The organism is Bradyrhizobium sp. WBOS07, from assembly GCF_024585165.1.
GTDB classification, from domain to species: domain Bacteria; phylum Pseudomonadota; class Alphaproteobacteria; order Rhizobiales; family Xanthobacteraceae; genus Bradyrhizobium; species Bradyrhizobium japonicum_B.
This window is the reverse complement of sequence record NZ_CP029008.1, coordinates 1,977,162-2,086,512: the sequence shown is the minus strand read 5'-3', so window position 1 is coordinate 2,086,512 and position 109,351 is coordinate 1,977,162. Positions and strand designations below refer to the sequence as shown.

Below are 109,351 nucleotides of genomic sequence, written 5' to 3'. Positions count from 1 at the left end.
GATGGTGAGGTTCACCCCGGCCGGAATCGCGCGCTGCACCTTGGGGATTTCGGCGCGGATCTGGCTGACGACGTCGATCACGTTGGCGCCGGGCTGGCGCTGGATGTCGATGATGACGGCCGGCGTGCCCTGGTACCAGCCGCCGGTGCGGTCGTTCTCGAGGCCGTCGACGATCTGCGCGACGTCGGCGATGGTGACCGGCGAGCCGTTGCGATAAGCGATGATGACGGGCTTGTAAGCGTCAGCCGCGGCGATCTGGTCGTTGGCCGCAATAATGTAGGATTGCTGCGCGCCGTCGAGCGAGCCTTTCGGCCCCGAGACATTGGCACTGGCGATCGCGGTGCGCAGATCCTCCATGGCGATGCCGTAGGCGGCGAGCCGCGCCAGATCGGCCTGGATGCGCACGGCCGGTTTCAGCCCGCCGAGCACCGAGACTCGTCCGACGCCGGAAATCTGGCTCAGCCGCTGAGCCAGAATGGTGTCGGCGATGTCGCTCATCGCCCGCAGCGAGATCGTGTCCGAGCGCAGCGCCAGCGTCATGACGGGCGCGTCCGCCGGGTTCACCTTGGCATAGGTCGGCGGATAAGGCAGCGTCTTCGGCAGCACGCCCGCCGCGGCGTTGATCGCCGCCTGCACGTCCTGGGTCGCGCCATCGATGTCGCGGTTGAGATCGAACTGCAGAGAGATCTGGCTGACGCCGAACGAGCTGGTCGAGTTCATCGCCGACAGCGACGGGATCTGGCCGAGCTGCCGCTCCAGCGGCGCCGTGATCAGCGAGGCGATCACGTCCGGGCTCGCGCCCGGCAGCTGCGTCGTCACCTGCACGGTCGGGAAATCGACCTGCGGCAGCGCCGAGACCGGCAGCGCGAAATAGCCCAGCAGTCCGCCGATCATGAGCGCGATGCCGAGCAGCGAGGTCGCGATCGGCCGGCGGATGAAAGGTTCGGAGACACCCATGGGATCTGCCTGCCGCGTCAGGCGGCTGTTGTCGGGATCATGGCTGCTTGGCTCCACTTCCCGCTGCCCCCGGGCCCGGAGCCGGCCCGGTCTGTCCCTTCTGGTCGCCTTCGCTGCTCTTGCGCTTAGCCCGGAACTCGCCGTCCTTGCCTTGCACGTCCTTCTGACCGTCCTTCTGGCCTTCCTTGGCGCCATCCTTCTTCTGGGCCTCAGGCCCGCGCGAGCGCTTGCGCGGGGCGAGATCGGCCGACGGGGTCTGGTCGTCGCGGCCGACGATCACCTTGGAGCCGTCGGACAGGTTGGCAAAGCCGGTGGTCACCACGCGATCGTTCGGCGACAGGCCGGTGGCGATAACGGCATCGTGCTCGTTCTGCTGCGTCACCGTCACTGGCTTGGCCGAGGCCACATTGTCCTCGCCGATGACATAGCTGAACGTCCCGATCGGGCCGCGCTGCACGGCCGATGTCGGCACCACCAGTGCCTGCGTCAAGGTCTCGACCTTGAGGCGGACATTGACGAACTGGCCCGGCCAGAGCTGGTAATTGGAGTTGGGAAATTCCGCCTTGAGCTTGAGCGTGCCGGTGGTCTGGTCGACCTGATTGTCGATGCCGGTCAGCTTGCCGGTGTCGATCACGGTGGTGCCGTCATTGCCGAACACGTCGACCGTGAGCGTGCCTTTCGCGGCGGCCGCATTGACGCGCATGATCTGTTGCTGCGGCAGGCTGAACCACACCGCGATCGGCTGCAATTGCGCAATTACCACCAGACCCGTGGTGTCGGAGGCATGGATGATGTTGCCCTGGTCGACCTGGCGCAGGCCGGCACGGCCGGAGATCGGGGCCACGATCTTGGTGTAGCTGAGCGTTGCCGCCGCATTGTCGATCGCGGCCTGGTCGGCCTTGACCAGCGCCTCGGTCTGCGCGACCAGCGCGCGCTGGGTGTCGGCCTGCTGCTTGGAGCCGGCATTGGAGGCGGCGAGCTGCTCGTATCGGGTCAGGTCGATGCGCTGGTTGGCGAGCTGGGCCTCATCCTGCGCCTTCTTGGCGACGGCTTGGTCGTACTGCGCCTGGTAGATCGCCGGATCGATCTCGCCGAGCACGTCGCCCTTCTTGACGTCCTGGCCTTCGGTGAAGTTCACCGCGATCAGCTTGCCGTCGACCTGCGAGCGCACCGTCACGGTGTTGAGCGCGCGGATCGCGCCGACGCCGTCGAGATAGACCGGAACGTCCTGCACCCTCGGGGTCGCCGCCAGCACGGGCACCGGCAGATCAGGGCGTTGATTGCGGTTGTTGGCTTGCTGCTGATGCATCGCGATCCAGCCGAGATAACCGAGCCCTCCGAGGATCGCCAGCGTGATCAGGGTCACTACGAAACCGCGACCGCGCGATTTCCTCGCCGTCCCCTCCTCTACGCCTGGCTTGCCGTCCGGCTTAAAGAGCATTGACCGGTTTCTCCATCCTCGGCTCCCAGCCGCCGCCGAGCGCCTGGTACAGGCTGACGATGGCGAGGAGCCGCGCGAGTTGGGCCTGCCACAGCGCGTCTTCCGCCTGGAACAGGGTCAGTTGGGTGTTGAGCACGGTCACGATGTCGGCGGTACCAGCGCGCAATTGCTGCTCGGAGAGATCGAAGGCACGGCGCGAGGCGGCAACGACATCGCGCTGCAATTGCAGCCGGATCGTGGTCTGCTTGATCGAGAACAGCGCGTTGTCGACGTCCGCAAAGGCCTGCACGATGGTCTTGCGGTAGGTCTGGAGCAGCTCGTCCTGCCGTGCCTTGGCGAGCTCGAAATTGCCGAGAATCCTGCCGCCATCGAAGATCGGCTGCGTGGCGCTGCCGACGAGCTGGAAGAACGCCGCATGCGGCTGGAACAGCGAGACCAAAGCCGCGCTCTGATAACCGCCATTGCCGGTGAGCTGGATGGTCGGAAAGAACTGGGCGCGGGCATTGCCGATGTTGGCGGTCGCGGAGGCGAGCTGCGCCTCCTGGCGGCGGATGTCAGGCCGCTGTGTCAGAAGCTCCGACGGCAGGCCGGGCGTCACGCGCGGGATCGCGATCCGGTCGAGCGAGCCGCCATGCACGCGCACGCTCTCGGGCGGGCGCGAGACCAGCACGGCGAGCGCGTTGACGTTCTGGTCCAGCGTCTGGCGCAGCGGCGGCACCAGGGCCTTCTGGTTGGCGAGCACGCTCTCCTGCTGGGCGACATCGAGATCCGTGCCGGTGCCGGCCCTGCGCCGCTCTCTGACCGCATCGAGGATGCGCTGCGCGCTCGCGATGTTGCGCTGGGAGGTGCGGATGCGGTCCTGCGAGGCCAGCACCTGGAAATAGGCGTTGGCGACGGCAGCGAGCGTCGTCAGCGCGACGGTGTCGCGATCGAAGCGGTTGGCGTTGGCGGTTTCCTCCGCGGTCTGCAGCGCAGCCCGGTTCTGGCCCCAGAAGTCGAGCTGATAGCTGGCGCTGAGCGAAGCCGAATAGTTGACGACTTCGCGGCCGCCGATGGAGAGGCCCGAGGAGCTTGCACCCGAGGTGCGCGAATAGGTTTCCGATCCGCCGGTCGATAAGCTCGGCAGCAGCGCCGCGCCCGCCTGCCGTGCCTGGGCGTCAGCCTGGACGATGCGGGAAACGGCGGCGGCGATGTCGAGATTGACGGTCTGCGCCTCTTCCATCAGCTGCGTCAGCTCCGCAGAGCGGAAGCCGCGCCACCAATCCAATGACGGCGGCGCATCGCCCTTGCCGGCGTATTTGTACTGCGTGGGAACGTCGAGGGCGGGATCGGGAAGGTCCTGGGTCAGCACGCACGCGCCCGAGGTGGCGGCGAGGCACACCACCGCAAGCCAGCGCGCCGCGCGCAGCGTCCGGGCCGCTGAACCTTCGGACCGCCGCATGGCGATCCCCGGAACACCCTGTGTCACATCCACCCCCCGCCGGGCAGATCAAGCCGCCGCACAACCGGATTAACCGATTCGCGGCGGGACGATCGCGGGGCCTTGGACAACTCGTTCACAGCGGTGATGCTTTCTGCGGAACCTCGAGACGATACTAGCCGGGCGCTGAACTTGGGGACAGGGCCGCAGTCGCGGGACGGTCCTGCCGACGCGCCTGAAACGAATCGATGAAAATGCCAAAGGTGCTTGTCTGGCAGCGACTTCTCTTATTCTGAAAACACCGGTAGGCGCGATCAAGCTTACCAAGATTTCATGTGATATTGCTGCCACACCTGCGTTCGCAGCGCTCCACCCAGCCACAAGAGCCTTCTGCGGCTCGCATCAAGCCGCTCTCTCGTCGGCGCCATCTCACAAAGCCGTCAACGGCGCTCAATGCCGGACCGTCCGGGCGTTGGAAAGAAGCGTTCGCGGATCGACGTCGGACGACGGTCATCTTCCATCCTCCGGCAATGTTCGGACATTTCCTCCTCCTGATATCCCGCCTCGCGGCCGCGCACATTGCCGCGCGAGAATATTGCAGTCGGGACAGGCGTTTCGACGGGTTTCGCCGCAACGCAAAAGCCTTCCCCTTTGGCCCCCCAAGCACTAGCTTCTGGCCAACCAGATCAACCCCTCTTGGTGGCGATTTTCCTGACATGAGCATTCGAAACGACGTTGTCGAAGCCATCGGCAACACCCCGCTGATCAAGCTGAAGCGCGCCTCGGAACTGACCGGCTGCACCATTCTGGGCAAGGCCGAATTCATGAATCCCGGCCAGTCGGTCAAGGACCGCGCCGGCAAATGGATGATCTTGGAGGCCGAGAAGCGCGGCGAGCTCAAGCCCGGTGGTCTCGTGGTGGAAGCGACCGCCGGCAATACCGGCATCGGGCTTGCCGTCGTCGCCAGCGCGCGCGGCTATCGCACCCTGATCGTGATCCCGGAGACGCAGAGCCAGGAGAAGAAGGACTTCCTGAAGCTGTGCGGCGCCGAGCTGATCGAGGTGCCCGCCCTGCCCTATGCCAACCCCAACAATTATCAACACGTCGGCCGGCGGCTCGCGGATGAGTTGCGCAAGACCGAGCCGAACGGCGTCCTGTTCGCAGACCAGTGGAACAATCTCGACAACGCCAAGGCGCATTATGAATCGACTGGACCCGAGATCTGGGAGCAGACCGGCGGCAAGGTCGACGGCTTCGTCTGCTCGGTCGGCAGCGGCGGCACGCTGTCCGGCGTCAGCCGTTATCTGAAAGAGAAGAGCAAGACCATCCGCATCGCCTGCGCCGATCCGCACGGCGCGGGCATGTACGAATATTTCAGGACCGGCGAGGCCAAGGCGACGTCGGGCGGCTCGATCACCGAAGGCATCGGCCTCAACCGGGCGACCGCGATCGTCGAGACCGCGAAGGTGGATGATGCCTATCTCGTTCCCGACGCCGAAGCCGTCACGGCGATCTACGAATTGCTCCAGCACGAAGGCCTGTGCCTTGGCGGCTCGACCGGCATCAACGTCGTCGGGGCGATGCGCCTCGCCAAACAGCTTGGGCCGGGCAAGACGATCGTGACCGTGCTGTGCGATTCCGGCAGCCGGTATCAGTCGAAACTGTTCAACGCCGATTTCATGCGCGCCAAGAACCTGCCCGTGCCCGAGTGGCTGGAGAAGCGCAGCAACATCAAGCCGCCGTTCGTGTGACCGTTGCGCGCCCCCGTTGAGCCGGGGAGCGCGTCACGAGCTCTGCGCAGGGTGTCCGGCGGCTACGCGGGCTCGCCGCGTTCCGAGGCCGCGGCGCAATAATCGCGCCAGAACTGGCGGTATCCGTCCTCGACCCTGCGGGTGTAGACCTCGACATTGCCCGCGGCCGAGGCTGCGATCCTCGCCGGCAAGTCCGCTCGCAGCTTCGCCAGTTGCTCGGGCTGCGAGGCAAACTTGCAAGCGATCGCGGCATAGCCCTCGTCGTCCTCCGCAACCCAGTCATCGAGGCCGACAGCCGAAACGATGGAACCGCCGGCGCGCGAGGACGCGCCGTGGCCGAGCTTGGCCACGACCGGAACGCCCGCATAGAGGGATTCCCAGGTGCTAACGCCACCGTTTTGCGGGAATGGATCGAGCGAGATATCGACCTGCGCAAAGGCGCGCAGATGCTCGGCACGATCGGACGAGCCGAGGCAGGTGATGGCTTCTTCCGCAATTCCCTGCGCCACAAATCGCGCAAGGAGGCCGTCGCGCACCAGCCGATCGTCAAGCAGCGTGTGCTTGATGATGATCTTCGACCCAGCCAGCTCGCGCATCACTTTCGACCATACGCGGATGGCCTCGTCCGAGATCTTGTTGACGCGGTTGAACACCCCGAAGGTGACGTAGCCGTTGCGGAGCATGGGAAGCTGGGAAGGCGGCACATCCAGGATCGGATCGATCGTGATCAGGCACGGCAGATCAAAGACCTTTTCGGTCAGCAGGTGCCGGGCCGATTGCGGAATAAAGACCGGGTCCGCAAGCACGTAGTCCATGGCCTGAAGGCCCGTACCGGTCGCGTGTCCGAAGCCAGTGACCTGGATGGGAGCCGGCTTGCGGGCGAACACCTGGAGCCTGTTGCCCGACGAATGTCCGGACACGTCGATGAGGATGTCGACCTTGTCGGCCTGAATGCGATCCGCCAGCTGATCGTCGAACATCTGCCAGGCGTCGACCCAGACGTCGGCGGCCGACCTGAATTGGGCCGTCACCTCATCGCGGGTCGGCGAACACGAATAACAGACGATCTCGAAGTTCGCATGGTCGTGATGGCGCAGCACGGGCAATAGCCCGAACGCCGCCGAGTGGTACCAGAATTCGGAAGAGACATAGCCAATCACGATCCGCCTGTCGGGGTCGAGCTGCCGGGGCGCGAGCTTCCTTTGCGGCACTCTGGCCCCGATTGCTTCCCCCCAGGACTTGCGCGCCGCCTGCTGGACCGTGAAATCAGCGTCCGGGAGAAAGTCCAGAAAGTAGATCTTCCGCGCCATCAAATCCGGGTCCGGCGCGATCGCCAGCGCCCTGTCGAGATGTTCGATCGCGGATGCGATTTCTCCCTGGTTTGCAAAACAGGAGCTCAGCAACGCCAATGCGATCGTGGAGTGCGGATTCTGCTCGAGCAAGGTCGTGCAGGCCACGATCGCCTGTGCGGTGTTTCCGATGCTGAGCGAGGCTTCTGCCTTTCCGCGCAAGGCCACTTCAAACCGCGGCGAAAGTGCAAGTGCCGCATCGAAATCCGCAGCGGCCTGTTCCGGCCGCGACAGTGCCGCGTTAAGTCGCCCGCGTTGCGCCAGAATCTTCGCCGAATCCGGCTTGATCGCGAGCGCCGCTGCGAGCGCCGCTTCCGCCTCGTCGTAGCGCCTGAGCTCGATACTGACCATGCCTTTGCCGATCAGCGCCTCGACGTGGCGCGGCTGAAACAACAGCGCGCGATCAAAGCTCTCCCGGGCGCGGTCAAACCGAAACAGCGCCAGCTCCGCGACGCCACGATTGCAGAGCGCGTCGGCATAGTCGGGCTTCAGCTTGATCGCGCGCTCGTACGCTTCGATGGCCCGCTCGGGCAGGCTCATCTGAAGCAGGGTGTTGCCGAGGCCGGCCAGCGCCGGCGGAAAATTCGGCTTCAGCGCGATCGCCTTCTCCAGACATGCGCGCGCGGCCTCAAATTTCTGGAGGGCGAGATACACGGAGCCGAGATTGTTCTGCGCCTCGTGCGAACGCGGCTCGATCGCGACCGCGCGCTCGAGCAATTGTTGCGCCTCATCGAGACGCCCGAGCTGTTGCACGCTCAGGCCGAGGACATGCATGGCGTCGAAATGATCCGGAACGGCCTGCACGATCTGGCGGCAGAGTGCCTCGCTCTCGGCATACCTGCTCTGGCCATAGGCGCTCGCCGCGGCAGAGATGATCGCATCGGCCTGCTTCTTCAACTTCTTCTGCAACCGCGCATTCTGGAATGCGCGCGCGCCGGCGCTGCTCTGCAAGGTGTTTCTCCGGAAAAGGGCCCGAGGTGAGTCTAACTGATTCGTACGGCCAGTCGGCGAGACGTGTGCGGCTCAGGAACCGGCCAGCGTGCCCGCCTCGCCCTGCGCGGTGTCACCGCGTTCCGAAGCCGCGGCACAATAGTCGTGCCAGAACTTGCGGTAGCCCGCTTCGAGCTCCCGGGTGTAGATCTCGACATTGCCGGCGGGCGAGGCTGCGATCTGGGCCGGTAGCCCTGCGCGCAACTTCGCCAGATGCTCGGGCTGCGCGGCAAACTTGCGGGCGATCTCGACATAGCCATCGTCGTCCTCGGCGACCCAGTCACCGAGCCCGACCGCGGCCACGATGGAGGCGCCGGCACGCGAGGAGGCGCCGATCCCGAGCTTGGCGACGACGGGAACGCCCTTGTAGAGAGATTCCCAGGTGCTGATGCCGCCATTTTGCGGGAACGTGTCGAGCGAGATGTCGACCTTGTCGAACGCCATCAGGTGGTCGTCGCGCGAGGTGGTGCCGAGGCACGTGATGTTCTCCTCCGCAATGCCCTGCGCGACGAAGCGCGCGATCAGGCTATCGCGCAGCAGTGCATCGTCGAGCAGACCATGCTTGAGGATGATCTTCGATCCCGGCACCTCCCGCATGATGCGCGACCACACGCGGATCGCATCGTCCGAGATCTTGTAGATGCGGTTGAACACGCCGAAAGTGACGTAGCCGTTGCGGAGCATCGGCAGCTCGGAGGGCTGCAGATTGGTGACCGGCTCCATCGTGATCAGGCACGGCAGATCGTGGATCTTCTCGGGAAACAAGTGCCGGACCGACGGCGGAATGAAGATGGGATCGGCGAGCACATAGTCCATGGTCGGCATGCCCGTGCCCGTCGCGTGTCCGAACCCGGTCGCCTGGATCGGAGCCGGCTTCCGCGCGAAGCATTGCAGCCGGTTGCCGGTGGTGTGGCCTGACACGTCGATCAGGATGTCGACATCGTCGGCCTGAATGCGATCGGCGAGTTCGTCGTCCGAAAGCCCCCAGGCATCGACCCAGACGTCCGCCAATGATTTGAATTTGGCGGTGTACTCGTCCGCCCCCGGCCAGGAATAGTAGCAGATGATCTTGAACCTGGTGTGATCATGATGGCGCAGCACCGGCAGCAAGGTGAGCCCCGCCGAATGCTGGCGGAACTCGGCCGCGACATAGCCGACCACGATCCGCTTGTCCGGATCGAGCGGCCGCTTCGGCAGCGTCCTTTGCGGAATCCTCGAGCCGATCGCATCCCACCAGGATTTCCGCACCGCCTGCTGCACCACGAAATCGGCCTCGGCGCGGTAGTCCTGCAGGAAGATCTTTCCCCGGATCGCGTCCCCGTAGTCCGGGCGAAGCGCCAGCGCGCGATCGAGATATTCGATCGCGGTGTCCATGTCGCCCTGGTTCGAATAGGCGAATCCCATCAGCGCCATTCCCATCTCGGAACGCGGGTTTCGCTCGATCAAGGTCGTCGCGGCTGCCATTGCCTGCGCGGTCTTTCCCATGACGAGGCAGGCCTGGGCCTTGCCCCGGAGCGCCAGCTCGAGCTTGGGCGAGATCGCAAGCGCCGCCTCGAAATCCGCAAGCGCGGGCTCCAGGCGCTGCAGTTCGTAACTGAGCCGCCCGCGCTGGGCCAGGATCCTCGGCGCGCCCGGCTTGATCGCCAGCGCCGCGGCAAACTTGGCGGCCGCCTCGTCGTGGTGCCGGAGCTCCATGCTCACCATGCCGCTGCCGACGATGGCTTCGGCATGACGCGGCTGAAACAGCAAGGCGCGCTCGAAACTCTCCTTGGCGCGCATCACCTGCCCGAGCACGATCTCGACCATGCCACGGTTGCAGAGCGCATCGGCGTAATCCGGTTTCAGCTTGATGGCGCGCTCGTGCATCTCGAGCGCCTGCTCGTACTGCCCCATATGCATCAGCGTGTTGCCGAGATTGGTGATCGCGACCGCGAAATTCGGCTTCAGCGCGATCGCCCTCTCCTGGCACTTCCGCGCCTCCTCGTAATTACCGAGGTCGAAATGCACGGTCGCGAGGTTGTTGTGGGCATCGTGCAGGCGCGGATCGAGCGCAATCACGCGCTCGATTAGCTCTTTCGCCTCCTCGAGGCGCCGGCCGTCATGGGCGCACATGCCGAGCAGATGCATGGCGTCGACATGATCCGGAAGGGCTTTCAGGATTTCGCGGCACAGCGCCTCGGTCTCGGCATACCGGCCCTGGCCATAGGCGTTTGCCGCAGCGGCAATGACGGCGTCGGCCTGCTTCATCAATTTCTTCTGCAATCGCGCGTTCTGGAATGCGCGCGCGCCGCCGCCGCCGTTCTGCAAGGTGTCTCTCCGGAGAATGCCCGAAGCCGAGTCTAACTGATTCGCGAGCGATGACCGCCCGGTCGCCGGACCAGCATCGCCCCCGGGGTTTCCCGGGGATCAGCGCAAGATCTGGCTGAGGAACAGCTTCGTGCGGGCGTGCTGAGGCGCCGCGAAGAACTCGTTCGGGGTGTTGGCCTCGATGATCTGGCCGGCGTCCATGAACACCACGCGGTTGGCGACCTCGCGGGCAAAACCCATCTCGTGGGTCACCACCATCATGGTCATGCCCTCCCCGGCGAGGTCCACCATGGTGTCCAGTACCTCCTTGACCATCTCCGGGTCGAGCGCCGAGGTCGGCTCGTCGAACAGCATCACCTTCGGATTCATCGTCAGGGCGCGGGCGATGGCGACGCGCTGCTGCTGGCCGCCGGACATCTGGCCCGGAAACTTGTTGGCCTGATGCGGGATCTTGACCCGTTCCAGGAACTTCATCGCGGTCGCCTCCGCGTCCTTCTTCGGGATGTTGCGGACCCAGATCGGCGCCAGCGTGCAATTGTCGAGCACCGTGAGGTGCGGGAACAGATTGAAGCTCTGAAACACCATGCCGACTTCGCGGCGCACGGCATCGACATGCTTGAGGTTGGGTCCGAGCTCGATGCCGTCGACGACGATCTCGCCCTCCTGGAATTCCTCGAGCGCGTTGATGCAGCGGATCAGCGTCGACTTGCCGGAACCGGAGGGCCCGCAGATCACGATGCGCTCGCCCTTGCGCACTTCGAGGTCGATGTCGCGCAGCACGTGAAAGTCGCCGTACCATTTGTTGAGGCCGGAAATCTTGACGATGGGGTCTGACATGGGGACCTCGATCAGCTGCGGCGGTGGGCGTTGAGACGATGCTCGACGAACAGCGAGTAGCGCGACATTCCAAAGCAGAAGATGAAGTAGATGATGCCGGCGAAGGCGAAGCCGGTGAACGCGGTCGACGGCGTCGACCATTTCGGATCCGAGAACGATGCCCTGAGCGAGCCCAGCAGATCGAACAGAGCCACGATCGAGACCAGCGAGGTGTCCTTGAACAGCGAGATGAAGCTGTTGACGAGGTTTGGAATGACGTGGCGCAACCCCTGCGGCAGCACGATCAACGAGGTCGTCTTCCACCAGGAGAGCCCGAGGGCGGCCGCCGCCTCGGTTTGCCCGCGCGGGATCGCGGCGAGCCCGCCGCGGACGTTCTCGGCCTGGTAGGCGCCGGTGAACAGCGCAATGCCGATCAATGCGCGAACGAGGCCGTCGACGGTGAAATTGCCGGGCAGGAACAGCGGCAGCATGTAGGTGGCGAAGAACAGCACGGTGATCAGGGGCACGCCGCGCCAGAACTCGATGAAGGCGATCGAGAAGATCCGGATCAGCGGAATGGTGGAGCGGCGGCCCAGCGCGAGCGCGATGCCGATCGGCAGCGAGGTGACGATGCCGGTGACGGAGACCACCAGCGTCACCAGCAGGCCGCCCCAAAGATTGGTCGCCACGACCGGCAATCCGCCGTGATCGAGATCCATGAGCCTGATGACGATGGCGATGGCAATGAAGGTGGCGATGCTCGATGCCAGAGCCCGCCCGCCGGTGCGAACGCCGCCGCCGAGAACGAAGGCGACCAGGCACGCGATCGCGGCCGTCGCCGCGAAATCGGCCCAGACCGGCTGGCCTGTCTCCTGGATATAGTCGCGCAACCAGGTGAGCGGAAAGATCAGCCAATGGACCGCCGTACCGAATAGCACGATGAGGCTTCCGACGCCCCACAGCAGCGGTCCGATCGCCGAATTCTTGCTGAGACCGAGCAGCGCCTGTCCGGCGCCAATGATGCTCTCGTCGAACAACTCCAGGAGACCGGCCGTCCAGCTCAGGCCGAAGCCCTTGATGCCGCCTCCGTGCAGCAGGAAGAATGCGACCACCGGAAACGCGACGAAGAACATGCCGGCGTTCAGGCTCTTCGCCGGCAGCCGCGGTACGAGCAGCGGCACCAATAGGACCGCGGCCAGGATGAATGTGAGATCGACCCGCCAGCGTTCGGCCTCGGGATAGAAGCCGTAGATCAGCTGCGGGAGCTTCGCCTGGATGTAGGGCCAGCAGGCGCCGACCGCGAAACCGGCGTTCTCGGCGAGGCAGGCGGTGCGGTCCTTGCCGCTCCAGACCGCATCGACGACCAGGAACTTGACGGAGGGAACGATCGTGTACCAGAGCAGCAAGGCGCCCAGGATCGTCAGCAGGATGTTGGTCGGCGAGTTGAACAGGCGCGTGCGCATCAGGCCGATGAAGCCGGTGGTCTTCACCGGCGCGGGTCGCTCGGCGAGCAGGTCACGGCGGACGAAGCGGGACGAGACGACATCGCTCATGCGCCCAGACTCCGGCTGACCCGCCAACCATAGAGGCTCATGATGGCGCTGGTGACGAGCGAGATCAGAAGGTAGATGCCCATCGTCATGGCGATGATCTCGATCGCCTGCCCGGTCTGGCTCAGCGATGTGCCGGCAAATACCGAGACGAGGTCCGGATAGCCGATCGCGACCGCCAGCGACGAGTTCTTGGTGAGATTGAGATACTGGTTGGTCAGCGGCGGCACGATGACGCGCATGGCCTGCGGCACGACGATCAGGCGGAGCGTAGCGCCGCGGCTGAGGCCCAGCGAGGACCCCGCCTCCATCTGCCCCTTGTGAACGGACAGGATACCGGCGCGCACGATCTCGGCGATGAACGCGGCCGTGTAGGTCGACAGCGCCACCACCAGTGCCACGAATTCCGGGATGATGCGCGAGCCGCCTGCGAAATTGAATCCCCTCAGCTGCGGCAGCTCGAACGTGAAGGGCAAACCGAATGCCAGCGTCGTGGCCAGCGGAAACCCGAACAGCAGGGCCAGCACGTAAGGCCAGATGCGGATAACGTGGCCACGCTGAAACAGCGCTCGCCTTGCGTAGAAGCGCAGGGCCAGCGAGGCGACGATGCCGAACGCCAACACCACCAGGAACGGCGCGAGACCGCTCTGGCCGATCGGACTGGGGATGACGAGGCCGCGATTGCTGATGAAGGCGATGCCGAACAGCGAGATGCTCTGCCGCGGATTGGGCAAGGCCGCCAGCACCGCCAGATACCAGAACAGGATCTGGAACAGGAGTGGCAGGTTGCGGATGACCTCGACATAGATCTCGCCGATGCGCGACAGCAGCCAGTTCGGCGACAGCCGGCACAGCGCGACGACGAAGCCGAACACGGTGGCGAAGACGATGCCCACCACCGAGACCACGAGCGTGTTCAGGAGACCGACCACGAACACGCGCAGGAACGTATCCGAGCCGGTATAGGAGATCAGGGTCTGGTTGACGTCGAAACCGGCGTTGTTGCGCAGGAAACCGAAGCCGGCGGCAATGTGCTGGTTCTCCAGGTTGGCGCGAGCATTGGAGACGATCTCGTAGCCGATCCAGCCCAGGACCGCCGCGAAGGCAAACTGGACGGCAACGCCGTTCCAGCCTGCCTTGCCGCCCAGAAGGCGCCTGATCTTCAGCGCGATCTGGGGCGGCGGTTTTCGGGCCTCGGTGCTCATGCCGCTGTCAGCGGGTCAGGAGCGGTCAGCGGATCGGCGGCGCGTACTGAAGACCGCCCTTGTTCCAGAGATTGTTGAGGCCGCGGTTGATGGCGAGCGGCGAGCCCGCGCCGACGTTGCGGTCGAACACCTCGCCGTAATTGCCGACCGTCTTCACGATCCGCACCACCCAATCCTTGGTCAGGCCGAGCTGTTCGCCGAAATTGCCGTCGCTGCCGACAACCCGCTTCATCTCCGGATTATCCAGCTTCGCCTTCTCGTCGACGTTCTTCGAGGTCACCCCGAGCTCCTCGGCGGTGATCATCGCGAACAACGTCCACTTCACGATGTCGAACCACTGGTCGTCGCCGTGGCGCACCATCGGGCCGAGCGGCTCCTTGGAGATGATCTCGGGCAGCACCATGTGGTCGTTGGGACTGGCGAGCTTGAGGCGGTTGGCGTAGAGGCCAGACTGGTCCGTGGTGAAGACGTCGCAGCGCCCGGCTTCATAGGCCTTGACCGTTTCGTCGTTGGTGGCGAACGCGATCACCTCGTACTTCATGTTGTTCGCCTTGAAGTAGTCGGCGAGATTTTGCTCAGTCGTCGTGCCGGTCTGCACGCAGACCGAGGCGCTGTTGAGCTCGAGCGCCGAGTTCACCTTGAGCGACTTCTTCACCATGAAGCCCTGCCCGTCATAATAGGTCACGCCGGTAAAATTGGCGCCGAGCGAGGTGTCGCGCGAGATGGTCCAGGTGGTGTTGCGCGAGAGCACGTCGATCTCGCCGGACTGGAGCGCGGTGAAGCGGTCCTTGGCGGACAGCGGCACGAACTTGACCTTGGTCGGGTCGTTGAAGATCGCGCCGGCGATGGCGCGGCAGACGTCGACGTCGATGCCGGTCCAGTTGCCCTTGTCGTCGGGCGAGGAGAAACCGGGCAGGCCCTGGCTGACGCCGCAGGACAGCATGCCCCGGTCCTTGACCGTCTTGAGCGTTTGCGCATCGGCGGCTTGGACGGAGAGACCGGCGGCGAGAGCAAGAGTGAGAGCCAGGGTTACGCGTTTCATGGGCTTTGGGCCTTTCAAAGTCGTCTCAAGGAACGTTGTCTCAGGATCATCCCTGCCGGGCCGGGCATATCAAGACCAGCCTTGCAAGAGTCATGCTGGAAAACCTTGCCGAACACTCGCCGATCCCGGGAGGCCATACCTTAATCCCCGCCGCTGGCGCCCGCCGCTATGGGCTGTGCGCAAAGTTCGGTCAGACGATGGATCGAAGGTCGCGGCAGGCCCCTCAACATGCGGCGACTGAATAGCACCTGCGCATCACAGAACGACTGGCGTGCCGGGTCAAGGGGTTGACGGGACTCTTCTGTGTTCTGTTATTAACGACAGCGGCCTTTCGGCCGGCCCGTCGGGCGCCCAGCCCCGACCGGAAACGCGGTTTTGAAAGCAGACGCATGGATTCCTCGCACCCCCAAGAGCAGAAGGCCGAGACCCGGCTGGTCACCTCCGGCCGCGACACCAAGGCGCAGAAGGGGTTCGTCAATCCGCCGGTTTTCCACGGCTCGACCGTGCTCTATCCGACCGCCGAGGACCTGCACGCCCATCGCGGCGAGTTCACCTATGGCCGCCACGGTTCCCCCACCACCAAGGCGTTCCAGGAGACGCTGATGGCGTTGGAGGGGCCGCAATGCGCCGGCGTCGGCATCGTGCCGTCGGGATTGTCGGCGATCTCCACCACCCTGCTCGCGCTGCTGAAGGCCGGCGACCACATTCTGGTAGTCGACAACGTCTACCGCCCCTCGCGCAATTTCTGCAACGGCATGCTCGCCCGCTACGGCGTCGAGACCACGTACTTTGATCCGCTGATCGGTGCCGGCATCGACAAGCTGTTCAAGCCGAACACCCGCGCGGTGCTGGTGGAGGCGCCGGGCTCGCAATCGTTCGAGATGCCGGACATCCGCGCCATCGCCGAGGTCGCGCATGCGAAGGGCGCGCTCGTCATCGACGACAACACCTGGGCAACGCCGCTCTATCACCGCTCGCTCGAACAGGGCGTCGACGTCAGCATGCAGGCCGCCACCAAATATATCGGCGGCCATTCCGACATCATGTTCGGCACGATCTCGGCCAATGCCAAGGCCTGGCCGATCGTTGCCGAAGGCATCCGCCTGCTCGGGGTCTGCGCCGGTCCCGACGACGTGTTCCTCGCGCTGCGCGGCCTGCGCACGCTGTCGGTCCGGCTGGCGCAGCATCATCGCTCCGGTCTCGACATGGCGCGCTGGCTCGCTGCCAGGCCGGAGGTTGCTCGCGTGCTGCATCCGGGCCTGGAGACCGATCCCGGTCACGCCATCTGGAAGCGCGACTTCACCGGCGCATCCGGCCTGTTCAGCATCGTGCTGAAGCCGGCGCCGCAGCAGGCCGTCGACGCCATGCTCAACACGCTCAAGCTGTTCGGCATGGGTTTTTCCTGGGGCGGCTTCGAGAGCCTTGCGATTCCCTTCGATTGCGATGCCTATCGCACCGCGACCAAATGGGCGCCCGGCGGGCCAACTCTGCGCCTGCACATCGGGCTCGAAAGCACCGACGATCTCAAGGCCGATCTCGATCGCGGCTTTGCTGCCCTCAAAGCGGCAATGTGAGCCCGCTCACAGGGCATTGCGCCTGCTGACGCGTCAGGCGCGACGCGGTCGACGCGCAACGTGCGCCGCGGCGGACGCACGACGTGCGGGAACGTGCAAGTGTCGTAAACGTTAACGACGACGCGCCAACAAATGATTTGATCCACTGCCGTTTAGCGCTAGCCTCACCAATCGACTCCAATCCGGACACGGAGAATGGGAACGTTGGTTCTGCTCGACCTCATGGGCGGCGTGGCGCTGTTGCTGTGGGGCCTGCACATGGTCCACAGCGGGATTCTGCGCGCCTTCGGTCCGGACCTCAGGCGCCTGCTGGGCAAGGCGCTGGGCAGCCGCGTCAACGCCTTTGCCGCCGGCCTCGGGCTCACCGCCCTGCTCCAGAGCAGCACGGCGACCGCCTTGATCACGAGCTCGTTCGCGGCCGAAGGCCTTGTCAGCCTCGCCGCCGCGCTTGCCATCATGTTGGGCGCCAATGTCGGCACGACGCTGATCGTGCAGGTGCTGTCGTTCAACATCGCAGCAATTGCGCCGGTCCTGTTCGTGCTCGGGCTCGTCGCGTTCCGCTCCGGCCCGCGTTCGCGGATCAAGGACATCGGCCGCGTCTGCATCGGCCTTGGCCTCATGCTGCTCTCGCTGCACATCCTGCTCGACACGCTGGCGCCGGCCGAGAACGCCCCCGGCGTCCGCGTCGTGATGTCGGCCATCACCGGCGATCCCATCCTGTGCATCGTGATCGCCGCCCTCGTCACTTGGGCGGTGCATTCGAGCGTCGCCAGCGTGCTCCTGATCATGTCGCTGGCCTATTCGCAGTTCATCACGCCCTACGCGGCGCTGGCGCTCGTGCTCGGGGCCAATCTCGGCAGCGCCATCAATCCCGTGTTCGAGGGCGCCAGGCGTGACAATCCTGCGAGCTATCGCCTGCCGGTCGGCAATCTCGTCAACCGCGTGATCGGCATTGCCCTGGTCCTGCCCTTCCTGGGCGGGATCGCCGAGCACATGCACGCCTGGCAGCCGGATCTCGCCAAGATGACGGCGGCCTTCCACATCGCCTTCAATGTCGGCACGGCAATCGTCTTCATCGGCCTGCTCGACGCCATGTCGCGCCTGCTCACTCGTCTTTTCCCGGATCGCGTTCAGGAGGCCGACCCGGCCCGGCCGCGCTATCTCGACGAGACCGCGCTGGAGACGCCGTCGCTGGCGCTCGCTGATGCCGCGCGCGAGACGTTGCGCATGGGCGATCTCGTCGAGGTCATGCTGCGCAAGGTGATGGCCGCGATGATGACGGGCGATCGTATGCTGGTCGACCAGGTCTCCAAGATGGACAATCTCGTCGACGGTCTCGACGAGGCCATCAAGCTCTACGTGACCAAGCTGATGCGGGGCAGCCTCGACGAGAGCGAAGGACGGCGCGCGATGGAGATCATCTCCTTCGCCATCAACCTCGAACACATCGGCGACATCATCGACAAGAGCCTGAGCGAGCTCGCCACAAAGAAGATCAAGCGGCGTTTCCAGTTCTCGGCGGAAGGGGCAGACGAGCTCGCCGCGTTCCACAAGCGCACGATGGACTCGCTGCGGATCGCGTTCGGCGTCTTCATGTCGGGCGACGCCAACGAGGCCCGCAAGCTGCTGGTGGAGAAAACCGCGCTGCGCAACACCGAGCTTGCCGCGGTCGAGCGGCATCTCGATCGCCTGCGCGAGGGCCGTCCCGAAACCATCGAAACGACGTCACTGCATCTCGACGTGCTGCGCGACCTGCGCCGTATCCACTCGCACATCTGCTCGGTCGCCTATCCCGTGCTCGATGCGGCCGGCGAACCCTACCGCAGGACCGAGGCCAACCAAGCCGCCCTGCCCGCCTCGGATGCCGCGTCGGCGATACCGCGCTAGTTCGGGCGCGACGCGCTCCGGGAGGCCGTCGGCCCACCCGACTGCTGCGTTGCGAGCGCTGACAAATTTGCAGCCATTCCTCTATCTCCGCTGGGTTCGCGGCTGGAGTCGAACCCTGCAACATGACGCGCCGGCGCTACTCTGTGTGATCGGGGGCCTCGACGCTCCAGCTCGCGTCAGCGCCAAATGGATGGTCTATGAAGAACACCCATGTTCCGTCGGGCAGCTTGCGATGAACCTCCATGCCATGATGATGAACCTGGATCGGCCTGCCGTCTGGCCCGATGCCTTTGATCAGCCATTGGGAGCGCGTCATGGCGAAATCGCCCGCAATGGTCGTGTGATGCGTGACGACATCCATATGCGGCCGTAATCCGATATAGGCGGCCATCGTCTCGCGGATGGCGTCGGCCCCACGGGCGACCCTGGTTCCACCGTGGACGTCATCGACTTGCACGATCGACGCATCGCGGTGGTACATTGCGGCGGCCGCTTCTACATTGTGGCTGTTGAATGCTCGGGCAAGCCAGAGATTGCAAAGTTCCGGAGATGGTGCGCCCATGTTGGACTCTCCTTCTTGACGGCAACGGCACGTTGTTCGTGGCGTTGATGTAGATCGAGAGACTGACGGGCGCGATCTGTTCTTTTGCCGTTCGATCTTGCGCAATCGCACAGCGGCGACCGTGGCAGGGAACCGGAGTCCGTTGATGGTCCAGCGCCTGGATTGGGATGATCTTCGATACGTTCTCGCGGTCGCCGACGAAGGTTCACTGGCAGGCGGCGCCCGATCCCTCGGCGTCAACCACACCACTGTCTTGCGGCGGATTGGAGTGATCGAGAAGCGGCTCGGCCTGCGCCTGTTCGAGCGCCTGCCGAGCGGCTATCTCTTGACCGCGGGCGGCAAGGAAATGATCGTCGCGGCGCGGAACGTCGATGACACGATTGCCGCGCTGGAGCGCCGACTCGCGGGCCGCGATCTCGAGCTGTCCGGACAGTTGCGCATCACGACGACCGACACTCTCATGGTATCCGTCCTTCCGGCCGCACTCGGCGAGTTCGCCGATCAGCACTCCGGCATCACGATCGAGATCGCCATAGCCAATGCCATGTACAGTTTGACGCGGCGCGACGCCGACGTTGCGGTCAGGCCGGCGACCAATCCGCCGTCGCATTTGGTCGGGCGACGCATCGCGTCGCTGGCCTTTGCCGTCTATGCCAGCCCACGCTACTTGGATCGCACGGGCATTTCACCGAGTCTTTCGGCCCCCCATCGCTGGCTCGCTCCCGATGACAGCCTTTCGGCGTCCACCATTGCCCGATGGATGCATGGTGTCAACGGAGAGGCCGAAGTCGTGGCACGTGCAAATTCCCTTGTTGCGCTCCGCGATCTGGCACGCGAAGGCATCGGTGTGACCGCACTACCCTGCTATCTCGGCGACCTCTCGCCCGGACTCACACGGCTCGGAGAGCCGATCGCGGCGATGACGTCGGCACTCTGGGTGCTAACGCATGAGGATCTGCGCGAAACCGCCCGCGTCCGGGCGTTCACCGAGTTTGTGAGCGAAGCCTTCATCAAGCGGCGGGCATTGCTGGAAGGCAGGGCGGGCGGTGACGCGGTTGCTCCTATCGGCGACCGGTGACGATCAGCGCTCCAGCGTCTTCGAGGCGCTGCCGCGGTTCTTCCAGATCAGCATGATGTTGCGAATGTAGATAATGGTCGCGAGCGATTGTCCGAGGATGATGATCGGCTCGCGCTTCACCACGCCGTAGACCAGGGTCATCAGGCCGCCGCCCATCGAGCAGAACCAGAACGCCATCGGCACCACGCTGTTGCCGGCGCGCTCGCTCGCGATCCATTGCACCAGGAAGCGCGCGGTGAAGAACAGCTGCGCGACCAGGCCGAATGCCAGCCAGAAATCGAATTTGGCGACGAAGACGTCGTAGAGATAATTGCTCAGCGCCTGACCGTATTGGATGATCATGCGGTCACCTCAGTCACGTCTGGTGTCGGCTTCTTGCGGCGGATCAGCCACCACACGCCGGCGAGATCCATGATGCCGATCCAGAGCCGGTCAAAGAAACCGTAATTCGACACGCCGGAATGGCGCGGCCGGTCGATCACGTCGACATAGGCGATGTCGTAGCCCTCGCGGCGGACCAGCGCCGGCAGGAAGCGATGCAGCCCGTCGAAATAGGGCATCATCAGGAAGACCTCGCGCCGGAACGCCTTCAATCCGCAGCCGGTATCCCGCGTGCCGTCCTTGAGGATGGCGTTGCGGACGCCGTTGGCCACGCGCGACTGGAATTTCTTGAAGCCGGTATCCTTGCGTCCGACGCGCTGCCCCGCAGCGAGGCCGACGCGCCCTGATCCCTTCTCGACCGCCGCGATCAGGTCGGGCAGGAAGGCCGGATTGTTCTGGCCGTCGCCGTCGAGCGTCGCCACGATCACGCCACGCGCCGCGCGCACCCCGCTGCGCACAGCCGCGGATTGACCGCCCGATCTGGCGTGGCGGAGCTGGCGCAGATTGTCCCGCTGCGTCATCAGCGTCGTGATCCGTTCGCCGGTCGCATCGGTCGAGCCGTCGTTGACGTAGATGATCTCGTAGTCCCAGCGGCCGTCGAGCGCCGCGCCGATCTCCGCGATCAGCGGCGCGATGTTGTCGGCTTCGTTGCGCACGGGAACGACGATGGAAACCGAAGGCTGGGAAACCGAAGGCTGGGACGTCGACAAGTGAGGCTCGTGGTTGGAATTGGCCTGCCATTGGAACCGGCGGTCCCGGCAGGCAGCCGCTTTTATGGGGCGGATGCCTCGTGGGCAACCCTTTTGAGGCGGCCCGAGACAGCCCCCGCAAGCGGCACGATGGAGCCGTCGGCGCGGATGGCGAAGCCCAGCCTTCGGGCCGCGAACCAGTAGCGGACCGCCATGGCGCCGATCGTGCCGACCAGGGCGCCGGCCACGACGTCGCTCGGGTGATGGGCGACCAGCACCAGCCGCGTCAGCAGGATCACGATTGCGTAAGTGAACATGAAGACGCGCAGGCGCGGCCACAATGCCGATACCGCAAACGCCAGGGCGAACGCGGCCACGGCATGGCCTGACGGCAGGCTGGCATACGCCCCCGTCCCCTCGAACGGAACGAAGTTGAACGGATTGGCCTTGCCGCCGACAAACGGACGTCCGCGGCCGATGCAATATTTCAGGATCTCGGCGACGAATGCCGACACGGCAATCGACAGAAACACGAACTGCAGCCGCGTACCGAGACCGAGCAGCAGCGCGCGGCGCGTTCCGTGAAGCCCTGCCGCGACGAACGCCAACACCACCAGCGCGGCCCCGAGCACCGAGAGCAGATACTCGTCCTTGCCGAAATCGGTCAGGATGCGGATCGGCCACAGGCTGGGCGTGCCGCGAGGAGGCATCAGCTGGATCTCGGTCTGGTCGAACGCGACCATCAGCACGATCGCGAGGGCCGCGCCCGCCGCGCTGAGCCACAGCGAATGCCGCGCCAGCTTGCGCGCGGCCTCGGCGCGGCGTGAATGCGAGGGCGTGCGGACGAGCTGCGCCAGCGCGCGCCTCGACACGGCGAGCAATTGCGCGGGGTAGCCCGGACGCGGCGCGGGGCTGGTCGTAACAGGCATCCTACTCGGTGCCTTCCGACCGGAAGATCGAAATCGAGATCGCGCGGCCTTGCGAGAAATTGTAGCCGTCGATGCGGGTCCCGACCTTGTAGCGCAGCCCGATCGCCTCGGCGCGCTGCACGAAGCTGCGCTCCGAGCGCTGCTCGATCAGCGCAAAACGGCAGCTGCCTTGCCGCAGGAAATCCGCCGCGCCCGAGCCGTCGGTGAGCACGGTCTGGGTGCCCGTCAGGAACACGAGGCTGGGCTCATGATAGCCGGCCGCAGCCGCCTTCGGCCCGACGCAGGTGACGTTGCGGAGCGCGCGCGCGACCTCGATGCTCGGAAACAGCGGCGTCAGCGACGGCAACACGATGCCATACACGATCACAGCCAGCATCAGGGCCGCGACCAGCGCGTTGAGCAGCGAGCGTTCGGCGCGGTTGTTGTCGTAGAGCCACCAGGCGAACAGGCCGAAGATCAGCGACGCCGCGATGAACGGCCAGGCCACGAAGGCGGGCTGCCGCGTCAGGATCACCGCGCCGACCACCGCGATGATCGAGGTGGCCGCAGGGATCGCGAACCACCAGGCCGAACCGCGCATCAGCCAGGAGCGCGACAGCACGCGCCGCTCCACCGCACCGGCGGTGAGAATGGCGATCGCCGGATAGAGCGGCAGCACGTAATGCGGCAGCTTGGTCAGCACCGCCTCGAACACGATCCAGGACGGGATTAGCCAGGCCAGCAGAAACTGCGCGCCGGGCTCCCGCCGCGCCCGCCACACCGCGGGCGCCGCCATCGCCGCGAGCGGTGCGCCGGGCCAGAACGTGATCCAGAACAGCGCCAGGTAAAGTCCGGGCGGCGCGCCATGGGATTCCTGGGCGCCCAACTTGCTCAGCATGTCGCCGCCGACGGAGTCCGCAAAGAAGGCCTCGCCCGCGCGCCAGAAGATCGCGACGAACCAGGGCAGCACCAGTACCAGCATCCACATCAGGCCCCAGACCGGGCGCAGCTTCCACAGCCAGGAGGCATCGCGGTCCTGGATCGCCAGCGCAACGATGGTCAGCCCGGCGAACATCAGGATCAGCGGGCCCTTGATCAGGATGCCGACCGCAAGCGCGGTCCAAAAGATCGCGGGCCAGCTCCAGGGCGGATGCGTCTCGTCCTCGGCGCGCTGCCACGACAGATAGGCCCGCGCCATCGCCCCCATCGCGGCGACCACGCAGAGCAGCAGCATCGCATCGGTCTTGGCGAGGCGCGCCTCGACCCCGAGCAGCACCGAGGCGCACATCATCAACGCCGCCAGCACCGCGGCGCGCCGCGTGACGAAGCCGAGCGCGGCCCAATAGGTCATGAGCACGGCGCCGATCGCCCCGAACAGCGACGGCAGCCGGTAGACCCAGATCCGCAACTCGGCCTTCGGCAGCTTGAGCATCTGGGCGGCTTCCACCGTCGCCGATTGCAACCAGTAGATGCCGATCGGCTTCTTGTAGCGGACGTCCTCCTGGAAGCGGATATCGACATAGTCGCCGCTCTCGACCATCTGCTTGGTGGCCTGGGCGAACCGCGCCTCGTCGCGATCGATCGGGGGGATCGTGAAGAAGCCCGGCAGGAACAACAGCAGCGCGCATAGCAGCAGGAAGGCGACGGCGCGGGCATGGCTGGCCGTGACGACATCGAGCATGCGCACGAGTCCGCTGCCCGGATTTGCAGGCGATTTCGGTTCGCGGGGGGCTCCAAAACGGGGGGCTGGGTAGGTCTCGGCCATTGGTTCCGCTTACGCTGAAACCGCCATCGCCACAACCGCTTAAGGCAGGCTCATTGAATTCGAATGACGACTGTGTCCGCGGCGCCCGTGGCATCGATCACGGTGAGCCGTGCAAAGCCCGGACCGGGCGGATCGATCAGGCGTTGGCGGCGGCCGTCGATCTCGCCACGCACGGTGCCGTTAACCATCACGGTCATCGGCAGAACGCCGCCGGCGACCTTGACCGGCATCGCCGCGCTGTCCTGCCCGCCGGAGCGATCGACATCGATCCGCGAGCCGTTCAGCGGAAACTGGATGTGCAGGGCCTGCTCGCGGCCGGTCCGCACCAGCTCCCCGACGGGGCGGAACCGCTTCAACGGCAACGGCAGCTTGGCATTGCTGGCAACCAGGGTTCCCCTGGGCGGCTTCGGCAGCGGAGCCAGCGTCCTGCCGCTGCGCGCGAACGCATCGAACAGGATCGGTGCGGCGGCGACGCGCCCGATCAGGCCCGGAACCGGCGCGCCGTCGGGCCGGCCGACCCAGACGCCGATGGTCATCCGGCCGTCGAACCCGACCGACCACGCGTCGCGATAGCCGTAGGAGGTCCCGGTCTTGAAGGCGATGCGGTTGTGAGCGGCATTCTCCGGCGGCGGCGTTCCCAGAAGCACATTGCCGACCTGCCAGGCCGCGACCTGATCCAGCAGCCGGAGCGGCTCACGGTCGTCCTTGTCCGCGACGATCTCGCGCAGCGGCCTGGTGGTGCCGAGACGGGCGAAGCCCGCATAGAGCTGGGCCAGATCCTGCAGCGTCACGCCGACGCCGCCGAGACCCATGGCGAGCCCCGGCGCTTCGTCCTTGGGCAGAACCAGATTGCCGCCGGCCTGCCGCAGCCGCGAGGCGAGCCGGCTGGAGCCGACCCGGTCGAGCAGCACGATCGCAGGCACGTTCAAGGACAATTGCAGCGCCTTCCGCACCGGCACCGTGCCCTGGAAGGTCATGTCGAAATTCTCCGGCGCATAGGAGCCGAAGCGAACCGGACGATCGTCGATCAGGCTGTCCGGATGAATGAAGCCGTCCTCGAAGGCGAGCCCGTAGATGAAGGGTTTCAGCGTCGAGCCCGGCGAGCGGATCGCACGGGTCATGTCGACCTGCCCTGCCCGGCTCTCGTCGAAATAATCGGCCGAACCGACGCGGGCGAGCACGTCCCCGCTCTCGTTGTCGACCACGATGATGCCGACCGAAATGTTCGGCCCGAGCGCGATGGCGCGGTCGCGCGCCAGCGGCTCCAGCACCTTCTGCAAATTCGCATCGAGCGTGAGCTTGACGACCGAGGTGTCCTTGACCGTCGACAGCGCGGTGTCGGAGGCGTGCGGCGCCAGGATCGGCATCGGCTTGCGCAGTCTTGGCACGGGCACGGCCTTGGCCTGGCGGGCGTCCTCTGCGCTGACCACTTGCTCCTCGACCATGCGGTCGAGCACGCGGTCGCGCGCCCTGCGCGCGGCCTCGGGATGCCGGTCGAGCCGGCGCGTCTCCGGCGATTGCGGCAGCGCCACCAGCAGCGCGGCTTCCGCCAGCGACAGCCGCTTCGGCTCCTTGCCGAGATAGCCGATCGAGGCGGCGCGGATGCCTTCGAGATTGCCGCCGTAAGGCGCCAACGCCAGATAGAGGTCGAGGATCTGCTCCTTGCTCAGGGTTCGCTCGATCTCGATCGCGCGCACCATCTGCCGCAGCTTGGCATAGAGCGAGCGCTGCCGGCGCGGCTCCATCAGCCGGGCCAGCTGCATGCTGATGGTCGAGCCGCCAGAGACGATGTGGCCGCGCGTTGCGAGCTGGAGCGCAGCGCGCCCCAGCGCCAACGGATCGACGCCGTCATGGGCGTAAAAGCGCTGGTCTTCGTAGGCGAGCAGCAGCTTGAGATAGGTCGGATCGACGTTGGACCTGGCATCGACCGGCAGCCTCCAGCGGCCATCCGCCATCGCATAGGCGCGCAGCAGCTTGCCGTTGCGGTCGACGATGGTGGTGGAGACCTGCCGGGCCTCGTCGAGCGGGAGCGGACCGAGCGAGTAAACCCAGCCGACGAAGCCAATGATGGCGAGGATGAAGGTGAACGCGAGGACGGAAAGGACACGATGGCCCCAGCCCCGCACTCCGTCATGGCCGGGCCTGTCCCGGCCATCCACGTTCTCGCCAGCCGCACCAAAGTTCGTGGATGCCCGGGACAAGCCCGGGCATGACGACAGAGTTTGGGGCGTCACCTCGCTCATCTCACTCACTTCGCCGCCCGCACCTCGACGTTGCCCGTGCCCGTCCGACCATAGCGCGAGGGATTGTACATGTCCTCGACATAGGCCTGCGGCAGCACATATTTGCCCGGCGAGACCGCGCGCACGACATAGGCGACGGTGAAGACCGACTTGGAGTCCGAGGCCCGGTCGACCGCCGCGGTAAAGCGGTCGTCGCGGAACTCGGTGTTTTCGGGCTCCTCGCCGTCCTCGATCCAGTCCAGCGTGCCGCTGTCGCCGGACGAGACCAGCTTCGGATTGTCGATTTCCAGGCCAGCCGGCAGATAGTCCGAGACCATGATGTGGCCGTACTCCGGCTTGGCCTCGGTGATCTTCAGCACCACCGCAAAGCGCTGGTTCTGCTTGACCTTGCTGATGTCGGCCGGCTTGCCGTCGAGCGTGAAGTAATTGCGCTCGATCTTGAAGCCGTTCGACGCCGCCGGCTCCGGCGTGACCGGCGAGCCCGACACCGAGACCACGGCCTGCACCGGCGCATCGCCGGTGTTGGTAATCTTCAGCGGCTTGCCGCTCAACGCATCCGCCTTGTAGCTGCGATAGAGCGCGGTCTTGACCGGCTGGCCGTCCACTTCCATGGACAGGTTCTCCTTGGCCAGCGCGCGCGCCGCCAGCACCAGCCACGCATTCTCCTGCGTGGAGGTGTAGGGCGTCAGCCCGCGCGCGGTCTCGACCCGCGACACCGCCTGCGTCAGCGTCGCCTTCGGCGCGTTGCCTTCGCTGGCAAGCGACACCAACGCTGCGGCATCGCGAAGCTGCGAGCCGTAATCGGTGCGTCCGAACTCCAGGACGGGCTTCGGCGCGAGGCTGTCGAGCGCGGCGCCATAGACCCGTTCCGCGCGGTTGCGGTCGCCGACCAGGGCGAGCGCCGCCGCGAGCTGCGACTTCGCGATCGGCGTTGCGAGGTTGGCCAGCTTGGTGTCGGCGAGATAGCGCAGATCGCCGATCGGCGCGGCCCCGTTGCGCGCGAGCACATAGAGGCCGTAGGCGAGCTCGCGCCCGCCGTCCTTCTCCGGCTCGTTCGCGTTGACGACGGAGTTGCGGATGCGGTCGAGCGCGCTCTTGAACGGCACATCGGGCACCGCAAAACCCTTCTCGCGGGCGCGGGTCAGGAAGTCCGTGACATAAGCGTCGAGCCAGGCGTCGTCGCCGCCGGCGAACCAGAGGCCGAACGAGCCGTTGGAGCCCTGACGTGCCAGCAGCCGCTCGATCGCGTCGCGGATGCGCTGGTCGACCTCGGTGTCCATGGCGAGATGCGCGCCGGCCGCAAGGTCATTGACATAGAGCAGCGGCATGGCGCGGCTGGTGATCTGCTCCGAGCAGCCGTGGGGGTACCGGTCGAGCGCCTTGAGGATCGTCGCGGCGTCGAGCGCGGTCGACAGGCTCGCCGAGACCGAGACGCTGCCGGTGCCCGGCACGAGGTCGGAGAACATGTCCGAGGTCAACGTCAGGCTCTCGCCCTTCGCAAGCGTCCGGATCGAGCGCCGCGCCAGTACCTGCGTCGCCGCCTTGACGTCGAACGCGTAGTGCCGCGCCAGCGTCAGGCCGTTCGGCCCCTTGATGTCGACGTCGAGCGTCGCCTGCCCGGCCGCGGTGGCGTCGAGCGCGAGCGAGAACGCATTGCGCTGCTTGGCGGCGAGCTTGACGGTGGTCGCTGGATTGCCCGTCATCTTCACCGGACCGCCGGTCTTGACGTTGATGACGTAGTCGCCGGCCTGGCCCTCGACATTGTCGATCTCCAGGTTGACCGTACCGTGGTCACCGCTGAGCAGGAAGCGCGGCAGGGTCGTGGTCAGCACGACGGGGTCGCGGATCACGACGTCGGTGTTGGCGCGGCCGAGCTTGGTGGCGGTCCATGCCACCGCCATCACGCGGGCGGTGCCGGCGAACTCCGGAATGTCGAAGCTGACTTCCGCGGTGCCGTCAGCGGCGACGGTCACGATGCCGGAATAGAGCGCGAGCGGCTTTTGCGTGGGCGGCGAGCCCTGCAATTCTCCGGCACCGGCATCGCCGCCGGACTTGATCTGGCCGCGCGTGCCGGACATGCCGTCGATCAGCTGACCGTAGAGATCGCGGATCTCGGCGCTCAGGCGGCGCTGGCCGAGATAGTAATCGTCCGGAGCCGGCGGCTTGTAATTGGTGAGGTTGAGGATGCCGACGTCGACCGCGGCGATCACGATCTTGGCGTCCTCACCCGGATTGAGCCCGTCGAGCTTGACCGGAATCTTCAACGCCGAATTCGGCCGGACCAGCGCCGGCGGCGACAGCTTCACCTGCAAGGTGCGGGCCTGCTTGTCGATGCCGAACCATTTCAGCCCGATCGCACGGCCCGGCATGCGCTGAGCCGCGACATCAAGCGGACGGCGCAGCGTCGCCACCACATAGGCGCCGGTGCCCCAGTCCTTGCCGACCGGGAGCTTCACCTGGGCGGTGCCTTCCTTGACGTCGATGGTCTGCGTCGTCAGCAGGCGATCGCCGACCACGTTGACGGTCAGCTTGCCGGCGCTGCGGACATTGACCGACACCGTCATGGTGTCGCCGGAGGAATATTGCCGCTTGTCGATCGAGGTCTCCAGCAGGTCCGGCGTGTCGGCGCTGCCGTCGGAATACCAGCCGACGTCGAACTGCACCGAGGTCACCGGGCCGTCGGCGTCGTTCGACTTCACGTCGAGCCGGTAGCGGCCGGGCTGGGGCGTAAGGGAAATCCGCGCGGGCTTATCGGCCGCAATGGTCACGTCACCGTCGGCAACGCGCGAGGTCGACTTGACCGGTTCGTACTCCCAGTAATTGTTCTGGCGATACCATTGGTAGCGCGACTCGATCTTCAGGAGCTCGTAGCGCAGGCCGTCGCGGCGCAGCCGCTCACCCTCGGGCGAGACGAACACCACGTCGAACTCGGCCTTGTCGCCCTCGGTGACGTTCTTGTCGCCGAACAGCGGCTTGACGCCGATCTGCGCCGCGCCGGGCGCGACCGGCAGCACGATCTTGCGCTCGACGGCGCGGCCGCCGGTCTCGACCATGCGGACGAAGATCTGGGCCTCCTGCGGCCGGGTCGAGGCCGGCTGCTTGTCCAGCGTCACCGGGAAGATCGCAACGCCGTTGGCGTCGGCCTCGGGCAGGTTCTCCAGCGGCGTGCGCTCGTTCGAATTGGTCTCCTCGTCGGCGACGCCGAACTGGTAGCCGGCAAAGCCCGGGCGCTCGGCCGCGGGCGCGATCAGCATGTCGCCTTCGAGCGCAAGCCCCGAGGCCGGCGCGCCATAGAGGAAATGGCCGTCCGCCTTAAGCTCCACTGGAGCGTTAGCCTTGATCAGCTTGTCCTTGGCGGACAAGTCGAATTCGATCCTGTCGGGGACGTAATCCTCGACCATGAAGGTGGTCTCGCCGACCGCGGAGCCCTTCGGATCGGTGAAGGCGCGCACCCGCCAGGTCCCGGTCGGCACGGCCGAATTGAGCGGCACGGCCAGCGTCCGGCCGCCGGCGCCCTGGTCGGCCAACGCGGCCCGGCGGTATTCGACACCGTCGGGGCGTTCGATCACCAGCGTCATCGGCCCACCGGTGACGGCATTGCCCTGCCCGTCGCGCAACAGCGCGGTAAGATAGACGGTCTCGCTGGAGCGGTAGACACCGCGCTCGGCATAGACGAAGGCATCGGCGCCAGCGGGCGCCGCGCGGCCGGAGACGCCGCGATCGGACAGGTCGAAGGCGGAGGACTTCAGGCTGAGGAAGGCATAATCGGCCTTCTCCCCGGTGACCGTCAGCATCGCCGGCGACAGGCCGCCCTCGCCGCGCGCAAGGCCGGCCTCGAACAGCACATGGCCGCTGTCGTCGGTCTTGCGGGTCGCCAGGATCTCGTTGTTGCGGGCGACCAGCCGCACCTCCGCCTTGCCGACCGGATCGGTCGAGGCCAGCGAGTTGACGAAGACGTGGATGCCGTCATTGCCGGAATAGGCCGACACGCCGAGGTCGGAGACGATGAACCATTGCGTGGCGAGCTGATAATCCTCCGAGCTGGGGCCCTTGGCCGCGGCCGTCATCACGTAGACGCCCGGCTGAAGCTCGCCGAGCGCCTGATCGACCGGGAATGCCGTGGTGACGTCCTGGTTCAGCGTCGTCGCGGTCGCGAGCTCGCCGGACCAGACCTTGACGCCGCGCTCGTCGCCGAGACCTGAGAGCTCATACTTGGACAGCATCCTCTGAAAGTCGCTGTCGATCACCGTGTTGATCAGGTTGCGGTCACCGATCCGGAATACGCTGATGCTGACCGCGGGCGTGTTGACGCTGACCACGGGAATGCCGCGCTGCCCGGTTCGCGGCAGCACATAGGCCCGGCTGGTGAAGCGCACGAACGGCTTGCGGTCGCGCACATAGATGTTGAACTCGGCCGATTTCGGCAGGCCTTCCTTCACCGTGGACGGCAGGCCGGCGCGCAGATTGATGTTGTAGCGCTCACCGTGCTTGAGCCCGTCGACGCAGAGCTGCTTGCCCTCCGCCGACAGCGCCGGCTTGTCCTGCCCCGCCAGCGCCAGGAACGGTGCGAAGTCGGTACGCTTGGCCAGCTCCTCGGAAAACTGGAAGCAGGCGCGCGGGCTCGCCGAATCCGAGTCCACGCTATAGTCGAGCAGCCGGAAGCCGTGCTCGTCGCGCATCTTCTCATATTGGCCGCGGACGTCGGCGACCTCGCGCATGTCGAGCGACAGCCGCAGCGCATCCAGCGCCGGCCGCCACAGCTTGCGTTCGGCCAGCGACTTGCCGAGCACGGCGAGCGCGTCGGCCTCCTCGCCCGGATTGCCGGCGCGCATGTAGGCGATGTAGGCCGCGGTCGAGGCCCGCTCCAGCAGGAAGGTCTGCTCGCTCGAGCTCTTCGGCGAGATCTGGAAGATGACCTTGGCGAGTCGCAGCCAGTTGCCGGTGTCCTCCGGCGTGGTGGCCGCGATCTGGCCGAGCACCGACAGCCCGCTGCGATAATCGTTGCGCCGGAAAGCGGCGTCGGCGTCCGTCTTCAGCGTCGCGCTGGTCTTGGCGACCGGCCCCGCCTCGCTCTTGATCTGGGCCTCCAGCTTGATCGCGGAATCGGCGAGGTCGTCGCGCTTGAACGCCTTGTCCGCGGCTTGCGCCGCGCAAAGGCCGAGCGCCAGCGTGGCGCAGAGTGTGACGGCGCGAACAAGACCGATCATGATGGACTCCCGGAAATCGCGGACAGCTGCCCGCAGGCAGCATGAGATGCGCGGAAAGGTGACGGACTCAAGGCGATGGAACCAAAGCTGTAAATCGTCGCATTCGCCATGATAGGGCAAGCCCAGAGGAGACCGATCGAGATACCGCCGCGCACGCCGTCCTGATGGCGCCGCAATACCCGACCCGTCGTCCGGCGGCCACATCCCGGAAGCTCTTCAGCACTCCCGGCGATGTGATCCATCGTCCGTTGCGCTGCCGCTCGACCCGGTACCCTGACATGCCACCGTCTCGCTTTGTCGCGGCATTAAGGAAAACGGTTCGGTTCAGGCTTGGCGAAAGACGATATTTTTCATAATGGCATGCTAGATGAACAGCCAGCCTCCAAACCGGGGCGGCTGAAGACGGTCCCGTAGCTCAACTGGATAGAGCATCAGATTTCTACTCTGAGGGTTGCAGGTTCGAATCCTGCCGGGATCGCCAGCTCGTGGCCAGACCAACCGCTCTTCACGAACGCGTGGGTGACCATGCCCGGGTCTTTGCACCGCGCCGATCACTCCTATCTATGCGCCGGGCAAGAATGCGCCCGACAGGTTTTCTTGATGCAGCAATCCGAATTAACGAGAATGGCGATTGCATCTGCGGTGGCAATCGCCGCGATGTCGTATCTGGCAGTCGACGCAGGCTTGGTGAACACCAACGTGGTTACGAAGCCGATCAAGGTGGCTCAGGCGTCCATCTTTGGCACCGGGATGGGCCATCATCACCTGGCCTTCGCGGTTCAGGAGTGGTCGCGCCGCGGCCACGAGAAGCCGCAACTCGAGCATTGCCTGGCGCTCGACTGATCGAGGCGCCCTCCTGGGCGTGTCGGCTAGACATTCATTCCTCGCCGACGCGTGCCGACTGATGGTCCCGCCACCACCGCGCGATGGCCACCGTGAGATCGCCCCACACCTCCGTCGGCAAATCCGAGACCGCCACCCGGACGCTGTACCGGTCCGTGGTCGCGTCGTGAAACCACTCGGTTGCCGCGAAATCGAAACCGAAACTGCCGGCATGGCGGATCGGGAAGCCTTCTGCGCGCAGGTTCTTGCTCATGTCCGCGGCGGCCTGCCTTGCGCTCGCCTCGTCGAGGGGATGCCTGCCCCGGAGGGTGACGTAGAGACCGTGGGCGAAATGAAGCTCGGCCGAGAACTCCGGGAGCTCCGCAGCAAAATGGCGCGCCATGCTGCGGCCGTTGCGCAGGATCGCCGCAACACGCCGCTGCGTGAGATCCCAATAGGCCGCGCTGCCGACAAAGGGCGGGAAGTGCGCCGGCAACGCCGCGCCGCCGAGAAGTCGCACCGCGTTGCGCGTTTCGCAGGCTAGACGCGCCCAGGGATGCTCCGTCCGTGGCTCATTGCCGTCCACGAAAACCGCCGAGCCGAGGCGGCCATATTCCGCCCCGAGCGAATCGAGCTTGTTATGGCTGCGCACCAGCACCAGCGGAATTCCGTAGCGCTGGGCCCACCTCCGGACGCGCCGGATCCGGCCAGACCTGCCCGCAAAGCAGGTGGTGTCGCAGATCAGAAGATCGAGACCGGAGCCGTCACAGCGTTGCACCGCCTCGAAAGCGCCCGCGACTGAGCAGGAATCCAACAGAAGAATCCGCGGCGAATTCGTCCGAGCAAGCGCATCGCCCAGTGGCAGTTCTAGCGCCACCAGCCGCAAATGAGGGACAAAGCCCCGGATCAGCTCCAGCGTCTCGCCGTACGAGCCCGGAAGCACCAGAATATCGGCCTTCTCGACGATCTGCGCGGAGGCCAGCAGCACGGCGGAGATCGCGGCCATGCCCGAGGCAGTGTAGATCGCCGTGCTCGCGCGGCTGCAATCGAGCTCATAGAAAGAAGGACCGCGCACCGTCAGATCGGCCCGCTGGTAATCGTAGCTGAATTCGAAAGGTCCGCTGACGGGATCGGCCGTGTGCGACCAGGCCGTCTCCGTCGCCTTCCATTCGTGCAGCTCGTGCTCCGCCCTCAGCGCCGCCGTGAGCTGGAATTTGGCGCTGATGACCTCGTCGACCGATCGCGGACGCGGCAAATCAAGCCGATGCCTCAGGCAGTCGTTCAACAGCCCGAGTTCCCTGTGCTTGCGTTCCAGATAGGCCTGAATGGTCTCCATGCGCCTCTTGGCGGATCCAATCGGATCTCAACGTGCGGAAACCGCATTGGGTCCAACGCGCGCCGGTGCAACGAACGTCGATGTTCGCCGTTGAGACCTCAGCAAGGAGGACCACATGGCTGACATCAGAGAGCACATGAAGATCATCGGCAAGGACGGCGCCCATGTCGGCACCGTCGACCGCGTCGAAGGCAACCGGATCAAGCTGACGCGAAAGGACAGCCCGGAAGGTCACAAGGACCATCACCATTACATCGACACCAAATATGTCGGTGCCGTCGAGGGCGATGTCGTCAAGCTTTCAGTGAATGCCGACGCGGTCCCGAAATCGGAAGCCGCCTGAACCTCAAGCCCCTTCGGGGGCTTTTTGTTTGTTCACGGTCCGACTCCGCTTCGTTCCCGCAGCACGAATCGCAACCGGAGAAATCAGCGCGGCGCATTTCTTAATGCCGCGTTTCACCCGATCAGCTCGTTCACGCATTGAACGTCACCGGCATGCGTCGATCCGCATTCGACAGCAGCAATCGGCGCCGCTCTCCGCGCACAGCAAATAAATCTGAAGTGGCGCGCGGAACGAGACCGCGGCCGGGGCGTTGACAGCAGGAAATCAAGTGGTGCCGATCTGCCAGCCCCGATCGGCTTTGAAGGGCCCCGTGCTTGTCCCCCCGAGCACGGGGCTTTCTCATGCAGATCGAGCGCCGACCGGCCTCGTCCAGCCCTGCCAATTTCGACGGAAATGTCTTCAGTCCGCCCGCTCGTCGCGCCGCTCGCGCGCGAGTTCATGCCAGGCCAAAGCGAGTTGGATCAGGCGTTGCCGGTCGGCGCCTTCCGATGCCGCGGCCCGCTTCATTGCGGCCTCGGCCTCACGCTGTGGATCGTACTTGGTACACATGCGGCGGACCCTAGCTCGCCATCTGGACCAGCGCATGGCAATTTCGTCCGTATGATTGCGGGGTGACGCCGGTCCGCGCGGCGCCATTGCAAGCGCTGATTGCGCAGCCATGAGGCCGGGATTCATTCAGACGATTTGTGAACGGCATCACAGTCTTGGCCCGGCGTCTCGGCTAGTTATGTCTCGACGCTTCCAGGAGCGCGAAGGCATCGATGGTGTTTTCCGTCATGACACAAGACCCAGCAGCCCCAGCCAACGTCCGGACGCGGCGACAAACGGGCGACCTGCTTGGCATCGCCTATCTTGGGACCATCGGCATCGTGATGCTGGCCTGGATCGCCGGCTTGGTCTGGGGCGCGATGGCGTTCTTCAACTGGCTCGTCGCTTGACGCAACGCGAGCGGCCCCTTGCTAGAACAGGCAGTCCAGCGCCTGCCCAAGCTTGATCCCGCCGCAAACGATCATGGCCCAAAGCGCCAAGCTGATCTGGATTGCATCCAGCATGTCCCCGTCCCCGCGAATCATCCCGACAATTTTCTTCGAGACTTGCGTGAGGCGGCAACGAGCGCCAGCGCCTATTGGATGCAATTGCCGGAGCGCGCACGAAAAAGGCGGGCCGTGGGCCCGCCTCTTTGCCTCGATCCGGTTAGGACAGCTCAATAGCAGGCGCGGGGATCGGCCTGAACATATTGACCGCTCGGATAGCGGTAGTAGCAATTGCCCTGTGCCCAGTAATAGCCGGGCTGGGAAGCAGCGGCCGCGCCGGTAATGGCGCCGGTTGCGCCGCCGAGGACCGCGCCGGCAGCAGCGCCCGTTGCGTTGCCCGAGATCAGCCCGCCCAGCAAGCCGCCGACGATGGCGCCGCCAAGCGCGCTGGCGCCGGGATCAGCCGGCGGCGGAGGCGGCGGTGGCGGGGCATAGGCGACCGGAGGCGGCGGCGGAGCATAGGCTACCGGCACGTCATCGTAGTACTCCTCGGAAATGTAGGCGGGCGGACCGGCCATGCGCTGCGGATAATAATACCGGACGCCGCCAACGTCCCACCACCAGCCGGAGCGGCCGTTGTGAACCTCGTGGCGCCAGCGTCCCCCCTCCCAGGCGCGGTGGCCGCGATACGCATGTCCGCCCCAGTCACGCGCCGGAGCCGGCCCGCGGTCGACATGGCGTCCCGGCGGCGGGCCGCCGGCCGCGCGCGGTCCCGGGATCGCATGGGGCTGACCGCCGGACTGCGGCGCGGGCCGCGCCGCCTGCTGCGGCGGGCCCTTGCGCGCGTCCGACTTGTTCGGAGGCGGCGCCCCGGCGGCGGGGCCGGCCGGAGGCTGGCCGGCGTCCCTCGATGGCCTGACGTCCTGGGCCTGCGCCGGCAGCGCGAGCAACGACATGGCCGAAACCAAGGGAATAATGATCTTCATGCGGCTGGACGCACTCATGCGTGCTTGACCCCCTGCTCTTTCGATTGCTCTCGCAATTGCCGTGGTGCCTGGCGCGATCGACGATTCGGAGCGCGCCGGGCTTGAGGCCGGCTGATATAGCTGACCTGCTTTGGTCGGCGAAGTCCCGTTACAAATCATTAAGATGGCGGCAATTTTTCGGCCCCGACGGGCTTGCGAACAGCCCCGCTGGCAAGCTTCTAGCGGGCCGGCTCGATCACGTTGCAATTGCTCCGCCCGGACATCAGGCAGTCCTGCATCTTGCTGGCCGCGGTGAGGTCCCGGGCGAGCCACCAGCCGATCGCGAGGATCGCGATCGCAATGACCAGGCCGGCGATCGCGCCGCGGCGGTTGTCGCCCGATGGCGGCTTCGGTCTGGATTTCGGCTTCTCGCCCGGATCGGGCTTCGAGGTGGACTTGGAGGTGGACATGGCTACCTGGTCGCGTAGGCAGGCCGGCTTATCACCTCTGCGACGTCCCGTCACATCGTGGTGGGCCGCTCGCGCGGCTCCAGAGGCTCAGCCCCGGGTCGCGCTGGCCGCCTCCTTGCGCAAGGTTTCGACCGCCGGGATCACCCGCGGTGCACAAGTCGTGAGCACGAAGGCGGTCTGCGTGCATTCCCAGTCGGTGCCCAGAACGGCGCTCTCGATGGGCTGCGGCCGCGCGAGCAGCAGCGCGGCAGCGGCCAAGGCTGCCACGACGAACGCAATTGAGAGCGTCTTCGGGGTTAATCTCGAGATCGGCATACCCGTGCTCCGTATCGCGGCGGACGCTAGGCGTCGCCCTCGTGATCCCTTATGAGGAACATCACAATTCGGCAGTTTTTCGGGGCTACGAGGGATCGTCGGGGGATGGCGATTTTCGTCGACCTGATCGGCTGCGATTATGGGTGGCTTCGCGACGCGCAGCGATGTACACGCTTCTGTGTCGCGCGGCGCCTGCTATGCCCAGCCGACGTACCAACAGGCAGTGATGTAGGATCGAAAGCGAGGAAGACAAGGCTCGTCGATGAGTGGATTCAGGGAACCCGGCTTCACAGACCGGCAAAAGGCGGCGCAGGAAGCCCGCAAAAATCTTTTGAACAAATTCAAATCCCAACCGGGGCCTGATGATCCCGCGGTGGCGGCGAAGCGTGCCGAGCGTGAAGCACTCGCGGCCAAGCGCGCCGAGGCGAAGGCTGCGCGCGAGGCCGAAAAGGCCGAGAAGAAGCGTCTGGAGGAAGAGGCCAAGGCCGCCGAAGCTGCGCGGCTCGCGCGCGAGGCCCAGGAAGCTGAAGAAAAGGCCGCGGCTCTCGAAGCCGAGCAGAAGGCCAAGCGCGACGCGCGTTACGCCGCCCGCAAGGCCAAGCGCAAGTAATTTAGCGCAAGCAACCAAGCGCGAGTCATTTGACGCGCGACCTTTGCAGGTCGCGTTCAATTCAAATTGAAGCAAAACATGATTTGGGGCGGTCCAGCCGACCGCCCCAAACGTTCGAGCGCGCGTTTGCTTGTGCCAAACGCCTCGATTGCGAACGGGCGAAGATCAGTTCTTCTTCATCATCCCGTCGTCTTTCTTCATGCCGTCCTTCGACATGTGATCCTTCTTCATGCCGTCGTCCTTGGACATGGTGTCCTTTTTCATCATGCCGTCCTTGGACATCGTGTCCTTCTTCATCATGCCGTCATCCTTGCCCATCTTGTCCTGGGCAAAAGCGGCCGGCGACAGCGCAAGGCCGAGCGAGAGAGCGGCAGCCGAGACGCCGAGCGCGATGCGGGTGCGAATGGTCATGGATCATCTTCCCTTCGAGGTCATGTTTGTCAGCGACACATACGCCGCTATTCAAGCTCGACGGATGGAAGGCCTGCGTTGTTACGCGGCGGCCGATAAATTTCAGCGAGCGCATCTGCGATCCATCGTTTCAGAGCAACCGGATGTGTGCAGCGCAGCACAGCCGGCACTTGCGGCGGCGTTCCATCTCGAACTATCAGTTGAGGGGATATCGGGGTGAAGACCGGCTAGGATGGGCCTACGCACCGGTCACACATGACCCGCCAATCACGCCAGCCAGAAACCTTCAGACAAGAATCATTCAAAGAAGCGTTCCAGGGGATCACACCATGCTCACGCGCCGCCATCTGATTGCGACCGCCGTCGCCGCACCCGCCATCCTCCGCTTCGGCACCGGCACCGCCCAGGCCGCGACCACGCTGAAGATCTCGCACCAATTCCCGGGCGGCACCATCGACAAGGGCGACTTCCGCGACCGGCTCTGCCGCATGTTCGCCGCCGAAGTGGCCAAGCGCAGCAATGGCGACATCGCGGCCGAGATCTATCCGAACTCCTCGCTGATCAAGACCAACGCGCAGTTCTCGGCGATGCGCAAGGGCGCGCTCGACATCAGCCTGTACCCGATGCCCTATGCCGGCGGTGAAGTCCCTGAAACCAATATCGGCCTGATGCCGGGCCTCGTGACCACCTACGACCAGGGCCTGCGCTGGAAGAAGGAGCCGGTCGGCAAGGCGCTGACGGACTTCCTCGCCGACAAGGGCATCATCCTGCTCACCTGGGTCTGGCAGGCTGGTGGCGTCGCCAGCCGTTCCAAGCCGATCGTCGCGCCGGAAGACGCCAAGGGCCTGAAGGTGCGCGGCGGCTCGCGCGAGATGGACATGGTGCTCCAGACCGCCGGCGCCTCGGTGCTGTCGGTGCCGTCGAACGAAATCTACGCGGCGATGCAGACGGGCGCCTGCGATGCCGGCATCACCTCCTCGACCAGCCTGATCTCCTTCCGCCTCGAAGAAGTGGCGAAATCCCTGACATCGGGCGCTGGCGCCTCCTATTGGTTCATGCTCGAGCCTTTGATGATGTCGAAGGCGATCTTCGACAAGTTGCCCAAGAACCATCAGGACATCCTCCTCGCGGTGGGCACCGAACTCGAAGCCTTCGGCCGCAAGGGTGCGCAGGATGACGACATCGAGGTCGCCAAGGTCTACGAAAAGGCCGGCGCCAAGGTCTCGGCGCTCGATGCCGCGACCGTCGGCAAGTGGCGCGACATCGCGCGCGACACCGCGTGGAAGGACTACAGCGCCAAGACCGCGACCTGTGCAAACCTGCTCAAGCTTGCCAACGACGTCGCTGCATGAGCCACGGTCCGCTTCCGGATCGTGACGACACGGCCAACGCTGTCGCAAGGACGGGCCTTGCGGCAGCGGTCGATCGCGGTCTTGCCATCCTCAATACCGTCATCGTGGTGTTCGCGGCGATCGCGCTGGTCGCCGCTTGCGCGATCCTGAGCTACAGCGTGCTCAGCCGCGCGCTGTACAAGGCCGCCAATTATTGGCAGGACGAAGCCGCGGTGTTCCTCTTGGTCGGCGCGACCTTCATGACCGCCGCCTATGTACAGCAGCATCGCGGCCACATCGGCATCGAGGCCTTCGTCGGCCTGTTGTCGCCGCTGGCGAACAGGATCCGGCTCTGGCTGGTCGACGCTGCCACGTTCCTGTTCTGCGCCTTCTTCACCTGGAAGTCCTGGACGCTGGCCCATGAGGCCTATGTCGACGGCCAGGTCTCGAACTCGATGTGGTCGCCGCCGCTCGCCATTCCCTACACGCTGATGGCGCTCGGAATGAGCCTGCTCTGCATCCAGATCCTCGTGCAGCTTGCGCTGCCCTTCACCGGAGCCAAGCGTTCATGAGCGTGTTCGGTATCGGCGTGGCTTACGGCGTTGCGACGCTGCTGGTGATGTTCTCGGGAATGCCGATCGCGTTCGCGCTCGGCGCGGTCGCGGTCGTGTTCATGGGCATTTACATGCCCTCGGCCTCTCTCGATACGGTGACGCAGAACGTCTACGAGGAAATGGCCTCGATCACGCTTTTGTCGATCCCGCTCTTCATCCTGAAGGGCGCCGCGATCGGCAAGTCGCGCGCCGGCCAGGATCTCTATTCGGCCCTGCACGCCTGGCTGCACCGCGTGCCCGGCGGTCTCGGCGTCGCCAACGTGTTCGCCTGCGCGTTGTTCGCGGCGATGGCGGGCTCCTCGCCCGCGACCTGCTCGGCGATCGGCTCGGCCGGCATTCCGGAGATGCGCAAGCGCGGCTATTCCGGCGGCTTCGCGGCCGGGATCATCGCTGCAGGCGGCACGCTGGGCATCCTGCTGCCGCCGTCGATCACCATGATCCTGTTCGCGGTCGCAGCCGAAAAGTCGCTCGGACGGCTGTTTCTCGCCGGCATCGGGCCGGGGTTGCTGCTGGTCTTGCTGTTCGGCCTCTATGCCGTGTTCCGTTTCCGTCGGGAATATGCGGCAGCCGAAGCGATCTACAAGAACGGCGGCCCGGAAGCTCCGATCCTCGCCCGCGACGAATACACGCTGGCCGAACGTTTCAGCGTGCTGCCGCGCGTGATTCCCTTCGTGCTGCTGCTCACCGGCGTCATGATCGCGCTCTATGGCGGCTACGCCACCCCGTCGGAAACCGCAGGCCTCGGCGGCCTGCTTGCGCTGGCGCTGATCGCGGCGATCTACAGCGTGTGGCGGCCGAGCGATCTCGCTCCGATCATGAGATCGACGATCCGGGAATCGACCATGCTGATGATGATCATCGGCATGTCGCTGCTCTATTCCTACGTGATGAGCTATCTGCACATCTCGCAGTCGGTCGCCGAATCCATCGTCGCGATGCACCTGCCGCGCTGGGAGCTGCTGTTCGCGATCCTGGTCATGGTCGTTGTGCTCGGCTTCTTCCTGCCGCCGGTCTCCATCATCCTGATGACCGCGCCGATCATCCTGCCGCCGCTCCGCGCCGCCAACTTCGACATCATCTGGTTCGGCGTGGTCATGACCATCGTGATGGAGATGGGGCTGATCCATCCGCCGGTCGGCCTCAACATCTTCGTCATCCGCAACGTCGCGCCGGACATTCCGCTGCGCGAGGTGATCTGGGGCACCCTGCCGTTCGTGCTCTTGATGATGCTCGCAGTGCTGCTGCTGTGCCTCGTGCCGGAGATCTCGACCGGCCTGCCGGATCTGGTGATGGGACCGGACGGAAGCAGGTGACGCAATCGCAACTGCCGTAGGGTGGGTTAGCTGTGCGGATGCGCGAAGCGCAATCCGCGCGGCGTAACCCACCTCTTTTCCTTTCGCGGAGACGAACAGTGGTGGGTTACGCCGAGCAGATGCGCCTCGCGCATCTGCTCGGCTAACCCACCCTACGATTCTCAAGCGTTCATCCGCTTCTTCTTCGCGTTCAGGGCGGAGGCCACGCGGCTCACCGGCGGCTTGCCTAGCACGCGGCTCATCTCGTTGGTGGCCGCGAGCAGCCTGTCCATGTCGATGCCGGTCCTGATCCCCATGCCTTCGAGCATGTAGACGACGTCCTCGGTCGCGACGTTTCCGGTCGCGCCCGGCGCATAGGGACAGCCGCCGAGGCCGCCCGCAGCGCTGTCGATGACGCGGACGCCCTCCTCCAAGCCGGCATAGAGATTGGCGAGTGCCTGGCCATAGGTGTCGTGGAAATGCATCGCGAGCCTGGCTGCGGGAATGTTGGCGGCAACCGCGCGCAGCATCTCCTTGGCCCTGGTCGGCGTGCCGACGCCGATGGTGTCCCCGAGCGAGATCTCGTAGCAGCCGAGCTCCCATAGCGTGCTCGCGAGATCGGCAACCGCCTTCGGCTTGATCTCACCGTCGAACGGGCAGCCCAGCACGCAGGAGATATAGCCGCGCACTTTCACGCCGTCGTCCCTGGCACGCGCCAGCACCGGCTTGAAGCGCTCTATGGACTCCGCGACCGTGCAATTGATGTTGGCGCGCGAGAAGCCCTCCGAGGCTGCGGCAAACACCGAGACGACCCCGGCGCCGGCGGCGCGGGCGGCGTCGTAGCCCTTCTCGTTCGGGACCAGCACGTGGAATTCAGCGCCGGTCACATGGGCAACGCCGCGCAGCACGGCGTCGGAGCTGGCCATCTGCGGGATCGCCTTGGGCGAGACGAAGGCGCCCACCTCGACCGTATCGAGGCCGGCCGCGACCAGCGCCTCGATGAAGGCGATGCGGGCCTCGACACTGACCGGAATCTTCTCGTTCTGAAGCCCGTCGCGCGGCCCCATTTCGATGATGCGGACGGAATCGCTCATGTCACTCTCCCGCAGGCTCGACCACGGCGAGCTCGACGCCCTCCTGCACGATGTCGCCGACCTTGCACTTGATCGACTTCAGCACGCCGGCATAGGGCGCGCGAAGCGTCTGCTCCATCTTCATCACTTCCAGCGTGAGGATCGGTGCGCCCTTGTCGAGCTTGGCGCCCTCCTCGGCCAGCACGGCAACGACCGTCCCCGGCAACGGGGCGGCGATCTTGTCCTCGCCGGTCTGCTCCTCGCTCTCGCCGCCGAACGGATCGACCCAGTGCAGATCGAAGCGGCCGTTGCGCGTGCGCAAATACAGCTCGTGGCCGTCGATCACGGCCGCGACCTGCGATTTCACGCCGTCCAGCGTCAGATCGAAGCCGCCGCCCCGTGGCGCAATCGCGAACGCCAGCTCGCGATCGCCGAGTACCAGCGTCGATGGCCCGCTGCCGTAGTTCAGGATGATCTTCTGCTCCGGCCCGTGCCCGACGCGGAAGGCAAAGCTGCGCTGCCTGCGGCCGACCGGCTGCCAGCCGAAGGTTTGCCAGGGCGAATTCGCCTCCGCCATCCGTCGCTCGTCATGGACGATTGCAGCGACCGCCGCGCACAGCTCGAGCTCGCCCGGCGCCGGCGCTGCCTGTGTCAGCACAGCCAGCTCGCGCTCGATGAAACCGGTGTCGATCGCATTGGTCCGCACCTTCGGATGCGTCATCAACGCCGACAGGAACGGAATGTTCGTGACGATGCCGCGAACGTCGGACTCTTCCAGGCCGCGGTTCAGCCGCTCGACCGCGACATCCCGCGTCGGCGCCCATGCGATCATTTTGGCCAGCATGGCGTCATAATACGGCGAGACCATATCGCCTTCGCGATAGCCGGCATCGATCCGCAAGCCGCCGGTTTCCTCCGGCAGCCGCCACGTCGAGATCCTGCCGACCGAGGGCATGAAATTCTTGGTCGGGTTCTCAGCATAGACGCGCGCCTCGACGGCATGGCCGTTGAGGCGGATCTCGTCCTGCTTCAGCGGCAGCGCCTCGCCGAAGGCGACGCGCAGCTGCCACTCGACAAGGTCGATTCCGGTGATCAGCTCGGTCACGGGATGCTCGACCTGGAGGCGCGTGTTCATCTCGATGAAGAACACGTCCTTGCCGTCGGAAACGAACTCGATGGTGCCGGCGCCGACATAGTTTACAGCGCCGGCTGCCTTTCGCGCGGCGGCGCACACCGTCTCGCGCTGCGCGGCGTTGAGCGTCGGCGACGGCGCCTCCTCGATCACCTTCTGGTGCCGGCGCTGCAGTGTGCATTCGCGCTCGAACAGCGAGAGCAGATTGCCGTGGCTGTCGCCGATCACCTGCACTTCGATATGCCGGGGATTGTCGACATATTTTTCGATCAGCATGCGGTCGTCGCCGAACGCGGCCTTGGCCTCGCGCTTGGCGCTGACGATCGCAGGTCCAAGCTCGTCCGCCGAGCGCACGATACGCATGCCGCGGCCGCCGCCGCCGGCCGAGGCCTTCACCAGGATGGGAAAGCCGACCTTCTCGGCCGCTTTCGCCAGCGTCGCATCGTCCTGGGCCTCGCCGTGATAGCCGGGCACCAGCGGCACGCCGGCGTTTTCCATCAGCGCCTTCGAGCCTGATTTCGAGCCCATCGCATTCATCATCTCGGCGGTCGGGCCGACGAAGACCAGCCCAGCGTCGAGGCAGGCCTGCGCGAACTCGGCATTCTCCGACAGGAAGCCGTAGCCGGGGTGCACGGCCTCAGCGCCGGTCTTGCGCGCGGCCTCGATCAGGCGCTCGACATTGAGATAGCTGTCGCGGGCGCGCGCGGGCCCGAGCAGCACGGCTTCGTCAGCGAGCGCGACATGCATCGCGTCGCGGTCGGCCTCGGAATAGACCGCGACGGTGCGCAGGCCCATGGCGCGCGCGGTGCGGATGACGCGGCAGGCAATCTCGCCGCGGTTGGCGATCAGGAGCGTGCGAAAACGCCGGTAGAGCTTTGAGCGGTCCATCGCATCACATCCTGAACAGGCCGAACTTCGTCGGTTCGATCGGCGCATTCGACGCCGCCGAGAGGCCAAGACCGAGCACGAGGCGGGTGTCGGCCGGGTCGATCACGCCATCGTCCCACAGACGGGCCGTTGCGTAATAGGGATGCCCCTGGCTCTCATATTGCGCGCGAATGGGCTCCCGGAACTTGTCTTCCTCTTCCTTCGACCAGCTGTCGCCCTTGGCTTCGATGTTGTCGCGGCGGACCTGGCTCAGCACCATCGAGGCCTGCTCGCCGCCCATCACCGAGATGCGCGCGTTCGGCCACATCCAGAGGAAGCGCGGCGAGTAGGCGCGGCCGCACATGCCGTAATTGCCGGCGCCGTAGGAGCCGCCGATCACGACGGTGAACTTCGGCACCGAGGCGGTCGCCACCGCCGTCACCAGCTTGGCGCCGTCGCGGGCGATGCCGCCGGCCTCGTATTTCTTGCCGACCATGAACCCGGTGATGTTCTGCAAAAACACCAGTGGAATGCCGCGCTGGCAGCACAGCTCGATGAAGTGCGCCCCCTTCAGCGAGCTTTCGCTGAACAGGATGCCGTTATTGGCGATGATGCCGACCGGATAGCCCCAGATATGGGCGAAGCCGCACACCAACGTCGTGCCGTAGAGTTTCTTGAATTCGTCGAACTCGGAGCCGTCGACGACACGCGCGATGATGTCGCGCACGTCGAACGGTTTTCTGCCGTCGACCGGCACCACGCCGTAGATCTCCTCCGCCGCGAAAAGCGGCTCGCGGGGCGGATGCATGTTGAGGTTCGGCCGCGCCGGCGGCTTCAGCGTGCCCACGATGCGCCGGGCGATGCCGATCGCATGCGCATCGTTCTGGGCGTAATGATCGGTCACGCCGGACTGGCGCGAGTGCACGTCGGCGCCGCCGAGCTCCTCGGCACTGACCACCTCGCCGGTCGCGGCCTTCACCAGCGGCGGGCCGCCGAGGAAGATGGTGCCCTGGTTGCGCACGATGATGCTCTCGTCCGACATCGCCGGCACATAGGCGCCGCCGGCGGTGCAGGAGCCCATCACGATCGCGATCTGCGGAATGCCCTGCGACGACATCTGTGCCTGGTTGAAGAAGATGCGGCCGAAATGCCGCTCGTCAGGAAAGATCTCGTCCTGCAGCGGCAGGAAGGCGCCGCCGGAATCGACCATGTAGACGCAGGGAAGATTGTTCTGCCGCGCGATGTCCTGGGCGCGCAGATGCTTCTTCACCGTCATGGGATAATATGTGCCGCCCTTGATGGTGGCGTCGTTGGCGACGATCACGCATTCGCGCCCGGCAACGCGCCCTACTCCGGTCACGACGCTCGCCGAATGCACATCGCCGCCGTAGAGGCCGTAGGCCGCGAGCGGCGACAGCTCCAGGAACGAGGTGCCGGGATCGACCAGCAGGTCGACGCGCTGGCGCGCCAGCATCTTGCCGCGCGCGGTGTGGCGGTTGCGCGAGACCTCGCCGCCGCCGCCGGCGACCTGGCTGAGCTTTTCGCGCAAGTCGGCAACGAGGGTGCGCATCGCCTCGGCATTGCGCGCGAAATCTGACGAAGACGGATCGATGCTGGAATGAAGCGGCATTTTGATTCCAATGGGGTGAAAGACTTAAGCCGTCTCGGCCATCAGCTCACGGCCGATCAGCATGCGGCGGACTTCGGACGTCCCCGCACCGATCTCGTAGAGTTTCGCGTCACGCCAGAGGCGCCCCACGGGGAATTCGCTGGTGTAGCCGACGCCGCCGAGTGCCTGGATCGCCTCGCCGGCCATCCACGTCGCCTTCTCGGCGGAATAGAGAATCGCCGCCGCCGCGTCCTTGCGCAAGGTGCGCGCGTGGTCGGCGCGGTCGCAAGCCTTGCCCACGGCATAGACATAGGCGCGCGTGGCCTGCCAGGTCGAATACATGTCGGCGAGCTTGCCCTGCATCAGCTGGAAGTCGCCGATCGGCTGGCCGAACTGCTTGCGCTCGTGCATGTAGGGCACCACCGCGTCCATGCAGGCGGCCATGATGCCGAGCGGGCCGCCGGACAGCACCGCGCGCTCATAGTCGAGGCCGGACATCAGCACCTTGACGCCCTCGCCGACCTTGCCCATCACGTTCTCCTCCGGCACCTCGCACTCGTCGAAGAACAACGGATAGGTGTTGGAGCCGCGCATGCCGAGCTTGTCGAGATGCTGGCCGTGGCTGAAGCCCTTGAAGCCCTTCTCGATCAGGAACGCGGTCATGCCGCGCGGGCCGGCCTCCGGATCGGTCTTGGCGTAGACCACCAGCACGTCGGCATCGCCGCCATTGGTGATCCACATCTTGGAGCCGTTGAGCACGTAGCGGTCGCCACGCTTGTCGGCGCGCAGCTTCATCGAGACCACGTCGGAGCCGGCGCCCGGCTCGGACATCGCGAGCGCGCCGACATATTCGCCGGAGATCAGCTTCGGCAGATAGCGCTGGCGCTGCGCGTCGTTGCCATTGCGGCGGATCTGGTTGACGCAGAGATTGGAATGGGCGCCATAAGACAGCCCGACCGCAGCCGAGCCGCGCGAAATCTCTTCCATGGCGACGACGTGGGCGAGATAGCCCATATTGGAGCCGCCATATTGCTCCGGCGCGGTCATGCCGAGCAGGCCGAGGTCGCCAAAGCGCTTCCACAGGTCCGCCGGGAACAGGTTGGCCTTCTCGATCTCGGCGGCGCGGGGGGTGATCTCCGCCTCCACGAAGGCGCGCAACGTGTCGCGCAGCATCGTGATGTCTTCGCCCAGGTCGAAATCGATGCTCGGAATGTTCAAGGCGATTCCTCCGTGTTTTGGGCACCGAACCTAGCGGGGTCAGAGCCCTCTTGCGGTCGAAAAGGTTGCATTTTCCGCCAAACTTGGCGAGGATTTTCCTCATGCCCTTTCAAGCCGCAACTGCGGTCCCACGCCGCGCCGTCACTCCGGCCGCCTTCGTCCGCGGCGTGGTTGCCGCCTATGCGCGCTACCGACTGGACCCGGCCGAAGCGTTGCAGCGGGCTCAGATAGCGCCAGACCTTGTCAATTCTCCGGACGGGCGGATCACGGCCATCCAGTTCGAGGCCCTGGCGGGCCATGCCATGCGCGAGCTCGACGACGAGGCGCTCGGCTGGTTCTCGCGGCGCCTGCCCTTCGGCACCTACGGCATGCTGTGCCGCGCCTCGATCACGGCGCCGACGCTGGAGGTCGCGCTCAAGCGCTGGTGCCGGCATCACCGCCTTCTCACCGAGGACGTGCTGCTGGATCTCGAGGTCGGCGAGGAGACCGCGGAGGTCTCGATCCGGGAGCTGCGCGATCTCGGCGATTTGCGCGAATTCTGCCTGGTCACGCTGCTCCGCTACGTGCTCGGCTTCTCCTGCTGGGCCGTCGATTCCAGGATTGCGCTACGCGCGGCCGAATTCCCGCACGCCGAGCCCGGCCATGTCTCGGTCTATCCGACCATCTTTTGCCGGAACATCCGCTTCGATGCCGATCGCGCGGCAATCGTCTTCGACAAGCATTATCTGTCGCTGCCGCTGACGCGCAGCGCCGTCGATCTCGACAATATGCTCAAGGGCGCGCTCAGGCTGACCGTGCTGCCCTATCGGCGCGACCGGCTGCTGGTCGAGCGCGTCCGCCGCGTGCTGCGCAATGCGCGCGGGCGCAGCCTCGGTGCCGAGGATGTCGCGAGTGAGCTTGCGCTCTCCACCCGCACCATGCATCGCCGCCTGCGCGAGGAGGCCACCTCGCTGCGCGACCTCAAGGAAGAGGCAAAATTCGAGCTGGCAAAACAGGAACTGATGCGGGGCCGCACGCCGATCAAGCGGATCGCGGAGATCGCCGGATTCCGCAACGAGAAGAGCTTCTCCCGCGCTTTCCGCACCTGGACCGGTGCGAGCCCCCGCGAGTTTCGAGGACGGTATCGCTAAGAGGACGCTGCCGCGACGTCCTGCAGCGGCAGCGGCACGTCCTTGGCAACGCCGAGCACCGGGAAGCTGCGGACGTTCTTCACGTCGGGCATGGCCGCGAAATGCAGCAGCTGCTGGCGCATGCTCTCGACGCTCGGCGCCACGCATTTCAGGAGATAGTCGGTGTCGCCGGAAATCCGCCAGCACTGCTGGATGCGCGGGATCGCGGCGATCGAGCTCTCGAACGCCTCCAGCACCGGCTGCGCCTGGCTGCCGAGCTGGATCGAGACGAACGAGACCACCTCATAGCCGAGCCGCCGCTCGTCGAGCACGGCCCGCACCGCCCGGATCACGCCGCGGCTGAACAGCGACTTCAGCCGCCGCAGGCAGTTCGGCGCGGACACCCCGACGCGCAGCGCCAGCTCGTTGTTGCGCACCCGCCCGTCCTGCTGCAGCTCGGAGAGTATCTTCAGATCGACGCTGTCGAGCTGGTCCCGCCCGGCCATCCCCTAACCTCGCCATGAGCTTGTCATGCGGGCAGCGAAGCACGCGGCGGAAGGGGTGCCAAGGGGCTGGAGCTGCGCATGGCCACCCCCGTATACGAGCAGAATACGTCTCAGCGTCATGGCCGGGCTTGTGCCGGCCATCCACGTTCTTTTCTTCGACCCCAAAGACGTGGATGCCCGGGACAAGCCCGGGCATGACGAATTCAGCGTGCTCGGAGGCAAGTGGTCAGTGCGTCCAGGGCTCGCCGCGGCGGAAGGAGAAATTGTCGGCATAGGCAACCGGGCGCCGCACCGATTCCTTCGGCTCGATGACCTGATAGGCAATGCCCTTGCGCTCGCAATAGGCGACCGCCTCCTCCTTGCTGTGGAAGCGCAGCGTGATCTGCTGCTTCATGTCGCCCGACGAGGTCCAGCCCATCAGCGGCTCGACCGCGCGCGGCTGCTCCGGCTCATAGTCGAGCTGCCATTCCTTGGTCTTGGACCGGCCGGATTGCATCGCGTTCTTGGCGGGCTTGAAAATGCGTGCGGTCATGGGTGGTCCGGGCCTCGTTTTTCGTCTTTCGTTCGATTTCGATGCGTCAGGGTGGCAGTTGGTGCAAACCTCAGGGATAGTATAGAGAAAACCGGTTGGGAACTGCTTGGTGATTCCGGCCCCCGTGGCCCCTGCGACGGTATAGTCATTATGCTGCACCGTGACAATTGCGTACCCGCCTGCCGCGCCGGGATCCCGCCCGGCGGCACTGTCTCCCCGATCTCAGCCTGCCCGCCCCCTTCGAGAGCTGCCCTCGCATGGCCTTCCTGAACGTCAACGCCACCCTCCCCGACAAGGGCCGTGACCTCCGGCTCGACCTGTTTCGCGGCGTCGCGAACTGGGCGATCTTCCTCGACCACATCCCCGACAACGTCGTGAACTGGATCACGACGCGCAATTACGGCTTTTCCGACGCCGCCGATCTGTTCGTCTTCATCTCCGGCTACACGGCCTCCTTCGTCTATGCGCGGATGATGCTGGAGCGCGGCTTCATCGTCGGGGCCACCCGGCTGACCAAGCGGGTCTGGCAGCTCTACGTCGCCCACATCATCCTGTTCGTGATCTATATCGCCTCGATCAGCTATCTGGCGCTGCGCTTCGGCGATAGCGAGATGATCAACGAGTTCAACGTCGCCGGTCTCGTCGACAACGCCACCGAGACGCTGCGCCAGGGCCTGTTCCTGCGCTTCAAGCCGCTCAATCTGGACGTGCTGCCGCTCTACATCGTGCTGATGGGCCTGTTTCCGCCGGTGCTGTGGTTCATGCTGCGCAAGCCCGATTTGACGATGGTGCTGGCGATCGTGCTGTGGCTGACGGCGCGCCACTTCGGCTGGAATCTGAATGCCTATCCGGCCGGCCAGTGGTACTTCAACCCGTACGCCTGGCAGGTGCTGTTCGTGTTCGGCGCCTGGTGCGCGCTGGGTGGGGCGCGGCGCTCGATGGCGCTGATCAACGCGCCGATAACGCTCTATCTCTGTCTCGGCTATCTCGTGTTCGCCCTGGTCATGACCATGGCCGGCCGCTTCCCCACATTCGGCGGCATGTTTCCGGAATGGCTGTTCTCGGCCTTCAACCCGAACGACAAAACCAACCTCGCGCCCTACCGCTTCATCCACTTCGTCGTGATCGTGATCCTGGTGATCCGCTTCGTGCCGAAGGAATGGCCGGGACTCGAATGGAAGGTGTTCGATCCCCTGATCGTCTGCGGCCAGCAATCGCTCGCCGTGTTCTGCGTCGGCGTGTTCCTGTCGTTCGTCGGCCATTTCGAGCTGTCGATGAGCTCGGGCTCGCTGCTTGCGCAGATCTTCGTCAGCGTCGCCGGCATCGCGATCATGACGACGGTGGCCTACTATATCTCGTGGTCGAAGAAGCAGGACAAGCCGCTGAAGCCGCCGCCCAAGCCGGCGGCAAGCGCGGCGTAGGCGGCCTGAGCCGGGAACGCCTTGCTGTTCGGGGCGCACCGTTCGCGGAGCGCGCGGTCGCCCTGGCGGCTTGAGCCGATCGATTGACCTGGGTCAACCGGGGGCTGCGCCGGCCGGCATAATGTCGTCACGACACGCGCCGCCGCTCCGATGTCGGCGGCCTCCCCTCGGACAAGGCCAAAAGCACATGCCCTCTCATTTTCACGCCGTGGTATGGATCGACCATTCGCAAGCCAGGATCTTCCATCTCGGCCTGAGCGGCTCCGACGAAGTCACGCTGCATCCGCACCTGGCGACGCGTCACCTCCATCACAAGGCCAACGTGGTCGGCAGCGGCCATGCCGCTCCTGACAAGGTGTTCTACACCGAAGTGAGCAAGGCCATCGCCGATGCCGGCGAGATCCTCATTATCGGTCCGGCCAGCGCCAAGACGGAGTTCGCAAGCTACCTCCGCACGAACGCTCCCGATCTCGCCAAGCGGATTGCCGCGGTGGAAGCGGCCGATCATCCCTCGGACGCCGAAATCGTCGCCTATGCGAAACGTCACTTCAAACTGCCGCTGCCGCGCGTACAGGCACAGGGATAGGCTGCCACTCGGGCCTCAGCACGAATCCTGGGCGTGATGAGCGGTCAATCCCGGCTCATCGCGCTTCAGGCCGCTTCCTCGCTGTCGAACTCGGTGAATTTCTTGTAGATCCAATCGCGGCCGTCATGGCGGCGCCAGACCTTGCCGTACACGAGCTGCCCATTGATCGAGCGGCGGGGCACGATCACGGTCCACAGGTGCCAGATCTCGTTCCAGCCCGACTGCGGACCGGCGGTCTTGAGGTTGCGATCGAAGGACATGGGCAGAACTCGCTGACGCAGAACTCACCTGATGCGCGCCGCGACGAGCCGTGATCGGTATCGCACGAATGGAGGGCAGCACATCGCGAGCCGGGTCCGATCTGATAGCAGCCCGAACAACGGCCGCAACAATCGCTCGGCTTTAACCTAACCGATCAACCTTACTTCTTGGGATGAAGCTGCGCCGTCGGTTGAATGCTGCAGCCGGCTCTTCTAGAATTGCACGTGATTTGAGAACGAGCGCAGGCTTACGCGCAGGTGCATTTTTGAACTGACGTCGAACTTTGTAACGGGTTGGATGTTTGAAGATCATTGACGGGCGGGGACGACCACGATGAATTTGGAATATGCATGCTTGCGCGTCGTGCTGCGCTGGGCGTGGTCTGCGCCGGCCGCGGAGACGGCTACCCTGAAACCACCGAAAGCCGCCAACGACAACCAGACGATCTGGCCCTTCGTGCCGTTTCCCGCCGGCTGGTACGCCGCGGGCTGACCGGCCGGATCTGACAAGCCGTCTGAAAAGCGCAACGCCGCGCAAGCGGAATATCATCGCTTGGCGGCGTTGCGTTTAGACGTTGGGCGCTGAAATCCCCAACACCGATATGTCTATGGCGACGCCAGCAAGGTTCGATGACGTCTTGGTCATTCTCACCGGCTTCGCTCGACGCCGGCGCCTGATGCCGCCTGGCCGTTGGCTTGCAGCCCGCCTTGCGCGGTGTAGGTCTGTCCCGCCTGAGGCGGAGCCAGAATTGCAAGGAAAATGAAAGGGATTTCAACCTCGGGACTGGTCGGGGCAGCTGGATTCGAACCAACGACCTGCAGTACCCAAAACTGCCGCGCTACCAGGCTGCGCTATACCCCGAATGTCCGGCTAAGCCCCGTCGATACACGCTTCCAAAGGCGCCAGCAAGCTTACAAACTGGCGCCAGCAAGCCGCCCATGCCCCTCGCCTGCCCGCCCTATTTGCTGCCGAACAGCGGGTGACCGACGCGGTCGCCGACGCGGATGCCGTATTTCTGCACCGTTCCCGCCACCACCTCAAGCACGGCCCGGGCCGGCCCCCGGGACGAGATGATCTTGGTCGACAGCGGCTCGGTGTTCTCGGCGATGCGCAGGATGCGCCCGTTGGCGCTGATGAAGATCATGTCGAGCGAGACATAGGTGTTCTTCATCCACATCGAGATCTCCTGCTCGGGATTGAAGTCGAACAGCATGCCTTTGCCGTCCGCCAGCTCCTTGCGGTACATCAGGCCGGTCTCTTTCTCTTCCGCCGTCGTTGCCATCTCCACCGAGAAGACCTGCACGCCGTTCCTGGTGACGATCTCCAGCGGCTGGAAGCTGGCGGCGCCGGCGGGCGCGCTGGCGATGACACAGCCGGCGGCGACGAGGATGGCGGCAAGCCAGCCCTTCAGAGCGGACCAGACGGCCTTTCGATCAGGATTCATGGGGGACACTCGAGGCGTGGGACTGGAGTCAGTCCTTAAGCGGCGGTCGCCGGAAAAGCCAGAGGCGCGCCGGCCTGCCGGCGCGCCTCTGCTCACGATTGCGGGACCTGAAGGCTCGAACGGATCCGGTCGGCACGTCTCGCCGTGCTCAGTGCGACTGCAATCCCGGCGATCCGGTCTCGGGATGGATCTCGGCCGCCATCATGCCCTTGGAGCCGGGCCCGAAGCGGACCAGCACATACTGGCCGGGCCGGAGCTCGGTCATGCCGAAGCGGCGCAGTGTCTCCATATGCACGAAGATGTCGGGCGTACCCTCGCCGCAGGTCAGGAAGCCGAAGCCGCGCAGCCGGTTGAACCATTTGACCTGGGCCCGTTCCAGCCCGCTGGTCGGAGTGACCGTGACATGGGTGCGCGGCGGCAGCATCTGCGCCGGATGGATCGCGGTCGATTCGTCCATCGAGACGACACGGAACGCCTGGTAACCCTTGGCACGCTGAATGCACTCGACGACGATGCGGGCGCCCTCATAGGCGGTCTGGAAACCGTCGCGCCTAAGCACGGTAACGTGCAGGAGCACGTCCGGCCAGCCATTGTCGGGAACGATGAAGCCGTAGCCCTTGGAGGCGTCGAACCATTTGATGACGCCGTGGACTTCGACGAGGTTGGCGCTGGCCTCACCCAACCCGCTGAAGGGATTGAGGACGCTGTCGCGGCCGGCACCTCCGTGTTCGCCCGGCGTGACCCGCCCGGACGATGCTCCCTGCCCGGGAACCCCGAGCTTCTTGGACTCAAATCCGTCCGACGACCCCATAACCCCGGACCCCACGCTGCCATGCAACCCGCCACACCGGCGGCGCTCGAATCACGCGTCTTAAGAGAATGTTCTCAATTGGACGCGACGCGAATCTTTCGACTCAAAAGATAACACTCCCGGTTGCGAGGCATAGACAAAAAAGAGATTCGCCGGAACCTATGAACAGCTTGCACAGCCGCGAATCAAATTGATGCCTCAATTGCCGACAAAGGGCCCGAGCGCTTCGCCGATGTCGTGACGGATGACGAGATCGGCGATGTCGTCCTGCTCGGTCGGCTCGCGATTGATGATCACCAGGCGTGCACCGGCGTTCCTCGCCATCATCGGAAAGCCCGCCGCCGGCCAGACCACGAGCGAGGAACCGATCGCGATGAAGAGGTCGCAGGCTTGCGACAGCGCGGTCGCGCGCTGCATCTCATCCTCGGGCATCATCTGGCCGAAAGAGATCGTGGCGGTCTTCACCGGCTCGTCGCAGGCGGTGCAGTTGGGCGCGGCGCCGGCCTCGTCGAAGCGACGCTTCACCCAATCGAGCGGATAGGCCTGTCCGCATCCGATGCAGCGCGCATAAGTGGTGTTGCCGTGAAGTTCAATCACGTGCTCGCCGGCGAAGCCGGAGGCCTGGTGCAGATTGTCGATGTTCTGGGTGATGACGGCGGGAACCTTGCCGGCGCGATAGAGCGAGGCCAGCGCGCGATGGCCACGGCCGGGCTTCGCCGCCGCGAACACCTCCTCCATCGCGAAACGGCGCCGCCAGGATTCGTCGCGAGCCGACTGGCTTGCGACGAATTCGCCGAACTCGATCGGACGGTATCGCGTCCAAATTCCGCCCGGCGAGCGAAAATCAGGAATGCCGCATTCGGTCGAGATGCCGGCGCCGGTGAACGGCACGATCACCTTTGCCTCGGCGATCATGTCACCCAGCCGTTCGACGCCGCTTTGAAGATCCGATGCAATCAATCGCGGCCTCCCGATTCGTTTTTGCCCTGGCAGCTCACTGCGCAAGCGGCAAGATCACTGACGCTCTTATCAAGCGCCAACGCGATGCACTCGGCAATTTTTTCCGGCCTTCGCATATCACAATCCTGCAATGCCGCCTCCCCATTGACGCCCCATTCGGGAGCATCAATGGATGTGTGATTGCGACTCAAGCTGGTGCGGCGGCAGTGCTTGAGTTCAATAGTAACCCGAGGGGATGGCCATGACCGAAGACGAAGAACGCAAAGCCCGTGAGCGCGACGAGATCGCCGCCCGTGTCGCCGCCTTCCGTGCCACGCAGGAAAAATTCAAGCGCGAGCGCGAGGAGTATTTCGTGTCGACGCTGGAGAATGCCCGCAAAGTCGAACGGCCCTCGCTTTGGCCGTAACGCGCCTCTGATCATTGCGCATGAAAAAAGCCCGGAGCATCGCTCCGGGCTTTTCGCTTGTCGGGTGTTACCAATGGCGCCAGTGGTGATGGTGCCGGTGGTACGGTCCGCCGCCGTAATAGCCGTAGGGGCCAGGCCCGTAATAATAGGCGGGGCCGTCATAATAGCCGTAGCGCGGGCCGTAATAGCCGTACGGGGATGCTGCGACTGCGCCCGCGGTGATCGCGCCGGCGGCGAGGCCGAATGCCAGGCCCGGGCCGATGCCGCGCCCGCGTGCCTCGGCCGGCGCAGGGGCTGCAACCGCGGTCACACCGACGGCTGCGACGGTGGCCAGAACTGCCAATGTCTTCTTCATGCTCTCCTCCTTCGCGTCTTGCCGGGATTAACGACGCGCGCCTGCGATAGTTGCGCGCAGGTGTGGAACCACAGCTGCAAACAAAAAGCAGAGGGCGCCGGAACGAAACCGCCAGGCGCGCATTGTCTCTCCAAGTGCGGGAGCCTCCGCCATCCGGTTGAGGCGGCAGCACGAAGACCCCGTCGGCATCTCCCGATGCCGGCGGGGTTTTTCAGTTTAACGGGAACAGATGGCAGCACACGCCAATGGCTGCCAGCGGGGCGGACGACCGAGGAGGAAGACTTGCCCCTATCAGCTTTGCTGGCCCGTATCCGTAAATTGGTTCCCAGTTCCGACGATCGGCATTACGACGAGATCGTGCGCAACTTCGGTAACGGCGCGCTGCATCCGCCGCCGACGCCGATGAGTGACCGCGAGCTGGCGCGGGCCATCGCCGAGTTCCTGAAAGAGCAGCCGTCGAGCGAATCCGTTGCGACCCTCGGCCGCCGCCTCGATCCCTCCTCTCCGGTGTGAGCATGCTATTCGGCAGGAGCAGGGAACCGGGATTGCGCGCGGACGTTGAACTCTCTTCACGCAGAACGGAAGAGGCCGACATGCCCGCATGGCTCGAAGTGGTGCTCAACTTGTCCGGCTATGCCGGCTTCCTGGCGCTCGCCTCGCGCGGCAGCGCATGCCCGCACGCGCCGGCCGACAATTGCAGCTACAGCGACGAGCGCTAATTGGGTGCGCCACTTTTTCTGGCGCCCGCCGTTTCAGTTGGCATGCGCCGGCTGGCCCGCCGTGCGCACCAGTCGGTCGGCCTTGACTGCAGCGCGCGTGTCCTCGACCTGCGGCCGCAGCGAAAAGCTGACCACCACGAATGCGAGACAGAACAGCGTGCCGACGATGGCGACGCGCAGGTAGGTGTGGCGGTCGCCCTGGTAAAAGGAAGGCTGTGAAAAAGGTGTCATGACAAAATTGCTTGCTGCAAAGGTGTTTCTTGCTTGTCTTTGCCAGACACCTACCCGATGCGGCGACAAGCGCAACGCGATTGGGCTTTTAACCTAACCGAATAGGGTTATCGGCTTCCGCGCAAAGGATCCTTAGGAATTTGCGGTGCCATCGCGACGGTCTGCTGTCCCTCATGCGAAGCACAGTTACGACAGCGCTGCTTGCCGACCGTCTTTGTTCCAGCTTCGAGTCCTTTTCGTTCTCAAAGAACGAATCGGAGTCGGAAAAATCAGCGCGACGCGATTCCTAACGATCGATGAAAGCGCGCGCCGCAACGTCGTCTGCCGCAAGACTCCCCGGCACGATCTTCGGCGGCAAGAATTTCGAGACGGCCGCAAACATGATGACGATCTCGCGGCATGGCTCACATCGAAAGCTGTTGGCGGAGATCGCCGTCATCGGCTGGGCGCATCGCGGGCATGTCATGCAGGCCGAACGCTGACGGCACAGCTTCGTTCCTGCACGTCGTTTCCGCGCGCCGGCTTCTGCGCCAGATCAGGCCGCCCGCTTCGCTTTGTCCTTCTCCGAGAAGCATTCCAGGATCTGAATGCGGAGCTCTTCTGCGGCCGGCCCCTCGAGCCTCCTGAGCTCGTTCCAGAGCCTGATCACTTCGCGCTGCTTTTCGACGGTCATGAGTCACCTCCTTGCGGTCGATCTAGAGGAGGCGCATTAGAACAAAGAGGGAACAAAGAGTCCAGCCCCCCCTGGCGCGATTTTCCCGGGCACGTCGCTTTGAACCTTTTCCGCGCAGCGCGGACCCATGAAAGCTGGGGATTTCAGCGCCCAGTTATATGGCAGCGCCGCGGTGAACGAACATATTCCGTCACCCGCGGCGCTGTTGCTTTTTGGATTTTCAACTTTAAGTTTGAGCTACGGCTGACGGCCAGGCGCTGAAATCCCAACGTCGTCAGTCGGAAGAGCCCCGTGCGAAAGCGCGGGGTTTTCTTGTTTGTCCTGATCGTCGTGGTGATGTTCGGCATCGCCGACGCCGAGCATCACCTTTGTCTTCAGCCCCTGATCGCTGCGCCGTCCTGCGAGAGAGCGCGCCGCAACGATGTCGCCAGCGCCCTAGACGGCGTCCTTGGCCACCTTGAGCGGCGAGGCCTTGACCGACTTGCTTGCGGGCTTGGCCGCAAACTGCATCGGCTCCTTGGTGAAGGGATTGACGCCCATGCGGGCTTCGGTCGCCGGCTTGTTGACGACCGACATCTTCACGAAGCCGGGAATGACGAACTCGCCGGACTCGTTGAGCTCCTTGTAGCCGACGGTGGCCATGTACTCGATCACCGACTTCACGTCGTTCTTCGAGAGCTGCGTGCCCTCGGCAATCGCATCAATCAATTGGGTTTTCGTCATCTTCGCCATCTCTGAATTCCTTTTGTGCGCGCGAGCAATTTTTGCTGTGGACGCGGCCTGAAGCGCGGGGGGCGCGCTGGCTGATTTCATGCCTGAGGTCATGAAGTGACGGGCTTAGAACCCATCGAAGCCGAAAACGCAAGCTGCCGCTCCGCGGGGTTCCCGACTTCCTGTGCAAGCTGGCGCAGGCCTGCCACTTTCGTTTTGAACCATTTTGTCCCTGGCGCGTCTTATCATTGAAGTCCCCAAGCTTCACCCCACCAGAGAGCCCCGCTTCCCCCAGGCGGGGTTTTCGCTTTGCGCGTCTGGCAGAACGTCCCCGGCTGCTATAATGGCTTGAGGGTTTCTCGCGGGGGGCTCATGAAGGTCGCTATCGTCATCGCAGGTTTGATCGTCGTGGCCGTCGCCGCCCTCGTCGCCCTCCAGCCGAGCTTCCTGAAACCTGCGTCCCTCGCCGTCGTGAAGAAGTCCGACATCTTCGGCTTCTCGCCCGGAATGACATCCGAGGAGACCAGCAAGCTCGTCAGTCGACGCCATTATCTCTGCCGTCAGGGTCGCAACTCCTCTACCCTCGAATGCGATATCAACGGCGCCAAGGTCACGGTTGACAACGACGAGGCTGATCCCAGCCGCCCGATCTGGCGCGTCAATGCGACGGTGAACAATCCGGGGCCGCAGGATGCTGCGGTCAAATCGATCTCCGACCAGTTCAACGCGCAAGCCATCAAGGACCGCGACGGATGGACCTGGATCGTCGGCCGCGGGCTCAAGCTGAGCTATGACGGCCTCGCCTTGAGCCTCGTGGACGAGGCCGCGGAGGCCCGGCTGCGCAAGGTGGACGCCAAGCGCTGAAGCATGATCCGAAAAATTGCGCAGTGGTGGTCCGGAACGATCATGCTTGAACGCGAAGCGCAACGGCGATTCATTTCTCGTCGCGTCGCGCTTTGGAGCCTGACGTCACCTCGTCGTGAAACTTGTGGCCGGGCGCGCGTTGTTGACGCTTCAGTAACCTAACGCGGCCAAGCTCCATTCAGTCTTGTTGCGTTGGAGTATCCCACAGTGCTTGATTTTGACGAGCTGCGTGAACTCGCGGCCGATGTTCGTGTCTTTGTCGAGCTCGCCGAGGACAAGGCCGAAGCGCTCAAGGCCGTCATCGCGGCCTATGACGTGGTCCTGGCAATCTTCCCCGCCGACGAGGGCATGGGCCTCCATGTCATCAAGGGCAGCGAGATCCTCTATGGGATCGTAAGGTCAGGGAGCCACGCGGCCTACAGCCACACGGCGATCGCGGTCCCCGACCTGCAACATGCGCAAGCGCTCAAGCTGCTGACGGCCCCGGTCGAACAACGGATCGCGGCCTAGAGCTGCAGGCGTCGGGGATGGCTGCCTCGGCTGTCGTCCCAGGGGCCTCTGAGGGTGTTATCAGCGGAGCCGATTCAGGACCCGGAGGGGGAGCCACGATCCCAGCACCATCAAGATCGCGATGATCGCAACGAGGACGTACTTCAGGGGATGTTGCCACGAGGCGAACGAGCCTTCGAGGTGAAGGTAAGGCAGCACGGCCTCCATGCCCATTCCGATGAGAGCAACCGCCGTCAGGCCGCCCACGATTGATGCGAAGAGATTGACGATCCATCCCATCACGCCGCGCTCGTTCGACCACGCCTCGTAGATCGCGACCGCCAGCGTCACGACGACAAAGACCAGCATGAAGCTCATCGAGCCGCCGACGCTCGACCTCGGGCCGAACGCCTCCAGCAGCAACATGGCCGCCACCGCAAGCAGCGTGATCGTCTTCACGAAGCTCTCCTCATCCGTGCCCCAGCAGCAGCACTGCAGAGCCGATCACGATACAGGCGAGGCCGAGGACAGCCGTCGCGATCTCGACGGCATTTTCCAGGCCGAAGAACCTGATGACAGCGCTCCATGTGAAGGACAGGAGAATTTCCACGATCGCACTGAGCAGGGCTTGCAGCATAAGAATTGGTCGCGCCGGCGGAACCGGGGTTCGGCGACGGCGGGTTAAATTTATCCGCTGCCCACGATCTTCTTACGGAACGTCCCCGGCCTTCCGGCTGTCACCAATCGAGACCGGCTTGTTGAGGAAATACTCGCGGTTGCCGGTCGCGGCTTCCGCATACTGGTCGATCGCCACGATGATGGCCTGGACGTGGGCATAGCACCACCCTTCCCGCGTTGCCCGTCGGCGAACGTCCTCGAGCGCGGCCAGGAATGGCGACAGCTCTCTCTCGTCGTCGAACCATCGCCTGCTCACCATGTCCTCCCGCCGAGCACCCTGCCCTTGGCCGCGCGCGGCTCCGCCGCCTTCAGCGCGTCCCGCTGCGCGCAAAGACTCTCGACCTTCGCTTCCATCCGCGACAGCAGCGCTTCGGCCGAGGCCGTGCCGATGCCGGCCCGCTGCAGCTGGAGGATCTCCCTCCTGTGCCTTCCCATCTGGATACGCATCCGTTCGATCTCCCGCCTGACATAGTCCAGGTCCGGCATTGTTCCGCCTCGCGAATTTTGGAGCTGGCCCATAAGAACAAAAGCGGAACGCAGAGTCGAGTCCGACGTTGTACGGAGACGGAAAAGGAGATGCGTGATGGCCGACAACACCCGGAAGGAACCGAAGGACTGGGTTTCCGGAGATGACCCGATGACCGGAGCCCAGGAATCCTACCTCAAGACCCTCGCCGAGCAGGCGCACGAGAGCCCGCCCGAGGACGAGCTGACCAAGGCCGAGGCCTCGGAGCTGATCGACAAGATGCGGCAAAAGGCCGGGCTGGACGAATAGGCGCGGGAATTGCGGGAATGCGGTGCCGTGTGTATGCAAACGAAATTGGGAATCGAAAATGCCTTATTTCGTTTGTGCCCGCGACGGAGCGGGCCAGATCATCTTGAAACGCGACACCAGGGAAGCGGCCGAGAAGAAGGCCGCCGAGCTCCGCGAGATGGGCTGTTTCGAAGTCGAGATCATCGCGAAGGGTGTCGAGAAGGCGGCGTTAGGAACTGGTGAGCTGCCGGCCGAGTTGGCCAGCCATGACCAAGGAATCCCTGCAACACCAGGCCGACCGCGCGGAAGCTCTCGCCGCCCAGACGGCAGACGGCGAAATCAGAGAAGCTCTGTTGAAAGCTGCGCAGGAATATCGGGCGCAGCTCGAGAACGGTGACGACGAAGACGAGCCAGGGTGATCGCGGCCTTTTGCATCGGAGCGTCCCTCGGATCTCGGCTCAGCGCGCTTAGGAACAAGTCCGGCCAATCCGAATTCACCGATTAAGCAGTGCCGGCATTCTCCCCCTGTGTGTCGGCACTGACAGCCCCGTGGCGCCGCCGCTGCGGGGCTGTCCTTTAGGAGGCTATCATGAGCGACCGCACGGGCAACGAACCTGCACCGCTGGTGCTTTTCGGCGTGGCCATTCTCCCGGTCATCGCGGTGCTGGCCTGGTTCGCGTTCTGATTATGACTGACGATTAGAGTACTTCGGCTCGGCCTAGGCGTTCTGCGTGGCTTTACTGCTACCAAGCCAAGCTCGTAGGATGGGTAGAGCGAAGCGAACCCATCGATTGCCTTGTTGCGTGACGAAACATGATGGTCTCGCAAGTGCTCTACTCATCCTGCGAGCTCACGCGCGTTCTTCGACGGCAACCCTCACTCCCCCAATTTTCACTAAGCGATCAGGCAATCAACGCAAAACGGTGTCTTGAATGAAGACCGCACTTGTCTTCGGCGCAACCGGCTTCATCGGCTCGCATTTGCTGCGCGACCTCATGGACAGTCCCGACTATTCGCGGGTTGTCGCGGTGGCCCGCAGGCCGCTGGCGGTGAACCATCCGAAGCTCACGGTGCTGATCGGCGATCTCGCTTCCCTGCCCGCGCTCAAGCCGCAATTGGTTGCGGACGAGATCTTCATCGCGCTGGGGACGACACGAAAGCACACGCCTGACGAGGCCGAGTACTACAAGATCGATCATGATTATCCGGTGTTGGCGGCCGAGATTGCCAAGGCGAACGGCGCGCGGTCGGTGTTTGTGGTCACGGCCGTCGGCGCCAACGCCGGGTCCGGCATGTTCTATCTCAGGACCAAGGGCGAGGTGGAGCGCGACATTCTCGCGCTCGATTTCGAGCACACGCACATTTTCCGCCCGTCGATGATCCTCGGCGCGCGCGACGAGGACCGCCCACGCGAACGCCTCATCATCGCGATCTGGGGCGTGCTCAATCCGCTGCTCGTCGGCCCGGCCGACCGCTATCGCGGGCTCGCCGGAAACGACATCGCGCACGCCATCGCCAAAGCCGCGCGGCATCAAACGGAGAAGGTGCGAATCTATCATTGGAAAGAGATGGCGGCGCTGCTTCGATCGTGATGCCGTGCGTAGGATGGGTTGAGCCCTTGCGAAACCCATCGCTTCTCGATCGCCGCTCTCCAACGGTGAAGAAGCCCCGTCCGGAATGAAACTGCAACGGCCCACGATCAAAGCGCGGCGCTACCACGCAACAAAGGCCATGGGTTTCGCAAGAGCTCGACCCATCCTACGGGCTTCATCAGCCGGGAAGCCGGATAGCAAGCCCCGCCTGCCTTGCTCGGTCTTTATCGAACGGCCGGCCTTGGGCGCTATCCCCGCACCCCACCGCCCTTAAGGATTACGGTGACATTGCTGTCAACGCAACTGCCAACGGATGAAAACGGATGACGGTTATCGCTTTGCTTCAGGTCCTTTCTGCTCGGTCTTGCGGATGAGTTCAACTGCGTGTTTGATGTCGTACCCGATAACGATACCAGTATTGCCAGGCACCCATTTACCGGTTGGAACGAGCTTATAGAGCTTTCCATCAGTGCCCCTCTTTATGCGATCAAGGGCGCGGTCTTCGTCGGTCACGTCCTTTTCTAGGATCGGCGTTGGCGTTACGACTTCCGTATAATCTGTTCGGTACCCGGAAACGACACCTGCAACTTTAAAGTCGTAGCCGGGTTTTCCCTGTTCGAGGAACACAATTGGAGATCCAGAGAATCCGCTATTGTTTCGTCCGTCAAAATACATTGTTATCGCTTCATCCTTGCGGGTTTGCGCGGACCACACTGCCTTGCGGACGAACCCGATGTTCTCCAAAGCTGGGGTGATAGTGTTAAGCAGAGGGTCCGCGTAGGGATAGCCCACGAAGTAAACGTCTTGACCCAAGACCATCCCTGCCGAGTCAGCGGGTAGCGCAATTGTCACCGTGAGTACTCTTTTCGGCACCAACACGGCTATGTCTACGGGATCAGAGCAGCGCAGCACGGTGACCGGCGTGTCAACGCATTTTCCCCCATCTACGCAGACCTGTATCGAACCTTCGGGCCCTTTCACGCTCGCTATCACGTGCTTGGCTGTGATCAGGTAATGATGGCCATCAACGTCTAGAGTGAAGGCCGTTCCCGACCCCCCGTTCACTTCGATCCGAACGACCCTCTTAAGAACATTAGAGGTAACACCGACAACGTCAGCCATTGTGGGGCTCCCGCAAAACATCACCGTAGTAAAAAGGAAGCTCAGTATGCGCATGGAAACCCGGCTCGCCTGTGCGTATCGTCGCCCAATTGCACATCCCGCCATCGCTTGATCGCGACAGAGCTGGCCCACAGGACATCACCGTTGGATACGATCGGTTGGGTCAATATTTCATCTCGTAGCCGAAGAGTTCCTTGATCTTCTTTTTATCACCGCCGAACTCGGGATTGTAGTTGTCGTAATATTGGGCAGCTCGATCGGTATAGCCGCCTTTGGCCAAGCACTCGTTATAGAGCGCCAAGATCTCTGCTCGATACTTGTTAACCCTTTCCATCTCGTTCTTGTCGAGAAGGCCCTCGGGCGGGACCGCTTGGTTCAAGAACTCAGCAAAGCTTGTTTGCAACATCTGTTGATAGAGCCCATCGACACGCCATCGTGTACGCCAAGCAGCGATCAAAGGCGCCCAGCGGTCGATGGTAGCTCTGGCCTCAGCACTCTCTGCCTCAATATTCAGTTTATGAGTCACATCTGAGTACTTTGCCTGCATGTAGTTTTCGACCGTGGTGACGTAGAGCTGGAAGAAGTCCCAGCCAATCAGAGTCATATAGGGCCGGACGATCTCAGCCCTTTCCGTTGGTGTAACCTTTAACTCATCTAGCTGCCGATCCACATCGTCGAGAATGGCCTGTTTAGCTTTCGCGCCAGGCGAACCAAATCTATTCGACCAAGCAAACGTCATGTATGTGGCCTTGGCACTTATAACGGACAGATGCTGAAGTTTGCCTAGTATCTCCTCTGCGCGGTCCAAAGTCCGGTTCAGGCGGGCCTCCACACCCCACACCTTGAAGACCTCAAGCTTTGGCATGTAGACCATGAAGGTGCAGACCACGCCCAGCGTGCCAAGAAAAATCGCAGAAGGTATTCGCTGATTGAAGCCTTCGAATGCCGCCATGATTAGCGCGCCCAATGCGACTAGGCCGGCAACAAACAGCACAACGTCTCTAAGTCGATCCATCCCACTTTCAAACATAGCCCCTCCAATCGAAGTACCTCAACCGGAGAATGTGGGGGCGCCATACCTCAACACAAGAAGTTATATGGTCGGATTGCAGACACCTGCCCCCTGCCCCTCCTGCCCGTTTCCTGCTATCTCTCCCCGCCGTCCGGGCCCAAGACAAAAACCCTCCGTCCGTTCCAGGGAGCAACAACCATGCGATACCTCCACACCATGCTGCGCGTGCGCAATCTCGATGTCGCGCTGAAGTTCTATGTCGATGCTTTCGGGCTGAAGGAGGTACGGCGGATCGAGAACGACAAGGGGCGGTTCACGCTGGTGTTCCTGTGCTCGGCGGACGATCTCGAGGCGTTGAAGAAGCAGCCGCCGACGCGCGGCGCGCCGCTGGTCGAGCTCACCTGGAATTGGGACGAGGAGACCTACGGCGAGGATCGCTTCTTCGGCCATCTCGCCTATGAGGTCGACGACATCTACGCCACTTGCGACAAGCTGATGAAAGCCGGCGTCACCATCAACCGTCCGCCGCGCGACGGCAACATGGCCTTCGTCCGCTCGCCGGACCTGCACTCGATCGAGCTGTTGCAGAAGGGCGATCCGAAGCCGCCGCAGGAGCCGTGGGCCTCGATGCCCAACACCGGTCATTGGTAGGTTTGCGCACGGGAACAAGCGCTCGCGAGCCGCGTTCACCCTCCAGTGATGCAATTGGAGGAGGATACGATGGCGAGAGGGCTGTTGTTGTGGATGCTTGGCGTGCCGATCCCGGTGATCATTCTGCTGTGGCTGTTCTTCGGCCGCTGACCGTCAGGTTGAACTTTGCCAGGTTGAACCTTGCAATGAAAGCTCCGCCGCGTGCGGAGCTTTTTGCATGAGGGGCGCGATGCAATCGCGCATCGCTCGAGGCGGCGAATTCCGCTATCACCCGCGGCAAGCAACAATGCCGCGGGAGACGCTTCATGCCTGACACCAAGCTGACGATCTGGGGCCGCGCCAATTCGGTCAACGTGCAGAAGGTGCTGTGGTGCCTGACCGAGCTCAATCTGCCCTATGAGCGCATCGATGCCGGCATGAGCTACGGCCGGACGCGCGAGGCCGAGTATCTGGCGATGAACCCCAACGCGCGGATCCCGACGCTGGTCGAGGGCGACTTCGTGCTGTGGGAATCCAATTCGATCATGCGCTACCTCTGCCTCGCCCATGGACGCGGCACGCCGATCTATCCCGAGGCGCCGAAGCAGCGCGCCTCGATCGACCGCTGGCTCGACTGGACGCTGTCGACGGTGCAGCCGGTCGACCGCCCGGTGTTCTGGGGCATCGTGCGCACGGCGCCCGCCGAGCGCGACATGATCCAGGTGCAGCGAGATGCGGATACCGCCGCCGAGGTCTGGGCGATTGCCGACCGCCTGCTCTCCTCGCGCCGGTTCATGGAGGGCGATGCCTTCACGCTCGCCGACATCGCGATCGGCTCCTATGCGCGGCGCTGGCTCGGGGTCGAGGGCATCAGCCGGCCGGCGCAGCCGCATCTGACGCGCTGGCTCGCCGAGCTCGGCAAACGGCCCGGATTCGCACAGCATGTCGCACCGCCGATGTCGTGAGCCGGCGGCGCGGCGTAAGCTACGGCGAAAACACGATGAATCCGCGTTTCGGCGCAAGCCTCCGCCGTCACCTCGGCACTTGACGGCTACTGTGCATGGGGTTGTTTTCGCATTTTTTGCTTTCGGCCTAGCGCCAGCCGCGCTCGACCAGCAGCACGCAGACGATCAGCACCAGGGTCACCGCCGCGGTCGCCAGCCGCGCCGTCCAGCTCAGGCCGCGGCCGACCCACCACAGCAGCGCGCAGTACATCACGACGGGAACGATGAGGTCGAGGCGGATGAGATCCGGCGACATCGGCCTTTAGCGCCTGACCGTGGTGTCGATGCGGCTCGAGCCCTCGATCTTCACGCAGGTCCCGGTGCCCTCGACCATGACGAAGCTCGGGCCATAGGAGGCGCAGGAGCCTGCTCGAGCCTTGCCGGCCGCGCTCTTCAGCGGTGCGGTGGTCGCGCCCGCCTGGGGCCGCTCGGCAGGCGGCAGGCGCAGCGCCTCCGCCGCGGCGGCGGACGTGACGAGCAGCGGGATCAGGATCAAGAGCTTGGTGCGCATGGCGGCGTTCTAGCCCGGACCGGGGCTGCGCGCCATCGGGGCGCCTCCGCCCGCGATCAGATGAACTTGATGCCGGCCGATTTGCCGCGGCGCCAGACCACCTGGCAGCTCCGCCCGGTGCGCGAATCGCGTGCGAAGGCGAGCCGGATCACGCCCGGGAGCTGGCTGGCGTCCTCGTCCAAGGTGATCTTGGCGCCGGAATCCGAGATATCCTGGACCAGGCAATGCCGCGCGGCGAAGCCGCCGTCGAGCGTGATCCAGGCGTGCTTCGACAGCAGCTTGCGGGCTGCGCGCTTTTTCGGCGGTGGCATCGGCGAGAGATCTCCCCGTCCAGCGCTACCCGGCGCCCCCTAAGAAACCGTTGCAATCGCCCGCCGATAATCCCCGGATCGGCGCTGTCCACCGGGGCCAAAAGACCGGCCCCGACCGGCTTGCCCGGAGGCGGAAAGGCCACTATACGTTCGCCCGCTGCAAGCCGCCGGGCCCTGTTCGGCCGGCCAGCGGCCGTGCCGGGAACAACGGCAGGGCCCTGCGTTTGCTCCCTTCGTCTATCGGTTAGGACGCCACCCTTTCACGGTGGAGAGAGCGGTTCGATTCCGCTAGGGAGCGCCAGTGCGCAGGCGATGAACGCCATCGCTGCCGCCACCGCAATTTCCGCTGCTTCCGCATGAACCTTCCCGCCGCTCGCCACCGACCAATGTCGGTTGGAACCGGTCTTGGCCCATGGCGCAGCACTTCCCCGAAATTGATGGTTCGTCCGGCGCGTCCGCAATGACGCCGGAGCTTCCGCCGTGGCTGGGTCACCATCCCGGCCGGCATCCATCGGACCTGCGCGCCAAGATGCTGGCGCACATGGCCTGCGCCCGACCGCGTCCGCAGTCCGATCTCGCGCCGCCCGCGCCGGTGCCGCCAGGCCGGATCGCCCGGGAGCTCCTCAGCGATGTCGTCGGCCACGTCATCCTGTTCGGTGTCGCCGCCCTGCTCTTCCAATCGCGCATCCCGCTCTATTTGGGGGCGTTCATCCTCCTGACCGACGGCGGGCGCATCGAAAGCGCGCTGGCAAGGATCGGTATCCGGCTCGAGCCCGAAACGATCGGGGCAGACATCGTCAAGCGCTCCGCATTCTGGTTCGGATGGTTCGCGTTGCTGGCCGCCTTGAAGGGCTCCGTCCCTGCCTGGCTCGCGCCGTGGATGCCGCCAGCGGATTCCTGGTCTTTCCTCGCCGGCATCGCCCTCCTGCTCGCCGTCGTCGAAGCATTCACGGCGCTCGCATTGCGGCGCGCATTGCCGCAACTGGGATGGGAGATCAGCCCGGACAGCCTGACCTGGACGACGATCCAGTTCGCCGTGGCCGTCGGCGCGTTGGCCTTGCTGGTGCTGTTCGGATCTTCCTAGGCAGCGCTTTTACCGCCGCGCCCGCAATGACGAGGTTGTGAGAAAGCCTGGAGCAAAACGGGTCCTTATGCCGCGCTTTTTCCGGCGCGACCGACCCGTGCGTTTACCGGAAATTTACCCCCGCTTTTGAGCGCCGGTATCATTTACTTAGAATTTGACCGCTACCGTGGAATTACGGGAACGATCCCAAACACGGTTGGCGCGCATGTCCGTCACAGAGTTCCTCAGGCAACGAGCAGTGGACGTCGCCGTGAACGGCAGCTACTCGCTGCCGCGCTGGTACGATTGCGAGGGCAAGCTGCGCACTTTCGCCTGCCGCACCAAGCGCGTCTCACCGTTCCGCATGATCGTGGACGTGCCTGTCGTCGGCAAGGTCGGCGAGCGGCTCACGTCCTACTTCCAGGATTTCGGCGAATTCCAGTGCACCATCAGCGCGACGCTGAAAGCCGGCTTCCTGATGGAGCTCGACATGACGCGGGCGCGGCGCGCCTGGATGTCGGAAAAGCTGACCTGGCTGGAGAAGAAGCAGAAGGACGACAGCATCCAGGAGCTGCGGCGTGATGCGCGCTTCGTTCCCCAGATCTCGCACAGCCTCCTGACGCTCGCCGACGGCAGCACCCATCCCTGCTTCATCATCGACGTCTCCACGGCCGGCGTTGCCATATCCTGCGAGTACGACCCGCCGGTGGGAACAGCGCTGGCTGTCGGCGCCTGCGTGGGGCGGGTCATCCGCAAATTCGACAACGGCTTCGCGGTCAAATTCGCAGAAAAGCAGGCGCGTGACGACGTAGTCCACCTCATTGCGCGCTCGCCGCTGCAGCAATCGGCTTGAGGCGGACCGGCCGTCTCGCCTCCGCATCGCTGCCCTATCGCGGCCCCATTGCGGGATCAGCTTTCGACGGTCCGTGCCTTACGCCGGACGTCATTTGCGGACTCGCGATCGGGGGACCGGATGGCAGTCAACAAGACCACGGTTGATAAGATCACCGTTGATAAGATCACTTGGGACAGGGTCGGCCGGGTCACCGAGCCCGGACGCTACATGTACACGTTCGGCTGGCTCACCATCACCGCCGGCGATCTCGAGATCTGGAAGCTCTACCCGCAGGCCGCGTTCACGTTGCTGGCGCAGCCGGGTGACCCCGACACATCCCCGGGCGGCGAGTTCCATCTCGGTGCTTTCGACGTCGCCCCCGAAGCGCCGCCGCCGTTCACCACCCACTAACGGGCCAAAGCGCCGGCCGGTGCGGGAACGCATGGCATGGGCGCTGCTTTATAATCGTCATGATGCACATCCCCGCCATCGACCAAGTCTTCCTGCTGATGCTCATCGTGTTCTGCCTCGGCACGTGCCTCGTACGCGCCTTCTGGGAACTGGAGCAGGCGCGGTCGCACCGGACCGGCTCGCCGCCCCGCAGGGACCCCAACCGCAACTAGCGAGCCTGCCGGCCCGTCCCATCTATCGACCAGCGTGGTTTCGGCGCTCCACCGCGACAGCCGGAGCAAGCTGCCCGGCGACTCAAAGAAACCCGCGCATATCTTTGATCCGATTTGCCAACGCGCTCCGATCCCGTCAGACATCGCCGTTGCCATGGCTGACGAACAGGTGTTGGGATGCAATTGATTACGCTTGCATTCTCCAGTCCGGCAGGCGGCGGCAGATGAACGGCAGCTGTCCCGTGCGTTAAGTGAGCCGACCGCGAGCGCATGACACATGGTCGCATCGCTCAATGTAGATTAGCGGATCAAGGGAACCTATTTTCGGCGCCGATGTACCTGATCGAAGCGTTGCCCACCGTCATCGGAACTGCGGCCATCGCCCCGGCGCTGCTGATGCTGTGGCTTGTCATCGCCGCTGAGGAGCGACCCGGCCCGCCCGCTCAGGTCTGGACCGCGTTCCTGTTGGGCGCGGCCAGCATCTCGTTGCTTGGCCTTGCCCGGGCCCCCTTCGCCAAGATGGTCGCCGCACCCGACGACCCCTGGGCGGCGCTGGCCATGCATTCGATCTTCGGCGTCGCGCTGCCTGAGGAAGCCGTCAAGGTGATCGCCATCGTTCTGATCTCCTCGACCAAGCGGCGGACTTTTGCCAACCCGATGGACACCGTGGTCTATGGCGCTGCGGTCGGCCTCGGCTTCGCTGCTTACGAGAACCTGGCCTATCTGGTCCAGCACGCCGACATGTGGCGCTCGCTGGCCGCCTTGCGCAGCGTGCTGACCGTGCCGTTTCACGGCGCGCTCGGCATCATCGCGGGCGCCTACCTGACGATCGCGCGCGCCGGCACGGCGCTGGGCGCGAACCGCCACCATCGCGACTGGGCGCGCCTGTCCAGCCGCCTCCTGATGCTCGCCGGCCCGCTCGCGCTGCATTCGGCGTTCGACTTCCCGCTGCTGACACTGCAAAGGATGCCCGATCTCGATCCGACGCTGCGGATGTGGCTGGGCGCGGCCAGCCTGCTGGTCGGCTTCGGCTCGATCGCCTTCGCAATCCGCCTGGTCCGGCGCGTCGCCCGCCACCACGCCCCCCGGACCGATATTGCGCGGGAGCGGCTCAGCCAGCTCCGCCGGATGTGGGCGCTGCTGCTCGCCGGCGGCGGCGTCGGCTTTCTCGGCCTCGCCTTCGTGCTGACCTCGATCCATCACTGGCTGATCAATCCCGAGCGCAACCTGACGCTGGCCCTGATCCCGATCGGCTTCGTCTCGATCCTGCTCGGCCTTGCGCTTCTGGTTGTCACCACCGCGATCTACATTCTCGGCCGCAACCGCATCCGTACCAGCGCGGAAGGTTTTTCGTCGGCGTCCGGCAGCGGTTGATCCACCGCATGGCGCGCACGCCCCGCGCGTACTAGATTGAGCGTTGACCTTTCGATCTGGAGCCTGCCGATGACATCGCCCGAGGATTATTCACGGCTTCAATCCGCGATGAACCAGACCGTCAAGACGCATTGGAAGGCGTTCCTGTTCGAAGGCATCCTGCTCGCCGTTCTCGGCGTCGCGGCGCTGATCCTGCCGCCGCTCGCAAGCCTTGCGATCGCGATCTTCCTCGGCTGGATGTTCCTGATCAGCGGCATCGGCGGGCTGATCGTGACCTATTGGGCGCGCAACACGCCGGGCTTCTGGTGGTCGCTGATCTCGGCTGCGCTCGCCGTGCTCACCGGCATCCTGTTGCTGGCCCGGCCGGTCCAGGCCGTGCTGACGCTGACCATCGTGCTTGGCGCCTACTTCCTCGCCGAGGGGGTTGCGACCATCATGTACGCGCTGGAGCACCGCCGCGACCTGAGCAGCCGCTGGTCGTGGCTGCTGATCTCGGGCCTCGTCGACATCGCGATCTCGTTCATGGTGATCACGGGGTTGCCGAGCTCCGCGGAATGGGCCATCGGCATCCTCGTCGGTATCAACCTGCTGTTCGGCGGCGCCAGCCTGATCGGCATGGCGCTGGCGGCGCGCAAGAGCAACACCTGACGCGCCTCGTCGCCTGCTGCGCCGATTGGGGGGTGACAACCCTCGAACGGCGCGCTATATGGCCTGCCATGATCACCGTCGCCACCAGCTATTTTTGGTACTTTAGCTACGACAGCTCGCTGGCGGCAGGAGGATCGCGCTCAATCTGAAATATTGCAGCAAACGTCCGAACAAGCCGCCAGACCTGGCGGCTTTTTTATTGGCCGGCAGGTTCGAAACAAACAGGAGCCTGCCGTGCTGAGCACGACCGACGATCTTCGCATCCGCGAACTGAAAGAACTGAGCACCCCGGACGAGGTGATGCGCGAGGTCCCGCGCACGCTCACCGCCACTCGCGTGGTCATGGCCGCGCGCAACGCCATCCATGCCATCCTGAACGGCCAGGACGACCGTCTGCTGGTCGTCGTCGGCCCCTGCTCGGTGCATGATCCCAGGGCCGCGCTCGACTACGCCGAGCGTCTCGCCAAGATGCGCGAGGACCTCGCCGATCAGCTCGAGATCGTGATGCGGGTCTATTTCGAGAAGCCGCGCACCACGGTCGGCTGGAAGGGCCTGATCAACGATCCCGAGCTCGACGGCAGCTTCGACATCAACAAGGGCCTGCGGCTGGCGCGCAACGTGCTGTCGGCCGTGAACAATCTCGGCCTGCCCGCCGGCACCGAATTTCTCGACATGACGACGCCGCAATACATCGCCGACCTCGTGTCCTGGGCCGCGATCGGCGCGCGCACGACCGAGAGCCAGATCCACCGCGAGCTGGCGTCCGGTCTGTCGTGTCCGGTCGGGTTCAAGAACGGCACCGACGGCAATGTGCGGATCGCGGCAGATGCAGTGAAATCGGCATCGCATCCGCATCATTTCATGGCCGTCACCAAGCTCGGCCGCTCGGCGATCGCCTCGACCGCCGGCAATGAGGACTGCCACATCATCCTGCGTGGCGGCAGCCATCCGAACTACGACGCGGCGAGCGTTGCGGCGGCTTGCAACGAGTTGACCAGATCGGGTGTCGCGCCGCTGGTGATGGTCGATGCGAGCCACGCCAATTCGAGCAAGAAGCCGGAGAACCAGCCGCTGGTGATGGCGGACATCGCCGGCCAGATCGCCAGCGGGGAGCACCGCATCATGGGTGTGATGATCGAGAGCAATCTCGTCGCCGGCCGCCAGGACGTGGTGCCGGGCAAGCCGCTCGTCTACGGCCAGAGCATCACCGACGGCTGCATCGACTGGCCGACCACGGCAACCGTGCTCGAGCAGCTCGCCGACGCGGTCGAGGTCCGCCGCAACACCCGTGGCGCCGGATTGCACGAGCGGTCGGCATAGGACGCGAGCGAGATCGGCGCTTATCACCTCTCCCCAGCGGGGAGAGGTGGAAGCGATCAGCAGCCGCGGCAGATGCTCTTGATCTTCTTGTCGAGCGCCTGATTTTCCTTGCTGAGTGGATCGTTCGGGTCGCTCACAGTCTTGCTCGGCACGTCCGCGGCGCGCGGCTGGCGATGGCCCACGGGAGCCGGCGGCACCGAGCCGGAGTTCGCGCCGCTCGACGTCGAGCCCTTGGCGCCGGTCTGCGCGATCGCCGCACCGCCGAGCAAGACCACGAGCGATGCTGCCAGCATGATCTTCTTCATGTCCGATCCTCCATTCTCAAGCCGCGCATCCCACCGCTCAGGTCTCAGGCGGATAGAGATGAACGTCGCCGCAATAGTCGACGATACGATAGCTCGTTTTCGTCTCCGCTTCACGTGCATCGGTTGCGGTATTTTGCTGCGCCAGCACATAGCTGGGCCCCACCGGCGATTTGCCGGCGCCGCCGGGAATGTCGATGACATAGTCCGGCTGACACAGTCCTGACACCCGACCGCGCAACTGCCGCATCAAGTCCTGCCCCTCCGCCAGCGTCGTCCGCAGATGCGCCGTGCCCGGCGCGAGATCGCCGTGATGCAGATAATAGGGCTTGATCCGGCATTCGACGAAAGCTCGCATCAAATCCGACAGGGCCGCAATGTTGTCATTGACCCCGCGCAAGAGCACGGACTGACTCACCAGCGGAATGCCGGCATCGACGAGCCGCGCGCAGGCGGCGCGCGCCGGCCCCGTCAATTCGCGCGCATGATTGGCATGCACGGCCACCCACGTGGTCGCGCCCTCGACCTTGAGCGCCGCAACCATCTCCTCGCTGATGCGCCCGGGTTCGGCCACCGGAACACGGGTATGAAGACGAATGATCTTGACGTGCTCGATCGCCGCGAGGTCGGCCATGATCACGCTCATCCGCCGCGGCGACAGCATCAGCGGATCGCCGCCGGTCAGGATCACCTCCCAGATCTCGCGATGCGATCGGATGTAGTCGATCGCCGCGCGATAGGCATCGTCCGACAGCGCGCTCTCCTTGCCCGGTCCCACCATCTCGCGGCGGAAGCAGAAGCGGCAATAGACCGCGCAGACGTGAACGAGCTTGAACAAGACGCGATCGGGATAGCGATGCACGATCCCTGATACTGGCGAGTGCGGATGATCGCCGATCGGATCGGCATTCTCGCCCGGCTGCATCTCCAGCTCCGCAGCGGTCGGCACGAACTGACGGGCGATGGGATCGTCGGGATCTGACGGGTCGATCAGCTCGATCAGCGCCGGCGTGATCGCGACCGCATAGCGCGCGGCCACGCGCTCGAGCGCGGGCAGCGCTGCCGCCGGAGCAAGATGCTCGGCCACAAGCTCGGCCGGCTCACGCAAGGTACGTGCAAGATTGGCCTTCGTCATGTCTCACTAGACGTTTCATTTGCTGGCGGTGTCCACACCACCTGGTCAATTCGCGATGCGCCGCTCGCCAGCATCACCAGCCGGTCGAAGCCGAGCGCAACGCCGCTCGCCTCCGGCATTGCCGCAACTGCGGCCAGAAAGTCCTCATCCAGCGGATAGGCTTCGCCGTAGCGGCGCTGCTTCTCCGTCATCGATTCCGTGAAGCGCTTGCGCTGCTCCTCGGCGTCGGTCAGTTCCCCAAATCCGTTGGCGAGCTCGACGCCGCACGCATAGACCTCGAAGCGCTCGGCCACCCTGGGATCGTTCGCCTTGACGCGCGCCAGCGCCGCCTCTGGAGATGGGTATTCGAACAAGATGGTCAAACGCCCCTGCCCCAGATGCGGCTCGACATGCTCGACCAGGACCTTGCTGAAGATGTCGGACCAGGTGTCGTCCTCAGCTATCCGAACCTTTCCGTCGGCCGCCGAGGCGAGCGTGGCACGGTTACCCTCGCTGCCCGAGATTGTCGACAAGAGGTCGATGCCGGCGAACCGCTCGAAAGCGCCCGCGACCGTCAGAAGTTCCGGCTCGGCGAAGGGATCGGCGGTCCGGCCGCGGAATGAGAAAGTCCCGATCCCGGTCGACTGCGCGGCCCGGGCGATGACGACCACGGTGTCGGCCATGATGGCGTCATAGGAGGCGCCTGCCCGATACCATTCCAGCATGGTGAATTCGGGCAGATGCAGGTCGCCGCGCTCGCGGTCGCGGAACACGCGGGCGAGCTCGAAGATCCGCGTCTCGCCCGCCGCCAGCAGCTTCTTGCAGGCGAACTCGGGCGATGTCCGCAGGTAACGCCTGGCGCGGCTGCCGTCCGGCCGCATCAGCTCGGTCCGGGGGGCGTGCAGATGGGTCTCATTGCCCGGGGAGACCTGGAGAACGGAAGTTTCGACCTCAACGAAGCCCTGCTCGGCGAAAAAGCCCCGTATTGCGCTGGTAATGGCCCCCCTTGCCCTGAGGAAGGGCCGCCGGTCGACGTGCCGGTCAGGCGACCAGAACGGTGAGATCGGCTTGTCCCCAGTCATTAACCGACCGCCCCAGGCGCGAGCAAAACGCTGGCATCTAACGGCAAAATCAGTATGTTGCGGCCCGAAACGGGCGCCGAGGTCCGATTTGAGGCCCCAAGTCCCCCATCGATTTGACCACGTCCTGGCCGGTGCCGGGCCAAGCAAGCAGGAAATATCACTTTGAGAGTCATCGCCAGTTCTATTCGCAAGGGCAACGTGATCGAGCAAGACGGCAAGCTTTATGTCGTCGTCAGCGCCGAGAACATCCATCCGGGCAAGGGCACCCCGGTCAGCCAGATCGAAATGCGCCGAATCTCGGACGGGGTAAAGATCTCCGAGCGCTACAAGACCACCGACCAGGTCGAAAAGGCCACCATCGAAGAGCGCAATTACACGTTCCTGTATGAAGATGGCGACGGCTACCACTTCATGAACCCGGAAACCTACGACCAGGTCCAAGTTTCCAAGGACGTCGTCGGCGACGCGGCCGCGTATCTTCAGCCGGACATGACCGTCAAGCTGTCCATGCACGACACCAACCCGGTCTCGATCGCGCTGCCGCAGCGCGTGACGCTGGAAGTGGTCGAGACCGAGCCGGTGACCAAGGGCCAGACCGCATCGTCGTCCTACAAGCCCGCGGTGCTCTCCAATGGCGTGCGTACCACCGTGCCGCCGCACATCTCGGTCGGCACCCGCATCGTGGTGATGACCGAAGACGGCTCTTATTCCGAGCGCGCCAAGGACTGACGGGGACCAGAGCGGTCGCAACAGATGGCGCCGGGGGGCGGGACAGTGGTTGGGAAAGGTTTCCGCTTCGTCTCGCAACTCCTGGCGTCGCTTTCGCTCTTCAGCGCCTCTGCTCTCGCTGCGGATGAATTCCGCAGCCCCTCGCTCACGGCCCTGCGCGTCGACTGGCGCGCAGCGCTCGACCAGTTCCGCACCGAAATCAACAGCCGCCCCCGGGTCGCGGAGGATTTCGTCTTCGCGCCTCGCCGTTCCGTGCCGCGCTACGATCCGCGCGCGACGCCCGCACTGGTGCAGCTCAACGCGGTCTCCTCGCGCTTCTTCATCGGCATCACCCGCAGCCCGGTGCCCGTGCTGCTGCCGTTCGACGCTGCAGCCTACCTCGAGGGGCAACGCGGCGGCGCGCCCGCCACGCTCGCACTTTCGCGCTACCAGGCCGACTTCAATCCCGTCGACATGTTCGATGCCGGCCCCGCCGGCTACAGCGCGACCTTCTCGTTCGAGCCCGGCGCTGGCGAAGGCATGCCGGCCCGTGTGTTCGCACGGCCGGTCGAAGTGCAGATCACGGGCTCGGCGCTCGTCTACGACATCGCTGATCCCTCAGGGGGCAAGGGCGAGCAGGTCAAGCCGCTCGCGACGCTCTATCCGGATCTGCGACGTTTCATCCGCGAAGGTTATGTCCGCTACGCCTTCACCCGTTTCGGCGTCGCCTATGTGGTGTCGATCCAGTGCCTCGACAGCGTCGCCAAGCCGCGGCGGCTCGCCTGCAAGGAGGCCTATCCCGTCGCGGAGCGCTTCCTGAAGGCCTTGCGCGTGGCCGGCGGCCAGCGTGCGCGGCCATTGACGGACATCGCCTCCATTGTGGTCGATCGCCCGGCGGCGCGTTCCCCGGACTTCAGCTACAGGCCAAGCGGCGACATCATCCCGAACACCGGTTACCGCAAGCAGGGCGGCCATCCCGACGTGATGGCCTATGCCCAGATCCGCTTTCCTCTCGAGAAGGCTCCCGCCTTCGTGCGCTCGCAATCCTACGGCAAGCGCGAGAAGAGCGAGGGACCGACCGCCTATTACTGGCGCGACAATTTCTGCGAGTCGCGCAGTTTCGAGGTGTGGCAATGCGGCGGAGGCTACGGCCACCAGGGCGAGGACATCCGTGCCGCTGACTGCCCGCCCGCCGGCGAGCGCCGCGAGCCCTGCGATCCCAAGCAGCACGCGGTCGTAGCCGTGCGTGACGCGATCGTGATCCGCGCAGCCAAGGACCAGGCCGTGACGCTCCAGGTCAACAGCCGGACCGAGCACATCCGCTTCCGCTACATGCACATGAACCCGAACGCGATGAACGCCGACGGCGTGCTCAACGGCCGTAGCGTCACCGAGGGCGAGAAAATCGGCGTGATCTCCAATTATCTCGACCGTCCCGCCGGAACGTCGCTGCATCTGCATTTCGACGTGCAGGTGTTCACACGCGACGGCTGGATCTGGGTCAGCCCCTACGTCACCCTGGTCTCCGCCTATGAACGCCTGATCCGCGCCCGCGGCCGCGAGGTCGGCCCGGAGATCGCGGTCACGGCGCAGCCGGTCGCACACGCCTTGCCGGACGACGTGCTCAAGCCGGACCTGCGCGAAGGATCGAGCGGCGAGGACAACTGACGGCTTGCAAGAGCTGTCGTCGTACACACCGGCTCCAACGAGCAAAGGAAGGGTTGATGAGTGTCGGACTGATCGGTCTTCTCGACGACATCGCGGGGATCGCGAAGGTGGCGGCGGCCTCGCTCGACGATATCGCGGGCCAGGCGGCCAAAGCGGGCACAAAGGCCGCCGGCGTGGTCATCGACGACGCGGCCGTCACGCCGAATTACGTCATTGGTTTCGCCTCGAAACGCGAACTGCCGATCGTCGGCAAGATCGCGGTCGGATCGCTGCGCAACAAGCTGCTGATCCTGCTGCCGATCGCCCTGCTGCTCGGCTATTTCCTTCCCGCCGCGGTCACGCCGCTGCTCATGCTGGGCGGCGTCTTTCTCTGCTACGAGGGTGCCGAGAAGGTGCTCGAAGCCGTGATGCCGCATCACGCGCACCATCACGAAGCCCAGCTCGAGCCGATCGCGGCGGATGCAAGCTCGGTCGAAGACGAGAAGGTCGCGAGCGCCATCAAGACGGATTTCATCCTGTCGGCGGAGATCATGGCGATCACGCTGGCGGCGATCCCCGTGGGCAGCATCTGGACACAGGCGCTGGTGCTGGCGCTGGTCGGTTTCGCCATCACGGTCGGGGTCTACGGCGTGGTCGCGCTGATCGTGAAGGCGGACGATGCCGGCCTGGCCCTTGCGCGTTATGACAGCGCCTCCTTCGTTGGCGGCGCGATCCGCTTGCTCGGGCGCGCGCTCGTCCGCGGCATGCCCGCCTTCCTGGCGGTGCTGAGCACTATCGGCACCGCCGCCATGATCTGGGTCGGCGGCGGCATCATCCTGCACGGCATCGAAAAATACGGCCCGCCCGCGGTCGGCCACACGGTCCATGCCGCGACCGAGGCTGCCGCGCATCTCCTTCCATCGGTTGCCGGTATCGTCGAATGGTCGGTCGAAGCCGCCATCTCGGGCGTGCTTGGGCTGATCATCGGTGCGCTTGCGATTCCGGCCGTCGAATACGGACTTGCACCGGCCTGGAAACGGTTGAGGCGATCGCGGGATCGAGCCTCTTAGCCGCATCCGACCGAGGAGCGCGAGCTAATCCAGGAACGTCGTGAGCTGCGCGCCCTCGTCCGCCACGAACACCGCAATCAACTCCGCCGGCTCGGTCGCGCTGGCATTGGCCGAGACCAGATGCGTCGAGCCCGGCGGCTCGAAGAACGACTGGCCGACGCCGAACGTCTCGACCGGGCCGCCGCCGAGCTGGGAGCGGATCTCGCCCTTGGTGACATGGGCCGTCACCGAGCCTGCGTGACGATGTGGCCGCGAAAACCCGCCGGGACCGTAGGAGACGCGCACGATGGTGACGCGCTTGCCCGGGACGTTGGGCAGCGCGTAGGAGCCGATCGGCTCGACCTTGTCGAGCGACGAGCCATCCGCAGCACTGGCGCAGAGCGGCGCCAGTGCGCCCGAGACGGTGTCCATCGTCACAGGAAGCGCTTTGCCGATCGCCAGCGCGCAGGCGAGCCCTGCGACGACGGCGACCGCCGGGGAACGTGACGGTGCCGGGCGCTGCACGGCAGAGAAGCTCATGGCTGTCATGGTGACCTCCCCGCGCGCCGCTCAAGAAGCCGCATGCGCGGCCGCCGGCCGCAACGCCGGCGTCCAACGAAACGCAGCACCAAAGCGGTTCCAGACGTTGATCGAGGCGACGGCCGAAGTCAGGTACATCAGCTCGCTCTCGGAGAATTCCCGGGCGGCTTCGGCGTAGACCTCCTCGCTGACGCCATCGGGCAGCAAGGTCAAGGCCTCGGCCCAGGCCAGCGCGGCCCGCTCGCGCGGCGAAAAGATCGGCGCCTCGCGCCAGACTGCGACCAGATGAAGCTTGTCGACGGGAACGCCGATCCGTTCCGACAGCAGGACGTGGTGCTGCACGCAGAAGGCACAGCCGTTGATCTGCGAGGCGCGCAGCTTGACGAGCTCGACGAGCTGCTTGTCCAGGCCGGCCTTGCCCGCAAGCTGCCCCAGCGCCAGCACCACGTCAAATACGTCGGGCGCGATCTTCTTGAAATCCTCGTATTCGCTGCGGGCCTGTGACATTGCGGTTCACCTCGTCTTATTGTAAGTGTCCTTATATCTTATAAGAGCTCTGATATGTCGCGCAAGACCGCTGTCGTCACAAGATCGAAAACCGCCCATAAGGTGCAAGAAGCTGCCGGCGGCGGCACAGTGCGCGTCCCCGCTCCCGGCGAAGGCAAGCGCGGCGAGCAAGGCTATCTCGGCTATCTGCTGCGCCAGGCGCATGCCGCGGTCCGGCTGACGCTGGAGCGGGCCCTCGCCGATCTCGGCGTGACCTCGCCGCAATTCGCCGTGCTGACGATGCTGAATGCCTATCCGGGTCTGTCAGGCGCCGACGTTGCCCGCCTCACCTTCCTGACGCCGCAGACCGTCGGGGTCATCATCCGCAATCTCGAACGTGATGGCGCGATCGTGATGACGCCCCATCCCGTTCACGGCCGCATCCAGCAATGGACGCTGACGACGCGCGGTACGGCGCTCCTGAAAGCCTGCCGGGAGCGTGTGATCGAATTGGAGAAGCGCCTTGCTCGGAGCCTGGATACGAAGACGGAGACTGCAATCCGGCGCTGGCTCACGGGCATCGCGACCGAGCTGCAAGAGGATTAGACGGCCCCGTCTCGCCGCTTGCGACCTGCAAGTAGCGATCCGCAGGGCCTCTACCCGCCCTTCAGCGCATCCTTGACCTCGCCGTCGGGCCAGGCTTCGCCCGCAGCGATCACCCGCACGCGGGTTTTGTCGTCAGCGTTGACCAGCACATGCGAACTCACCCGGTCTCCGCTCGGCTCCAGGTGCAGATCGGTTTCGGGCTTCCAGCTCAGCGTGGTCGCGAGATCGCCGGGAAAGATCTGCCATTGCGATCCGTCGTCGAGCTCGACGAAATGGCTTTCCGCATGCGTGCGTATCTTCATTCCACCCCGATTCTCGATGAATCGAAATGGCCCCGGCACTCGGGCCGGGGCCTGTTCCGTCAGTCGTTGTCGTGATGAATCACGGTCTTGCTGCGATTGCCGAATTCATCTTCCTTCTTGATCACGGTGGTGCGGCTCGACGGCTCGCGCTCCTTGATGACCGTGGTGCGATCACGCTCCCGAACGCGATAATCCGGCGACTGGCCAACCGTCACACCGGCACCGACCGGACCGACGCGAACGCCGACTTCATCGGCCAAGGCAGGGGCCGCAATGGCGGTGACCATGGCAGCGGCAAACAGATACTTTCTCATCATGTCCTCCTGGTTGTGCTGGGAAGGGAATGCGAAGCTGCGACCATTGGTTCCAGGCAAATGCCGGTTCCGGCCGCTCCAGGAACCGGCTCACAGGAGCGCTGTTTCACGCTAGAATGGCGCCATGAAACACACTGATTCCTCGACCGATCACACCCGACGCTATCTGCTGAAATCCGCGGTCGGCGTGGCGGCTCTGCTCGCCACACCCGCCGATGTCTTCGCTGCGCCTCCCGGCTTCGAGGAATGGCGCGAGAGCTTTCGTGCACGTGCGATGGCGAAGAACATTTCCGCTGCGACCTGGCAACGCGTGATGGGGCGGGTCGAACCCGACATGAGCGTGTTCAAGCAGATGCGCAACCAGCCCGAATTCCATGAACAGGTCTGGCAGTACATCAATCGCCGCGTCTCCGACTGGCGCATCATCAACGGCAAGATCGCGCTGAAGAACAACGAGTCGTTGTTCGCCCGCATCGAGCGCGATTTCGGCGTCGAGCGCGGCACGCTGCTGGCGCTGTGGGGCGTCGAGTCCGCCTATGGCGATCCCCTGGTGCAGCAGAATCACATGAGACCGGTGTTTCCCTCGCTCGCGGCGCTCGCCTGGAACGAGCCGCGCCGCAAGACCTATTGGGAGACCGAGCTCATCAACGCGCTGCGCATCGTCGACAAGGGCTGGAGCACGCCGGAGGAGATGAAGGGCTCGTGGGCCGGCGCGATGGGGCACTCGCAATGGATGCCGGAGGTCTGGCTCAATGTCGGCATCGACTATGACGGCGACGGCAAGGTGTCGCCGTTCGGCAAGCCCGACGACGCGCTGGGCTCGACCGCAAAGTATCTGGTCAATCGCGGCAAATGGCATCGCGGCGAGCATTGGGGCTATGAGGTGCGCGCGCCCGGTAATATCAGCGGCAGCCGCACCTATGCGGCCTGGCAGGCGGCCGGCGTCACCCGCGCCGACGGCCAGCCCTTCCCGCAACCGAATGCATCCGCGCAGATGTGGACGCCGGTCGCGGGCGGGCCGACGTTCCTGCTGGGACCGAACTTCTACTCGGTGAAGAGCTACAACCCCTCGATGAACTATGCGCTGGCGATCTGCCATCTCGGCGACCGCTGCCTCGGCGCGCCGCCGTTCATCCAGCCCTTCCCCGGCTCCGAACGCGCACTGACCCTCGCCGAGGTGCAGGAGATGCAGACGCGCCTGACCAAGGCCGGCTTCGACACCGGCGGCACCGACGGCCGCGTCGGCAACGACACCATGAAGGCGGTCAAGGATTTCCAGCAGCGCGCAGGCATCACGCCGGCGGACGGTTATGGCGGGCTGAAGGTGCTGGCGAAGCTGCGGCAGACCAACTAGCACGGCCGGAAGCGCCGGCGCTGGCGCCTCCCCCGAGCTTGCAGCCGACCCTCAAGCCGCGTCTCGCTGTTCTGTCAGCTTCAGCAGCTCATCGACCAGGTCATCCACGGCACGCTCGGCCGCGGCAATCGACGCCTGCAACCGATCGTCGGCGAATTCGTCGTACTCGACTGCGATGCCGTGGAACGCCGTGATCCCGATGAAAGCAAACACGTCCCGGACGGCTCCTTCGACATGATTGACGGCGGCCATACGCCCGCCCGGATCGTACCCGTAGTCTCCGCGCGAACCGAGCAGGACAAGATGCTTGTCCATGCCCGCAAGCAGCGGCGTATATGGATTGTCCGGACATGATCGGTCGAAGCCGAAGGTGCGTCCGACCCGAACAACGTTGTCTATGTATGCCTTGAACTGCGCTGGCACACCGAAGTTGTACATTGGCACGCCCGCGACGATCAGATCAGCTGAGATCAGCTCGTCGACCAGCGCATCGCTTTCCGCCAAAGCCTCTCTCATCCATGGCTCGCGCCGATCGGGCTTCGCGAAGGCCGCCTTGACCCAGTCGTCGGTCACCGGCCGCGGTGCGAAGCAACCGAGGTCGCGGCTGACGACGCGATCCCCCGGCCGCGACTGTAGCCATCGTTGGACGAAACGCTGAGTCAGACGCCTCGTATGCGAACCACGCGGATTTGCATCTGAAGGCTCCAACCGCGCACTTGAATCGATCTGTAGCAGTTGCATTGCAGAACTCCTCTCATCTGTTTGACCAATAGATCGGTTCAGGCCCCGTCGTTGACAAACGAAAGTTGCTCAGCTTATGGATGAACTGCATTCATCCTCGAGTTCGCGATGAGAAGGCTTCCTCCGCTGGCGGGATTGCGTGCATTTGAAGCGGCGGCACGTCACCTCAGCTTCAAGCGCGCCGCCGATGAGCTTCACGTCACGCCGACCGCGATCAGCCATCAGGTGCGACAGCTGGAGCAGACGGTCGGGGTCAGGCTGTTCGAGCGCCGGACGCGGCAGGTCCTGCTCACCGCCGAAGGTCAGGTCCTGCTTCCGGTCCTGCGCGAGGGCTTCGATGCCTTTGCGCGTGTTCTGGAGGGATTGAGCCGGAAGCGGCGCCGGGCGGTGGTCACACTTTCGGCGACGCCGGCTTTCACAGCCAAATGGCTAGTGCCGCGTCTTCCTGGGCTCCGAAAGAGCAGAGCCGACATTGATCTCACATTGCTTGCGACCTTGGAGGTGGTCGATCTCAATTCGACCGCGGACCTCGCACTTCGCTACGGTTCCGGTCCCTATCCCGATCTGATTGCCGAGCCGCTCACGGTCGATCGTTTCGCGCCGGTCGCCAGTCCGCGCTTGGGCATCCGAAGACCGAGCGACCTGCGCTCAGCAACGCTGCTACATTTCGACTGGCGCCGTCGTGATGCCGGAAATCCGACTTGGCGGCGCTGGCTCAGGATGGCCGGTATTGACGACGTTGATGCGCGCGCAGGCGTGCATTTCAGCGATGAAACCCATGCCATCCAGGCAACCGTCGCCGGCGCTGGTGTCGCTCTGCACAGTCTTGTGCTCGTCGCCGACGAACTTTCGCAGGGAACGCTGGTCGCACCATTCGGGCCGGAGCTGGAAGGCTTTTCGCTGCACTTGGTCCGCAGCCGCGACCGGCCGCTCACCGAGCCGGTCGAGGCTGTACGACACTGGCTGAAGTCAGAATTCGAGGCGGCCCGCTGATACGCACGCGCAACTCAAGCGCGCCCCGGAATGGCACCGTGGTCAATGCCGATACTGCGGCTCCTCTGCATCGAGCTGCCTGCGGATCGCGGCGAGATGCAGCCGGGCGGATTCGGAATCGCCCTCGCGCATTTGCCGGTAGGTCTCCGCCGCAACGGCGGGATCGACCGGCTGCACCTTCCGTCCCGTCGACATCGCCAGAACCTGCACTTCGGCAGCACGCTCGAGGTAATAGAGGTCGTCCCACGCCTCCGCGATGGTCGGGGCCAGCACCATCACGCCATGATGCTTCATGAAGACGATATCGGCATCGCCCACGGCCGCGGCGATCCGCGCGCCTTCGCGGCTGTCGAGCGCAAGGCCGTTATAGTCGCGGTCCACAGCCGTCCGGCCATAGAATTTCAGCGCGGTCTGGCCGGCCCAGATCAGGGGATCGCCCTCGGTCATCGACAGCGCCGTGGCGTAGGGCATGTGCGTGTGGAACGCGACCTTGGCGCGCGGCAGCAGCCTGTGCATCTCGGCGTGGATGTAGAACGCGGTCGCCTCGGGCACGCCCTCGCCGTCGAGCACGTTGCCGTGGAAGTCGCAGATCAGGAGCTTCGACGCGGTCAACTCGCGGAAGGCGTAGCCATAAGGGTTCACCAGGAACAGATCGTCATGACCAGGCACCACGGCCGAGAAGTGGTTGCAGATGCCTTCCTCAAACCCGTTGCGTGCGGCCATGCGGAAGCAGGCGGCTAGGTCCTCGCGCGCGGTGCGGATCGCATCGGTCGCAAGGTCCGGCCGGTTCGAGCGGAATGGCGCGGGCGCGGATGAGGAAGCGTGAAGGCTGTGCGCCATGGCGAGGACACCTCTGTCGGTCGGGAGCTATTCGCGTTGTACAGCGGCGGCGCCTGCGCGTCAGCCCCTGCGCGGTGCCACCCTGCCCTGCGCGGCTTCAGGCCCGCCGGGGCACGCCGCCTGCGTTCATGCCGCCGTCGATCACGAGCTCGCTGCCAGTGACGTAGCGCGAGGCGTCGGAGGCCAGGTACAGCACGCCGGAGGCGATCTCCGCGGCCTGCCCGGCGCGGCCGAGCGGAGTTGCGACCTTGGCCCGTTCCTCCGGATCGATCGGCGCGTTCTGGCCGGCGCCGGTCGCCCCGGTCGGGATCTTGCCCCAGATCGGCGTGTCGATGATGCCGGGATGAACCGAGTTGACGCGGATGCCGTCGCCGGCCGCCGCGCATTCCATGGCGATCGACTTGGCGAACAGCCGGACGCCACCTTTCGTCGCTGAATAGGCCGACAGACCGGGCGCGCCGCGCAGGCCCGCTAGCGAGGACATCATGACGATCGAGCCGCCGCCATGCTTGCGCATCAGGGGAAGGCAATGCTTGACCGAGAGAAAGACACCATCGAGATTGATCGCGTTCTGCTTGCGCCAGTCAGCGAGTGTCATGTCGACGATCGAGGGCACTGCAATGCCGATGCCGGCATTGGAGACCAGAATATCGAGCCGGCCGTAGCGCTTGGCGATCTCGGCGACGACCTCGATCCAGCGCTCTTCGCTGGTGACGTCCTGTTCGAGAAAGAGCGCCTTGCCGCCGGCATTCGTCACGCGCTTGGCGAGCTCCGGGCCGCGCAGCTCGTCGATGTCCGTGATGACGACTGTCGCGCCCTCGCGCGCGAACAGCTCGACGATGGCCTCGCCTATACCGGAGGCCCCGCCCGTCACCAGCGCGACCTTGCCCTCAACCTGCCCTGCCATGTTCTCTCCCTTTTCTTGTTGTTCGAGACGTCAACTTTCACGCATGATCTCTTCGGAAAACCGCTTCACACTTTGCGCTTGCGCGGACCTTCGGGTCCGGATCATGCGTCATCTAATCACGGACGGCCCCTGGTCCGGTAGCGCGACGTCGACGACGCGGAATTGCACCCGCTCGGCACCCTGATAGCGGTCGACCGAGAGCGAGCCGGCGACATGCAATTGCTGGCCGCGATTGGCGAGCAGCGCGTTGCCGAGCTTCTGGCCGACCGAGCGGAACGCGATGCCGTTGACGATGGCGCCATCGCCCGACTTGAAGCGCAGCCTCAAGTGAGCCTGGCCGACCTCGTCGGCAAACACGAGCTGGTGCGCCGGCAGCGCCAGCACGGGCTCCGGATTGCCGCTGCCGAAGGGACCGGCGCGGTTGAGCGTCGCCGCAAGCTCCGTCGTCACTGCCCGCGCGGAAACCGCGCCGTCGATATAGAGCTCGTTGACGTGGCGCGCCTCGGCGACGTCCTGCGCCAATGCGTTCTCGAGATAGGCGCGGAATTCGGCGAGCTTCTCTTTGCGCAGCGTCACGCCCGCGGCCATCGCGTGCCCGCCGCCTTTGAGCAGAATGCCGTCGGCCACCGCCTGCCGCACCGCCTTGCCAAGATCGACGCCGGCGATCGAGCGGCCCGAGCCGGTACCGATACCGCCCGGCTCCAGGGCGATGGCGAAGGCGGGCCGCGCGAACTTCTCCTTGAGGCGGGAGGCCACGAGGCCGACGACGCCGGGATGCCAGCCTTCGGAGGCCGTGACGATGACGCCGAGCTTGTCCTCCAGCCCGATCGAGGCCAGCGCCTCGGCTTCGGCTTGCGCCTCGGCGGCCTGCTCGATGACGCGGCGCTCGCTGTTGAGGCGGTCGAGCTCGGCCGCGATCCGCGCCGCCTCGACGCTGTCGGCCTCCAGCAGCAGCCGCACGCCGAGATCGGCGCGGCCGATCCGGCCGCCGGCGTTGATGCGCGGCCCCAGCATGAAGCCGAGATGCCAGGCCTCCGGGGGCCCGTTGAGCCGCGCCACGTCCATCAGCGCGGTATGGCCGACATGGTCGCGCCGGCGCATTGCGATCAGGCCCTTGGCGACGAAGGCGCGGTTGAGACCGATTAGGGGGGCCACGTCGGCAACCGTCCCGAGCGCGACGTGATGCAGCATGCCGAGCAGATCCGGCTCGGGCATTTCCGCGCTCCAGAAACCGCGCTGACGCAGCTCGCGATTGACCGCCACCAGCGTCACCAGCACGAGACCGACCGCCGCGAGATGGCCGAGGCCCGAGAGATCGTCGAGCCGGTTCGGATTGACCAGCGCGTCGACCTCCGGCAGCTCGGTGCCGGCCTGGTGATGATCGATCACGACCACGGACATGCCGAGGCGCCTGGCCTCGGCGAGCGGTTCGATGCTGGTGGTGCCGCAATCGACGGTGACGAGCAGCGTGGCGCCCTTCGCGGCGAGCGCACGCACCGCTTCGGTGTTCGGTCCGTAGCCCTCGAAAATGCGGTCGGGAATGTGGATCAACGGATCCAGGCCGCAATGGCGCAGGTGCCAGGTGAGCAGCGCCGCCGAGGTCGCGCCGTCGACATCGTAGTCGCCGAAGATCGCGACCTTCTCGCCCTTGGCTGCGGCATCCGCGATCCGCTTCGCCGCGGCCTCCATCTCCGTCACCGTGAACGGGTCCGGCATGAGCTTGCGGATGGTCGGATCGAGGAAGTCGGGCACCGCGTCGATGTCGACGCCGCGGCCGGCCAGCACCCGGGCCAGCAATTCCGGAAGCTGGTGCCGCTGCACGATCGCGAGCGCCTGGGCCGCCCCCCGGGCATCCAGCCGGTCGCGCCAGAGCTTGTCGGTCAGCGAGCGCGCGACGCCCAGGAACGCCTGGGGCGCTTCGACGGGCAAGGCGGTGGCAGGCGGCGTCATGGATCGCAGTTGGTTTGAGGAAGCCGCAGTCGACGAGGTCGTGCCGGTCCGGCTTGCGGAGTGATTGACCCGGAATCTCCGGGCATTTGCAATCTCCGCGGCGCACAAAGCGGGGGATTGCCGATTTACTGCGCTGAGTGACTATCATTTGGGCAATCCGCCGAACAGCAAATTAAGCAGGCGTTAGGCGGAATCTTCGAAAAAGAATCGTATTCGATCTGTAATTTGTAGTTCCGGGTTCGTTGCAGATCAGACCTCATTGCCAAGGGATGCCCCCGATGTCTGCTGCGCTGGGTCTGAAGGCCAAGCCGATCGCCCCCGAACCCGCTGAGGACGATTCCGACATTTCCGCGCTGATCAACCGCCTCACCGCGGAGGTCAACCAGATCGCGGTCGACAAGACCAAGTCGATCCAGCAGATCACCAACCAGATGAAGATGCTGGCGCTGAACGCGCTGATCGAGAGCTCGCGCGCCGGCGCGCAAGGCGCGGGCTTTGCCGTGGTGGCGCAGGAGGTGCGCGGCGTCGGCCAGCAGGTCGAGACCATCGCACGCGAGCTCGAAACCCAATTGACGAAGCGCACCGGCGACCTCGTCTCCTCGATCGAACGCATGAGCCAGCGTTCGCGCGGCGAGCGCATGATGGACCTGTCGCTGAACGCGATCGAGCTGATCGACCGCAACCTCTACGAACGTACCTGCGACGTGCGCTGGTGGGCGACCGATTCCGCCGTGGTCGATTGTGCGGCATCGCCGAGCGCCGCAGCCGTTTCCCACGCCTCGCAGCGCCTGGGCGTGATCCTCGGGGCCTACACCGTCTATCTCGACCTCTGGCTCTGCGACCTCGACGGCAACGTCATCGCCAACGGCCGGGCCGACCGCTTCCGCGTCGTCGGCCAGAACGTCGCCCACACCAAATGGTTTCGCGAGGCGAAGGGCCTGCGCTCCGGCGACGATTACGTCGCAGGCGACGTCGAGAACCAGCCGCTGCTCGGCAACGCGCAGGTGGCGACCTATTGCGCCAGCGTCCGCGCCGGCGGCCAGGCGAACGGCGCGCCGATCGGCGTGCTCGCCATCCATTTCGACTGGGAGCCGCAGGCCCGTGCCATCGTCCAGGGCGTGCGCGTCGGCGACAGCGACAAGGCACGCGTGCTGCTGGTCGATTCGAACTTGCGCGTGATCGCGGCGTCCGACGGCCAGGGCATCCTCAGCGAGCGCATCTCGATCGCGCTGAACGGCCAGCGCTCCGGCTTCTATCATGACCACAACGGTTCACTGATCGCCTTCCATGCGACGCCGGGCTACGAGACCTATCGCGGGCTCGGCTGGTACGGCGTCATCATCTGCGGGGCGTGAGCCAGCGGGCCGATACAAAAAACGCGAAAACAACCCCATGCACAGTAGACTCGGGGTTGTTTTCATTGGCGTTTTGCGCCCGCCCGAACGCCGTCTCGCCAAGCTCTTTTGACACGTCGGGCAAAACGCCGGCCTTCCTGGCTCGGCCATGACCATGCCCCCACTCTATTACAAGAGGGGAATGATCCCCGACCGACCAGCTCGCATTCCCACATGCGCGATTGAGCATTTTCCGACGAACCAGGCCGATTCCGGGCAAAAGCTCGCCGCATTGCTCGGGTAGCGCTCGCGTTGAGCGGCGGACCGAGCGTCGCTTCACGCCTTCCAAGCTCACATTTGCCCCATGCTGAGGAGACTTTCATGAAGATTGTCGTGATCGGCGGGACCGGATTGATCGGATCCAAGCTCGTGGCGCGGCTCAAGCAGCAAGGTCACGAGGCCGTGGCAGCCTCGCCGAAATCAGGCGTGAATGCCGTGACCGGCGAGGGCCTCGCTGCGGCATTGGCAGCCGCGGATGTCGTCGTCGATGTTGCTAATGCGCCGTCGTGGGAGCCGGCCGCCGTGCTCGCATTCTTTGAGCGTTCAAGCGAAATTCTGGTTGCGACAGAGGCTGCCGCGGCGGTGAAGCATCACGTGACCCTGTCGATCGTCGGGACCGAGCGCTCGCCCGACAACGCCTATTTCCGTGCCAAGCTCGCGCAGGAGACAATCATCAAGTCCTCGCCGATCCCCTACTCGATCGTGCGCGCCACCCAGTTCTTCGAATTCCTCGGCGCCATTGCCGAAATGAGTACGATTGACGGCAAGGTCGTCGTTCCATCGGCCTTGTTTCAACCGATCGCTGCCGACGACGTCGCCGCTCACCTCGCTGAGGTGGCAACGGGCAAGCCGCTCAACGGCACGATCGACATCGCGGGTCCCGAGAAGGCTCCCTTCAATGAATTCATCGCACGCCGCCTGAAGGCATCCGGCGACACGCGACCGGTGGTCGGAGACCCGAAGGCGCCGTATTACGGCGGCCTTATCGACGATACATCGCTGAACCCGCTCGGCGCGGCGCGACTCGGAAAAACACCGCTCGCGACATGGCTCGCAAGCCTGTGAGACCTGCCATCACGAAACGACCGCAGTGAAGGCCCCCACAGCGCAGATCGCTGATCGCCACGATGTGGTGTTCGGCTCGGATCGCCCCCGACTCCATGGCGCGCCGGGCCTGAGATGCGTACAAGACTGCGCGACGATGGAACCGGCGCAGCTCTGGCGGAACACCACTTGTGGCACGTCCGGCACGTCCCAAATGAACGGGGTGGTCGATCGCCGGCTTTCGAACCGGCGGGCCATCCGAGGTTCTCCGCGACGGAGACCAGCATGCCGTCACCGGCACCCGCAAATGAGGCTGAGAGATTGGCCGCCCTACGCGCGCTCGACATCCTCGATAGCGCGCCTGAAGCCGCTTATGACGAGATCGCCGAGCTCGCGGCGCAACTTTGCGGCTGCCCGGTCTCCTACATCAGCTTCATCGACGACGAGCGGCGCTGGCTCAAGGCGCAGTATGGCCTACCGGCTGAAGTCACCGACGCTCCGCGCGAGAACGCAGTCTGCACAACGACGATCTGCGGCACCGAGCTGCTCGTCATTCCCGACCTGAAACGAGATCCGCGTTTCGAAAACAGCCCGATGGTCTCGCTGGAGCCATCCTGCCGATTCTATTGCGGCATGCCGCTCATCACCGATGAAGGTTATGCGCTCGGAACGCTATGCGTGATGGACTTCGAGCCGCGGCAGCTTTCCTTCGAGCAGACGGAAGCTCTCCGAATGCTGTCGCATCAGGTGCTGGCCCAACTGGAACTGCGCCGCAAGCTGATCGAATCCCGTCAGATCATCGAGCAGCTGGAGCAGGCACGCCTCGAGGCTGCTACCGAAAGAGAGCGTGCCGAGCAGCTGCTGCGTAACGTCTTGCCGGCACCGGTTGCCACCGAGCTGACGCGCCACGGCAGGGTCCAGCCGAGATACACCCGGTCGGCCACCATTCTGTTCGCGGATATCCAGGGCTTTACCCTGCTCGCCGAACGGACCGAGCCGGCCAGGCTGATCAATCTCCTCGACGAATATTTTTCGGCTCTGGACGACATCGGTGCCCGACACGGTCTGGAGAAGGTCAAGACCATAGGCGATGCCTATATGGCGGTTGCCGGGGTGCTCTCGCCCGACCGGCGGCACTCGATCGACGTTTGCCTGGCGGCGCTGGAGATGCGAGGCCAGCTCGACCATCTCGGAGCGCAATACGAAGCGACCGGCCAACGGGCCCTGCAATTGCGCATCGGGATACACACCGGCCCGGTCATCTCCGGTGTCGTCGGCAACCGCAGGATGACCTTCGACATCTGGGGTGATGCGGTCAACACCGCGTGGTTCATGGAAGCGTTCGGAACAGCGGGACGGATCAACGTCTCGGACACCGTGGCAGGGCACGTCCATGGGCTATTCGACCTGGAATCGCGCGGCCCCATCGAGGCCAAGCATGCGCGTGCGCACGAAATGTTCTTTCTCAATGGCCTGAAGAGGGAATATTCGCGTAACGAGGACGGCAATCTGCCGAACGATCGTTTTGTTTCAGAGTATCACCGCATTGGTGGTTCACGGTTGGCTCAGGAACGGTGACGCGCCGCCATCTCCGCGGCAAGCAGCACCGCCGCGCGGCTGGCGCCGATCGAGGCAATGCCCTGCCCTGCGATATCGTAGGCAGTGCCGTGCGCCGGCGTGCAGATCGGGAATGGGAAGCCGCCGAGTAAGGTGACGCCGCGATCGAAGCCCATCAGCTTCATCGCGATCTGGCCCTGGTCGTGATACATCGTCAGCACCGCATCGAAGGCGCCGGCCTTGGCGCGCAGGAAAACTGTATCGGCCGGGAACGGTCCCTCCGCCGCAATGCCCTCGCGCCGGCCGGCTGCGACCACGGGCGCGATCACGTCGATCTCCTCGCGGCCGAAATTGCCGCCGTCGCCGGCATGCGGATTGAGACCGGCGACCGCGATGCGCGGCCGCGCGAAGCCGGCCTTGCGCATGCAGGCATCGGTCAGCGCGAGCGCACGATGGATGCGCTCGCTGGACAGCCTTGCAGCGACGTCCCTCAGCGGAATGTGTGAGGTGACCCGCGCGTTCCAGAGCCGGTCCAGCACGTTGAACTCGCTGGCCGGCGTCTCGAGGCCGACCACCTCCGCGGAGAATGCGATCTCGTCGTCGTACTCGGCACGCGCAAGCCGCATCGCCTGCTTGTTGAAGGGGGTGAAGCAGACCGCGTCGACGCGGCCGTCGCGGCCCAGCGCGAGGGCATGCCGGTAATTGGTCAGCGCGAATTTTCCGCCGGCAAGCGTCGCGGTCTTCGGCTCGACCTCCCGCGGGTCGAGATGGCCGAGGTCGACGAACAGCGCCTCACCCGCTGCCGCGCGAAGGTCGGCGCCCTGCTCCACGGTCGCCAGCGCCGGCTTGACGCCGGCAACGCGCGCGCCCTCGTCGAAGATGCGGCGATCGGCGATCACGACGAGCCGGCAGCGCGCGCGGATGTCGTCCTGCGCCACCAGCTTGGCCGTCAGCTCGGGGCTGATGCCGGCGGGGTCTCCCATGGCGAGCGCAATCAGCGGCTTTGCGGTCATATGATCGCTTTCTCCTGGCTTGTCGCGTCGGGGGATGCGGGTTTGCGCCAAAGGCGCGCGAGCTGCAGCACGAGCGGCAGCAACAGCAGCGCGATCCCGGCCACGATCAGGCATGTCACCAGCTTGTTGGCAAAGAAGATGCCGAGGGATCCCTTCGACATCAGCATCGACTGCCGGAACGCGTCCTCGGCCTTGTCGCCGATGACGATGGCGAGCACGAGGGGCGCCAGCGGATAGAACAGCTTCTTGAACAGATAGCCGACGACGCCGAAGCCGAGCATCATGATGACGTCGAGATAGGAGTTCGAGACGGAATAGGCACCGACGACGCAGATGATCACGATCAGCGGCGCGATCACCACGAAGGGAATCCGCATCAAGGCGGCGAAGACCGGAACGGTAAGCAGCACCAGCACGACGGCGACGATGTTGCCGACATACATCGAGGCGATCAGGCCCCAGACAAAGTCCTTCTGGTCGACGAACAGCATCGGTCCGGGATTGAGGCCCCAGATCATCAGCCCGCCCATCATGACGGCCGCGGTGGCCGAGCCCGGAATGCCGAGCGCGAGCATCGGCAGCAGCGCGCTGGTGCCGGCGGCATGATCGGCGGTCTCCGGCGAGACGATTCCTTCGACCTCGCCCGTGCCGAAATAGCGGCCGCGGCGCGAGAACCGGCGCGCAATGCCATAGCTCATGAACGAGGCCGCGGTCGGGCCGCCCGGCGTAATGCCCATCCAGCAGCCGATCGCAGCGCTGCGCAGGAGCGCCACGCCATGCCGCGGCAGACGGCCGACCGCACGAAACACTTCGCGCCAGTCGATCTTGGAGGACACGGCGCGGGCATGAAACTCCTCCTCGACCGCGACCAGCAGCTCGCCGATGCCAAACAGGCCCATCACCGCGACAACGAAGCTGACGCCCTTGACGAGCTCGTCGATGCCCATGTTGAGGCGCACGCTGCCGGAGACGGTGTCGATACCGATCGCTGCGATGGCAAAGCCGATCGCGAGCGCCACGACCGTCTTGATCGGCGCCGCGCCGCCCATGCCGACGAAGCTGGCAAAGGCCAGGAAGTAGACCGCAAAATATTCGGCGGGACCAAAGGCGAGCGCGACCTGCGCCACCCAGGACGCCAGGAACGTGATCAGGACCACGCCGACCAGCGCGCCAAACGCCGCCGAACCGAAGGCGGTCGCCAGCGCCGTGGTCGGCCGGCCGTCCCGTGCCATGGGATAGCCGTCGAAGGTGGTCGCGACCGACGACGGCTCGCCCGGAATATTGAACAGGATCGAGGTCACAGAGCCACCGAACAGCGCGCCCCAATACATGCTGGAGAGCAGGATGATCGCCGACACCGGCTGCATGCCGAAGGTCAGCGGCAACAGCAGCGACACGCCGTTCGGCGCGCCCAGCCCCGGCAGCACGCCGACGAGAATGCCGAGCAGCACGCCGACGACCATCAGGGCCAGATGCGGCACGGTGACCGCGATGGTGAAGCCGTGCAGCAGCTCCGCGAGATTGTCCATCGGCTTCTCCGTCAGAACCCGAACGCGGCGGCGAGCGCACCGTGCGGCAAGCTGACCTGGAACATGCGCTCGAACACGACATAGAGTGCCAGCGCGGTCGCCCCCGCCATGGCGAGCGCGCGGGGCACGGATTGGTGCCGCGGGATCGCCAGCACGGCGAAGACATAGAGCGCCGAGGCGACGTACATCCCAGCGAGCGGAATCGCGGCCACGAAGATCGCGGCCGGCACGAACAGGCCGGCAAGCCGGCGCAATTCCACCTGTGTGATCGCGACCGGGACGTTGGCCAGGGACGCCACCGGCAGCACGCCCCGCACCAGATTGTAGAGGCTCCCGAGCACGATGATGATGCCGGTCAGGAACGGGAAGGTGCCGGCCTCGACGCCCGCGCTCGACCAGCCGATGCCGTTGTCGAGGCTGGAGATGACGACGGTCACGCCGAAGCCGCCGGTGAGGACGGCAGTGGCGAGTTCAAGCGCGCGGCGGGAGATCATGACGTAAAACCTTCGAAGGCTGCGCGGTCCCATGCGACAGCGAGGAGCCTGCCGAACCAGCTAGGCCTACATGGTTCGAGACGCCCGCTTTGGCGGGCTCCTCACCATGAGGGTCTGACATCGCGCCGCAAAGCACGACCTCATCCTGAGGGCCCGCCGCAGGCGGGCGTCTCGAAGGATGGCCGCAGGCGACCTGCCCACCCCGCCTCACTTCACCAGCCAGCCTTGCTCGCCGGCGACCTGCTTGACGTGTTCGAGGTCCGCCTTGATGAACTTGTCGAACTCGGCGCCGGTCAGGAAGGTGTCGACCTGAGACGTCTTCTCGATGTAGTCCTTCCATTCCGGCGTTGCCTGTACCTTCTTCATGAGGTCGACATAGAACGCGGCCTGGTCCGGCGTGACCTTGCCGGGCAGCCACACCGTGCGCGGCTGCTCATATTGCTTGATGTCGAGGCCCTGCTCGACGCAGGTCGGAACGTCGCTCCAGCCTTCGGTCGCGGTGACCTTCGGCCCCTGCGGCAACCGCTTCGGGCTGAACACGCAGAGCGGACGCTGCGTGCCGCCGCGCCATTGCCCGAGGCTCTCGCTGGGATTGTTGACGTGGGAGTCGAGATGTCCGCCGGCAAGCTGCACGGCGGTCTCGGCGCCGCTCTTGAAAGGGATGTAGGTCAGCTTGACCTTGCCGACCTTCTCGATCATGCGCGTCAGGACTTCGTCGGTGTCCTTGGACTGCGCGCCGCCCATCTTGAATTCGCCAGTTGCTGCCGCCTTCAGATAATCGCCGGCATTCTTGTAAGGCGAATCCTGCTTGACCCAGAGCAGGAACTCGTCCTGCGCCATCGCCGCGATCGGGGTGAGATCGGTGTAGTTGAAGGCGACCTTGGAGACGAGCGGCTGCTGCCAGGCGTTCGAGGTGCCGAAGATCACCTTGTAGGGATCGCCGGCCGACGCCTTGCCGTAGACGTAGCCTTCGGCGCCGCTGCCGCCGCCCTTGTTGACGACGACGACCGGCTGCTCCGTCAGCTTGTGCTTGGTGATGATGTTCTGCACCGCTCGGGCGAGATTGTCGGTGCCGCCGCCCGGCCCGGCGGTCGCCACGAACTCGATCGGCTTTTGCGGTTGCCAGGCACCGAGCGCCGGCATGGTGCCGGCGAGCACGGTCGCGGCCGCGGAGAGCAGAAATGTTGACGTCCGACCCATGATTTCCTCCAGCTGGAATTTTTTTATCTTTGGCCTTGTCGTATCGACGTCCGGTCAGGCGACGCGTTCCTCGCGTCTTGCCGAGCCCAGGACGATGGCGCCTTCTTTGGCGAGCGCTTCGATCTGCATCTGGTCGAACCCGTGCTCGGCCAGCACCTCTCTCGTGTGCTCACCGTAGACCGGTGCGCCTGACAGCACTTTGCCTGGGGTCTCCGAAAACTTCACGGGAAGCCCGATCGTCTTCACGGGACCGAGCGTGGAATGCTCGACCTCGACGACCATCTCGCGCGCCAGCGTCTGCGGATCGCTGAGCGCCTCCAGCATGTCGTGCACGGGGCCGCACGGCACGCCCTTCTCGTCCAGCGCGGCGAGCCAGTGCGCCCGCGATCGGGTGCGGAAGCGCTCGCTCAAGACCGCTTCGAGCTCCCTAAGATTCGCCATGCGGTCGGCGCCGTTGACGAAGCGCGGATCGACGGCGAGTTCACTCGCGCCGAGCGCCTCCAGCATTAACAGCCAGTGCTTCTTGTTGGCACCGCCGACCACGAGCCAGCCGTCCGAGGCTTCGAACGCCTGGTACGGCGCGTTGAGCGGGTGGGCCGAGCCCATCGCGCGCGGCGCGGTACCTGCGGCGAGCGCGATGGTCGACTGCCAATAGGTCTGCACCAGCGCGGCCTCGTACAGCGAGGTCTCGACCCACTGCCCCTCGCCGGTCTTGAGACGGTGCGTGTAGGCCGCAAGGATGCCCATGCTCGCGAGCAGGCCGGCAGTGATGTCGGACAGCGGCGGGCCGCATTTCACCGGCGGACCGTCGGGGCGTTCGCCGGTAAAGCTCATGATGCCGCTCATGGCCTGCGCGACGAGATCGAAACCACGGCGGTGCTTGTAGGGACCGGTGCGGCCAAAGCCCGACAGCGAGCAATAGATCAGCGATGGATATTGCTCGTGCAGCGCCTCGTAACCGAAGCCGAGACGTTCCATCGCGCCGGGCGCAAAATTCTCCACCAGCACGTCGGCCTCCGCGATCAGGCGGCGCAGCACCTGCTTGCCGCCCTCGGTCTTGAGGTCCAGCACGATGCCGCGCTTGTTGCGGTTCATCATCAGGAAGGAGGCCGCCTCATCCCCGATCTTCGGCGGCACCGAATGACGGGTATCGTCGCCGTTGGGCGATTTCTCGATCTTGATGACGTCGGCGCCCATGTCGGCGAGCATCAGGGTGCAGGTCGGCCCCGCCATGACATGGGTGAGATCGACGACCTTGAGGCCGGCGAGCGGTCCCGAACGGCGCGAGGTAGATGGCGAACTTTGCATCGGGGCGTCCTATTGGCCGCGCCATTGCGGCGCGCGCTTGTTGAGGAAAGCATCGAGCCCTTCGCGAAAATCCTGGCTCGTGTAGCACATCAGGATGAGGTCCTCGCCCTCGTCCCGCGACAGCCGCCGCTGCAGGCGGGCGACCGCCTGCTTGGTCGCGTTCAGCGTCAGCGGCGCGTGGCTCGCGAGCAGCCGGGCAACCTCGTCGGCACGGCGATCCAGCGCGGCGATATCCTCGACGACCTCGCCGAGCAGCCCGACGCTGGCAGCTTCCGCGGCGCCGACCAGGCGCGCGGTGAAAATCAGGTCCTTGACGCGCGCCGCGCCAACCAGCGCGGTGAGACGGCTGACGTTGGACATCGACAGGCAATTGCCGAGCGTCCGCGCGATCGGAAAGCCGATCTTCGCGCTTGCCGTGCCGATACGCAGGTCGCAGGCCGCGGCAATGCCCGCCCCGCCCCCGGTGCAGAACCCGTTGATCGCCGCAATGGTCGGCACCCGGCACTGCTCCAGCGTGGTCAGAACCCGGTCGATGCGGTTCTCGTAGTCGATCGCGTCCTGCGGCGTCTTGAACGCGCGGAACTGGTTGATGTCGGTGCCCGAGGCGAAGGCCTTGTCGCCGGCTCCGCGCAGCACCAGCACCTTGATGGTCTGGTCGCGGTTGGCCTGCTCGCAGATTGCGGCGAGCCGTTCGTACATCGCGAAAGTGAAGGCGTTGCGCGCCTGCGGCCGGTTGAAGGTGATCCGCCCGATGCCGTCGTTGCATTCAAAAACGAGGTCGTCCGCCTCCGCCGCCAGGTCCATTTCCTCATATCCTCTTGTTTTTTACATTTTTGAATGCAAAATCGGCGATTAGCAAGCTGGAACTTCGATATTTCGATCCGAAATTCACGTTTTGCATTCAAATTGGAGCGCTCCGTCCCATGCTTCACGAGGATGTCGTCAGCCGTATCCGTGCGATCCTGCTCGACGGCGAAATTCCGCCGGGCGCCCGGATTCCCGAGCGCGAGCTGTGCGAGCGGCTCGGCATCTCGCGCACGCCGCTGCGCGAAGCACTCAAGGTGCTCGCCGCCGAAGGGCTCGTGCAGCTCTTGCCGCATCGCGGCTCGCGCGCGGCAAAACTGACCGACAAGGACATGCGCGACCTGTTCGAAGTCTGCCAGGGCCTGGAGGCCCTCGCCGGCGAGCTCGCTTGCGAGCGCATCACGGACGCCGAGATCGACGCAATTGCCGCCGCGCATGCAGCCATGGTGCAGCATTATCGCGACGGCGACCTGATCCAGTACTACCGCGGCAACCGCGCCATTCACGAAGCCATCGTGACCGCGGCCGGAAATCCCGTGCTCGCGGGACTTTACACATCGGTGACGGCACGCATCCGCCGCGCGCGTTACGTCACGCCGATGACACCGCAGCGCTGGGCCCTCGCGGTGAAGGAGCACGAGGCGATCCTGAACGCGCTGCAGAGGCGCGACGGGGCCGGCCTCTCGCATATTCTGCGCGCGCATCTGCGCCACAAGCGCGAAGAGGTGCTGCAGGCCGGCTTTGCCGAAACGGAAGGCAACGATCTCGCACTGAGAATTGCGTGACGCGCAATTCCGCGGTCGGATGCACCCGCGAACCAATTCTACTTGCTAGCTTGTCGTAAGCGGCGCAGCATGGCTTCTGCCGACCTCTGGCCGCATGGCCGCTGGGGCCGGTCGCAACGCGCGAACAATCGCGCAAAGCAAAAGACAAAGGCGGAGGAAACGCATGACAATCGATGTCTCACGTCGATCTTTACTTGCACTTGGAGCCAGCCTTGGAGCTGGCCTTGGGGCGAGCGCGATGCTCGGCAGCAGCGCGTTGGCGCGGGCTCCCAAGCTCGGCACCCAGACGCCGTACTGGCACCGCTTCGTTCTCGGCGACGCCGAGGTGACCGTGGTGTCCGACGGACCGCTCCCGCTCGGCGACCCCTCCGGGACCTTCACCGGCGTCCCCAAGGAAGAGGTCAAGAAGATGCTGGCGGACAATTTCCTGTCGCCGGACAACGTCGTGCTCGAACAGAATTCGCCGATCGTGAACACCGGCGACAAGCTGATCTTGTTCGACACCGGCATGGGCTCATCGAAGATGTTCGGCGCCAGCACCGGCCGGCAGCAGAAAAGTATGACGGAGGCCGGCATCAAGCCCGGCGACATCGACGCCGTGGTCTGTTCGCATGCCCATATCGACCATATCGGCGGCATCGTCGATGAGGGCGGCAAGCCGCTGTTTCCGAACGCCCAGGTCTACATTTCGCAGACCGATTTCGACTTCTGGACCGACGAGGCCAAGCTCGGCGGCCCGGCCAAGGACTTCGTCGTTCATGCCCGCAAGAACCTGCTGCCGGTGCGCGACCGCATCGTGTTCTTCAAGGACGGCCAGGAATTCCTGCCCGGCGTGCAGGCGATCGCGGCGCCCGGCCACACCGTCGGCCACACCATCTTCATGGTGTCGTCGGCCGGAAAATCCTTCGCCTTCCTCGGCGACCTCTCGCACCATTCCGTGCTGTTGCTGGAGCGGCCGCGGATGGAGTTCTCCTACGACACCGATCCGAAGCAGGCGGCGGATACGCGGGTCAAGCTGCTGACGATGCTCGCGGCCAACAAGACCCCGGTGATGTCCTATCACTTCGCCTGGCCGGGCTACGGTCATGTCGCCAAGGCGGGCGACGGATTCCACTACTATCCGGAACCGATGAAGATGACGCTGTAGCGCAGATCACCTCCGGGCGGCGCTCGCGCTGCCCGGACCGCTGTTGCCGCGCACCTCGATCGAGGACGGCGGCTAGCACCCCAGCCTGTCGGCGATACCGCCAAAATCCTTGGCGACGATGTCCCACTTGCCGGTCGCCTCGAAGTCGACCTTCTGCAGCGGACCGTATTCCGTCGGCCGTGCCACGAACGCCGTCTTCAGCCCGTTCTTCTGCGCGGCCGCGAGATCACCATTGTGGGCGGCAACCATCATGACCTCCTCGGGCTTCAGGCACAGCAGCTTGGCTGCGCCGAGATAGGTCTCGGGATCGGGCTTGTAGTGCTCGAAAAGCTCGGCCGACATGATCAGGTCCCACGGCAGGCCGGCGAACTTCGCCATGTTGGTGAGCAGCGCGACGTTGCCATTCGAGAGCGGCGCGATCACGAACTTCGATTTCAGCCGCGTCAGGCCGGCGACGCTGTCCGGCCAGGGATGGAGCCGGTGCCAGCCCTTGGTGAGGTAATCGAGATCGGCGTCGGTGAGACCCTTGATCGCGAACTGTGCGACCAGCTTCTCCAGCGAGCGGCGGTGCAGATCGTCGAGCATGACGTAGCCGCGCTCGGGATGCTGGCGCACGTCGTCCATCGAGGCCATGTACATGCCGCGCCAGCCGTCGACCAGGGCGGTCCAGTCGGCGTTGATGCCGCGGCCCTTTGCCCACCACATGAAGTCGGTGATCAGGCTGGTGCGCCAATCCACGACGGTGCCGAACACGTCGAAGACCAGGGCTTTGACGGCGGAGAGATCGGACATGGCGCGCTTCCCTGTTATTCTTGTCGTCATTCCGGGGCGATGCGCAGCATCGAGCCCGGAATCCAGAAGTTGTGGCGCGAGATTCCGGGTTCTCCCGGCCGCGCGCTTTGCGCGGTCCCGTCGCCCCGGAATGACGGACTTCTCAGTCCAGATGGAACTTGGCGAGCTCGCGGTGCTCGGCCTTGATGTAGCGCACGGTGCCGGTGACGGAGCGCATCACCACCGTCTCGGTCTCGATCACGCCGTCCTTGCGGAACTTGACGCCTGACAGCAGCGAGCCCGTGGTGACGCCGGTGGCGGCGAACAGGCAGTCGCCGCGCGCCATGTCCTCGATGCCGTAGATCATCTTGGGGTCGTTGACGCCCATCTTGGCGGCACGCTCGATCTTCTCCCCGGAATCCAGGATCAGACGGCACTGCATCTGGCCGCCGATGCAACGCAGCGCCACGGCGGCGAGCACGCCTTCCGGCGCGCCGCCCGTGCCGAGATACATGTCGACGCCGGTGTTGTCGGGATCGGCGCAGTGGATCACGCCGGCGACGTCGCCGTCGGTGATCAGGCGCACCGCGGCGCCGGTGGAGCGCACGCTCTCGATGATGCTGGCGTGACGCGGACGGTCGAGCACGAGAACGGTGATCCCCTCCGGCTTGACGCCCTTGGCCTTGGCGAGGCGGCGGACGTTGTCGGCCGGGCTCGCATCGAGCTCGACCACGCCCTTGTCGTAGCCGGGACCGATCGCGAGCTTCTGCATGTAGACGTCGGGAGCGTGCAGCAGCGTGCCGCCGTCGGCCATCGCCATGGTGGCGATCGAGCCCGGCATGTTCTTGGCGCACAGCGTGGTGCCTTCGAGCGGATCGACCGCGATGTCGACCTCGGGACCGGCCTTGAGGCCGACCTGCTCGCCGATATAGAGCATCGGCGCCTCGTCGCGCTCGCCCTCGCCGATCACGATGGTGCCCTGGATCGGCAGCTTGTTGAGCTCGCGCCGCATGGCGTCGACCGCGGCCTGGTCGGCCGCCTTCTCGTTGCCGTGGCCGCGCAGGCGCGCCGACGACACTGCCGCCCGCTCCGTCACCCGCACGATCTCCAGCGTCAGGATGCGCTCGAGCAACGCTTGCGGCGGGACTGAAATATGGGTCGACATCGGCTAACTCCTTCAAACCGGTTTGGGACAGAATTCTCTGCCCGCATCAATTCGCAACGCCCACGATTCGTTCGAACGAACCGCCTCAGTTCTTCTCGATCCGGATCACCTGCGGCCGTCCGCTGATCACCTTGTCCTTCTGCACGGCCGCAAGGGCGCGGCGCACGGCATCCTCGTGCGTGGCATAGGTGATCAGGATGACGGGCACGGGGACCGCCTTGCCGCTATCAGGCGCAGCGCCTCCATTGGGATGACGCTGCACGATCGACTCGATCGAAATCTTCTGCTCGGCAAGCCGGGTCGCGATCGCAGCCGCGGTGCCGGGGAAATCGCGTGCCAGAAGGCGGATGTAATAGCCGCCCTCGTGGCGCTCCATCGGCGCCTTCTTGGTGTCGCGCAATTGCGCAATGGGCCGGCCGAACGGATTGGCGCGGATGCCGCGCGCGACGTCGGCGATGTCGGCGACCACGGCTGACGCGGTGGCGGCGCCGCCGGCGCCTGGTCCCACCAGCGTGATCGGCGGAATGCCCTCGCCGTCGATCGTGACCGCATTGGTGACACCCATCACCTGCGCGATCGAGGAAGATTTCGGCACCATGGTCGGATGCACGCGCTGCTCGATGCCCTTGGCGGTGCGCACCGCAACGCCGAGCAGCTTGACGCGGTAGCCGAGCTCGGATGCCGCGCGCAGATCTTCCGGTGCGATCGATGAGATGCCTTCGACATACACCGCGCTTTGAGCAACTTTCGTGCCGAAGGCGAGGCTGGCAAGGATCGCGAGCTTTTGCGCGGTATCGTGGCCGTCGACGTCAAACGATGGATTGGCCTCGGCATATCCGAGCCGCTGTGCGTCCTTGAGGCATTCGGCGAAGGACAGACCCTCCTGCTCCATCCGGGTCAGGATGTAATTGCAGGTGCCGTTGAGGATGCCGTAGACGCGGTTGATGCCGGTGCCGGCAAGCCCCTCGCGCAACGTCTTGATGACGGGGATCGCGGCGCCGACGGCTGCCTCGAAATTCAGCGCTCCGCCGTGCTTTTCAGCCGCCTTGGCGAGCTTGAGTCCGTGCTTGGCCAGCAGCGCCTTGTTCGCGGTGACGACCGACTTGCCGGCGCTCAGCGCGGCGTCGACCGCCGACAGCGCGGGATCGCCGGCGCCGCCCATCAGCTCGACGAAGCAATCGATGCCGGGATGGGTGGCAAGCGCGATCGGGTCCTTCGCCCATTCGAAGCCGCGCAGATCGATGCCGCGCTTCTTCGTCTTCGAGCGCGCGGTGACCGCAACCACGCGGATGCCGCGGCCGCTGCGCCCTGCGAGCACGCGCGCCTGCGTTTCGATCAAGCGGATGACTTCGGCACCCACGGTGCCGAGCCCCGCTATGCCCACTTTCAGGGGTGCGACCATGATACTTCAGAAAACCTGCAGAAGAGAATTAGCGCCGATTGGCGAGTGGAACCACGTTGTGCAACGTTTCGATGCCGCTTTCAAGGAAGCGTCGCACGCCGCGCGCGGCCTGCCTGATCCGTTGCTCGTTTTCCACCATGGCGATGCGGACATATCCTTCACCATGCTCGCCGAAGCCGACGCCGGGCGAGACCGCAACGCCGGATTTCTCCACCATCAGGGTGGCGAACTGCATGCTGCCGACGCTGCGGAAGGCCTCCGGCAGAGGCACCCAGGCGAACATCGAGGCCTCCGGCGGCGGGATCTCCCACCCCGCACGGCCGAACGATTCAACCAGCGCATCGCGGCGCTTGCGATAGGTGTCGCGCATCTCCTTGATGCAATCATCCGGACCGTTCAGCGCCGCGGTCGCGGCCACCTGGACCGGCGTGAACGCGCCGTAATCGAGGTAGGATTTGACGCGGGCGAGCGCGGCGATCACGCGCTCGTTGCCGACCGCAAAGCCCATGCGCCAGCCGGCCATCGAATAGGTCTTCGACATCGAGGTGAACTCGACCGTGCAGTCCATCGCGCCGGGCACCTGGAGCACCGAGGGCGGCGGGTTGCTCTCGTCGAAATAGACCTCGGCATAAGCGAGATCGGACAGGATCAGGATCTCGTGCTTCTTGGCGAAGGCGACGAGGTCCTTGTAGAAATCGAGGCTCGCGACATAGGCGGTCGGGTTCGAGGGATAGCAGACCACGAGCGCGAGCGGCTTGGGGATCGAATGGATGATCGCCCGTTCGGCCGCCTCGAAGAATTGCGGCGTCGGCTCGGAGGGCACCGAGCGGATCACGCCGCCCGCCATCAAGAAGCCGAAGGCGTGAATCGGATAGCTCGGGTTCGGACAGAGGATGACGTCGCCGGGCGCGGTGATCGCCTGCGCCACGTTGGCAAAGCCCTCCTTCGAGCCGAGCGTCGCCACGATCTGGGTGTCAGGGTTGAGCTTCACCCCGAAGCGGCGGGCGTAGTAGCCGGCCTGGGCCCGGCGCAGTCCGGGGATGCCGCGGGACGCCGAGTAGCGGTCGGTGCGCGGCTTGCCCAGCGTCTCCTTGAGCTTCTCCAGCACATGTGCCGGGGCCGGCAGATCCGGGTTGCCCATGCCGAGGTCGATGATGTCGGCGCCGGCATTCCGCGCGGCCGCCTTGGCCCGGTTGACCTGCTCGAACACGTAAGGCGGAAGGCGGCGGATGCGGTAAAATTCTTCCATGGCTCTCTGGGCTCCCGGGCAACCGGTCAGGACAGAATCGAAAGACAGGACGGCTTTACGGAAAAGGGCTCGGTCCCGTTGCGAAAATCACTCAAAATCAAATACTTAGAGCAATCATCGACAGCGAAGGCTGAGGTCGTTCGCCCTGACTCTCGGCTGAACCCAGGTCTTTTAGCACGGCAAGGCGGGGGCGCCAGAGATTACGTTGCACCGCCTCATTTCGCGTCCTTGGCGGCGGCCGCCTGGCGATCGCGCGCGGCGGCGAGCTCGGCCTCGATCTTGGCGCGCTGCTCCAGCGAAATGACGGCTTGATCGCGATCCGGCGGCAGGTCGTGCACCGGCAGATAGCTCCCGGGCTCCCTTGCAGGTGCCTGCGCGTCCATCGGCGTCATATCCGCGAACTGACTCGAACAGCCGCCCAGCACAAATGCCACGCTCAGCAGCGCGCCACCGATCAGCAGCGATCTCTGTAGGACCCTCAACGCCAACACTTTGGGAAATCCCCTGCTCGTCCCAATGCAAGCTGCCGCACACTAACCCGACAACCTGCCCAAGCTCAAACCATTGCTGCCCACAAATGGAACGAGCGAGAAAACACCAAAGGCCCACGACCGGAGGGTTGCACCGCGATTGTGACAAAACCAAGAAACTTTGTCGCAGTGCAGCACATCTTCGAGCGTGTTTAACGTCAAACATGCGAGCTTCGCGGTGACGAATAAGGAATGACTCGTTACTGTTCTGCCCATGAGTATGGCCACGACCGATACGCCTAAACCCGAGACGAAGTTCGATGCGGAAGCCTTCGCGATGAATGTCGCGCGGGCGATGGAGAGCGGCGGCAAGGCGCTTGCGGCCTACCTCAAGCCGCGCGAGAGCGGCGAGGTGCAGGATCGGCCGCCGGCAGAGCTTGCCGACGTCGTCAAGACCTTCACCTCGGTTGCCGAATATTGGTTGTCGGATACGTCCCGCTCGTCCGATCTGCAGACCAAGCTCGCCAAGGATTATCTCGACCTCTGGGGCTCGGCGGTGCGCCGCATGGCCGGCCAGGACGCTGCCCCTGCGATCGCGCCCTCGCCGCGCGACAAGCGCTTCGCCGATCCGGAATGGAAGTCGAACCAGTTCTTCGATTTCGTCATGCAGCTCTATCTGCTCACGACCAAATGGGCGCAGGATCTGGTGCGCGATGCCGAAGGCCTCGATCCGCATACCCGCCGCAAGGCCGAGTTCTACGTCCAGCAGGTCACCAACGCGCTGTCGCCGTCCAATTTCGTGCTGACCAATCCGGAGGTGCTGCGCGAGACCCTGGCGAGCAGCGGCGAGAACCTGGCGCGCGGCCTTTCGATGCTGGCCGAGGACATCGCGGCCGGCAAGGGCATGCTGAAGATCCGCCAGTCCAACCCGGACAATCTCGTCGTCGGCGTCAACATGGCGACGACGCCGGGCAAGGTGATCTATCAGAACGAGATGATGCAGCTGATCCAGTATTCGCCGACCACGGAGACGGTGCTGCGCACCCCGCTCCTGATCGTGCCGCCATGGATCAACAAGTTCTACATCCTCGATCTCAAGCCGGAGAAATCCTACATCAAGTGGTGCGTCGACCAGGGCATCACCGTGTTCGTGATCTCATGGGTCAATCCCGACAAGCGGCTCGGCAACAAGAGCTGGGAAGACTACATGAAGGAAGGCCCGCTCACGGCGATGGACGTGATCGAGAAGGTCACCGGCGAGATGAAGGTGCACACCGCCGGCTATTGCGTCGGCGGCACCATGCTCGCGACCACGCTGGCCTGGCTCGCCGAGAAGCGCCGCCAGCGCGTCTCGTCGGCGACGTTCTTCGCGGCCCAGGTCGACTTCACCCATGCCGGCGACCTCCTGGTGTTCGTCGACGAGGAGCAGATCTCTTCGCTCGAGCAGGACATGAAGGCGGCCGGCGTGCTCGAAGGCTCGAAGATGGCGATGGCCTTCAACATGCTGCGCTCCAACGATCTGATCTGGTCCTACGTGGTCAGCAATTATCTCAAGGGCCAGCAGCCGAGCGCGTTCGACCTCTTGCACTGGAATTCCGACGCGACCCGCATGACCGCGTCGAACCATTCCTACTATCTGCGCAATTGCTATCTGGAGAACCGGCTCTCCACCGGCACGATGGTGCTCGACAACACCCTGCTCGATCTCTCCAAGGTCAAGGTCCCCGTCTACAACCTCGCCACCCGCGAGGACCACATCGCGCCGGCGGAATCGGTGCTGTACGGCTCGCAATTCTTCGGCGGTCCGGTGAAATATGTGCTGTCGGGCTCGGGCCATATCGCAGGCGTGGTCAATCCGCCGGCCTCCAACAAGTACCAGTACTGGACCAACGACAACATCAAGGACGTCAGCGTCACCGAGTGGATAAAGGGCGCGGTCGAGCACAAGGGCTCGTGGTGGCCGGACTGGCGGCAATGGCTGGGCGAGCTCGATCCGGAGCAGGTTCCGGCGCGCCTGCCGGGGAGCGAAGCATTCCCGCCGATCGAGGATGCGCCCGGCAGCTATGTCAGGGTCCGCGCATAGGGCATGATCCGGACAAGTGCGGAGCGGTTTTCCGATTGGATCATGCACAAACAAGCAACGAAGCTTTCTTTGCGCATGGCGAAATCTCCCGCGCTTTCGTATAGACTCGCGCTCACCACAGCGACGACAGAGGGGACCGGACTATGACGCGCGAATTGTTCTGGCTGACACTGACGGTGATCCTGACCGGGATCCTCTGGATTCCCTATACGATCAACCGGTGTCAGGTCCGCGGTCTCAGCGGCGCGATGGCCAACCCCTCTCGCAACGACAAGCCGCAATCGGACTGGGCGAACCGGCTGATGTTCGCGCACGACAACGCGGTCGAGAACCTCATCGTCTTCGCACCGCTGGTGCTGATCCTCAACGCGATCGACTATTCCACGAAATGGACGGTGCTCGCCTGCGCGGTCTATTTCTGGGCTCGTGTCGCGCACACCATCGTCTACACGCTCGGAATTCCGGTGTTCCGCACTCTCGCCTTCACCGTCGGCTTCCTTGCCCAGGCCGTGCTGGCGCTGGCGATCTTCAGGGTGTTCTGAGGGGGCGCCGCGCTCAGCCCCTCTTCTGCGCGACGACGAACAGCATCGATGCGGCCTTGTCGTCGAAGCCCTTGACCTCGCCGGTATCGATCGTCACCCCGCTCCAGCTGCCCGCCTCGATGTAGGTCGCCCGCAGCCAGTCCGGCGAGGGATAATTGTAATAGCGGTTCAACGTGTCACGCCCTTCGGCCTCGCCGGCCTTGTAGCTAGCGTAGAAGAAGCCGGCCGGTTTCAGCGCGCGCCAGATTCGCGCGAGAACCTCGGCGAGTTCGGGTCTGGGCACGTGCAGCAGGCACGCATTGGCCCAGACGGCGTCATAGGCCTCGGTCTCGTGGAGCTGCTCGAACAGCAGGGTCTGGACGGGACGCCCGAGACGGCGGGAGGCGACCTTCGCCATTTCCGGCGATCCGTCGGTCGGGCGAACCGCAAAGCCGCGCGCCAGCAATTCCGCGGTATCGCCGCCGGCGCCGCATCCGAGTTCGAGAATGGAAGCACCTGGCGCGAGCCGGGCGAGAAACGCCGTCAGCCGCGCTTGGCGCGACGTGATCTCGCGCCCAGCATAGGCCTCTGCGTTGCCGCGGTAGAATTGCAGCGTCTCTTCGTCCACTGTCGCACTCACATCACGGGAACAGCGCGATCTGCTCCAGCCCTTCCGTCTCGGGCAGTCCGAACATCAGGTTCATATTCTGGATCGCCTGCCCCGCCGAGCCCTTCACCAGATTATCGAGCGTGGAAATGACGATCGCCCGGTTATTGATGCGGTCGGCAACGACACCGATCTGCACATAGTTGGAACCGCGCACATTCTGCGTCTGCGGCAGCACGCCCTTCTTGGCGACATGCACGAAGGGCTCGTTGACGTAGGCTTTCTCGAGAGCGGCCCGCAAATCGTCGGGCGTCGCGCCGTTGAGTTTTACATAGCACGTGCAGAGTTCGCCACGCGCCATCGGGATCAGATGCGGCGTAAAGTTCACCGTCACGGCAGAGCCGGCGGCGAGGCCGATCTCCTGCTCGATCTCGGGTGCGTGCCGGTGGGTCCCGACCGAATAGGGCGATAGCCCCTCACCCGCCTCGCTGAACAACGTGTTCTGTTTCAGCCCGCGTCCGGCGCCCGTGACGCCCGATTTCGCGTCGATGACGATGTCGTCGACGTCGATCAGCTTGGCCTTCGCGAGCGGCACCAGCGCGAGCAGCGCTGCCGTGGGGTAGCAGCCGGGACAGGCGACCAGCCGCGCCGCCGCGATTTTCTCGCGATAGAATTCGGTCAGACCATAGACCGCCTCGTCCTGCAATTCGAGTGCCCGGTGCTCATGGCCGTACCATTGCGCATAGGTGGTCTTGTCCCGCAGCCTAAAATCGGCGGACATGTCGAGGACCTTGATCTCAGGATTCACCTTAAGGACCGCGGCGATGATTTCCTGCGTGGTCCCGTGGGGCAGTCCGCAGAATACCGCATCGAGCCTGCTCCAGTCGACCGTTTCCCATTCCACAAGTTTAGGCAGGTTCAGCATGAAGAAATGCGGAAACACCTCGCTCATGGCTTTGCCGGCATGGGTATTGGCAGTGAGTGCGGTGATCTCGGCATTCGGATGCCGCGCCAACAGGCGCACCGCGTCGGCGCCGGTGTAGCCGGAGGCGCCGAGAATGCCGATCTTCTTAGTGCTCATCACACGCTCCTCTAACGCTGGATCGGTTACGCCTCTGCCAGGCCCAGCATCAGCCGCATGTTCTGGACCGCCGCGCCGGATGCCCCCTTGCCGAGATTGTCGAGCCGGGCGACCAGCACGGCCTGGTGATGTTTGTCGCTGGCGAAGACGTAGAGCTCGAGCATGTTGGTGTCGTTGAGCGCCTCCGGCTCGAGCCGGCCGCCCTTTGACGCTTCGTTCTGCAGCGGCATCACCTTGACGTATTTCGAGCCGGCATAACGCTTGGCGAGCGCGGCTTGCAGGTCGGCTCCGCCAGGCTTGCCGGGCAGCGTGTCGAGCTGCAGCGGCACCGAGACCAGCATGCCCTGCCGGTAATTGCCGACGGACGGGATGAAGATCGGCCGCCGCGTCAGGTTGGAATAGAGCTGCATCTCGGGCAGATGCTTGTGCTCGAAGCCGAGGCCGTAGAGCTCGAACGACGGCGCGCTGCCGTCCTCGAAGCTCGCGATCATCGACTTGCCGCCGCCGGAATAACCGCTCACCGCGTTGACGGTGACGGGATAATCTGATGGCAGCAGACCGGCATCGACGATCGGCCGCAGCAGGGCAATCGCGCCGGTCGGATAGCAGCCGGGATTGGAGACCTTGCTGGCGGCCTTGATCTTGCCGGCCTGGTCCGGCGTCAGCTCGGGAAAACCGTAGGCCCAGTCAGGCGCGACCCGGTACGCGGTCGAGGCGTCCAGCACCTTCGGCG

General features: G+C 64.8%; 117 protein-coding genes and 3 tRNA genes (2 of these 120 only partly in view). 50 read left to right on the top strand and 70 right to left on the bottom strand.

Going from position 1 to position 109,351, the window contains the following annotated elements; all coding sequences use genetic code 11:
• The 3 genes in view from DCM79_RS09850 to DCM79_RS09840 are tightly spaced (at most 37 nt apart) and all read right to left on the bottom strand, a layout consistent with a single transcriptional unit that may run on beyond the window.
• On the bottom strand, positions 1 to 957 hold the 5' end (the start) of the coding sequence (locus DCM79_RS09850; protein WP_257179662.1) for an efflux RND transporter permease subunit. 2,193 nt of this gene lie to the left of the window's left edge; only the first 957 of its 3,150 coding nucleotides appear in the window; its start codon is at positions 955 to 957; the stop codon falls past the left edge of the window.
• A gap of 37 nt (positions 958 to 994) precedes the next feature.
• On the bottom strand, positions 995 to 2,398 hold the full coding sequence (locus DCM79_RS09845; protein WP_257179661.1) for an efflux RND transporter periplasmic adaptor subunit: 1,404 nt from the start codon (positions 2,396 to 2,398) through the stop codon (positions 995 to 997).
• Positions 2,388 to 3,839 (bottom strand): efflux transporter outer membrane subunit, encoded by a 1,452-nt coding sequence (locus DCM79_RS09840; protein ID WP_257179660.1) that lies wholly within the window; start codon positions 3,837 to 3,839, stop codon positions 2,388 to 2,390. Before DCM79_RS09840 ends, DCM79_RS09845 begins: the two co-directional genes overlap by 11 nt.
• A gap of 695 nt (positions 3,840 to 4,534) precedes the next feature.
• On the opposite strand from DCM79_RS09840, the gene DCM79_RS09835 reads away from it, so the two are divergent.
• Positions 4,535 to 5,569 (top strand): cysteine synthase A, encoded by a 1,035-nt coding sequence (locus tag DCM79_RS09835; RefSeq protein WP_257179659.1) that lies wholly within the window; start codon positions 4,535 to 4,537, stop codon positions 5,567 to 5,569.
• Between the two features lie 62 nt (positions 5,570 to 5,631).
• Here DCM79_RS09835 and DCM79_RS09830 read toward each other — a convergent pair whose 3' ends face one another.
• Entirely contained in the window at positions 5,632 to 7,722 is a 2,091-nt protein-coding gene (locus tag DCM79_RS09830; RefSeq protein ID WP_337993292.1) for a tetratricopeptide repeat protein, read from the bottom strand.
• On the opposite strand from DCM79_RS09830, the gene DCM79_RS09825 reads away from it, so the two are divergent.
• Positions 7,639 to 7,899, top strand: coding sequence for a hypothetical protein (locus tag DCM79_RS09825; protein ID WP_257180945.1), 261 nt, complete (start codon positions 7,639 to 7,641; stop codon positions 7,897 to 7,899). The genes DCM79_RS09830 and DCM79_RS09825 overlap by 84 nt on opposite strands.
• Positions 7,900 to 7,941: 42 nt before the next feature.
• On the opposite strand, the gene DCM79_RS09820 is transcribed toward DCM79_RS09825, so the two are convergent.
• The 5 genes from DCM79_RS09820 to DCM79_RS09800 form a co-directional block, all read right to left on the bottom strand.
• The gene (locus DCM79_RS09820) at positions 7,942 to 10,215 is read right to left on the bottom strand and encodes a tetratricopeptide repeat protein (protein ID WP_257179658.1); all 2,274 of its coding nucleotides are present in this window, start codon (positions 10,213 to 10,215) and stop codon (positions 7,942 to 7,944) included.
• Positions 10,216 to 10,314: 99 nt separating this feature from the next.
• On the bottom strand, positions 10,315 to 11,052 hold the full coding sequence (locus tag DCM79_RS09815; RefSeq protein WP_257179657.1) for an amino acid ABC transporter ATP-binding protein: 738 nt from the start codon (positions 11,050 to 11,052) through the stop codon (positions 10,315 to 10,317).
• Positions 11,053 to 11,063: 11 nt separating this feature from the next.
• The gene (locus DCM79_RS09810) at positions 11,064 to 12,584 is read right to left on the bottom strand and encodes an amino acid ABC transporter permease (protein ID WP_257179656.1); all 1,521 of its coding nucleotides are present in this window, start codon (positions 12,582 to 12,584) and stop codon (positions 11,064 to 11,066) included.
• A complete protein-coding gene (locus DCM79_RS09805; protein ID WP_257179655.1) occupies positions 12,581 to 13,786 on the bottom strand; it encodes an amino acid ABC transporter permease in 1,206 nt (401 codons plus the stop codon). The genes DCM79_RS09810 and DCM79_RS09805 overlap by 4 nt, the downstream gene beginning before the upstream one ends.
• Positions 13,787 to 13,811: 25 nt before the next feature.
• Entirely contained in the window at positions 13,812 to 14,828 is a 1,017-nt protein-coding gene (locus DCM79_RS09800) for an amino acid ABC transporter substrate-binding protein (RefSeq protein WP_257179654.1), read from the bottom strand.
• Positions 14,829 to 15,217: 389 nt separating this feature from the next.
• On the opposite strand from DCM79_RS09800, the gene metC reads away from it, so the two are divergent.
• Positions 15,218 to 16,402 (top strand): cystathionine beta-lyase, encoded by a 1,185-nt coding sequence (metC, locus tag DCM79_RS09795; protein ID WP_257179653.1) that lies wholly within the window; start codon positions 15,218 to 15,220, stop codon positions 16,400 to 16,402.
• Between the two features lie 195 nt (positions 16,403 to 16,597).
• Positions 16,598 to 18,289, top strand: a complete 1,692-nt coding sequence (locus DCM79_RS09790) for a Na/Pi cotransporter family protein (RefSeq protein ID WP_257179652.1) — start codon at positions 16,598 to 16,600, stop codon at positions 18,287 to 18,289.
• Positions 18,290 to 18,425: 136 nt separating this feature from the next.
• Here DCM79_RS09790 and DCM79_RS09785 read toward each other — a convergent pair whose 3' ends face one another.
• Positions 18,426 to 18,851: a nuclear transport factor 2 family protein gene (locus DCM79_RS09785; RefSeq protein ID WP_257179651.1), complete on the bottom strand. Its 426-nt coding sequence runs from the start codon at positions 18,849 to 18,851 to the stop codon at positions 18,426 to 18,428.
• A gap of 145 nt (positions 18,852 to 18,996) precedes the next feature.
• Between DCM79_RS09785 and DCM79_RS09780 the strand changes: the two genes are divergently transcribed.
• A complete protein-coding gene (locus DCM79_RS09780) occupies positions 18,997 to 19,929 on the top strand; it encodes a LysR family transcriptional regulator (protein ID WP_257179650.1) in 933 nt (310 codons plus the stop codon).
• A gap of 3 nt (positions 19,930 to 19,932) precedes the next feature.
• On the opposite strand, the gene DCM79_RS09775 is transcribed toward DCM79_RS09780, so the two are convergent.
• The 6 genes from DCM79_RS09775 to DCM79_RS09750 form a co-directional block, all read right to left on the bottom strand.
• A complete protein-coding gene (locus tag DCM79_RS09775; RefSeq protein WP_257179649.1) occupies positions 19,933 to 20,271 on the bottom strand; it encodes a lipid-A-disaccharide synthase N-terminal domain-containing protein in 339 nt (112 codons plus the stop codon).
• Positions 20,268 to 21,020, bottom strand: coding sequence for a glycosyltransferase family 2 protein (locus tag DCM79_RS09770; RefSeq protein WP_257179648.1), 753 nt, complete (start codon positions 21,018 to 21,020; stop codon positions 20,268 to 20,270). Before DCM79_RS09770 ends, DCM79_RS09775 begins: the two co-directional genes overlap by 4 nt.
• Before the next feature lie 62 nt (positions 21,021 to 21,082).
• The gene (locus DCM79_RS09765) at positions 21,083 to 21,928 is read right to left on the bottom strand and encodes a phosphatase PAP2 family protein (protein WP_257179647.1); all 846 of its coding nucleotides are present in this window, start codon (positions 21,926 to 21,928) and stop codon (positions 21,083 to 21,085) included.
• A 1-nt stretch (position 21,929) separates the two neighbouring features.
• Positions 21,930 to 23,672, bottom strand: coding sequence for a glycosyltransferase family 39 protein (locus tag DCM79_RS09760; RefSeq protein WP_257179646.1), 1,743 nt, complete (start codon positions 23,670 to 23,672; stop codon positions 21,930 to 21,932).
• A gap of 50 nt (positions 23,673 to 23,722) precedes the next feature.
• Positions 23,723 to 25,831, bottom strand: coding sequence for a penicillin-binding protein 1C (pbpC, locus tag DCM79_RS09755; protein ID WP_257179645.1), 2,109 nt, complete (start codon positions 25,829 to 25,831; stop codon positions 23,723 to 23,725).
• A gap of 89 nt (positions 25,832 to 25,920) precedes the next feature.
• Entirely contained in the window at positions 25,921 to 31,122 is a 5,202-nt protein-coding gene (locus DCM79_RS09750) for an alpha-2-macroglobulin (RefSeq protein WP_257179644.1), read from the bottom strand.
• 404 nt (positions 31,123 to 31,526) lie between these two features.
• Between DCM79_RS09750 and DCM79_RS09745 the strand changes: the two genes are divergently transcribed.
• Both DCM79_RS09745 and DCM79_RS09740 read left to right on the top strand, forming a co-directional pair.
• Positions 31,527 to 31,603: transfer RNA gene (locus DCM79_RS09745), tRNA-Arg, on the top strand.
• 119 nt (positions 31,604 to 31,722) lie between these two features.
• Positions 31,723 to 31,965 (top strand): hypothetical protein, encoded by a 243-nt coding sequence (locus tag DCM79_RS09740; RefSeq protein ID WP_257179643.1) that lies wholly within the window; start codon positions 31,723 to 31,725, stop codon positions 31,963 to 31,965.
• 34 nt (positions 31,966 to 31,999) lie between these two features.
• On the opposite strand, the gene DCM79_RS09735 is transcribed toward DCM79_RS09740, so the two are convergent.
• Entirely contained in the window at positions 32,000 to 33,280 is a 1,281-nt protein-coding gene (locus DCM79_RS09735; RefSeq protein WP_257179642.1) for a hypothetical protein, read from the bottom strand.
• A 115-nt stretch (positions 33,281 to 33,395) separates the two neighbouring features.
• Here DCM79_RS09735 and DCM79_RS09730 point away from each other — a divergent pair, with 115 nt between their 5' ends.
• Both DCM79_RS09730 and DCM79_RS09725 read left to right on the top strand, forming a co-directional pair.
• Positions 33,396 to 33,623 carry a DUF2171 domain-containing protein gene (locus DCM79_RS09730; protein WP_028136547.1) on the top strand — a complete coding sequence of 76 codons (228 nt, stop codon included), beginning with the start codon at positions 33,396 to 33,398 and terminating at the stop codon, positions 33,621 to 33,623.
• 761 nt (positions 33,624 to 34,384) lie between these two features.
• A complete protein-coding gene (locus tag DCM79_RS09725) occupies positions 34,385 to 34,561 on the top strand; it encodes a hypothetical protein (protein ID WP_257180943.1) in 177 nt (58 codons plus the stop codon).
• 266 nt (positions 34,562 to 34,827) lie between these two features.
• On the opposite strand, the gene DCM79_RS09720 is transcribed toward DCM79_RS09725, so the two are convergent.
• The 3 genes from DCM79_RS09720 to DCM79_RS09710 form a co-directional block, all read right to left on the bottom strand.
• Positions 34,828 to 35,601: a hypothetical protein gene (locus DCM79_RS09720; RefSeq protein WP_257179641.1), complete on the bottom strand. Its 774-nt coding sequence runs from the start codon at positions 35,599 to 35,601 to the stop codon at positions 34,828 to 34,830.
• 200 nt (positions 35,602 to 35,801) lie between these two features.
• Positions 35,802 to 36,032: a DUF2273 domain-containing protein gene (locus tag DCM79_RS09715; protein ID WP_257179640.1), complete on the bottom strand. Its 231-nt coding sequence runs from the start codon at positions 36,030 to 36,032 to the stop codon at positions 35,802 to 35,804.
• Between the two features lie 87 nt (positions 36,033 to 36,119).
• Positions 36,120 to 36,347 carry a hypothetical protein gene (locus tag DCM79_RS09710; protein ID WP_257179639.1) on the bottom strand — a complete coding sequence of 76 codons (228 nt, stop codon included), beginning with the start codon at positions 36,345 to 36,347 and terminating at the stop codon, positions 36,120 to 36,122.
• Positions 36,348 to 36,609: 262 nt separating this feature from the next.
• Here DCM79_RS09710 and DCM79_RS09705 point away from each other — a divergent pair, with 262 nt between their 5' ends.
• Positions 36,610 to 36,957: a DUF6481 family protein gene (locus tag DCM79_RS09705; protein WP_257179638.1), complete on the top strand. Its 348-nt coding sequence runs from the start codon at positions 36,610 to 36,612 to the stop codon at positions 36,955 to 36,957.
• A gap of 165 nt (positions 36,958 to 37,122) precedes the next feature.
• Here the strand turns inward: DCM79_RS09705 and DCM79_RS09700 are convergent, their stop codons facing one another.
• Complete coding sequence (locus DCM79_RS09700) at positions 37,123 to 37,368, bottom strand: pentapeptide MXKDX repeat protein (RefSeq protein WP_028136553.1); 246 nt, start codon at positions 37,366 to 37,368, stop codon at positions 37,123 to 37,125.
• On the opposite strand from DCM79_RS09700, the gene DCM79_RS09695 reads away from it, so the two are divergent.
• The 4 genes from DCM79_RS09695 (at position 37,367) to DCM79_RS09680 (ending at position 40,626) form a co-directional block, all read left to right on the top strand.
• The gene (locus DCM79_RS09695; protein ID WP_257179637.1) at positions 37,367 to 37,588 is read left to right on the top strand and encodes a hypothetical protein; all 222 of its coding nucleotides are present in this window, start codon (positions 37,367 to 37,369) and stop codon (positions 37,586 to 37,588) included. The two genes, DCM79_RS09700 and DCM79_RS09695, sit on opposite strands and share 2 nt — an antisense overlap.
• A 109-nt stretch (positions 37,589 to 37,697) precedes the next feature.
• Positions 37,698 to 38,720, top strand: a complete 1,023-nt coding sequence (dctP, locus tag DCM79_RS09690; RefSeq protein WP_257179636.1) for a TRAP transporter substrate-binding protein DctP — start codon at positions 37,698 to 37,700, stop codon at positions 38,718 to 38,720.
• A complete protein-coding gene (locus DCM79_RS09685) occupies positions 38,717 to 39,271 on the top strand; it encodes a TRAP transporter small permease (RefSeq protein WP_257179635.1) in 555 nt (184 codons plus the stop codon). Before dctP ends, DCM79_RS09685 begins: the two co-directional genes overlap by 4 nt.
• On the top strand, positions 39,268 to 40,626 hold the full coding sequence (locus DCM79_RS09680; protein ID WP_257179633.1) for a TRAP transporter large permease: 1,359 nt from the start codon (positions 39,268 to 39,270) through the stop codon (positions 40,624 to 40,626). The genes DCM79_RS09685 and DCM79_RS09680 overlap by 4 nt, the downstream gene beginning before the upstream one ends.
• Positions 40,627 to 40,787: 161 nt before the next feature.
• Here DCM79_RS09680 and DCM79_RS09675 read toward each other — a convergent pair whose 3' ends face one another.
• From DCM79_RS09675 to DCM79_RS09660, 4 genes are read right to left on the bottom strand one after another with little or no spacing between them, the layout of a single operon-like run.
• Positions 40,788 to 41,699, bottom strand: a complete 912-nt coding sequence (locus DCM79_RS09675; protein ID WP_257179632.1) for a hydroxymethylglutaryl-CoA lyase — start codon at positions 41,697 to 41,699, stop codon at positions 40,788 to 40,790.
• A gap of 1 nt (position 41,700) precedes the next feature.
• Complete coding sequence (locus DCM79_RS09670) at positions 41,701 to 43,698, bottom strand: acetyl/propionyl/methylcrotonyl-CoA carboxylase subunit alpha (protein WP_257179631.1); 1,998 nt, start codon at positions 43,696 to 43,698, stop codon at positions 41,701 to 41,703.
• 4 nt (positions 43,699 to 43,702) lie between these two features.
• Complete coding sequence (locus tag DCM79_RS09665) at positions 43,703 to 45,307, bottom strand: carboxyl transferase domain-containing protein (protein ID WP_257179630.1); 1,605 nt, start codon at positions 45,305 to 45,307, stop codon at positions 43,703 to 43,705.
• Positions 45,308 to 45,331: 24 nt separating this feature from the next.
• Positions 45,332 to 46,504, bottom strand: a complete 1,173-nt coding sequence (locus DCM79_RS09660) for an isovaleryl-CoA dehydrogenase (protein WP_257179629.1) — start codon at positions 46,502 to 46,504, stop codon at positions 45,332 to 45,334.
• 101 nt (positions 46,505 to 46,605) lie between these two features.
• Here DCM79_RS09660 and DCM79_RS09655 point away from each other — a divergent pair, with 101 nt between their 5' ends.
• Positions 46,606 to 47,634, top strand: coding sequence for an AraC family transcriptional regulator (locus DCM79_RS09655; protein ID WP_257179628.1), 1,029 nt, complete (start codon positions 46,606 to 46,608; stop codon positions 47,632 to 47,634).
• Here DCM79_RS09655 and DCM79_RS09650 read toward each other — a convergent pair.
• Both DCM79_RS09650 and DCM79_RS09645 read right to left on the bottom strand, forming a co-directional pair.
• Positions 47,631 to 48,119 (bottom strand): Lrp/AsnC family transcriptional regulator, encoded by a 489-nt coding sequence (locus DCM79_RS09650; RefSeq protein ID WP_028136562.1) that lies wholly within the window; start codon positions 48,117 to 48,119, stop codon positions 47,631 to 47,633. The genes DCM79_RS09655 and DCM79_RS09650 overlap by 4 nt on opposite strands.
• A gap of 226 nt (positions 48,120 to 48,345) precedes the next feature.
• Entirely contained in the window at positions 48,346 to 48,651 is a 306-nt protein-coding gene (locus tag DCM79_RS09645; RefSeq protein WP_028136563.1) for an ETC complex I subunit, read from the bottom strand.
• A gap of 257 nt (positions 48,652 to 48,908) precedes the next feature.
• Between DCM79_RS09645 and DCM79_RS09640 the strand changes: the two genes are divergently transcribed.
• Positions 48,909 to 50,072, top strand: coding sequence for an OpgC domain-containing protein (locus DCM79_RS09640; RefSeq protein WP_028136564.1), 1,164 nt, complete (start codon positions 48,909 to 48,911; stop codon positions 50,070 to 50,072).
• Positions 50,073 to 50,259: 187 nt separating this feature from the next.
• Positions 50,260 to 50,658, top strand: a complete 399-nt coding sequence (locus tag DCM79_RS09635; protein WP_257179627.1) for a translational machinery protein — start codon at positions 50,260 to 50,262, stop codon at positions 50,656 to 50,658.
• 65 nt (positions 50,659 to 50,723) lie between these two features.
• Here DCM79_RS09635 and DCM79_RS09630 read toward each other — a convergent pair whose 3' ends face one another.
• Positions 50,724 to 50,918: a hypothetical protein gene (locus tag DCM79_RS09630; RefSeq protein WP_257179626.1), complete on the bottom strand. Its 195-nt coding sequence runs from the start codon at positions 50,916 to 50,918 to the stop codon at positions 50,724 to 50,726.
• A gap of 334 nt (positions 50,919 to 51,252) precedes the next feature.
• Here DCM79_RS09630 and DCM79_RS09625 point away from each other — a divergent pair, with 334 nt between their 5' ends.
• Positions 51,253 to 51,411 carry a hypothetical protein gene (locus tag DCM79_RS09625; RefSeq protein ID WP_257179625.1) on the top strand — a complete coding sequence of 53 codons (159 nt, stop codon included), beginning with the start codon at positions 51,253 to 51,255 and terminating at the stop codon, positions 51,409 to 51,411.
• A gap of 292 nt (positions 51,412 to 51,703) precedes the next feature.
• On the opposite strand, the gene DCM79_RS09620 is transcribed toward DCM79_RS09625, so the two are convergent.
• From DCM79_RS09620 to DCM79_RS09605, 4 genes are all read right to left on the bottom strand, one after another.
• Positions 51,704 to 51,780, bottom strand: a tRNA-Pro gene (locus DCM79_RS09620).
• A gap of 97 nt (positions 51,781 to 51,877) precedes the next feature.
• Positions 51,878 to 52,363, bottom strand: a complete 486-nt coding sequence (locus tag DCM79_RS09615) for a DUF192 domain-containing protein (RefSeq protein ID WP_257179624.1) — start codon at positions 52,361 to 52,363, stop codon at positions 51,878 to 51,880.
• 148 nt (positions 52,364 to 52,511) lie between these two features.
• Positions 52,512 to 53,174, bottom strand: coding sequence for a cold-shock protein (locus DCM79_RS09610; protein WP_257179623.1), 663 nt, complete (start codon positions 53,172 to 53,174; stop codon positions 52,512 to 52,514).
• A 198-nt stretch (positions 53,175 to 53,372) separates the two neighbouring features.
• Positions 53,373 to 54,134, bottom strand: a complete 762-nt coding sequence (locus tag DCM79_RS09605) for an NAD-dependent protein deacetylase (protein ID WP_257179622.1) — start codon at positions 54,132 to 54,134, stop codon at positions 53,373 to 53,375.
• Between the two features lie 241 nt (positions 54,135 to 54,375).
• Here DCM79_RS09605 and DCM79_RS09600 point away from each other — a divergent pair, with 241 nt between their 5' ends.
• Complete coding sequence (locus DCM79_RS09600; protein WP_162832225.1) at positions 54,376 to 54,540, top strand: hypothetical protein; 165 nt, start codon at positions 54,376 to 54,378, stop codon at positions 54,538 to 54,540.
• 67 nt (positions 54,541 to 54,607) lie between these two features.
• Here DCM79_RS09600 and DCM79_RS09595 read toward each other — a convergent pair whose 3' ends face one another.
• Positions 54,608 to 54,895 (bottom strand): hypothetical protein, encoded by a 288-nt coding sequence (locus DCM79_RS09595; protein ID WP_257179621.1) that lies wholly within the window; start codon positions 54,893 to 54,895, stop codon positions 54,608 to 54,610.
• A 195-nt stretch (positions 54,896 to 55,090) separates the two neighbouring features.
• Between DCM79_RS09595 and DCM79_RS09590 the strand changes: the two genes are divergently transcribed.
• Complete coding sequence (locus DCM79_RS09590; RefSeq protein WP_257179620.1) at positions 55,091 to 55,408, top strand: hypothetical protein; 318 nt, start codon at positions 55,091 to 55,093, stop codon at positions 55,406 to 55,408.
• A gap of 80 nt (positions 55,409 to 55,488) precedes the next feature.
• Positions 55,489 to 55,614, top strand: a complete 126-nt coding sequence (locus tag DCM79_RS09585) for a hypothetical protein (protein WP_257179619.1) — start codon at positions 55,489 to 55,491, stop codon at positions 55,612 to 55,614.
• Between the two features lie 33 nt (positions 55,615 to 55,647).
• Here the strand turns inward: DCM79_RS09585 and DCM79_RS09580 are convergent, their stop codons facing one another.
• Positions 55,648 to 55,845 (bottom strand): hypothetical protein, encoded by a 198-nt coding sequence (locus DCM79_RS09580; protein ID WP_257179618.1) that lies wholly within the window; start codon positions 55,843 to 55,845, stop codon positions 55,648 to 55,650.
• A 296-nt stretch (positions 55,846 to 56,141) separates the two neighbouring features.
• On the opposite strand from DCM79_RS09580, the gene DCM79_RS09575 reads away from it, so the two are divergent.
• Entirely contained in the window at positions 56,142 to 56,327 is a 186-nt protein-coding gene (locus tag DCM79_RS09575; protein WP_257179617.1) for a hypothetical protein, read from the top strand.
• 53 nt (positions 56,328 to 56,380) lie between these two features.
• Here DCM79_RS09575 and DCM79_RS09570 read toward each other — a convergent pair whose 3' ends face one another.
• Together DCM79_RS09570 and DCM79_RS09565 are read right to left on the bottom strand one after the other, a co-directional pair.
• The gene (locus DCM79_RS09570) at positions 56,381 to 56,518 is read right to left on the bottom strand and encodes a hypothetical protein (protein ID WP_257179616.1); all 138 of its coding nucleotides are present in this window, start codon (positions 56,516 to 56,518) and stop codon (positions 56,381 to 56,383) included.
• Between the two features lie 435 nt (positions 56,519 to 56,953).
• A complete protein-coding gene (locus tag DCM79_RS09565; RefSeq protein WP_018323108.1) occupies positions 56,954 to 57,250 on the bottom strand; it encodes an HU family DNA-binding protein in 297 nt (98 codons plus the stop codon).
• A gap of 351 nt (positions 57,251 to 57,601) precedes the next feature.
• Here DCM79_RS09565 and DCM79_RS09560 point away from each other — a divergent pair, with 351 nt between their 5' ends.
• Complete coding sequence (locus DCM79_RS09560) at positions 57,602 to 58,093, top strand: hypothetical protein (RefSeq protein WP_257179613.1); 492 nt, start codon at positions 57,602 to 57,604, stop codon at positions 58,091 to 58,093.
• A 207-nt stretch (positions 58,094 to 58,300) separates the two neighbouring features.
• A complete protein-coding gene (locus DCM79_RS09555; protein WP_257179612.1) occupies positions 58,301 to 58,603 on the top strand; it encodes a hypothetical protein in 303 nt (100 codons plus the stop codon).
• 60 nt (positions 58,604 to 58,663) lie between these two features.
• Here the strand turns inward: DCM79_RS09555 and DCM79_RS09550 are convergent, their stop codons facing one another.
• The 4 genes from DCM79_RS09550 to DCM79_RS09535 form a co-directional block, all read right to left on the bottom strand.
• Positions 58,664 to 59,041 carry a hypothetical protein gene (locus DCM79_RS09550; RefSeq protein WP_257179611.1) on the bottom strand — a complete coding sequence of 126 codons (378 nt, stop codon included), beginning with the start codon at positions 59,039 to 59,041 and terminating at the stop codon, positions 58,664 to 58,666.
• Between the two features lie 10 nt (positions 59,042 to 59,051).
• Entirely contained in the window at positions 59,052 to 59,219 is a 168-nt protein-coding gene (locus DCM79_RS09545; RefSeq protein ID WP_257179610.1) for a hypothetical protein, read from the bottom strand.
• Positions 59,220 to 59,291: 72 nt separating this feature from the next.
• Positions 59,292 to 59,519: a hypothetical protein gene (locus DCM79_RS09540; RefSeq protein ID WP_257179609.1), complete on the bottom strand. Its 228-nt coding sequence runs from the start codon at positions 59,517 to 59,519 to the stop codon at positions 59,292 to 59,294.
• Complete coding sequence (locus DCM79_RS09535) at positions 59,513 to 59,746, bottom strand: hypothetical protein (RefSeq protein WP_257179608.1); 234 nt, start codon at positions 59,744 to 59,746, stop codon at positions 59,513 to 59,515. Before DCM79_RS09535 ends, DCM79_RS09540 begins: the two co-directional genes overlap by 7 nt.
• Positions 59,747 to 59,843: 97 nt before the next feature.
• On the opposite strand from DCM79_RS09535, the gene DCM79_RS09530 reads away from it, so the two are divergent.
• From DCM79_RS09530 to DCM79_RS09520, 3 genes are all read left to right on the top strand, one after another.
• Positions 59,844 to 60,035 carry a DUF3072 domain-containing protein gene (locus tag DCM79_RS09530; protein ID WP_257179607.1) on the top strand — a complete coding sequence of 64 codons (192 nt, stop codon included), beginning with the start codon at positions 59,844 to 59,846 and terminating at the stop codon, positions 60,033 to 60,035.
• Between the two features lie 245 nt (positions 60,036 to 60,280).
• The gene (locus tag DCM79_RS09525; protein ID WP_257179606.1) at positions 60,281 to 60,433 is read left to right on the top strand and encodes a hypothetical protein; all 153 of its coding nucleotides are present in this window, start codon (positions 60,281 to 60,283) and stop codon (positions 60,431 to 60,433) included.
• A gap of 513 nt (positions 60,434 to 60,946) precedes the next feature.
• Positions 60,947 to 61,606: an oxidoreductase gene (locus DCM79_RS09520; RefSeq protein ID WP_257179605.1), complete on the top strand. Its 660-nt coding sequence runs from the start codon at positions 60,947 to 60,949 to the stop codon at positions 61,604 to 61,606.
• Between the two features lie 330 nt (positions 61,607 to 61,936).
• Here the strand turns inward: DCM79_RS09520 and DCM79_RS09515 are convergent, their stop codons facing one another.
• Both DCM79_RS09515 and DCM79_RS09510 read right to left on the bottom strand, forming a co-directional pair.
• Positions 61,937 to 62,728 (bottom strand): serine protease, encoded by a 792-nt coding sequence (locus DCM79_RS09515; protein ID WP_257179604.1) that lies wholly within the window; start codon positions 62,726 to 62,728, stop codon positions 61,937 to 61,939.
• Between the two features lie 163 nt (positions 62,729 to 62,891).
• Positions 62,892 to 63,680: a hypothetical protein gene (locus tag DCM79_RS09510; RefSeq protein WP_257179602.1), complete on the bottom strand. Its 789-nt coding sequence runs from the start codon at positions 63,678 to 63,680 to the stop codon at positions 62,892 to 62,894.
• A 258-nt stretch (positions 63,681 to 63,938) separates the two neighbouring features.
• On the opposite strand from DCM79_RS09510, the gene DCM79_RS09505 reads away from it, so the two are divergent.
• Complete coding sequence (locus DCM79_RS09505) at positions 63,939 to 64,391, top strand: VOC family protein (protein ID WP_257179601.1); 453 nt, start codon at positions 63,939 to 63,941, stop codon at positions 64,389 to 64,391.
• 305 nt (positions 64,392 to 64,696) lie between these two features.
• Positions 64,697 to 65,335 (top strand): glutathione S-transferase family protein, encoded by a 639-nt coding sequence (locus tag DCM79_RS09500; protein WP_257179600.1) that lies wholly within the window; start codon positions 64,697 to 64,699, stop codon positions 65,333 to 65,335.
• Positions 65,336 to 65,462: 127 nt separating this feature from the next.
• On the opposite strand, the gene DCM79_RS09495 is transcribed toward DCM79_RS09500, so the two are convergent.
• Genes DCM79_RS09495 through DCM79_RS09485 form a run of 3 tightly spaced genes read right to left on the bottom strand, consistent with a single transcriptional unit; the run spans position 65,463 to position 66,196 of the window.
• A complete protein-coding gene (locus DCM79_RS09495) occupies positions 65,463 to 65,630 on the bottom strand; it encodes a hypothetical protein (RefSeq protein ID WP_063831427.1) in 168 nt (55 codons plus the stop codon).
• Between the two features lie 6 nt (positions 65,631 to 65,636).
• On the bottom strand, positions 65,637 to 65,885 hold the full coding sequence (locus tag DCM79_RS09490; RefSeq protein ID WP_257179599.1) for a hypothetical protein: 249 nt from the start codon (positions 65,883 to 65,885) through the stop codon (positions 65,637 to 65,639).
• Between the two features lie 56 nt (positions 65,886 to 65,941).
• On the bottom strand, positions 65,942 to 66,196 hold the full coding sequence (locus DCM79_RS09485) for a PilZ domain-containing protein (RefSeq protein WP_028136585.1): 255 nt from the start codon (positions 66,194 to 66,196) through the stop codon (positions 65,942 to 65,944).
• A 226-nt stretch (positions 66,197 to 66,422) separates the two neighbouring features.
• Here DCM79_RS09485 and DCM79_RS09480 point away from each other — a divergent pair.
• The 8 genes from DCM79_RS09480 (at position 66,423) to DCM79_RS09445 (ending at position 72,059) form a co-directional block, all read left to right on the top strand.
• Positions 66,423 to 66,497 (top strand) — tRNA-Glu (locus tag DCM79_RS09480).
• Between the two features lie 111 nt (positions 66,498 to 66,608).
• Positions 66,609 to 67,280 carry a hypothetical protein gene (locus DCM79_RS09475; RefSeq protein ID WP_257179598.1) on the top strand — a complete coding sequence of 224 codons (672 nt, stop codon included), beginning with the start codon at positions 66,609 to 66,611 and terminating at the stop codon, positions 67,278 to 67,280.
• Between the two features lie 205 nt (positions 67,281 to 67,485).
• Positions 67,486 to 68,112 (top strand): PilZ domain-containing protein, encoded by a 627-nt coding sequence (locus DCM79_RS09470; protein WP_257179597.1) that lies wholly within the window; start codon positions 67,486 to 67,488, stop codon positions 68,110 to 68,112.
• A 120-nt stretch (positions 68,113 to 68,232) separates the two neighbouring features.
• Positions 68,233 to 68,505 (top strand): hypothetical protein, encoded by a 273-nt coding sequence (locus tag DCM79_RS09465; protein WP_257179596.1) that lies wholly within the window; start codon positions 68,233 to 68,235, stop codon positions 68,503 to 68,505.
• 59 nt (positions 68,506 to 68,564) lie between these two features.
• On the top strand, positions 68,565 to 68,717 hold the full coding sequence (locus DCM79_RS09460) for a hypothetical protein (RefSeq protein WP_257179595.1): 153 nt from the start codon (positions 68,565 to 68,567) through the stop codon (positions 68,715 to 68,717).
• A 333-nt stretch (positions 68,718 to 69,050) separates the two neighbouring features.
• Entirely contained in the window at positions 69,051 to 70,091 is a 1,041-nt protein-coding gene (locus DCM79_RS09455) for a PrsW family glutamic-type intramembrane protease (protein WP_028136589.1), read from the top strand.
• Positions 70,092 to 70,160: 69 nt separating this feature from the next.
• Entirely contained in the window at positions 70,161 to 70,739 is a 579-nt protein-coding gene (locus DCM79_RS09450; RefSeq protein ID WP_257179594.1) for an HdeD family acid-resistance protein, read from the top strand.
• A 234-nt stretch (positions 70,740 to 70,973) separates the two neighbouring features.
• A complete protein-coding gene (locus DCM79_RS09445; protein WP_257179593.1) occupies positions 70,974 to 72,059 on the top strand; it encodes a 3-deoxy-7-phosphoheptulonate synthase in 1,086 nt (361 codons plus the stop codon).
• Positions 72,060 to 72,115: 56 nt separating this feature from the next.
• Here DCM79_RS09445 and DCM79_RS09440 read toward each other — a convergent pair whose 3' ends face one another.
• Genes DCM79_RS09440 through epmA form a run of 3 tightly spaced genes read right to left on the bottom strand, consistent with a single transcriptional unit; the run spans position 72,116 to position 74,557 of the window.
• Positions 72,116 to 72,364 (bottom strand): hypothetical protein, encoded by a 249-nt coding sequence (locus DCM79_RS09440; RefSeq protein WP_257179592.1) that lies wholly within the window; start codon positions 72,362 to 72,364, stop codon positions 72,116 to 72,118.
• Positions 72,365 to 72,401: 37 nt separating this feature from the next.
• Entirely contained in the window at positions 72,402 to 73,496 is a 1,095-nt protein-coding gene (locus tag DCM79_RS09435) for a lysine-2,3-aminomutase-like protein (protein ID WP_257179591.1), read from the bottom strand.
• A complete protein-coding gene (gene epmA / locus DCM79_RS09430) occupies positions 73,493 to 74,557 on the bottom strand; it encodes an EF-P lysine aminoacylase EpmA (protein WP_257180721.1) in 1,065 nt (354 codons plus the stop codon). The genes DCM79_RS09435 and epmA overlap by 4 nt, the downstream gene beginning before the upstream one ends.
• Before the next feature lie 162 nt (positions 74,558 to 74,719).
• Here epmA and efp point away from each other — a divergent pair, with 162 nt between their 5' ends.
• Genes efp through DCM79_RS09415 form a run of 3 tightly spaced genes read left to right on the top strand, consistent with a single transcriptional unit; the run spans position 74,720 to position 77,982 of the window.
• Positions 74,720 to 75,286, top strand: coding sequence for an elongation factor P (gene efp, locus DCM79_RS09425; protein ID WP_028136595.1), 567 nt, complete (start codon positions 74,720 to 74,722; stop codon positions 75,284 to 75,286).
• Between the two features lie 24 nt (positions 75,287 to 75,310).
• Positions 75,311 to 76,933, top strand: a complete 1,623-nt coding sequence (locus DCM79_RS09420) for a M23 family peptidase (protein ID WP_257179590.1) — start codon at positions 75,311 to 75,313, stop codon at positions 76,931 to 76,933.
• A 56-nt stretch (positions 76,934 to 76,989) separates the two neighbouring features.
• Positions 76,990 to 77,982 carry a DUF808 domain-containing protein gene (locus tag DCM79_RS09415; RefSeq protein ID WP_257179589.1) on the top strand — a complete coding sequence of 331 codons (993 nt, stop codon included), beginning with the start codon at positions 76,990 to 76,992 and terminating at the stop codon, positions 77,980 to 77,982.
• Positions 77,983 to 78,006: 24 nt separating this feature from the next.
• On the opposite strand, the gene DCM79_RS09410 is transcribed toward DCM79_RS09415, so the two are convergent.
• Positions 78,007 to 78,510, bottom strand: coding sequence for a cupin domain-containing protein (locus DCM79_RS09410; protein ID WP_257179588.1), 504 nt, complete (start codon positions 78,508 to 78,510; stop codon positions 78,007 to 78,009).
• A 21-nt stretch (positions 78,511 to 78,531) separates the two neighbouring features.
• A complete protein-coding gene (locus DCM79_RS09405) occupies positions 78,532 to 79,008 on the bottom strand; it encodes a carboxymuconolactone decarboxylase family protein (protein ID WP_257179587.1) in 477 nt (158 codons plus the stop codon).
• A gap of 54 nt (positions 79,009 to 79,062) precedes the next feature.
• Between DCM79_RS09405 and DCM79_RS09400 the strand changes: the two genes are divergently transcribed.
• Positions 79,063 to 79,593 (top strand): MarR family winged helix-turn-helix transcriptional regulator, encoded by a 531-nt coding sequence (locus DCM79_RS09400; protein WP_257179586.1) that lies wholly within the window; start codon positions 79,063 to 79,065, stop codon positions 79,591 to 79,593.
• 50 nt (positions 79,594 to 79,643) lie between these two features.
• Here the strand turns inward: DCM79_RS09400 and DCM79_RS09395 are convergent, their stop codons facing one another.
• Positions 79,644 to 79,895, bottom strand: coding sequence for a hypothetical protein (locus tag DCM79_RS09395; protein ID WP_257179585.1), 252 nt, complete (start codon positions 79,893 to 79,895; stop codon positions 79,644 to 79,646).
• A 59-nt stretch (positions 79,896 to 79,954) separates the two neighbouring features.
• Complete coding sequence (locus tag DCM79_RS09390) at positions 79,955 to 80,209, bottom strand: hypothetical protein (RefSeq protein ID WP_257179584.1); 255 nt, start codon at positions 80,207 to 80,209, stop codon at positions 79,955 to 79,957.
• Between the two features lie 124 nt (positions 80,210 to 80,333).
• Here DCM79_RS09390 and DCM79_RS09385 point away from each other — a divergent pair, with 124 nt between their 5' ends.
• A complete protein-coding gene (locus tag DCM79_RS09385; protein WP_257179583.1) occupies positions 80,334 to 81,563 on the top strand; it encodes a lytic murein transglycosylase in 1,230 nt (409 codons plus the stop codon).
• A 51-nt stretch (positions 81,564 to 81,614) separates the two neighbouring features.
• Here the strand turns inward: DCM79_RS09385 and DCM79_RS09380 are convergent, their stop codons facing one another.
• Positions 81,615 to 82,304 (bottom strand): FMN-dependent NADH-azoreductase, encoded by a 690-nt coding sequence (locus DCM79_RS09380; protein WP_257179582.1) that lies wholly within the window; start codon positions 82,302 to 82,304, stop codon positions 81,615 to 81,617.
• A 108-nt stretch (positions 82,305 to 82,412) separates the two neighbouring features.
• On the opposite strand from DCM79_RS09380, the gene DCM79_RS09375 reads away from it, so the two are divergent.
• Entirely contained in the window at positions 82,413 to 83,297 is an 885-nt protein-coding gene (locus DCM79_RS09375) for a LysR substrate-binding domain-containing protein (protein WP_257179581.1), read from the top strand.
• A 42-nt stretch (positions 83,298 to 83,339) separates the two neighbouring features.
• Here DCM79_RS09375 and DCM79_RS09370 read toward each other — a convergent pair whose 3' ends face one another.
• The 3 genes from DCM79_RS09370 to recJ all read right to left on the bottom strand — a co-directional run bounded on the left by DCM79_RS09370 (position 83,340) and on the right by recJ (position 86,994).
• A complete protein-coding gene (locus DCM79_RS09370; protein WP_257179580.1) occupies positions 83,340 to 84,137 on the bottom strand; it encodes an aldolase in 798 nt (265 codons plus the stop codon).
• Positions 84,138 to 84,234: 97 nt separating this feature from the next.
• The gene (locus tag DCM79_RS09365; protein WP_257179579.1) at positions 84,235 to 85,044 is read right to left on the bottom strand and encodes an SDR family NAD(P)-dependent oxidoreductase; all 810 of its coding nucleotides are present in this window, start codon (positions 85,042 to 85,044) and stop codon (positions 84,235 to 84,237) included.
• 108 nt (positions 85,045 to 85,152) lie between these two features.
• Positions 85,153 to 86,994 carry a single-stranded-DNA-specific exonuclease RecJ gene (recJ, locus tag DCM79_RS09360; RefSeq protein WP_257179578.1) on the bottom strand — a complete coding sequence of 614 codons (1,842 nt, stop codon included), beginning with the start codon at positions 86,992 to 86,994 and terminating at the stop codon, positions 85,153 to 85,155.
• Positions 86,995 to 87,272: 278 nt separating this feature from the next.
• On the opposite strand from recJ, the gene DCM79_RS09355 reads away from it, so the two are divergent.
• From DCM79_RS09355 to DCM79_RS09345, 3 genes are all read left to right on the top strand, one after another.
• A complete protein-coding gene (locus DCM79_RS09355) occupies positions 87,273 to 88,349 on the top strand; it encodes a methyl-accepting chemotaxis protein (protein ID WP_257179576.1) in 1,077 nt (358 codons plus the stop codon).
• Between the two features lie 360 nt (positions 88,350 to 88,709).
• Entirely contained in the window at positions 88,710 to 89,453 is a 744-nt protein-coding gene (locus DCM79_RS09350; protein ID WP_257179575.1) for an SDR family oxidoreductase, read from the top strand.
• A gap of 264 nt (positions 89,454 to 89,717) precedes the next feature.
• Complete coding sequence (locus DCM79_RS09345; protein WP_257179574.1) at positions 89,718 to 91,010, top strand: adenylate/guanylate cyclase domain-containing protein; 1,293 nt, start codon at positions 89,718 to 89,720, stop codon at positions 91,008 to 91,010.
• Here the strand turns inward: DCM79_RS09345 and DCM79_RS09340 are convergent.
• The 6 genes from DCM79_RS09340 to DCM79_RS09315 form a co-directional block, all read right to left on the bottom strand.
• Complete coding sequence (locus DCM79_RS09340; RefSeq protein ID WP_257179573.1) at positions 90,998 to 92,002, bottom strand: 4-hydroxythreonine-4-phosphate dehydrogenase PdxA; 1,005 nt, start codon at positions 92,000 to 92,002, stop codon at positions 90,998 to 91,000. The two genes, DCM79_RS09345 and DCM79_RS09340, sit on opposite strands and share 13 nt — an antisense overlap.
• Positions 91,999 to 93,531, bottom strand: coding sequence for a tripartite tricarboxylate transporter permease (locus DCM79_RS09335; RefSeq protein ID WP_257179572.1), 1,533 nt, complete (start codon positions 93,529 to 93,531; stop codon positions 91,999 to 92,001). Before DCM79_RS09335 ends, DCM79_RS09340 begins: the two co-directional genes overlap by 4 nt.
• Before the next feature lie 11 nt (positions 93,532 to 93,542).
• Entirely contained in the window at positions 93,543 to 94,025 is a 483-nt protein-coding gene (locus DCM79_RS09330; RefSeq protein ID WP_257179571.1) for a tripartite tricarboxylate transporter TctB family protein, read from the bottom strand.
• Positions 94,026 to 94,232: 207 nt separating this feature from the next.
• Positions 94,233 to 95,225, bottom strand: a complete 993-nt coding sequence (locus DCM79_RS09325) for a tripartite tricarboxylate transporter substrate binding protein (protein WP_257179570.1) — start codon at positions 95,223 to 95,225, stop codon at positions 94,233 to 94,235.
• 54 nt (positions 95,226 to 95,279) lie between these two features.
• A complete protein-coding gene (locus DCM79_RS09320) occupies positions 95,280 to 96,533 on the bottom strand; it encodes a CaiB/BaiF CoA-transferase family protein (protein WP_257179569.1) in 1,254 nt (417 codons plus the stop codon).
• A 9-nt stretch (positions 96,534 to 96,542) separates the two neighbouring features.
• Positions 96,543 to 97,337, bottom strand: a complete 795-nt coding sequence (locus DCM79_RS09315) for an enoyl-CoA hydratase/isomerase family protein (RefSeq protein WP_257179568.1) — start codon at positions 97,335 to 97,337, stop codon at positions 96,543 to 96,545.
• Between the two features lie 119 nt (positions 97,338 to 97,456).
• On the opposite strand from DCM79_RS09315, the gene DCM79_RS09310 reads away from it, so the two are divergent.
• Entirely contained in the window at positions 97,457 to 98,122 is a 666-nt protein-coding gene (locus tag DCM79_RS09310; RefSeq protein ID WP_257179567.1) for a GntR family transcriptional regulator, read from the top strand.
• Between the two features lie 163 nt (positions 98,123 to 98,285).
• On the top strand, positions 98,286 to 99,269 hold the full coding sequence (locus DCM79_RS09305) for an MBL fold metallo-hydrolase (protein WP_257179566.1): 984 nt from the start codon (positions 98,286 to 98,288) through the stop codon (positions 99,267 to 99,269).
• Positions 99,270 to 99,341: 72 nt separating this feature from the next.
• Here the strand turns inward: DCM79_RS09305 and DCM79_RS09300 are convergent, their stop codons facing one another.
• From DCM79_RS09300 to DCM79_RS31840, 5 genes are all read right to left on the bottom strand, one after another.
• Positions 99,342 to 100,061, bottom strand: coding sequence for a haloacid dehalogenase type II (locus DCM79_RS09300; protein ID WP_257179565.1), 720 nt, complete (start codon positions 100,059 to 100,061; stop codon positions 99,342 to 99,344).
• Between the two features lie 142 nt (positions 100,062 to 100,203).
• A complete protein-coding gene (glpX, locus tag DCM79_RS09295) occupies positions 100,204 to 101,205 on the bottom strand; it encodes a class II fructose-bisphosphatase (RefSeq protein ID WP_257179564.1) in 1,002 nt (333 codons plus the stop codon).
• A gap of 85 nt (positions 101,206 to 101,290) precedes the next feature.
• Positions 101,291 to 102,607, bottom strand: a complete 1,317-nt coding sequence (locus tag DCM79_RS09290; RefSeq protein ID WP_257179562.1) for a homoserine dehydrogenase — start codon at positions 102,605 to 102,607, stop codon at positions 101,291 to 101,293.
• Positions 102,608 to 102,635: 28 nt separating this feature from the next.
• Entirely contained in the window at positions 102,636 to 103,856 is a 1,221-nt protein-coding gene (locus DCM79_RS09285; protein WP_028136621.1) for an LL-diaminopimelate aminotransferase, read from the bottom strand.
• 215 nt (positions 103,857 to 104,071) lie between these two features.
• A complete protein-coding gene (locus DCM79_RS31840) occupies positions 104,072 to 104,239 on the bottom strand; it encodes a hypothetical protein (RefSeq protein ID WP_373568070.1) in 168 nt (55 codons plus the stop codon).
• 361 nt (positions 104,240 to 104,600) lie between these two features.
• On the opposite strand from DCM79_RS31840, the gene DCM79_RS09275 reads away from it, so the two are divergent.
• Entirely contained in the window at positions 104,601 to 106,409 is a 1,809-nt protein-coding gene (locus DCM79_RS09275) for an alpha/beta hydrolase (protein ID WP_257179560.1), read from the top strand.
• Positions 106,410 to 106,552: 143 nt separating this feature from the next.
• Positions 106,553 to 106,951 (top strand): MAPEG family protein, encoded by a 399-nt coding sequence (locus DCM79_RS09270; RefSeq protein ID WP_257179559.1) that lies wholly within the window; start codon positions 106,553 to 106,555, stop codon positions 106,949 to 106,951.
• Between the two features lie 13 nt (positions 106,952 to 106,964).
• Here the strand turns inward: DCM79_RS09270 and DCM79_RS09265 are convergent, their stop codons facing one another.
• The 3 genes in view from DCM79_RS09265 to argC (DCM79_RS09255) are tightly spaced (at most 26 nt apart) and all read right to left on the bottom strand, a layout consistent with a single transcriptional unit that may run on beyond the window.
• Positions 106,965 to 107,558: a bifunctional 2-polyprenyl-6-hydroxyphenol methylase/3-demethylubiquinol 3-O-methyltransferase UbiG gene (locus DCM79_RS09265; protein ID WP_257179558.1), complete on the bottom strand. Its 594-nt coding sequence runs from the start codon at positions 107,556 to 107,558 to the stop codon at positions 106,965 to 106,967.
• Between the two features lie 13 nt (positions 107,559 to 107,571).
• Positions 107,572 to 108,618, bottom strand: a complete 1,047-nt coding sequence (gene argC / locus DCM79_RS09260; protein WP_257179556.1) for an N-acetyl-gamma-glutamyl-phosphate reductase — start codon at positions 108,616 to 108,618, stop codon at positions 107,572 to 107,574.
• 26 nt (positions 108,619 to 108,644) lie between these two features.
• Positions 108,645 to 109,351: the 3' portion of an N-acetyl-gamma-glutamyl-phosphate reductase gene (gene argC / locus DCM79_RS09255; protein ID WP_257179555.1), read on the bottom strand. 277 nt of this gene lie beyond the right edge of the window; only the last 707 of its 984 coding nucleotides appear in the window; its start codon lies off the right edge, out of view — the gene reads right to left on this strand; the stop codon is at positions 108,645 to 108,647.

Bases quoted from the DNA above. Each gene is read 5' to 3' on its own strand.
- DCM79_RS09345 (WP_257179574.1), top strand. From the start codon at position 89,718: ATGCCGTCACCGGCACCCGCAAATGAGGCTGAGAGATTGGCCGCCCTA.
- DCM79_RS09735 (WP_257179642.1), bottom strand. From the start codon at position 33,280: ATGGAGACCATTCAGGCCTATCTGGAACGCAAGCACAGGGAACTCGGG.
- DCM79_RS31840 (WP_373568070.1), bottom strand. From the start codon at position 104,239: ATGGACGCGCAGGCACCTGCAAGGGAGCCCGGGAGCTATCTGCCGGTG.
- DCM79_RS09670 (WP_257179631.1), bottom strand. From the start codon at position 43,698: ATGGACCGCTCAAAGCTCTACCGGCGTTTTCGCACGCTCCTGATCGCC.
- DCM79_RS09580 (WP_257179618.1), bottom strand. From the start codon at position 55,845: ATGACACCTTTTTCACAGCCTTCCTTTTACCAGGGCGACCGCCACACC.
- DCM79_RS09650 (WP_028136562.1), bottom strand. From the start codon at position 48,119: ATGGCCGGGCGGGACCAGCTCGACAGCGTCGATCTGAAGATACTCTCC.
- DCM79_RS09665 (WP_257179630.1), bottom strand. From the start codon at position 45,307: ATGCCGCTTCATTCCAGCATCGATCCGTCTTCGTCAGATTTCGCGCGC.
- DCM79_RS09300 (WP_257179565.1), bottom strand. From the start codon at position 100,061: ATGTCCGATCTCTCCGCCGTCAAAGCCCTGGTCTTCGACGTGTTCGGC.
- metC (WP_257179653.1), top strand. From the start codon at position 15,218: ATGGATTCCTCGCACCCCCAAGAGCAGAAGGCCGAGACCCGGCTGGTC.
- DCM79_RS09440 (WP_257179592.1), bottom strand. From the start codon at position 72,364: ATGAAGAAGATCATGCTGGCAGCATCGCTCGTGGTCTTGCTCGGCGGT.
- epmA (WP_257180721.1), bottom strand. From the start codon at position 74,557: ATGACTGGGGACAAGCCGATCTCACCGTTCTGGTCGCCTGACCGGCAC.
- DCM79_RS09700 (WP_028136553.1), bottom strand. From the start codon at position 37,368: ATGACCATTCGCACCCGCATCGCGCTCGGCGTCTCGGCTGCCGCTCTC.
- DCM79_RS09510 (WP_257179602.1), bottom strand. From the start codon at position 63,680: ATGGCGGCATTCGAAGGCTTCAATCAGCGAATACCTTCTGCGATTTTT.
- DCM79_RS09470 (WP_257179597.1), top strand. From the start codon at position 67,486: ATGTCCGTCACAGAGTTCCTCAGGCAACGAGCAGTGGACGTCGCCGTG.
- DCM79_RS09355 (WP_257179576.1), top strand. From the start codon at position 87,273: ATGTCTGCTGCGCTGGGTCTGAAGGCCAAGCCGATCGCCCCCGAACCC.
- DCM79_RS09390 (WP_257179584.1), bottom strand. From the start codon at position 80,209: ATGAGAAAGTATCTGTTTGCCGCTGCCATGGTCACCGCCATTGCGGCC.
- DCM79_RS09565 (WP_018323108.1), bottom strand. From the start codon at position 57,250: ATGGCGAAGATGACGAAAACCCAATTGATTGATGCGATTGCCGAGGGC.
- DCM79_RS09305 (WP_257179566.1), top strand. From the start codon at position 98,286: ATGACAATCGATGTCTCACGTCGATCTTTACTTGCACTTGGAGCCAGC.
- DCM79_RS09410 (WP_257179588.1), bottom strand. From the start codon at position 78,510: ATGACAGCCATGAGCTTCTCTGCCGTGCAGCGCCCGGCACCGTCACGT.
- DCM79_RS09835 (WP_257179659.1), top strand. From the start codon at position 4,535: ATGAGCATTCGAAACGACGTTGTCGAAGCCATCGGCAACACCCCGCTG.
- DCM79_RS09715 (WP_257179640.1), bottom strand. From the start codon at position 36,032: ATGTCCACCTCCAAGTCCACCTCGAAGCCCGATCCGGGCGAGAAGCCG.
- DCM79_RS09490 (WP_257179599.1), bottom strand. From the start codon at position 65,885: ATGCGCACCAAGCTCTTGATCCTGATCCCGCTGCTCGTCACGTCCGCC.
- DCM79_RS09535 (WP_257179608.1), bottom strand. From the start codon at position 59,746: ATGCCGGACCTGGACTATGTCAGGCGGGAGATCGAACGGATGCGTATC.
- DCM79_RS09285 (WP_028136621.1), bottom strand. From the start codon at position 103,856: ATGGAAGAATTTTACCGCATCCGCCGCCTTCCGCCTTACGTGTTCGAG.
- DCM79_RS09585 (WP_257179619.1), top strand. From the start codon at position 55,489: ATGCCCGCATGGCTCGAAGTGGTGCTCAACTTGTCCGGCTATGCCGGC.
- DCM79_RS09815 (WP_257179657.1), bottom strand. From the start codon at position 11,052: ATGTCAGACCCCATCGTCAAGATTTCCGGCCTCAACAAATGGTACGGC.
- DCM79_RS09340 (WP_257179573.1), bottom strand. From the start codon at position 92,002: ATGACCGCAAAGCCGCTGATTGCGCTCGCCATGGGAGACCCCGCCGGC.
- DCM79_RS09320 (WP_257179569.1), bottom strand. From the start codon at position 96,533: ATGCAAAGTTCGCCATCTACCTCGCGCCGTTCGGGACCGCTCGCCGGC.
- DCM79_RS09600 (WP_162832225.1), top strand. From the start codon at position 54,376: ATGACCGAAGACGAAGAACGCAAAGCCCGTGAGCGCGACGAGATCGCC.
- DCM79_RS09635 (WP_257179627.1), top strand. From the start codon at position 50,260: ATGCCCTCTCATTTTCACGCCGTGGTATGGATCGACCATTCGCAAGCC.
- DCM79_RS09450 (WP_257179594.1), top strand. From the start codon at position 70,161: ATGACATCGCCCGAGGATTATTCACGGCTTCAATCCGCGATGAACCAG.
- DCM79_RS09705 (WP_257179638.1), top strand. From the start codon at position 36,610: ATGAGTGGATTCAGGGAACCCGGCTTCACAGACCGGCAAAAGGCGGCG.
- DCM79_RS09415 (WP_257179589.1), top strand. From the start codon at position 76,990: ATGAGTGTCGGACTGATCGGTCTTCTCGACGACATCGCGGGGATCGCG.
- DCM79_RS09500 (WP_257179600.1), top strand. From the start codon at position 64,697: ATGCCTGACACCAAGCTGACGATCTGGGGCCGCGCCAATTCGGTCAAC.
- DCM79_RS09335 (WP_257179572.1), bottom strand. From the start codon at position 93,531: ATGGACAATCTCGCGGAGCTGCTGCACGGCTTCACCATCGCGGTCACC.
- DCM79_RS09810 (WP_257179656.1), bottom strand. From the start codon at position 12,584: ATGAGCGATGTCGTCTCGTCCCGCTTCGTCCGCCGTGACCTGCTCGCC.
- DCM79_RS09740 (WP_257179643.1), top strand. From the start codon at position 31,723: ATGCAGCAATCCGAATTAACGAGAATGGCGATTGCATCTGCGGTGGCA.
- DCM79_RS09675 (WP_257179632.1), bottom strand. From the start codon at position 41,699: ATGAGCGATTCCGTCCGCATCATCGAAATGGGGCCGCGCGACGGGCTT.
- DCM79_RS09805 (WP_257179655.1), bottom strand. From the start codon at position 13,786: ATGAGCACCGAGGCCCGAAAACCGCCGCCCCAGATCGCGCTGAAGATC.
- DCM79_RS09460 (WP_257179595.1), top strand. From the start codon at position 68,565: ATGATGCACATCCCCGCCATCGACCAAGTCTTCCTGCTGATGCTCATC.
- DCM79_RS09845 (WP_257179661.1), bottom strand. From the start codon at position 2,398: ATGCTCTTTAAGCCGGACGGCAAGCCAGGCGTAGAGGAGGGGACGGCG.
- DCM79_RS09610 (WP_257179623.1), bottom strand. From the start codon at position 53,174: ATGGGGTCGTCGGACGGATTTGAGTCCAAGAAGCTCGGGGTTCCCGGG.
- DCM79_RS09575 (WP_257179617.1), top strand. From the start codon at position 56,142: ATGAAAGCGCGCGCCGCAACGTCGTCTGCCGCAAGACTCCCCGGCACG.
- DCM79_RS09475 (WP_257179598.1), top strand. From the start codon at position 66,609: ATGGCGCAGCACTTCCCCGAAATTGATGGTTCGTCCGGCGCGTCCGCA.
- DCM79_RS09570 (WP_257179616.1), bottom strand. From the start codon at position 56,518: ATGACCGTCGAAAAGCAGCGCGAAGTGATCAGGCTCTGGAACGAGCTC.
- DCM79_RS09800 (WP_257179654.1), bottom strand. From the start codon at position 14,828: ATGAAACGCGTAACCCTGGCTCTCACTCTTGCTCTCGCCGCCGGTCTC.
- DCM79_RS09775 (WP_257179649.1), bottom strand. From the start codon at position 20,271: ATGATCATCCAATACGGTCAGGCGCTGAGCAATTATCTCTACGACGTC.
- DCM79_RS09455 (WP_028136589.1), top strand. From the start codon at position 69,051: ATGTACCTGATCGAAGCGTTGCCCACCGTCATCGGAACTGCGGCCATC.
- DCM79_RS09695 (WP_257179637.1), top strand. From the start codon at position 37,367: ATGGATCATCTTCCCTTCGAGGTCATGTTTGTCAGCGACACATACGCC.
- DCM79_RS09525 (WP_257179606.1), top strand. From the start codon at position 60,281: ATGACCAAGGAATCCCTGCAACACCAGGCCGACCGCGCGGAAGCTCTC.
- DCM79_RS09325 (WP_257179570.1), bottom strand. From the start codon at position 95,225: ATGGGTCGGACGTCAACATTTCTGCTCTCCGCGGCCGCGACCGTGCTC.
- DCM79_RS09645 (WP_028136563.1), bottom strand. From the start codon at position 48,651: ATGACCGCACGCATTTTCAAGCCCGCCAAGAACGCGATGCAATCCGGC.
- DCM79_RS09380 (WP_257179582.1), bottom strand. From the start codon at position 82,304: ATGCAACTGCTACAGATCGATTCAAGTGCGCGGTTGGAGCCTTCAGAT.
- DCM79_RS09540 (WP_257179609.1), bottom strand. From the start codon at position 59,519: ATGGTGAGCAGGCGATGGTTCGACGACGAGAGAGAGCTGTCGCCATTC.
- DCM79_RS09685 (WP_257179635.1), top strand. From the start codon at position 38,717: ATGAGCCACGGTCCGCTTCCGGATCGTGACGACACGGCCAACGCTGTC.
- DCM79_RS09505 (WP_257179601.1), top strand. From the start codon at position 63,939: ATGCGATACCTCCACACCATGCTGCGCGTGCGCAATCTCGATGTCGCG.
- DCM79_RS09530 (WP_257179607.1), top strand. From the start codon at position 59,844: ATGGCCGACAACACCCGGAAGGAACCGAAGGACTGGGTTTCCGGAGAT.
- DCM79_RS09485 (WP_028136585.1), bottom strand. From the start codon at position 66,196: ATGCCACCGCCGAAAAAGCGCGCAGCCCGCAAGCTGCTGTCGAAGCAC.
- DCM79_RS09270 (WP_257179559.1), top strand. From the start codon at position 106,553: ATGACGCGCGAATTGTTCTGGCTGACACTGACGGTGATCCTGACCGGG.
- DCM79_RS09730 (WP_028136547.1), top strand. From the start codon at position 33,396: ATGGCTGACATCAGAGAGCACATGAAGATCATCGGCAAGGACGGCGCC.
- DCM79_RS09385 (WP_257179583.1), top strand. From the start codon at position 80,334: ATGAAACACACTGATTCCTCGACCGATCACACCCGACGCTATCTGCTG.
- DCM79_RS09275 (WP_257179560.1), top strand. From the start codon at position 104,601: ATGAGTATGGCCACGACCGATACGCCTAAACCCGAGACGAAGTTCGAT.
- DCM79_RS09435 (WP_257179591.1), bottom strand. From the start codon at position 73,496: ATGACGAAGGCCAATCTTGCACGTACCTTGCGTGAGCCGGCCGAGCTT.
- DCM79_RS09725 (WP_257180943.1), top strand. From the start codon at position 34,385: ATGGTGTTTTCCGTCATGACACAAGACCCAGCAGCCCCAGCCAACGTC.
- DCM79_RS09400 (WP_257179586.1), top strand. From the start codon at position 79,063: ATGTCGCGCAAGACCGCTGTCGTCACAAGATCGAAAACCGCCCATAAG.
- DCM79_RS09310 (WP_257179567.1), top strand. From the start codon at position 97,457: ATGCTTCACGAGGATGTCGTCAGCCGTATCCGTGCGATCCTGCTCGAC.
- DCM79_RS09365 (WP_257179579.1), bottom strand. From the start codon at position 85,044: ATGGCAGGGCAGGTTGAGGGCAAGGTCGCGCTGGTGACGGGCGGGGCC.
- DCM79_RS09395 (WP_257179585.1), bottom strand. From the start codon at position 79,895: ATGAAGATACGCACGCATGCGGAAAGCCATTTCGTCGAGCTCGACGAC.
- DCM79_RS09655 (WP_257179628.1), top strand. From the start codon at position 46,606: ATGCCCTTTCAAGCCGCAACTGCGGTCCCACGCCGCGCCGTCACTCCG.
- DCM79_RS09405 (WP_257179587.1), bottom strand. From the start codon at position 79,008: ATGTCACAGGCCCGCAGCGAATACGAGGATTTCAAGAAGATCGCGCCC.
- recJ (WP_257179578.1), bottom strand. From the start codon at position 86,994: ATGACGCCGCCTGCCACCGCCTTGCCCGTCGAAGCGCCCCAGGCGTTC.
- DCM79_RS09420 (WP_257179590.1), top strand. From the start codon at position 75,311: ATGGCGCCGGGGGGCGGGACAGTGGTTGGGAAAGGTTTCCGCTTCGTC.
- DCM79_RS09790 (WP_257179652.1), top strand. From the start codon at position 16,598: ATGGGAACGTTGGTTCTGCTCGACCTCATGGGCGGCGTGGCGCTGTTG.
- DCM79_RS09785 (WP_257179651.1), bottom strand. From the start codon at position 18,851: ATGGGCGCACCATCTCCGGAACTTTGCAATCTCTGGCTTGCCCGAGCA.
- DCM79_RS09765 (WP_257179647.1), bottom strand. From the start codon at position 21,928: ATGCCTGTTACGACCAGCCCCGCGCCGCGTCCGGGCTACCCCGCGCAA.
- DCM79_RS09590 (WP_257179620.1), top strand. From the start codon at position 55,091: ATGCCGGCGGGGTTTTTCAGTTTAACGGGAACAGATGGCAGCACACGC.
- DCM79_RS09680 (WP_257179633.1), top strand. From the start codon at position 39,268: ATGAGCGTGTTCGGTATCGGCGTGGCTTACGGCGTTGCGACGCTGCTG.
- DCM79_RS09640 (WP_028136564.1), top strand. From the start codon at position 48,909: ATGGCCTTCCTGAACGTCAACGCCACCCTCCCCGACAAGGGCCGTGAC.
- DCM79_RS09615 (WP_257179624.1), bottom strand. From the start codon at position 52,363: ATGAATCCTGATCGAAAGGCCGTCTGGTCCGCTCTGAAGGGCTGGCTT.
- DCM79_RS09560 (WP_257179613.1), top strand. From the start codon at position 57,602: ATGAAGGTCGCTATCGTCATCGCAGGTTTGATCGTCGTGGCCGTCGCC.
- dctP (WP_257179636.1), top strand. From the start codon at position 37,698: ATGCTCACGCGCCGCCATCTGATTGCGACCGCCGTCGCCGCACCCGCC.
- DCM79_RS09780 (WP_257179650.1), top strand. From the start codon at position 18,997: ATGGTCCAGCGCCTGGATTGGGATGATCTTCGATACGTTCTCGCGGTC.
- DCM79_RS09515 (WP_257179604.1), bottom strand. From the start codon at position 62,728: ATGGCTGACGTTGTCGGTGTTACCTCTAATGTTCTTAAGAGGGTCGTT.
- DCM79_RS09595 (WP_257179621.1), bottom strand. From the start codon at position 54,895: ATGAAGAAGACATTGGCAGTTCTGGCCACCGTCGCAGCCGTCGGTGTG.
- DCM79_RS09710 (WP_257179639.1), bottom strand. From the start codon at position 36,347: ATGCCGATCTCGAGATTAACCCCGAAGACGCTCTCAATTGCGTTCGTC.
- DCM79_RS09760 (WP_257179646.1), bottom strand. From the start codon at position 23,672: ATGGCCGAGACCTACCCAGCCCCCCGTTTTGGAGCCCCCCGCGAACCG.
- DCM79_RS09720 (WP_257179641.1), bottom strand. From the start codon at position 35,601: ATGAGTGCGTCCAGCCGCATGAAGATCATTATTCCCTTGGTTTCGGCC.
- DCM79_RS09350 (WP_257179575.1), top strand. From the start codon at position 88,710: ATGAAGATTGTCGTGATCGGCGGGACCGGATTGATCGGATCCAAGCTC.
- DCM79_RS09625 (WP_257179625.1), top strand. From the start codon at position 51,253: ATGAATTTGGAATATGCATGCTTGCGCGTCGTGCTGCGCTGGGCGTGG.
- DCM79_RS09520 (WP_257179605.1), top strand. From the start codon at position 60,947: ATGAAGACCGCACTTGTCTTCGGCGCAACCGGCTTCATCGGCTCGCAT.
- DCM79_RS09840 (WP_257179660.1), bottom strand. From the start codon at position 3,839: ATGCGGCGGTCCGAAGGTTCAGCGGCCCGGACGCTGCGCGCGGCGCGC.
- DCM79_RS09545 (WP_257179610.1), bottom strand. From the start codon at position 59,219: ATGCTGCAAGCCCTGCTCAGTGCGATCGTGGAAATTCTCCTGTCCTTC.
- DCM79_RS09370 (WP_257179580.1), bottom strand. From the start codon at position 84,137: ATGGCGCACAGCCTTCACGCTTCCTCATCCGCGCCCGCGCCATTCCGC.
- DCM79_RS09375 (WP_257179581.1), top strand. From the start codon at position 82,413: ATGAGAAGGCTTCCTCCGCTGGCGGGATTGCGTGCATTTGAAGCGGCG.
- DCM79_RS09330 (WP_257179571.1), bottom strand. From the start codon at position 94,025: ATGATCTCCCGCCGCGCGCTTGAACTCGCCACTGCCGTCCTCACCGGC.
- DCM79_RS09495 (WP_063831427.1), bottom strand. From the start codon at position 65,630: ATGTCGCCGGATCTCATCCGCCTCGACCTCATCGTTCCCGTCGTGATG.
- DCM79_RS09465 (WP_257179596.1), top strand. From the start codon at position 68,233: ATGGCAGTCAACAAGACCACGGTTGATAAGATCACCGTTGATAAGATC.
- DCM79_RS09315 (WP_257179568.1), bottom strand. From the start codon at position 97,337: ATGGACCTGGCGGCGGAGGCGGACGACCTCGTTTTTGAATGCAACGAC.
- DCM79_RS09630 (WP_257179626.1), bottom strand. From the start codon at position 50,918: ATGTCCTTCGATCGCAACCTCAAGACCGCCGGTCCGCAGTCGGGCTGG.
- DCM79_RS09750 (WP_257179644.1), bottom strand. From the start codon at position 31,122: ATGATCGGTCTTGTTCGCGCCGTCACACTCTGCGCCACGCTGGCGCTC.
- glpX (WP_257179564.1), bottom strand. From the start codon at position 101,205: ATGTCGACCCATATTTCAGTCCCGCCGCAAGCGTTGCTCGAGCGCATC.
- DCM79_RS09290 (WP_257179562.1), bottom strand. From the start codon at position 102,607: ATGGTCGCACCCCTGAAAGTGGGCATAGCGGGGCTCGGCACCGTGGGT.
- argC (WP_257179556.1), bottom strand. From the start codon at position 108,618: ATGAGCACTAAGAAGATCGGCATTCTCGGCGCCTCCGGCTACACCGGC.